At 46.1% G+C, this 115343-nt stretch carries 118 protein-coding genes, 1 tRNA gene and 2 pseudogenes (2 of these 121 only partly in view); 100 read left to right on the plus strand and 21 right to left on the minus strand.

The window, feature by feature from the left end; genetic code table 11:
* The 3 genes in view from B9L19_RS03005 to B9L19_RS03015 are tightly spaced (at most 15 nt apart) and all read left to right on the plus strand, a layout consistent with a single transcriptional unit that may run on beyond the window.
* Positions 1-253, plus strand: the end of a protein-coding gene (locus B9L19_RS03005) for a methionine ABC transporter ATP-binding protein (RefSeq protein ID WP_025949941.1). It extends 776 nt beyond the left edge of the window; 253 of the gene's 1029 nt are visible here — the last part of the coding sequence; its start codon lies beyond the left edge, outside the window; the stop codon is at positions 251-253.
* On the plus strand, positions 243-911 hold the full coding sequence (locus B9L19_RS03010; RefSeq protein ID WP_025949942.1) for a methionine ABC transporter permease: 669 nt from the start codon (positions 243-245) through the stop codon (positions 909-911). The genes B9L19_RS03005 and B9L19_RS03010 overlap by 11 nt, the downstream gene beginning before the upstream one ends.
* A gap of 15 nt (positions 912-926) precedes the next feature.
* A complete protein-coding gene (locus B9L19_RS03015) occupies positions 927-1781 on the plus strand; it encodes a MetQ/NlpA family ABC transporter substrate-binding protein (RefSeq protein ID WP_025949943.1) in 855 nt (284 codons plus the stop codon).
* A gap of 106 nt (positions 1782-1887) precedes the next feature.
* Here B9L19_RS03015 and B9L19_RS03020 read toward each other — a convergent pair whose 3' ends face one another.
* On the minus strand, positions 1888-2079 hold the full coding sequence (locus tag B9L19_RS03020) for a hypothetical protein (protein WP_025949944.1): 192 nt from the start codon (positions 2077-2079) through the stop codon (positions 1888-1890).
* 176 nt (positions 2080-2255) lie between these two features.
* Between B9L19_RS03020 and B9L19_RS03025 the strand changes: the two genes are divergently transcribed.
* From B9L19_RS03025 to sufB, 6 genes are all read left to right on the plus strand, one after another.
* Positions 2256-2618, plus strand: a complete 363-nt coding sequence (locus B9L19_RS03025; RefSeq protein WP_025949945.1) for a carboxymuconolactone decarboxylase family protein — start codon at positions 2256-2258, stop codon at positions 2616-2618.
* A 233-nt stretch (positions 2619-2851) separates the two neighbouring features.
* A complete protein-coding gene (gene sufC / locus B9L19_RS03030; RefSeq protein ID WP_025949946.1) occupies positions 2852-3631 on the plus strand; it encodes a Fe-S cluster assembly ATPase SufC in 780 nt (259 codons plus the stop codon).
* A gap of 17 nt (positions 3632-3648) precedes the next feature.
* Complete coding sequence (gene sufD, locus B9L19_RS03035; RefSeq protein ID WP_025949947.1) at positions 3649-4959, plus strand: Fe-S cluster assembly protein SufD; 1311 nt, start codon at positions 3649-3651, stop codon at positions 4957-4959.
* Positions 4956-6176 carry a cysteine desulfurase gene (locus B9L19_RS03040; RefSeq protein WP_025949948.1) on the plus strand — a complete coding sequence of 407 codons (1221 nt, stop codon included), beginning with the start codon at positions 4956-4958 and terminating at the stop codon, positions 6174-6176. Before sufD ends, B9L19_RS03040 begins: the two co-directional genes overlap by 4 nt.
* Complete coding sequence (sufU, locus tag B9L19_RS03045) at positions 6166-6600, plus strand: Fe-S cluster assembly sulfur transfer protein SufU (RefSeq protein ID WP_015375744.1); 435 nt, start codon at positions 6166-6168, stop codon at positions 6598-6600. Before B9L19_RS03040 ends, sufU begins: the two co-directional genes overlap by 11 nt.
* 21 nt (positions 6601-6621) lie before the next feature.
* Positions 6622-8019, plus strand: coding sequence for a Fe-S cluster assembly protein SufB (gene sufB / locus B9L19_RS03050; protein ID WP_015375743.1), 1398 nt, complete (start codon positions 6622-6624; stop codon positions 8017-8019).
* A 258-nt stretch (positions 8020-8277) separates the two neighbouring features.
* On the opposite strand, the gene B9L19_RS03055 is transcribed toward sufB, so the two are convergent.
* Entirely contained in the window at positions 8278-8910 is a 633-nt protein-coding gene (locus B9L19_RS03055) for a LysE family translocator (protein ID WP_025949949.1), read from the minus strand.
* Between the two features lie 186 nt (positions 8911-9096).
* Between B9L19_RS03055 and B9L19_RS03060 the strand changes: the two genes are divergently transcribed.
* From B9L19_RS03060 to B9L19_RS03110, 11 genes are all read left to right on the plus strand, one after another.
* Positions 9097-9945 carry a DUF72 domain-containing protein gene (locus B9L19_RS03060; protein WP_025949950.1) on the plus strand — a complete coding sequence of 283 codons (849 nt, stop codon included), beginning with the start codon at positions 9097-9099 and terminating at the stop codon, positions 9943-9945.
* Positions 9946-9968: 23 nt separating this feature from the next.
* Positions 9969-10856, plus strand: coding sequence for a sulfite exporter TauE/SafE family protein (locus B9L19_RS03065; protein WP_025949951.1), 888 nt, complete (start codon positions 9969-9971; stop codon positions 10854-10856).
* A 17-nt stretch (positions 10857-10873) separates the two neighbouring features.
* Positions 10874-12256 carry a bifunctional metallophosphatase/5'-nucleotidase gene (locus tag B9L19_RS03070; protein ID WP_025949952.1) on the plus strand — a complete coding sequence of 461 codons (1383 nt, stop codon included), beginning with the start codon at positions 10874-10876 and terminating at the stop codon, positions 12254-12256.
* 61 nt (positions 12257-12317) lie between these two features.
* Positions 12318-12620, plus strand: a complete 303-nt coding sequence (locus tag B9L19_RS03075; RefSeq protein WP_025949953.1) for a YunC family protein — start codon at positions 12318-12320, stop codon at positions 12618-12620.
* 52 nt (positions 12621-12672) lie between these two features.
* A complete protein-coding gene (yunB, locus tag B9L19_RS03080; protein ID WP_025949954.1) occupies positions 12673-13419 on the plus strand; it encodes a sporulation protein YunB in 747 nt (248 codons plus the stop codon).
* A gap of 374 nt (positions 13420-13793) precedes the next feature.
* Positions 13794-14990 (plus strand): ABC transporter substrate-binding protein, encoded by a 1197-nt coding sequence (locus B9L19_RS03085; protein ID WP_025949955.1) that lies wholly within the window; start codon positions 13794-13796, stop codon positions 14988-14990.
* A gap of 105 nt (positions 14991-15095) precedes the next feature.
* Entirely contained in the window at positions 15096-15974 is an 879-nt protein-coding gene (locus B9L19_RS03090; protein WP_025949956.1) for a branched-chain amino acid ABC transporter permease, read from the plus strand.
* 16 nt (positions 15975-15990) lie between these two features.
* Positions 15991-16965 (plus strand): branched-chain amino acid ABC transporter permease, encoded by a 975-nt coding sequence (locus tag B9L19_RS03095; RefSeq protein ID WP_025949957.1) that lies wholly within the window; start codon positions 15991-15993, stop codon positions 16963-16965.
* Positions 16940-17719 carry an ABC transporter ATP-binding protein gene (locus B9L19_RS03100; RefSeq protein WP_025949958.1) on the plus strand — a complete coding sequence of 260 codons (780 nt, stop codon included), beginning with the start codon at positions 16940-16942 and terminating at the stop codon, positions 17717-17719. Before B9L19_RS03095 ends, B9L19_RS03100 begins: the two co-directional genes overlap by 26 nt.
* Before the next feature lie 2 nt (positions 17720-17721).
* Complete coding sequence (locus tag B9L19_RS03105; protein ID WP_025949959.1) at positions 17722-18429, plus strand: ABC transporter ATP-binding protein; 708 nt, start codon at positions 17722-17724, stop codon at positions 18427-18429.
* A 78-nt stretch (positions 18430-18507) separates the two neighbouring features.
* The gene (locus tag B9L19_RS03110) at positions 18508-18681 is read left to right on the plus strand and encodes a hypothetical protein (protein ID WP_241771944.1); all 174 of its coding nucleotides are present in this window, start codon (positions 18508-18510) and stop codon (positions 18679-18681) included.
* On the opposite strand, the gene B9L19_RS03115 is transcribed toward B9L19_RS03110, so the two are convergent.
* Complete coding sequence (locus B9L19_RS03115) at positions 18678-19667, minus strand: M23 family metallopeptidase (protein WP_025949961.1); 990 nt, start codon at positions 19665-19667, stop codon at positions 18678-18680. The two genes, B9L19_RS03110 and B9L19_RS03115, sit on opposite strands and share 4 nt — an antisense overlap.
* A 166-nt stretch (positions 19668-19833) precedes the next feature.
* Between B9L19_RS03115 and lipA the strand changes: the two genes are divergently transcribed.
* Complete coding sequence (gene lipA / locus B9L19_RS03120; RefSeq protein ID WP_013144325.1) at positions 19834-20730, plus strand: lipoyl synthase; 897 nt, start codon at positions 19834-19836, stop codon at positions 20728-20730.
* A 115-nt stretch (positions 20731-20845) separates the two neighbouring features.
* Here the strand turns inward: lipA and B9L19_RS03125 are convergent, their stop codons facing one another.
* Positions 20846-21532 carry a YhcN/YlaJ family sporulation lipoprotein gene (locus B9L19_RS03125; RefSeq protein WP_025949962.1) on the minus strand — a complete coding sequence of 229 codons (687 nt, stop codon included), beginning with the start codon at positions 21530-21532 and terminating at the stop codon, positions 20846-20848.
* A 112-nt stretch (positions 21533-21644) separates the two neighbouring features.
* On the opposite strand from B9L19_RS03125, the gene B9L19_RS03130 reads away from it, so the two are divergent.
* Entirely contained in the window at positions 21645-21920 is a 276-nt protein-coding gene (locus tag B9L19_RS03130; protein ID WP_013144326.1) for a YutD family protein, read from the plus strand.
* Between the two features lie 38 nt (positions 21921-21958).
* Here the strand turns inward: B9L19_RS03130 and B9L19_RS03135 are convergent, their stop codons facing one another.
* Complete coding sequence (locus B9L19_RS03135) at positions 21959-22243, minus strand: hypothetical protein (RefSeq protein WP_025949963.1); 285 nt, start codon at positions 22241-22243, stop codon at positions 21959-21961.
* 58 nt (positions 22244-22301) lie between these two features.
* Positions 22302-22574, minus strand: a complete 273-nt coding sequence (locus B9L19_RS03140) for a DUF3055 domain-containing protein (RefSeq protein ID WP_172643497.1) — start codon at positions 22572-22574, stop codon at positions 22302-22304.
* Between the two features lie 99 nt (positions 22575-22673).
* Between B9L19_RS03140 and hepT the strand changes: the two genes are divergently transcribed.
* Positions 22674-23111 carry a type VII toxin-antitoxin system HepT family RNase toxin gene (gene hepT / locus B9L19_RS03145; RefSeq protein ID WP_025949965.1) on the plus strand — a complete coding sequence of 146 codons (438 nt, stop codon included), beginning with the start codon at positions 22674-22676 and terminating at the stop codon, positions 23109-23111.
* A 24-nt stretch (positions 23112-23135) separates the two neighbouring features.
* Positions 23136-23906, plus strand: a complete 771-nt coding sequence (locus tag B9L19_RS03150) for a TIGR01457 family HAD-type hydrolase (protein WP_025949966.1) — start codon at positions 23136-23138, stop codon at positions 23904-23906.
* A gap of 84 nt (positions 23907-23990) precedes the next feature.
* Here B9L19_RS03150 and B9L19_RS03155 read toward each other — a convergent pair whose 3' ends face one another.
* On the minus strand, positions 23991-24488 hold the full coding sequence (locus B9L19_RS03155; protein ID WP_025949967.1) for a phosphatidylglycerophosphatase A family protein: 498 nt from the start codon (positions 24486-24488) through the stop codon (positions 23991-23993).
* A 543-nt stretch (positions 24489-25031) separates the two neighbouring features.
* On the opposite strand from B9L19_RS03155, the gene yutH reads away from it, so the two are divergent.
* From yutH to thrB, 5 genes are all read left to right on the plus strand, one after another.
* Positions 25032-26033, plus strand: a complete 1002-nt coding sequence (yutH, locus tag B9L19_RS03160) for a spore coat putative kinase YutH (protein ID WP_025949968.1) — start codon at positions 25032-25034, stop codon at positions 26031-26033.
* 144 nt (positions 26034-26177) lie between these two features.
* The gene (locus tag B9L19_RS03165) at positions 26178-27152 is read left to right on the plus strand and encodes a 2-hydroxyacid dehydrogenase (protein WP_025949969.1); all 975 of its coding nucleotides are present in this window, start codon (positions 26178-26180) and stop codon (positions 27150-27152) included.
* A 92-nt stretch (positions 27153-27244) separates the two neighbouring features.
* Positions 27245-28543 carry a homoserine dehydrogenase gene (locus B9L19_RS03170; RefSeq protein ID WP_025949970.1) on the plus strand — a complete coding sequence of 433 codons (1299 nt, stop codon included), beginning with the start codon at positions 27245-27247 and terminating at the stop codon, positions 28541-28543.
* The gene (thrC, locus tag B9L19_RS03175; RefSeq protein WP_025949971.1) at positions 28543-29604 is read left to right on the plus strand and encodes a threonine synthase; all 1062 of its coding nucleotides are present in this window, start codon (positions 28543-28545) and stop codon (positions 29602-29604) included. The genes B9L19_RS03170 and thrC overlap by 1 nt, the downstream gene beginning before the upstream one ends.
* Complete coding sequence (gene thrB / locus B9L19_RS03180; protein WP_025949972.1) at positions 29601-30515, plus strand: homoserine kinase; 915 nt, start codon at positions 29601-29603, stop codon at positions 30513-30515. The genes thrC and thrB overlap by 4 nt, the downstream gene beginning before the upstream one ends.
* A gap of 233 nt (positions 30516-30748) precedes the next feature.
* Here thrB and B9L19_RS03185 read toward each other — a convergent pair whose 3' ends face one another.
* Positions 30749-30991, minus strand: coding sequence for a NifU family protein (locus tag B9L19_RS03185; RefSeq protein ID WP_011232431.1), 243 nt, complete (start codon positions 30989-30991; stop codon positions 30749-30751).
* An 84-nt stretch (positions 30992-31075) separates the two neighbouring features.
* On the opposite strand from B9L19_RS03185, the gene B9L19_RS03190 reads away from it, so the two are divergent.
* Positions 31076-31429, plus strand: coding sequence for a YuzD family protein (locus B9L19_RS03190; RefSeq protein ID WP_025949973.1), 354 nt, complete (start codon positions 31076-31078; stop codon positions 31427-31429).
* A 38-nt stretch (positions 31430-31467) separates the two neighbouring features.
* On the opposite strand, the gene B9L19_RS03195 is transcribed toward B9L19_RS03190, so the two are convergent.
* Positions 31468-32538, minus strand: coding sequence for an NAD(P)/FAD-dependent oxidoreductase (locus B9L19_RS03195; RefSeq protein WP_025949974.1), 1071 nt, complete (start codon positions 32536-32538; stop codon positions 31468-31470).
* Positions 32539-32707: 169 nt separating this feature from the next.
* On the opposite strand from B9L19_RS03195, the gene B9L19_RS03200 reads away from it, so the two are divergent.
* From B9L19_RS03200 to B9L19_RS03215, 4 genes are all read left to right on the plus strand, one after another.
* Entirely contained in the window at positions 32708-32947 is a 240-nt protein-coding gene (locus B9L19_RS03200) for a YuzB family protein (RefSeq protein ID WP_025949975.1), read from the plus strand.
* 133 nt (positions 32948-33080) lie between these two features.
* On the plus strand, positions 33081-33953 hold the full coding sequence (gene dapF / locus B9L19_RS03205; protein WP_025949976.1) for a diaminopimelate epimerase: 873 nt from the start codon (positions 33081-33083) through the stop codon (positions 33951-33953).
* A 152-nt stretch (positions 33954-34105) separates the two neighbouring features.
* Positions 34106-34471 (plus strand): HesB/IscA family protein, encoded by a 366-nt coding sequence (locus B9L19_RS03210; protein WP_011232426.1) that lies wholly within the window; start codon positions 34106-34108, stop codon positions 34469-34471.
* Between the two features lie 224 nt (positions 34472-34695).
* Positions 34696-34998 (plus strand): LapA family protein, encoded by a 303-nt coding sequence (locus B9L19_RS03215; RefSeq protein WP_025949977.1) that lies wholly within the window; start codon positions 34696-34698, stop codon positions 34996-34998.
* A gap of 162 nt (positions 34999-35160) precedes the next feature.
* Here B9L19_RS03215 and B9L19_RS03220 read toward each other — a convergent pair whose 3' ends face one another.
* Positions 35161-36159: an NAD(P)/FAD-dependent oxidoreductase gene (locus B9L19_RS03220; protein WP_172643498.1), complete on the minus strand. Its 999-nt coding sequence runs from the start codon at positions 36157-36159 to the stop codon at positions 35161-35163.
* Between the two features lie 266 nt (positions 36160-36425).
* On the opposite strand from B9L19_RS03220, the gene B9L19_RS03225 reads away from it, so the two are divergent.
* From B9L19_RS03225 to B9L19_RS03240, 5 genes are all read left to right on the plus strand, one after another.
* Positions 36426-37655, plus strand: coding sequence for an NAD(P)/FAD-dependent oxidoreductase (locus B9L19_RS03225; protein WP_172643499.1), 1230 nt, complete (start codon positions 36426-36428; stop codon positions 37653-37655).
* A 120-nt stretch (positions 37656-37775) separates the two neighbouring features.
* Positions 37776-38279: an NUDIX domain-containing protein gene (locus B9L19_RS03230; protein ID WP_025949980.1), complete on the plus strand. Its 504-nt coding sequence runs from the start codon at positions 37776-37778 to the stop codon at positions 38277-38279.
* 124 nt (positions 38280-38403) lie between these two features.
* Entirely contained in the window at positions 38404-38541 is a 138-nt protein-coding gene (locus tag B9L19_RS18935; protein WP_157856409.1) for a YuiA family protein, read from the plus strand.
* A 201-nt stretch (positions 38542-38742) separates the two neighbouring features.
* Positions 38743-39066, plus strand: coding sequence for a YuiB family protein (locus B9L19_RS03235; protein WP_025949981.1), 324 nt, complete (start codon positions 38743-38745; stop codon positions 39064-39066).
* Positions 39067-39430: 364 nt separating this feature from the next.
* Positions 39431-40069 (plus strand): 3D domain-containing protein, encoded by a 639-nt coding sequence (locus B9L19_RS03240; RefSeq protein WP_025949982.1) that lies wholly within the window; start codon positions 39431-39433, stop codon positions 40067-40069.
* Positions 40070-40086: 17 nt separating this feature from the next.
* Here B9L19_RS03240 and B9L19_RS03245 read toward each other — a convergent pair whose 3' ends face one another.
* Positions 40087-40896: a cobalamin-binding protein gene (locus B9L19_RS03245; protein WP_025949983.1), complete on the minus strand. Its 810-nt coding sequence runs from the start codon at positions 40894-40896 to the stop codon at positions 40087-40089.
* 184 nt (positions 40897-41080) lie between these two features.
* Between B9L19_RS03245 and B9L19_RS03250 the strand changes: the two are divergent.
* The 3 genes and pseudogenes from B9L19_RS03250 to B9L19_RS03260 all read left to right on the plus strand — a co-directional run bounded on the left by B9L19_RS03250 (position 41081) and on the right by B9L19_RS03260 (position 44486).
* A pseudogene (locus tag B9L19_RS03250) lies at positions 41081-42575 on the plus strand (leucyl aminopeptidase).
* A gap of 274 nt (positions 42576-42849) precedes the next feature.
* A complete protein-coding gene (locus B9L19_RS03255) occupies positions 42850-43470 on the plus strand; it encodes a DUF47 domain-containing protein (RefSeq protein WP_015375717.1) in 621 nt (206 codons plus the stop codon).
* A gap of 17 nt (positions 43471-43487) precedes the next feature.
* Positions 43488-44486 carry an inorganic phosphate transporter gene (locus B9L19_RS03260; protein WP_025949984.1) on the plus strand — a complete coding sequence of 333 codons (999 nt, stop codon included), beginning with the start codon at positions 43488-43490 and terminating at the stop codon, positions 44484-44486.
* A 97-nt stretch (positions 44487-44583) separates the two neighbouring features.
* On the opposite strand, the gene B9L19_RS03265 is transcribed toward B9L19_RS03260, so the two are convergent.
* Positions 44584-45189 (minus strand): biotin transporter BioY, encoded by a 606-nt coding sequence (locus tag B9L19_RS03265; RefSeq protein ID WP_025949985.1) that lies wholly within the window; start codon positions 45187-45189, stop codon positions 44584-44586.
* Positions 45190-45361: 172 nt separating this feature from the next.
* Between B9L19_RS03265 and B9L19_RS18940 the strand changes: the two genes are divergently transcribed.
* Positions 45362-45520 carry a hypothetical protein gene (locus B9L19_RS18940; RefSeq protein ID WP_167372763.1) on the plus strand — a complete coding sequence of 53 codons (159 nt, stop codon included), beginning with the start codon at positions 45362-45364 and terminating at the stop codon, positions 45518-45520.
* Between the two features lie 1061 nt (positions 45521-46581).
* Positions 46582-46758 carry a hypothetical protein gene (locus B9L19_RS18945; protein WP_167372764.1) on the plus strand — a complete coding sequence of 59 codons (177 nt, stop codon included), beginning with the start codon at positions 46582-46584 and terminating at the stop codon, positions 46756-46758.
* Between the two features lie 321 nt (positions 46759-47079).
* Here B9L19_RS18945 and B9L19_RS03280 read toward each other — a convergent pair whose 3' ends face one another.
* The 3 genes from B9L19_RS03280 to B9L19_RS03295 form a co-directional block, all read right to left on the minus strand.
* Positions 47080-47430 carry a YuzC family spore coat inner layer protein gene (locus tag B9L19_RS03280; protein ID WP_025949987.1) on the minus strand — a complete coding sequence of 117 codons (351 nt, stop codon included), beginning with the start codon at positions 47428-47430 and terminating at the stop codon, positions 47080-47082.
* Between the two features lie 122 nt (positions 47431-47552).
* Positions 47553-48875 (minus strand): ArsB/NhaD family transporter, encoded by a 1323-nt coding sequence (locus B9L19_RS03290; protein ID WP_025949988.1) that lies wholly within the window; start codon positions 48873-48875, stop codon positions 47553-47555.
* Between the two features lie 22 nt (positions 48876-48897).
* On the minus strand, positions 48898-49335 hold the full coding sequence (locus tag B9L19_RS03295; protein WP_025949989.1) for a hypothetical protein: 438 nt from the start codon (positions 49333-49335) through the stop codon (positions 48898-48900).
* A 225-nt stretch (positions 49336-49560) separates the two neighbouring features.
* Between B9L19_RS03295 and kapD the strand changes: the two genes are divergently transcribed.
* The 3 genes from kapD to B9L19_RS03310 all read left to right on the plus strand — a co-directional run bounded on the left by kapD (position 49561) and on the right by B9L19_RS03310 (position 51053).
* Entirely contained in the window at positions 49561-50181 is a 621-nt protein-coding gene (gene kapD, locus B9L19_RS03300) for a 3'-5' exonuclease KapD (protein ID WP_025949990.1), read from the plus strand.
* Between the two features lie 76 nt (positions 50182-50257).
* On the plus strand, positions 50258-50473 hold the full coding sequence (locus tag B9L19_RS03305; protein WP_025949991.1) for a hypothetical protein: 216 nt from the start codon (positions 50258-50260) through the stop codon (positions 50471-50473).
* A gap of 55 nt (positions 50474-50528) precedes the next feature.
* On the plus strand, positions 50529-51053 hold the full coding sequence (locus B9L19_RS03310) for a superoxide dismutase family protein (protein WP_025949992.1): 525 nt from the start codon (positions 50529-50531) through the stop codon (positions 51051-51053).
* Between the two features lie 243 nt (positions 51054-51296).
* Here the strand turns inward: B9L19_RS03310 and B9L19_RS03315 are convergent, their stop codons facing one another.
* Positions 51297-52457, minus strand: a complete 1161-nt coding sequence (locus B9L19_RS03315) for a MalY/PatB family protein (RefSeq protein WP_025949993.1) — start codon at positions 52455-52457, stop codon at positions 51297-51299.
* 154 nt (positions 52458-52611) lie between these two features.
* On the opposite strand from B9L19_RS03315, the gene B9L19_RS03320 reads away from it, so the two are divergent.
* The 4 genes from B9L19_RS03320 (at position 52612) to yugI (ending at position 55070) form a co-directional block, all read left to right on the plus strand.
* Complete coding sequence (locus B9L19_RS03320) at positions 52612-52875, plus strand: DUF1871 family protein (protein WP_025949994.1); 264 nt, start codon at positions 52612-52614, stop codon at positions 52873-52875.
* A 54-nt stretch (positions 52876-52929) separates the two neighbouring features.
* On the plus strand, positions 52930-53430 hold the full coding sequence (locus B9L19_RS03325; protein ID WP_025949995.1) for an Lrp/AsnC family transcriptional regulator: 501 nt from the start codon (positions 52930-52932) through the stop codon (positions 53428-53430).
* Positions 53427-54599, plus strand: coding sequence for an aminotransferase (locus tag B9L19_RS03330; protein ID WP_025949996.1), 1173 nt, complete (start codon positions 53427-53429; stop codon positions 54597-54599). Before B9L19_RS03325 ends, B9L19_RS03330 begins: the two co-directional genes overlap by 4 nt.
* A 105-nt stretch (positions 54600-54704) precedes the next feature.
* Complete coding sequence (gene yugI / locus B9L19_RS03335) at positions 54705-55070, plus strand: S1 domain-containing post-transcriptional regulator GSP13 (protein WP_025949997.1); 366 nt, start codon at positions 54705-54707, stop codon at positions 55068-55070.
* A gap of 104 nt (positions 55071-55174) precedes the next feature.
* Here yugI and B9L19_RS03340 read toward each other — a convergent pair whose 3' ends face one another.
* Positions 55175-55408, minus strand: coding sequence for a DUF378 domain-containing protein (locus tag B9L19_RS03340; RefSeq protein WP_025949998.1), 234 nt, complete (start codon positions 55406-55408; stop codon positions 55175-55177).
* 149 nt (positions 55409-55557) lie between these two features.
* Between B9L19_RS03340 and B9L19_RS03345 the strand changes: the two genes are divergently transcribed.
* The 3 genes from B9L19_RS03345 (at position 55558) to B9L19_RS03360 (ending at position 59043) form a co-directional block, all read left to right on the plus strand.
* Positions 55558-56721: an iron-containing alcohol dehydrogenase gene (locus B9L19_RS03345; RefSeq protein ID WP_025949999.1), complete on the plus strand. Its 1164-nt coding sequence runs from the start codon at positions 55558-55560 to the stop codon at positions 56719-56721.
* Between the two features lie 292 nt (positions 56722-57013).
* Entirely contained in the window at positions 57014-58363 is a 1350-nt protein-coding gene (locus B9L19_RS03350; RefSeq protein ID WP_025950000.1) for a glucose-6-phosphate isomerase, read from the plus strand.
* A 275-nt stretch (positions 58364-58638) separates the two neighbouring features.
* Positions 58639-59043 (plus strand): YugN-like family protein, encoded by a 405-nt coding sequence (locus tag B9L19_RS03360; protein ID WP_013144366.1) that lies wholly within the window; start codon positions 58639-58641, stop codon positions 59041-59043.
* On the opposite strand, the gene B9L19_RS03365 is transcribed toward B9L19_RS03360, so the two are convergent.
* Positions 59040-60035 (minus strand): potassium channel family protein, encoded by a 996-nt coding sequence (locus tag B9L19_RS03365; protein WP_047752588.1) that lies wholly within the window; start codon positions 60033-60035, stop codon positions 59040-59042. The genes B9L19_RS03360 and B9L19_RS03365 overlap by 4 nt on opposite strands.
* A 111-nt stretch (positions 60036-60146) precedes the next feature.
* On the opposite strand from B9L19_RS03365, the gene B9L19_RS03370 reads away from it, so the two are divergent.
* Positions 60147-60335 (plus strand): H-type small acid-soluble spore protein, encoded by a 189-nt coding sequence (locus tag B9L19_RS03370; RefSeq protein ID WP_013144368.1) that lies wholly within the window; start codon positions 60147-60149, stop codon positions 60333-60335.
* A 272-nt stretch (positions 60336-60607) separates the two neighbouring features.
* On the opposite strand, the gene B9L19_RS03375 is transcribed toward B9L19_RS03370, so the two are convergent.
* Positions 60608-61783, minus strand: coding sequence for an MFS transporter (locus B9L19_RS03375; protein WP_047752589.1), 1176 nt, complete (start codon positions 61781-61783; stop codon positions 60608-60610).
* A 99-nt stretch (positions 61784-61882) separates the two neighbouring features.
* On the opposite strand from B9L19_RS03375, the gene B9L19_RS03380 reads away from it, so the two are divergent.
* Together B9L19_RS03380 and B9L19_RS03385 are read left to right on the plus strand one after the other, a co-directional pair.
* Positions 61883-62383, plus strand: a complete 501-nt coding sequence (locus tag B9L19_RS03380; RefSeq protein ID WP_082131165.1) for a GNAT family N-acetyltransferase — start codon at positions 61883-61885, stop codon at positions 62381-62383.
* A gap of 57 nt (positions 62384-62440) precedes the next feature.
* A complete protein-coding gene (locus B9L19_RS03385) occupies positions 62441-62692 on the plus strand; it encodes a hypothetical protein (protein ID WP_025950004.1) in 252 nt (83 codons plus the stop codon).
* A 200-nt stretch (positions 62693-62892) separates the two neighbouring features.
* On the opposite strand, the gene B9L19_RS03390 is transcribed toward B9L19_RS03385, so the two are convergent.
* Positions 62893-63813 carry a thermonuclease family protein gene (locus tag B9L19_RS03390; protein WP_047752590.1) on the minus strand — a complete coding sequence of 307 codons (921 nt, stop codon included), beginning with the start codon at positions 63811-63813 and terminating at the stop codon, positions 62893-62895.
* Between the two features lie 374 nt (positions 63814-64187).
* On the opposite strand from B9L19_RS03390, the pseudogene B9L19_RS03400 reads away from it, so the two are divergent.
* The 36 genes and pseudogenes from B9L19_RS03400 to B9L19_RS03585 form a co-directional block, all read left to right on the plus strand.
* A pseudogene (locus B9L19_RS03400) lies at positions 64188-64584 on the plus strand (DnaD domain-containing protein); the annotation flags it as partial.
* A 515-nt stretch (positions 64585-65099) separates the two neighbouring features.
* Positions 65100-65171, plus strand: a tRNA-Ala gene (locus tag B9L19_RS03410).
* Positions 65172-65333: 162 nt separating this feature from the next.
* The gene (locus B9L19_RS03415) at positions 65334-65933 is read left to right on the plus strand and encodes a lecithin retinol acyltransferase family protein (protein WP_089113830.1); all 600 of its coding nucleotides are present in this window, start codon (positions 65334-65336) and stop codon (positions 65931-65933) included.
* A gap of 513 nt (positions 65934-66446) precedes the next feature.
* Positions 66447-67910 carry a copper amine oxidase N-terminal domain-containing protein gene (locus B9L19_RS03420; RefSeq protein WP_089113831.1) on the plus strand — a complete coding sequence of 488 codons (1464 nt, stop codon included), beginning with the start codon at positions 66447-66449 and terminating at the stop codon, positions 67908-67910.
* Between the two features lie 195 nt (positions 67911-68105).
* A complete protein-coding gene (locus B9L19_RS03425) occupies positions 68106-73298 on the plus strand; it encodes a hypothetical protein (protein ID WP_141104711.1) in 5193 nt (1730 codons plus the stop codon).
* A gap of 229 nt (positions 73299-73527) precedes the next feature.
* Entirely contained in the window at positions 73528-73845 is a 318-nt protein-coding gene (locus B9L19_RS03430; RefSeq protein ID WP_089113833.1) for a protein kinase family protein, read from the plus strand.
* Positions 73846-74761: 916 nt separating this feature from the next.
* Positions 74762-75538 carry a hypothetical protein gene (locus B9L19_RS03435; RefSeq protein WP_089113834.1) on the plus strand — a complete coding sequence of 259 codons (777 nt, stop codon included), beginning with the start codon at positions 74762-74764 and terminating at the stop codon, positions 75536-75538.
* Positions 75539-75542: 4 nt separating this feature from the next.
* Entirely contained in the window at positions 75543-76478 is a 936-nt protein-coding gene (locus B9L19_RS03440) for a DNA adenine methylase (RefSeq protein ID WP_089113835.1), read from the plus strand.
* Positions 76479-76813: 335 nt separating this feature from the next.
* Positions 76814-77095, plus strand: coding sequence for an AbrB/MazE/SpoVT family DNA-binding domain-containing protein (locus B9L19_RS03445; protein WP_089113836.1), 282 nt, complete (start codon positions 76814-76816; stop codon positions 77093-77095).
* A 783-nt stretch (positions 77096-77878) separates the two neighbouring features.
* Positions 77879-78409: a recombinase family protein gene (locus tag B9L19_RS03450; protein ID WP_042382392.1), complete on the plus strand. Its 531-nt coding sequence runs from the start codon at positions 77879-77881 to the stop codon at positions 78407-78409.
* A 19-nt stretch (positions 78410-78428) separates the two neighbouring features.
* Positions 78429-79088 carry a hypothetical protein gene (locus B9L19_RS03455; RefSeq protein ID WP_089113837.1) on the plus strand — a complete coding sequence of 220 codons (660 nt, stop codon included), beginning with the start codon at positions 78429-78431 and terminating at the stop codon, positions 79086-79088.
* A gap of 29 nt (positions 79089-79117) precedes the next feature.
* Positions 79118-79870, plus strand: coding sequence for an HNH endonuclease family protein (locus tag B9L19_RS03460; RefSeq protein WP_089113838.1), 753 nt, complete (start codon positions 79118-79120; stop codon positions 79868-79870).
* Positions 79871-80189: 319 nt separating this feature from the next.
* On the plus strand, positions 80190-80459 hold the full coding sequence (locus B9L19_RS03465) for a hypothetical protein (protein ID WP_033026138.1): 270 nt from the start codon (positions 80190-80192) through the stop codon (positions 80457-80459).
* 1186 nt (positions 80460-81645) lie between these two features.
* The gene (locus tag B9L19_RS03470) at positions 81646-82407 is read left to right on the plus strand and encodes a hypothetical protein (RefSeq protein ID WP_089113839.1); all 762 of its coding nucleotides are present in this window, start codon (positions 81646-81648) and stop codon (positions 82405-82407) included.
* Entirely contained in the window at positions 82407-83129 is a 723-nt protein-coding gene (locus tag B9L19_RS03475; protein WP_089113840.1) for a hypothetical protein, read from the plus strand. Before B9L19_RS03470 ends, B9L19_RS03475 begins: the two co-directional genes overlap by 1 nt.
* Before the next feature lie 16 nt (positions 83130-83145).
* Entirely contained in the window at positions 83146-83814 is a 669-nt protein-coding gene (locus B9L19_RS03480; RefSeq protein WP_089113841.1) for a hypothetical protein, read from the plus strand.
* Positions 83815-84285: 471 nt separating this feature from the next.
* Positions 84286-84552, plus strand: coding sequence for a hypothetical protein (locus B9L19_RS03485; protein WP_169714167.1), 267 nt, complete (start codon positions 84286-84288; stop codon positions 84550-84552).
* 122 nt (positions 84553-84674) lie between these two features.
* Complete coding sequence (locus tag B9L19_RS03490) at positions 84675-85085, plus strand: hypothetical protein (RefSeq protein ID WP_033019071.1); 411 nt, start codon at positions 84675-84677, stop codon at positions 85083-85085.
* 6 nt (positions 85086-85091) lie between these two features.
* Positions 85092-85706 (plus strand): hypothetical protein, encoded by a 615-nt coding sequence (locus B9L19_RS03495; RefSeq protein ID WP_089113843.1) that lies wholly within the window; start codon positions 85092-85094, stop codon positions 85704-85706.
* Between the two features lie 607 nt (positions 85707-86313).
* The gene (locus B9L19_RS03500) at positions 86314-86883 is read left to right on the plus strand and encodes a hypothetical protein (protein ID WP_089113844.1); all 570 of its coding nucleotides are present in this window, start codon (positions 86314-86316) and stop codon (positions 86881-86883) included.
* A 27-nt stretch (positions 86884-86910) separates the two neighbouring features.
* On the plus strand, positions 86911-87786 hold the full coding sequence (locus tag B9L19_RS03505; RefSeq protein ID WP_089113845.1) for a hypothetical protein: 876 nt from the start codon (positions 86911-86913) through the stop codon (positions 87784-87786).
* Between the two features lie 186 nt (positions 87787-87972).
* On the plus strand, positions 87973-88629 hold the full coding sequence (locus B9L19_RS03510; RefSeq protein WP_042382170.1) for a hypothetical protein: 657 nt from the start codon (positions 87973-87975) through the stop codon (positions 88627-88629).
* A gap of 38 nt (positions 88630-88667) precedes the next feature.
* Positions 88668-89516, plus strand: a complete 849-nt coding sequence (locus tag B9L19_RS03515; RefSeq protein WP_042382168.1) for a hypothetical protein — start codon at positions 88668-88670, stop codon at positions 89514-89516.
* Positions 89517-90160: 644 nt separating this feature from the next.
* On the plus strand, positions 90161-91117 hold the full coding sequence (locus B9L19_RS03520; protein ID WP_042382166.1) for an amidoligase family protein: 957 nt from the start codon (positions 90161-90163) through the stop codon (positions 91115-91117).
* 108 nt (positions 91118-91225) lie between these two features.
* Positions 91226-91705, plus strand: a complete 480-nt coding sequence (locus B9L19_RS03525) for a gamma-glutamylcyclotransferase family protein (RefSeq protein ID WP_064213516.1) — start codon at positions 91226-91228, stop codon at positions 91703-91705.
* A 198-nt stretch (positions 91706-91903) separates the two neighbouring features.
* On the plus strand, positions 91904-94084 hold the full coding sequence (locus B9L19_RS03530; protein WP_089113846.1) for a CAP domain-containing protein: 2181 nt from the start codon (positions 91904-91906) through the stop codon (positions 94082-94084).
* An 830-nt stretch (positions 94085-94914) separates the two neighbouring features.
* The gene (locus B9L19_RS03540) at positions 94915-99237 is read left to right on the plus strand and encodes a leucine-rich repeat protein (protein ID WP_169714168.1); all 4323 of its coding nucleotides are present in this window, start codon (positions 94915-94917) and stop codon (positions 99235-99237) included.
* Positions 99207-100190: a carboxypeptidase regulatory-like domain-containing protein gene (locus B9L19_RS03545; protein ID WP_141104714.1), complete on the plus strand. Its 984-nt coding sequence runs from the start codon at positions 99207-99209 to the stop codon at positions 100188-100190. Before B9L19_RS03540 ends, B9L19_RS03545 begins: the two co-directional genes overlap by 31 nt.
* Positions 100191-100441: 251 nt before the next feature.
* Positions 100442-101437, plus strand: a complete 996-nt coding sequence (locus B9L19_RS03550) for a hypothetical protein (RefSeq protein WP_089113850.1) — start codon at positions 100442-100444, stop codon at positions 101435-101437.
* Between the two features lie 145 nt (positions 101438-101582).
* Entirely contained in the window at positions 101583-102383 is an 801-nt protein-coding gene (locus B9L19_RS03555) for a hypothetical protein (protein ID WP_089113851.1), read from the plus strand.
* A gap of 273 nt (positions 102384-102656) precedes the next feature.
* On the plus strand, positions 102657-103262 hold the full coding sequence (locus tag B9L19_RS03560) for a recombinase family protein (RefSeq protein ID WP_033844466.1): 606 nt from the start codon (positions 102657-102659) through the stop codon (positions 103260-103262).
* Positions 103263-103553: 291 nt separating this feature from the next.
* Complete coding sequence (locus B9L19_RS03565) at positions 103554-103883, plus strand: hypothetical protein (RefSeq protein WP_141104715.1); 330 nt, start codon at positions 103554-103556, stop codon at positions 103881-103883.
* Positions 103884-103894: 11 nt separating this feature from the next.
* A complete protein-coding gene (locus tag B9L19_RS03570) occupies positions 103895-104380 on the plus strand; it encodes a hypothetical protein (RefSeq protein ID WP_089113853.1) in 486 nt (161 codons plus the stop codon).
* Positions 104381-104610: 230 nt separating this feature from the next.
* Positions 104611-104802, plus strand: a complete 192-nt coding sequence (locus B9L19_RS03575; protein WP_042382143.1) for a hypothetical protein — start codon at positions 104611-104613, stop codon at positions 104800-104802.
* Positions 104803-104832: 30 nt separating this feature from the next.
* The gene (locus tag B9L19_RS03580; RefSeq protein ID WP_042382140.1) at positions 104833-106011 is read left to right on the plus strand and encodes a phospholipase D family protein; all 1179 of its coding nucleotides are present in this window, start codon (positions 104833-104835) and stop codon (positions 106009-106011) included.
* Positions 106012-106111: 100 nt separating this feature from the next.
* Complete coding sequence (locus tag B9L19_RS03585; RefSeq protein ID WP_033026119.1) at positions 106112-106408, plus strand: hypothetical protein; 297 nt, start codon at positions 106112-106114, stop codon at positions 106406-106408.
* Positions 106409-106988: 580 nt separating this feature from the next.
* On the opposite strand, the gene B9L19_RS03590 is transcribed toward B9L19_RS03585, so the two are convergent.
* Positions 106989-107615, minus strand: coding sequence for a hypothetical protein (locus B9L19_RS03590; RefSeq protein WP_089113854.1), 627 nt, complete (start codon positions 107613-107615; stop codon positions 106989-106991).
* 331 nt (positions 107616-107946) lie between these two features.
* Between B9L19_RS03590 and B9L19_RS03595 the strand changes: the two genes are divergently transcribed.
* From B9L19_RS03595 to B9L19_RS03625, 7 genes are all read left to right on the plus strand, one after another.
* Complete coding sequence (locus tag B9L19_RS03595; protein WP_089113855.1) at positions 107947-108444, plus strand: hypothetical protein; 498 nt, start codon at positions 107947-107949, stop codon at positions 108442-108444.
* Positions 108445-108571: 127 nt separating this feature from the next.
* Positions 108572-109306: a hypothetical protein gene (locus tag B9L19_RS03600; protein WP_089113856.1), complete on the plus strand. Its 735-nt coding sequence runs from the start codon at positions 108572-108574 to the stop codon at positions 109304-109306.
* Between the two features lie 206 nt (positions 109307-109512).
* On the plus strand, positions 109513-110100 hold the full coding sequence (locus B9L19_RS03605) for a hypothetical protein (protein ID WP_089113857.1): 588 nt from the start codon (positions 109513-109515) through the stop codon (positions 110098-110100).
* 291 nt (positions 110101-110391) lie between these two features.
* Positions 110392-113142, plus strand: coding sequence for a type I restriction-modification system subunit M (locus B9L19_RS03610; protein WP_089113858.1), 2751 nt, complete (start codon positions 110392-110394; stop codon positions 113140-113142).
* Positions 113133-114563: a restriction endonuclease subunit S gene (locus B9L19_RS03615; RefSeq protein ID WP_052369191.1), complete on the plus strand. Its 1431-nt coding sequence runs from the start codon at positions 113133-113135 to the stop codon at positions 114561-114563. Before B9L19_RS03610 ends, B9L19_RS03615 begins: the two co-directional genes overlap by 10 nt.
* 290 nt (positions 114564-114853) lie before the next feature.
* On the plus strand, positions 114854-115063 hold the full coding sequence (locus tag B9L19_RS03620; RefSeq protein ID WP_061567183.1) for a hypothetical protein: 210 nt from the start codon (positions 114854-114856) through the stop codon (positions 115061-115063).
* Positions 115064-115145: 82 nt separating this feature from the next.
* Positions 115146-115343, plus strand: the start of a protein-coding gene (locus B9L19_RS03625) for a recombinase family protein (protein ID WP_089113859.1). 1587 nt of this gene lie beyond the right edge of the window; only the first 198 of its 1785 coding nucleotides appear in the window; the start codon lies at positions 115146-115148; the stop codon falls past the right edge of the window.

The raw sequence follows: 115343 nt of genomic DNA on the forward strand, positions 1-115343 counted from the left end.
CCAATACCCGAGCGGGCTGATCGCGCAGCTGACGTTCGTCGGCGCGGCCGCCGGAAAGCCGCTCATCAGCCAGGTCGTGCGGCAATTTGCCGTCGATATCAATATTTTGCAAGGGAAAATTTCGCAAACCCATCAAGGCGCCTATGGGGTGCTGTTCATTCACCTCGACGGAGCGGCCGATGAAATCGCCCGGGCGCTTGACTATATTCAACGCCAGCAAGTGGAAGTGGAGGTGATTCACGATGCTCGCTAACCTCCTGCCGAACGTGCAATGGGAGAAAATGTGGGCGGCGACGGTCGAGACGCTGTACATGACCGGGATGGCGGTCGCGGCCACTTTCGTCCTCGGGATCGTTCTTGGCTTGCTTCTATTTTTGACAGCGAAAGGCAACCTATGGGAAAACCGGTTTGTCAATACAGTGATTGCGGCGTTTGTGAACATTTTCCGCTCGATTCCGTTTATTATTTTGATCATTTTGCTCATTCCGTTTACCACCTGGCTCGTCGGGACGATGCTTGGCGCCAATGCGGCGCTGCCGGCTCTGATCATTGGGGCCGCGCCGTTTTACGCCCGCATGGTGGAGATCGCCCTTCGCGAAATCGACAAAGGCGTCATCGAAGCAGCCCAAGCGATGGGCGCCTCAACGTGGACGATCATTTGGAAAGTGCTCTTGCCTGAATCGCTTCCAGCGCTTGTCTCCGGCATTACGGTGACGGCCGTGTCGCTCGTCAGCTATACGGCGATGGCTGGAGCCATCGGCGCCGGCGGGCTTGGGAACTTGGCGTATTTGGAAGGATTCCAGCGCAACCATAACGATGTGACGTTTGTCGCGACCGTGTTGGTGCTCGTCATTGTCTTTGTCATTCAGTTGATCGGTGACGTTGTCACTTCAAAAATCGATAAACGATAAAGGAGGAAGAAGTCGATGAAAAAATGGCTTGGTGCGCTGCTCGCCGCCGTTCTCGTCTTCGCCTTGGCGGCATGCGGCGGCAAAGACAACAACAGTGCATCCGAAGGAGAAAAAGGCGGCGAAATGGTGAAGCTGAAAGTCGGTGCGTCGAACGTGCCGCATGCGGAAATTTTGGAAAAAGCGAAACCGATTTTGAAGAAAAAAGGCATCGACTTGGAGATCATCACGTTCCAAGATTACATCTTGCCGAACAAAGCGCTGGCGGAGAAGCAAATTGATGCCAACTATTTCCAACACATTCCGTATTTGGAATCGCAAAAGAAAGAATACGGCTATGATTTCGTCAACGCCGGCGGCATTCATATCGAGCCGATCGGCTTATACTCGAAAAAATACAAAAGCATTGAAGAACTGCCGGACGGCGCGACGATCATCATGAGCAACTCGGTCGCCGACCATGGCCGCATTTTGTCGATGTTGCAAGAAAAAGGGCTCATTAAATTGAAACCGGGCGTCGATAAAACGAAAGCGACAGTCAATGACATCATCGAAAATCCAAAGCATTTAAAATTTAAGGCCGATGTCGACGCCGGGCTTCTGCCGCAAATTTACAAAAACGGCGAAGGCGATGCGGTGCTGATCAACGCCAACTATGCGCTTGACGCCGGTTTGGATCCGGCGAAAGACCCGATCGCCGTGGAGTCGCCGAAAAACAATCCGTATGTGAACATTATTGCGGTGCGCAAAGGCGATGAAAACCGGAAAGAAATTAAAACGCTTGTCGAAGTGCTGCAATCGAAAGAAATCCAAGATTTCATTAAAGAAAAATACCACGGCGCCGTCATTCCAGCGGCGGAAAACAATCCATAACGGGAGCATTTCGCTTCCGTTTTTTTTGTCCAAAAAAAAGAGCCGCCCGAAAGTTCAAAACGATTTTGGATGGAGAGACACCGCGGCTGATCTGCTTTCCCGCGCTTCATCGGCCATTCAAACGCGCCAGTACGGCGGCGAGCATGACGATGATGACGCAGTTTTGCAGGGCGACCACTGTCGTTAAACTGAAGATGACGTCCCCGTGTTCACCGAGAATGCTGCCGATGATGATCCATGCCAAAAACGAAGCGAAAGCGGCGGTTAAGGTAAAGACAACCCAACGAATCAATGGCATTGCCCCCTTTCCTATGATGATGGAAGTGGAACAGAACCGTTCGTTTTCATCATCACATTCCGTCGATGTTGGTGAAACGGTGGTGTTTCCACACGCTTTCAATACTATTCGTTGTTTAATTTCGTTTTCCTTCATGCATACTAACAGCAGAAACGAACAAAGGGAGGAAAATGATGATGAACAACGGAACACATGCATCGGTCGAAGCCGCGCTTCGCCACTACAAGGAAGGGCTTGGGGCGTTTACCCAAAAACTTCCGAACGTAGCCGAACGGTTTAACGCGTTTACGGAAGCGTGCTTTGCCGAGGGGGCGCTGTCGAAAAAAGAAAAACAATTAATCGCCCTCGGCATCAGCTTGGCGTCGCAGGATGAATATTGCATCATTTACCATGCGAAAGGCTGCCTTGATGAAGGGGCGTCCGAACAAGAAATGTTGGAAGCGTGCGCGGTGGCGGCCGCGTTTGGCGGCGGGGCGGCGATGAGCCAGGCGGTGACGCTCGTGCAGGAATGCCTCCGCGAGCTGCGGACAGCTCACTAGACTCCGGAGAGAACGGGGTCTTTTTTTTGCAAAAACTCGTACAAGCTTGCGGTTTTCGTGTAAAATAAATAAAAGATGCGGTTTTTCACACGGACATCGTGAAAAACAAGGCAGGGAAGTTGCAGGCAGTTTTCATTTGTTATAAAATGATAATGAGAATAAAATGAGAATGAACGATCGCTAGAAGACAAGCGAGCGAACTGACTCTCAATTGGGAATTGGAGGTATGCTGCATGGCGGTATTGACGATTCGCAATCTCCACGTCGCCGTGGAGGGAAAAGAAATTTTAAAAGGAGTGAACTTGGAAGTCAAAGGCGGGGAAATCCACGCCATTATGGGTCCGAACGGAACGGGGAAATCGACGCTGGCATCGGCTATTATGGGCCATCCAAAATATGAAGTGACCGAAGGATCGGTGACGCTCGACGGCCAGGATGTCCTCGAGATGGAAGTCGACGAGCGGGCGCGGGCCGGCCTGTTTTTGGCGATGCAATATCCGAGCGAAATCAGCGGGGTGACGAACGCCGACTTCCTGCGGGCGGCGATCAACGCTCGCCTTGGCGAGGGCAACGAAATTTCCCTCATGAAATTCATCCGCAAGCTCGATGAAAAAATGGCGTTTCTCGAAATGAATCCGGATATGGCGCACCGTTACTTGAACGAAGGATTCTCAGGCGGGGAGAAAAAGCGGAACGAAATCTTGCAATTGATGATGCTCGAACCGAAAATCGCCATTTTGGACGAGATTGACTCCGGGCTTGATATTGACGCGCTCAAAATTGTCGCCAAAGGCGTCAACGAAATGCGCAGCAGCGAGTTCGGCTGTTTGATCATCACCCACTACCAGCGGTTATTGAACTATATCACGCCGGATTACGTGCACGTCATGATGCAAGGGCGCATCGTCAAATCCGGCGGTCCGGAGCTGGCGCAGCGGCTTGAGGCGGAAGGGTACGACTGGATCAAAAAAGAACTCGGCATCGAAGATGAAACGGTCGGGCAAGAAGCGTAAGCGTTAGGAGGAGGACTATGGCGACAGAAACGAAAATCCCATTCGATGAAACCTACATCCGCACATTCTCAAGCGGACGCGGCGAACCGGACTGGCTGACCGAGCGGCGCCTTGAGGCGCTTCGGCTGTCGGAGCGGCTGCCGCTTCCGAAACCGGAGAAGACGAAAATCGACAAATGGAACTTCACCGGCTTCTCACGCCATGTGGTCGACAGCGCGCCGTATGATGGTCTTGACGATTTGCCGGAAGCAGTCAAGGCGCTCATCGAGGCGGGCGAAGGAACGAAAAACTTGTACGTGCAGCGCAACCATACGCCGGCGTACGTGTCGCTGTCCGATGAATTGAAGGAGAAAGGCGTTATTTTCACCGACATCTTCACAGCAGCGCGCGAGCATGGCGATTTGCTGAAACACTATTTGATGACGGCGGTCAAGCCGGATGAGCACCATCTTGCCGCGCTCCATGCGGCGCTGTTCAACGGCGGCGTGTTTGTCTATGTCCCGAAAAACGTGGAGATTGAAACGCCGCTCCAGGCGGTCTATATTCAAGACGAAGACGACATCGCCTTGTTTAACCACGTGATCATTGTCGCGGAAGACAACAGCCGTGTCGTGTTTGTCGAAAATTATTTATCGGCGCATGAGCAAGGAAAAGCAGCCGTCAATATTGTCGCCGAAGTGTTTGCGAACGCCAACGCGCGCGTCTTTTTCGCCGCCGTCGACCATTTGGCAAAAGGTACCACGACGTATGTCAATCGGCGCGGCATCGCTGGGCGCGACGGACGGATCGAATGGGCGCTCGGGCTGATGAATGACGGCAACACGGTCTCCGAGAACATCACCCGCCTTGTCGGCGACGGCTCGTTCGGCGATACGAAAACGGTCGCGGTCAGCCGCGGCGAGCAAGTGCAAAACTTTACGACGAGCGTCGTCCATTACGGCAAGCATACAGAAGGGACAATTTTGAAGCACGGCGTTGTCCGCGACAGCGCGACCTCGATTTTCAACGGCATCGGCAAAATTGAGCACGGCGCGTCAAAATCGAACGCCGAGCAGGAGTCGCGCGTCTTGATGCTGAGCGAAAAAGCGCGGGGCGATGCGAACCCGATTTTGTTGATTGACGAAGACGACGTCATGGCCGGCCACGCGGCCTCGGTCGGGCGCGTTGACCCGATCCAATTGTATTACTTAATGAGCCGCGGCATTCCGAGACGAGACGCGGAACGGCTCATCATCCACGGCTTTTTGGCGCCGGTCGTCGAGGCGATTCCGCTTGAAGGCGTGAAAAACCAATTAATTGAAGTGATTGAAAGGAAAGTTCAATCATGAATGTGAATAACATTCGCGCGTTGTTTCCGATTTTGCATCAGGACGTCAACGGCCATCCGCTCGTTTATTTCGACAGCGCGGCGACATCGCAAAAGCCGCTGCCGGTGATTGAGGCGCTTGACCGCTACTACCGCGAATACAACTCGAACGTCCACCGCGGCGTCCATACGCTCGGGACGAAGGCGACCGATGCGTACGAAGGGGCGCGCGAAAAAGTGCGGCGGTTTTTAAACGCCCAATCGGCGCAGGAGATCATCTTCACACGCGGCACGACGGCGTCGCTCAATTTGGTCGCCTCCAGCTACGGGCGCGCCAATGTCAAAGAAGGCGATGAAATCGTCATCACATACATGGAGCATCACAGCAACTTGATTCCATGGCAGCAGCTGGCGAAGCAAACGGGCGCAACGCTGAAATACATTCCGCTTCAGGAAGACGGCACGATCGATCTGCGCGATGTCGAGGAGACCGTCACCGAAGCGGCGAAGATCGTCGCCATCGCCCATGTGTCGAACGTGCTCGGCACGATCAACCCGGTGCGGGAGATCGCCCGCATCGCCCATGAGCGCGGCGCGGTCGTCGTCGTCGATGCGGCGCAAAGCGCTCCGCATATGAAGGTCGATGTTCAGGAACTTGATTGCGATTTTCTCGCCCTTTCCGGCCATAAAATGTGCGGGCCGACGGGAATCGGCGTATTATATGGCAAAAAGAAATGGCTTGAGCAGATGGAGCCGATCGAGTTCGGCGGCGAAATGATCGATTTTGTCGAGCTGTACGACTCGACGTGGAAAGAGCTGCCGTGGAAGTTTGAAGGCGGCACGCCGATCATCGCTGGGGCGATTGGCCTTGGGGCGGCGATCGATTTCCTTGAACAAGTCGGCTTGGACGCCATCGCCGCCCATGAACACGAGCTGGCGCAATATGCGCTTAGCCGAATGGCGGACATCGAAGGCATCACCGTCTATGGGCCGAAAGAGCGGGCCGGGCTTGTGACGTTTAACATCGACGGGGTGCATCCGCACGATGTGGCGACGGTTCTTGACGCCGAGGGAATCGCCATCCGCGCCGGCCACCATTGCGCCCAGCCGCTCATGAAATGGCTCGGCGTGACCGCAACCGCCCGGGCGAGCTTTTACCTTTACAATACGAAAGAGGAAATCGACCGGTTCATCGCCGCATTACAGAAAGCGAAGGAGTACTTCAGCCATGTCTTCTAATCATCCGTTGGATCAGCTTTACCGCCAAGTCATTATGGACCATTATAAAAACCCGCGCAACCGCGGGGTGCTTGAGGGCACGAACGTCGACGTCAACATGAACAACCCGACGTGCGGCGACCGCATCCACTTGACGATGAAAGTCGAAGACGGAAAAGTCGCCGACGTCAAATTTGAAGGGGAAGGCTGTTCGATTTCAATGTCGTCGGCGTCGATGATGACGCAGGCGATCAAGGGGAAAACGGTGGAAGAAGCGCTTCGGCTCGCTCATATTTTTTCTGACATGATCCAAGGGAAAGAGTACGACGATTCCGTCGACCTTGGCGACATCGAAGCGCTCCAAGGCGTTTCCAAGTTTCCGGCCCGCATCAAATGCGCGACATTGGCGTGGAAAGCGCTCGAAAAAGGGCTGCATCACCACTAATCTAAAGGAAGGTGAACCGAGATGGCGAAAAAAGCACCGGAAATCGGTGAATACAAGTACGGCTTCGTCGATAAAGACGTCTCCGTCTTCCGCGCCCAGCGCGGCTTGACGCGCGAAGTCGTCGAAGAAATTTCGCGGATGAAAAACGAGCCGCAATGGATGCTCGAGTTCCGCCTAAAAGCGCTCGACATCTTCTACAGCAAACCGATGCCGCAATGGGGCGGCGACTTGTCAAGCCTCGATTTCGATGAAATTACGTATTACGTCAAACCGACGGAAAAATCGGGCCGCTCATGGGATGAAGTGCCGGCGGAAATTAAAGCGACGTTCGATAAATTGGGGATTCCAGAGGCGGAACAAAAATATTTGGCCGGCGTCTCGGCGCAATACGAATCGGAAGTCGTCTACCACAACATGAAAGAAGACCTTGAAAAGCTCGGCGTCATCTTTAAAGACACCGACTCGGCGCTGAAAGAAAACGAAGACTTGTTCCGCGAGTATTTCGCCAAAGTGGTGCCGCCGACGGACAACAAATTTGCGGCCTTGAACTCGGCCGTCTGGTCGGGCGGTTCGTTCATCTACGTCCCGAAAGGCGTGAAAGTCGATACGCCGCTTCAGGCGTACTTCCGCATCAACTCGGAAAACATGGGGCAGTTTGAACGGACGCTCATCATCGTCGACGAAGGGGCGCACGTCCATTACGTCGAAGGCTGTACGGCGCCGATTTACACGACGAACTCGCTCCATAGCGCGGTTGTTGAGATCATCGTCAAAAAAGGCGCCTACTGCCGCTACACGACGATCCAAAACTGGGCGAACAACGTCTTCAACTTGGTGACGAAGCGCGCGGTCTGCGAAGAAAACGCGACGATGGAATGGATTGACGGCAACATCGGCTCGAAGTTGACGATGAAATACCCGGCTGTCATCTTAAAAGGTGAAGGGGCGCGCGGCTTGACGCTCTCCATCGCCATCGCCGGCAAAGGGCAGCACCAAGACGCTGGGGCGAAAATGATCCATCTGGCGCCAAACACGTCATCGACGATCGTCTCGAAGTCGATCTCCAAGCAAGGCGGAAAAGTCACGTACCGCGGCATGGTCCATTTCGGCCGCAAAGCGTCCGGCTCGCGCTCAAACATCGAATGCGATACGCTCATTCTCGACAACCAGTCGACATCGGACACGATTCCGTATAACGAAATTTTAAACGACAACATCTCGCTTGAGCACGAAGCAAAAGTGTCGAAAGTGTCGGAAGAGCAGCTGTTCTACTTGATGAGCCGCGGCATTTCCGAGCAGGAAGCGACGGAAATGATCGTCATGGGCTTCATTGAGCCGTTTACAAGAGAGCTGCCGATGGAATACGCGGTCGAGATGAACCGCTTGATCAAGTTCGAGATGGAAGGAAGCATTGGGTAAGCTTGATGAAGCAAGGGTGGAGCGCTCGCTTGGGGGTGCTTCCCCCACAAAACGCCCACATGATCGACGCAGGGCAAAACAAGGGAGCGGCCGGCGCTTATTCTCTCCGGTGGTCTCTGGAAGCGCCAAGGCCGCCCTGCAGGCCATTTCCTCCCTCATGGGAGCATGTTTTTAGGGGAGCGCTCTTTTTTGGGCGCTCCCCTGTCATTGATTTCACATGCCAGGCGGCTTTGTTCAGCCGTGGCCCGGTCTTCCTGTTTAGCGCTCGACTTTTTCAAGCGCCAATTTGATGCCGAACCCGATCATCACTGCGCCCGTGATGCCTTCGATCCATTTTTTCGTTTTCGGCCGCTTCATGAAGTCGCTGATATAATGGATGAAGGAAATGTAAAACAAAAACCATATCGCGGTCATCGCCGTATAAGCCGCTCCCATCATGAGAAACGGAGCGAAGGAGTGCACGCCGGGCGCCACGAATTGCGGCAAAAACGTTAGGAAAAAGGCCGCCACTTTCGGATTTAAGAAGTCGGTCAGAAATCCTTGCCGGAAGCAGGCGGGCTGTAGGCCTTTGCTGTTGACATCCGTTTCCATGCCGGCCGCTTCCCCTTGTTTTATAGCGCTATACAACGCTTTAACGCCTAAATAGGTTAAATACACCGCTCCAATATATTTCAAGGCGGAAAACAGCAAGGCCGATTGCATCATGACGGCGGAAAGCCCGAGCGACGCCGCGGCGGTGTGGAGAAACAAGGCGCAGCAAACCCCTAGTGCGGTTTTCAAGCCGCCGATCTTCCCGACGGAAATGGTGTTTTTGGTCACCACCGCTGTGTCGGGGCCGGGCAGCACAATCAAAAATATCGATAAGAGAAGAAATGGGTACAGATGAATCATCGGACGGCCCTCCCATTGTCAGAATGTTTCGATGGGTATCATTGTATCGCAACCGTTCCTCGATTGTAAATATGGATGTGATGAACCGCCGCCATCCTTGATGGTGCGGCGGTCATTTTTATTTCCTGGCGGTGGCACATATGATATAGTGAAGATAGCTGCAAATCGAACGAATTGGTGATTGATATGATTTACATCGGACTGACCGGCTGGGGGGATCATGACAGCTTGTACCCGCCAGGTCTTGCGGCAAAAAACAAGCTGCTGGAATACGCGGCTCATTTTCCGACAGTCGAGGTCGATTCGTACTTTTACGCCATTCAGCCGCGTTCGAACGTGGAAAAGTGGATTCGCGAGACGCCGCCGTCGTTTCAGTTTATCGTGAAGGCCTACCATGGAATGACCGGGCATGAGCGCGGCCCGATTCCGTATGAGAGTAAGGAAGCGATGTTTGCCGCGTTTTTGGACTCGATCGCGCCGTTTCAGGAAGCGGGGAAATTGGCGATGGTGCTGTTTCAGTTTCCGCCGTGGTTTGACTGCCGGCGCGAGCATGTGGCGTACTTGCGCTGGGTGAAAGCGCGGATGGGGGAGGTGCCGGCGGCGCTCGAATTTCGGCACCAATCGTGGTTTTCGCCGCGCTTTTATGACAAAACGCTGCGCTTCATGGAAGAAGAAGGCTGGATCCACAGCATTTGCGATGAGCCGCAGGCGGGGGAAGGGTCGGTGCCGACCGTTTTGCATCCGACCGACCGGGAAAAGACGCTCATCCGCCTGCACGGGCGCAACGTCCACGGCTGGAACAAGGCGACGGCCGGCGAGAACTGGAGGGCGGTCCGCTACTTGTATCGATACAACGACCGCGAGCTGCGCGAGTGGGCGCGCCATATCGAGACATTAAAGCAAAAAACGAAACAGATTTACGTGCTGTTCAACAACAACTCCGGCGGCGACGCCGCTGACAACGCCAAACAATTGATCGAGCTGCTTGGCATTGAGTACACGGGCCTTGCGCCGCGGCAGCTTGGTTTGTTTTGAAGCGGGGAAGAGGGGGATGGAGGATGGCGTATGCGTTGCTTGTCTTGATCGGCTTTATCGCGGGGACGGTCGGCAGTTTAGCCGGCCTTGGCGGCGGGGTGATCATCGTGCCGTCGCTTCTGTTTTTTGGCGCACTCGGCTGGCTGTCGGCGGTGACGCCGCAAGTGGCGGTCGGCACGTCGCTTGTCGTCATTATTTTCAATGGCTTATCGTCCACACTGTCGTATATGAAAGACAAAATGGTCGACTATCAAAGCGGCTTGCTCTTTTGTCTTGGCAGCGTTCCCGGGGCGGTCATCGGCGCTTGGGTGAACAATACGCTGAGCGCCGCTCATTTTTCATTGTATTTTGGGCTGTTTTTAATCGCCATGTCGGTTTTTTTGTCGCTGAGTCAAAAGAAAACGAAGCGTTCGGCTGACGAGACGGCGGCGGCGAAAGAAAACGGGGCCGAACGAACGGCGACGGAGCAGGCGCGGCCGGCGCCGTGGTGGAGACGGCGTGTTGTGCGAACGTACACGGAGCGGAACGGGGAGACGTTCACATACGGCTACCAGCCGCTCATGGCGGTTGCCATCGCGTTTGTGGTCGGCTTTTTCGGCGGGCTGTTTGGCATTGGCGGCGGCTCGCTCATGGTGCCGGCGATGATCGTGCTGTTTCGCTTTCCGCCCCATGTGGCGGTCGCCACGTCGATGTTGATGATTTTTTTGTCCTCTCTCATCGGTTCGCTCACCCATGTCGCGATGGGAAACGTGCAATGGTCATTTGCCCTTGCTCTTATTCCTGGGGTGTGGATCGGTGCGAAAACGGGGGCGTGGATCAGTAAGCGGATGCCAAGCCGGACGCTTGTCGTCGTGCTTCGAGTCGTGCTCGTGCTGCTTGGGATGCGGCTTGTATGGGGGAGTTTGGCGTAATGGAGGAGGGGCGCGCATTGAAGCAAACCATTTATATTTACCATACGAACGACGTGCACAGCCATTTTGAACATTGGCCCCAAATCGCCCGCTTTTTGTCTGAACGGAGAAGGGAGCATCGCGTGCGCAACGAGGCGATGCTTTTGTTTGATGTCGGCGATTTTCTCGACCGCGTGCATCCGATTACCGAGGCGACGCGCGGAAAAGCGAATGTGGACTTATTGAATGATCTCGGCTATGATGCAGTGACGATCGGCAACAATGAAGGGATCACCCTTGATCATGATGAACTGGATACGTTGTACGAACAGGCTCGGTTTCCGGTCGTGGTCGCCAATTTGTTCCACCGCGACGGCGCGCGGCCGCATTGGGCGCTTCCGTATGTCGTCATCCCGGCGACGGAGACGTTTCGCATTGGGGTGGTTGGCGCCACCGCTCCGTTTTCTCACTTTTACGAGCTGCTCGGCTGGAAGATCGTTCCGCCGTTTGACATGTTGACAGCAGCGGTGAAGGAAGTGAAGCAAAAGGCCGATTGCGTCGTTGTGCTGTCTCATCTTGGGGTGAATGAGGATGAAAAAATCGCTGCGACGATCCCAGGCGTGGACATTATTTTAGGCGCTCACACCCACCATGTGTTTCCAGAAGGAAAAACATTGAATCAAACACTGCTTTGCGCGGCGGGGAAATACGGAAAATATGTTGGGGTGGTCAAGCTGGAGATTGACCAAAATCGGCTGTCCAAGGCATCCGCGACGGTCGTGGATGTCGAACCATTGCCCCGCTCCGAGGCGGTCGAGCACCATCTTGTTTGTCTTGAGCAGGAAAGTTTGGCGCGGCTTGAAGCGGAACAAGTCGCCGTGCTCCATGATGACTTGCCGCTTGACTGGTTCGCCCCGTCGCCGCTCGCGAATTTGCTTGCTTCCGCTTTGCGTGAGTGGTGTCAAGCGGACATCGGCATGGTCAACGCCGGCGTGCTGCTTGCGCCGCTTGCGAAAGGGCCGGTGACGAAAAAAGATTTGCATCGCATTTGCCCGCATCCGCTCAACCCGTGCAAGGTGAAGCTGCGCGGCGCGGAGCTCAAAGAGATTATCCTTGAGGCCAACACGGAACGGATGAAGCATTGGCAGTTTAAAGGGTTTGGCTTCCGCGGCGAAGTGATGGGGGAAATGGTGTACGACGGCGTGGACATCGAGGCCGGGCTCGAGGAAGACGGTCAATGTCATATCCGCCGCATTATGATCAACGGCGAGCCGCTCGATCCCGAGCGCACGTATGAGGTGGCGACGACCGATATGTTTGCGATCGGGCACTTTTATCCGCAAATTCAGCGGGCAGCGGAAAAAACGTATTACATGCCGGAGTTTTTGCGCGATCTTCTCGCTTGGAAATTGGCCCAATAGGCAGGCACTTCTTTTTCCATGCTTCATACATTGGAGTATGGAAAGGAGAGTGACTGCGGCGATGGTCGAAGTGAGGCCGATCCTCATTGACGGACATCCGTTTATTGCTGTGTCCGTCCAGCTGCCGAAAACGAACTTGCTGGCGGTGGCGGGCGAGAGAGGGTACATTATGTGCGGGGCGCTCGATGTGGCGCTGTTGAATGAGAAATTGCGCGACCGCGGCATTATCGCCGGGCGGGCGGTCGGGGTGCGCACGTTCGAACAGCTGCTCGAGGCGCCGCTCGAATCGGTGACAGTCGCCGCCGAGGAGCTTGGCATCAAACGGGGAATGAAAGGAAAAGACGCGCTGTTGAAAATGCGGTGAAAAAATCCCTCCTTGCAAGCATACATATAGCTTGTAAAGGAGGGATTTCATTTTGTTGCGCCCCCGATTTGTGCGGAAGGGGCCGCTCCCGTTCCGCTACGTGTTTTTATTGACGTTCGTTTTTTTTATGTTCTCGACGGCGGCAAGCCTTTGGATTGTCAATAAAGGCATTAAGCCGGTGCTCATGGAGATTGCGGAAACGGAAACGAAGCGGATTGCCAACTTGGTGATCAATAACGCCATTGAGCAGCAGTTTCAAAAAGACAACCCTGAATTTCGGCAGCTGGTCACGGTTCAAAAGGACGAAAGCGGCAAAATTGTGTCGGTCGATTTTGATACCGCGGTGATCAATCGCATCTTATCGGAGACGGATGATCATGTGATGGAAAGCTTAAAGGCGGCGACAGAAGGACGGCTTGAACGGATGGTCCTTCCCGAAGTCGAGTCCGGAACGGGAGACAGCCGCGGCATCATTTATTACATTCCGCTTGGAAAAATCACGGATAATGCCCTCTTGGCCAACCTCGGCCCGCGCATTCCGGTGCAGTTTCAGATCGTTGGCAATGTCGACTCGGAAGTGACGAAAGAAATTCGAGCCTATGATATTAACAGTTTTTTTATTGAAATTGATATTCATGTATCGGTCGACATCCAAGTCGTCATTCCATTTGCCTCGAAAATTTCCAATGTGACAACAGATATTCCCGTAGTGATGCGCTTTATTCCGGGAGAAGTGCCGCAGTTTTACAACAAAAACGGCGGCCCGCTCGGCCCGTCGGTTCCGCTTCCGAAGCGTTAGTTCAGAAAATGGTTTTGCCGGAAACATGGAAACGTTATACAACGAAAGCGTCAACGCGGCGCCCTTTGTTGCGCTCGTGCTCTCCCCATGACGGGGAGTGAACGAGCTTTTTTGTTTTCAAAAAGAAAAGAGCTAGACGAGCCGCTGTAAATTTTGTAATATTATATTAAATTGAAAATAGTTTTATTATTTACATAAGGTCTAGAGGGGATGTGGGAGCCGAGGCAAAGGGACAGGAAACAAGAAGGGACGGTTTTGGACGCGGCCGCCCTTCAACACATGATGATCGTGCGCACGGGAAGGGCGCTTGATTCGTGGAATGCCGCCAGGCGCACATCGGTGACAAAATATTTTGAACAATGGGGGAACAAGAAATGAAGAAAAAAAGAACAGCAGGTGTCTTTTTCTCATTGGTGCTGACGGCAGGTCTTTTGGCCGGCTGCGGCGGCAACCAGCAAGGGGGCGGCTCTTCAGGCGGAAACAGCGGCGGGGGCGGGGGCGGCGATGTGATTAAAATCGGCGCCAACCTCGAGCTGTCCGGCGGGGTCGCGTCATACGGCCAGTCGATTGCGGAAGGGCTGGACTTGGCGTTAGAGGAAATCAACAAAGAAGGAATCAACGGCAAAAAGCTGGAGTTGGTGAAAGTCGACAACAAATCGGAAGCGGCCGAAGCGACGAACGGCGCGATCAAGTTGATCAGCCAGGATAAAGTCGTCGCCATCATCGGCTCGGCGACGAGCACGAACACGCTCGCTCAAGTGCAAATTGCCAATGACAATAAAGTTCCGATTATTACACCGTCTGGGACGAGCGAAACGGTGACCGTCAAAGATGGCAAAGTGAACGAGTTCGTCTTCCGGACGTGCTTTATCGACCCGTTCCAGGGAACGGTGGCGGCCAAATTTGCGCTGAACGACTTGAAAGTAAAAAAGGCGGCTGTTTTGATCGACAGCGCGAGTGATTACTCGAAAGGACTGGCGGCGTCATTTAAAGAAACATTTACAGCTGGCGGCGGCCAAATTGTCGCCGAAGAGGCGTATGTGGCGAAAGACACCGATTTCCGCGCGACGCTGACGCGCATCAAATCCAAAAATCCAGAATTCATTTTCCTGCCGGGCTATTATGAAGAAGTCGGCCTCATCGTCAAACAGGCGCGCGAGCTTGGCTTGAACGTGCCGATCATGGGCGGCGACGGCTGGGATTCGCCGAAGCTGGTCGAGATCGCGGGCAAAGACGCCTTGAACAACACGTACATCACGAACCATTATTCGTCGGGCGACCCGGATCCGAAAATTCAAGAGTTTGTGAAAGCCTTTAAAGCGAAATACAACAAAGCGCCGGATGCGTTCAACGCGCTTGGCTATGATACCGCCTACTTCCTGGTCGATGCCATTAAGCGGGCCGGCAGCGCCGATCCGGTGAAAATTAAAGACTCGCTGGCGCAAACGAAAGATTTGCAGCTTGTCACGGGAACATTTACGGTCGATCAAAACCACAATCCTGTCAAATCGGCCATTATTTTAGAATACAAAGACGGGCAGCAACAATTCAAAACGAAAGTGAATCCGTAATGAAAGGCTGGATGGATGCATGGACGGGGGGGCTCCTAAGGGAGCGTCCTCCCATCCGGCATTTCTTTTGGTCAACGACGAGTTTTCGTTAAGGAGCGTGCGATCATGGAACTCATTCAACAGCTGGTCAACGGCATTTCGCTAGGCAGCATTTATGCGCTCATCGCTCTTGGCTATACGATGGTGTACGGCATCGTCCGCCTCATTAACTTCGCCCATGGCGACGTCTTTATGATTGGTTCATTTGTCGGGTTTTATGCCGTCACGATGCTTCACGTCGGCTTTGTCCCGGCGCTGTTGCTGGCGATGGCCTCTTGCGCCGTGCTGGGGATGATCATTGAGCGGATCGCGTACAAGCCGCTGCGCAATGCGGCGCGCATCGCGGTGCTCATTACGGCGATCGGCGTATCGCTTTTGATTGAGTACGTCACGATTTATTTGCGCGGGGCTCAGCCGGAAGCGTATCCGAGCACATTGATGCCGGATCGGAACTTGGAGCTGTTTGGGGTTGTCATCAGCAGCCAGTCGCTGTTCATCCTCGGCACGTCCCTCGTTTTGATGGTCCTTCTTCAGTTCATCGTTCACCGGACAAAAATCGGGAAAGCGATGCGTGCGGTTTCCCATGATGCGGAAGCGGCCCGGTTGATGGGGATTAATGTCGACAATACGATTTCGGCCACGTTCGCCATCGGTTCGGCGCTCGCGGGGGCGGCAGGCGTTATTTTCGGCATTTATTATACAAAAATCGAGCCATTGATGGGCATTCTTCCCGGATTGAAAGCGTTTGTCGCCGCCGTGTTGGGCGGAATCGGCATCATTCCGGGAGCGATGGTCGGGGGGCTTTTGCTTGGCGTCATCGAATCGCTCGTCAGCGGGCTTGGGTATTCGCTTTGGCGCGACGGAGCGGCGTTTGTCATTTTAATTCTCATCCTCATTTTCCGACCGGCCGGATTGTTTGGCAAGAACGTACGAGAAAAAGTGTAAAGGATGGTAGGGGACAATGGCAACTTGGAAGCGGACTCGTGGATTTTGGGTTTCCGTCATACTGGCCTTCGCCTTTTTCGCTGTTGTCGAGTGGCTGATTGCAAGCGGGACGCTCAATGTGTTTTACGTCAACACGCTCTTTTTCATGGCGATCAACGTCATGCTGGCTGCGAGCCTTCACTTAATCATTGGCATCACCGGGCAGTTTTCGATTGGACATGCCGGCTTTTTCGCCGTCGGCGCTTACGCTTCAGCCGTCATGACGATGAAGCTGCAGCTGCCGTTTGCGGTCGGCGTCTTGACCGCCGGGGTGGCGGCGGCGCTCGCCGGCCTCATCATCGGCGTGCCGAGCCTGCGTTTAAAAGGCGATTACTTGGCGATCGCCACGCTCGGCTTTGGCGAAATCGTCCGCATCGCGCTCTTGAACATCGATTACGTCGGCGGGGCGAGCGGCATGACGGTGACGCATATGACGACATGGCCGTGGGTGTTCGCCTGCTTGTTTGCCACCATTTTGGTGATCGCCAACTTCACGAACTCGACGCACGGGAGGGCGTGCATCTCGATCCGCGAAGATGAAATCGCCGCCGATGCCATGGGGATCAACACGACGTATTACAAAGTGGCGGCGTTTGTGATCGGTTCGTTTTTCGCCGGCATCGCCGGAGCGCTGTACGCGCATCACTTTTACATCATTCAGCCGTCGAACTTTGGCTTCCTGAAATCGTTCGACATCTTGATTTTCGTCGTGCTCGGCGGGCTCGGCAGCCTATCCGGCGCGGTGGTGGCGGCGGTGTTGCTGACGATCGTTTCGACGTTCTTGCAAAACTATCCGGAAACGCGGATGATCATTTACAGCATCGTCTTGATTTTGGTGATGCTGTACCGTCCAACAGGGCTGATGGGGACGAAAGAACTATCTTCGCTCTTCAAATGGCGGAAGGCAGCGCAGGGAGGAATGAATCATGGCGGCAAAAACACCGTTGCTTAAGGCAGAAAACGTCGGCATCCAGTTTGGCGGGCTGAAGGCGCTCTCCGGTGTGACGATGGAGCTATATCAAGGGGAGCTTGTCGGGCTCATCGGCCCGAACGGCGCGGGGAAAACGACGCTGTTTAACTTATTGACGGGCGTGTATGTGCCGACTGACGGGCGGATTATGCTGGACAGCGAGACGTTGAACGGACTGCCGCCGTATAAAATTACGCGCAAAGGGATCAGCCGGACGTTTCAAAACATTCGCCTGTTCGGCGAGCTGTCGGTGCTCGACAACGTGAAAGTCGCCTACCATGCGCACGCCCGCCATTCGATCGCGAGCTCCATTCTCCGCCTCCCGTCCCATTTCCGCGGTGAAAAGGAAATGGAAGAAAAGGCGATCGAGTTTTTGAACATTTTTCAGCTTGACGGCGTCATGCACGAGAAGGCGAAAAACTTGCCGTATGGCCAGCAGCGCCGGCTTGAGATCGCTCGGGCGCTGGCGGCGCAGCCAAAAGTGCTTTTGCTTGACGAGCCGGCCGCCGGCATGAACCCGCAAGAAACGAAAGAATTGATGAAGTTGATTGCGTTCATTCGCCAACGGTTTGCGTTGACGATTTTGTTGATTGAGCATGACATGTCGCTTGTGATGGGCATATGCGAGCGCATTTACGTGTTGGATCACGGCCAGCTGATCGCCGAAGGCACGCCGGAACAAGTGCGCAGCAACCCGAAAGTGATCGAGGCTTACCTTGGCGAGGAGGTGTCGTGACCATGTTGAAAGTGGATGGAATCGATGTGTTTTACGGCAACATTCATGCCTTAAAAGGCGTATCGCTTGAGGTGAACAAAGGCGAGATCGTCACGCTGATCGGCGCAAACGGCGCCGGCAAAACGACGCTGCTAAAAACGATCTCCGGCTTGTTGAAGCCGAAAAACGGCGACATCGTGTATGAGGGAGCCTCGATCGCCGGCAAGGCGGCGCAGACGATCGTCAAGCAAGGCATTTCCCACGTGCCGGAAGGGCGGCGCGTGTTCGCCAATATGACGGTCGAGGAAAACTTGGAGCTCGGCGCGTTTTTGCGCAAAGACAAAGAAGGCATTCAACAAGACTTTGCCAACGTCTTTCAGCTGTTCCCGCGCCTTGAGGAGCGGCGCAAGCAGCTGGCCGGCACGCTTTCGGGCGGCGAGCAGCAAATGCTTGCCATCGGCCGCGCGCTCATGGCGCGCCCGAAGCTGCTCTTGCTTGACGAACCGTCGATGGGGCTCGCGCCGCTTTTGGTCAAAATGATTTTCCGCATCATTCAGGAAATCAACGAGTCGGGGACGACGATTTTGCTTGTCGAACAAAACGCCCATATGGCGCTCTCCATCGCCCATCGCGCCTATGTTCTCGAATCGGGTCGCGTCGTCTTGTCGGGAACGGCGAGCGAGTTGCAGGCGAGCGAGCAGGTGAAGCAGGCGTATTTGGGCGGGCATTGAGAAGCGATAGGCAGAAGAACGTCAGCGGAAAGCCGTTTCGGACGGTTGTGCCGCCATGGAAAAAAGGCTGATTCCAACTTGGAGATCAGCCTTTTTCCGTCATTACCGTTTCGGCCGGTGAACGCCGGCTGGGATGGACGGACGGGAAACATCGGCGTCCGGGACGTCTCTGCTCTTGAAAAAACATGCCGCTGGTTTGGGCGGCTGGCGTTGGCGGAGAAAACCCTGTCGCGCCAGCCCCCGCTTGGCTAGCGGCGCCGTTGTTGCCGCTCGGCCCGCTCCCATGCTTTTAGGTGCGGGTACGGGTCAAACGCCCATTCGGTATAGCCGTTGTCTTTGTACATGCCGTAGTGAAGATGGGGCGGAAATTTCCCCGCCGTGCCGGGCGGACCGTAGCCAGAGCTGCCGACCGAACCGATGATCGTCCCCGGCTCGACGATTTGCCCCTCGCGAAGATCGGCGGCGAAGCCGTTCAAATGGGCAAAATAATGATACGTGTTGTTGATGTCGCGGATGCCGATGCGCCAGCCGCCGTATTTGTTCCACCCTTTCAGCTCGACGATGCCGTAGCACGTCGAGCGCACCGGAACGCCGTAGCCCGCGAAAATGTCGGTTCCTTCATGAATGCGCCGCCCGCCCCAGCCGCGCGCATCCCCCCATGTATCGCGGTAGCTGTAATGGGCTCCTAGCGGAAGCGGAAACACGTGGTTGTCCAATTTCAATGTCTGATACTTTTTATAAATTCTCACCTTTCCTAAAATCAAGTCGACGGTTTTGGCGCGTTGGTAATAGTTCCAAAGCGCGATTTTGATATGGCGGTGATCGATGCCGTACGTCTGCAAATAGCGGGCCATGGCCATGATCACATCGTCATCGTCATCCGCCCGCGCATAGCCGTCGCCGTCTCCGTCCACGCCAAGGCCGCCAAACTGGGAGATGGTGAACGGGTCTGTATCATGCGGGTTTTTGTTCAGCGGCCCGGCCCATATTTCCGGTTTGATATAAATGCCGAGGACGCCGGTCGGTTTAGGCAAGTCGCGGCGCACTTGCCGGACGTTTCGCTCATACTGGTCAATGGCCGCAAAGTAATACCACGGGATCAAGGAAACGGCCTCGGCCTTTTTGTACAGCTCCATTCGCTTTTCATACACTGCTTCTTCCTGTTCCGCCGCCGAAGCCGCGCCGGCGGCGATCCACAGCATCGCTGCCGCCGATATGGCGGCAAGCCATCGATGCACGCGTATTCCCCCTTTCCGCCCGTTTCATATGTTTAGTTTGGGGAGAAACGGGAATTTCATAAATGTGAAAAGGAGGAAAATCGTCTGATGGACGATTTTTTTGTGTTTTCCTGCGCTTTTCATTATAATGAGAAATGAACAATCATCGACAAGTGGAGTGAGAACGATGGCGACGAAAGAAGAACACGTCCGCAAGCCGGACTGGTTGAAAATCAAGTTGAACACGAACGAGAATTATATCGGTTTAAAGAAGCTGATGCGGGAAAACCGTTTACATACCGTTTGCGAGGAAGCGAAGTGCCCAAACATTCACGAATGCTGGGCCGTACGACGGACGGCGACGTTTATGATTTTAGGCAGCGTTTGCACGCGCGCCTGCCGCTTCTGCGCTGTCAAAACCGGGCTGCCGACCGAGCTCGATTGGCAGGAGCCGGAACGCGTCGCGGAATCGGTGCGCATCATGAACTTGAAACACGTCGTCGTCACCGCCGTCGCTCGCGATGACCTAAAAGATGGCGGGGCGGCGGTATTTGCCGAAACGGTGCGCGCCATCCGCCGGAAAAATCCGTTTACGACGATCGAGGTGCTGCCGTCCGATATGGGCGGGGTGTATGAAAACTTGAAAATTTTGATGGATGCCCGCCCCGACATTTTAAACCATAACATCGAAACGGTGCGCCGCTTGACTCCAAGGGTGCGCGCCCGCGCGACGTACGAACGTTCGCTTGAGTTTTTGCGGCGCGCGAAAGAATTGCAGCCGGACATTCCGACGAAATCGAGCATCATGGTCGGTCTTGGGGAAACAAAAGAGGAAATCATTGAAGCGATGGATGACTTGCGCGCCAACCATGTCGACATTTTGACGATTGGCCAGTATTTGCAGCCGACGAAAAAACATTTGAAGGTCGTGAAATATTACCATCCGGACGAGTTTCAAGAGCTGAAAGAAATCGCGTTGAGCAAAGGGTTCAGCCATTGTGAAGCCGGCCCGCTCGTCCGCTCGTCGTACCATGCCGATGAGCAGGTGAGCGAGGCGGCGAAAGCGCGGCAGTTGAAAGCGTAGCATCCAACGAACCGTGCGAAAGCATGGCTCTAGCGGCTTGAACGCATCATCCCGGCCGGATGAACGCGAAGAAACGGTCATGCCTTTCATAAAGAAGGCAGACCGTTTCTTTTCCCTAGCGCCCCGCTTTCGTCGCCCGCGGCGTGCCGTCGCGGAAATCGCGGTCTAATTCATCGTTTGTTTCGTTGATCATTTCGCCGTTTTCATTTTCCCCATCGCTTAGTTTTTTCCCTTGCGGATAGTTCAACATCCGCTGAATCGTCGCATCGAGAATTTGGTCGATGTTGCGCGTGTTCGAATCAAGGCGCCCGAAGCGCTCAATGTCCTTCATCAGCTGCGGATTGTCGGCGACATACACATGGTAGTAGCGGGGAACGACGGAAAGCGCCGTCTTTTTCACTTGATCGGCCGTTTGCTGCCGGTTGTTCGTGTCCGCGTCATACACGACGAGCACTTCCTCATCCGTGACGAGCGTGGCGACGTCTTTGACGCCCGGCAGCTGGGTGCACAATTTGCTGATTAAATCAGCCGCTTTCTCGCGGTTGAAGGACGGCATGTCGTTATAGCCGTTTGCATCGCCGAGGATCGGGCTTTTTTGATGGCGGACGTAGCCGAAGTTGTTCATCGGCGTGTCATCGCCGTTGGGCACCCCGTTTTCATTGTACAGCTCGTTGCGGTCGGTGACATTGATGGTGTTGCCGCTCCGCTTGTAAATATCGGTGTTGTCGTCCTCGGCCGTCTGCGCGCAGCCGGCTAGGGCGACGGCCGTTCCGAACATAACGGCCAACCATGGTCGTCTCATCGTCAGCACCCCCTTCGCTTTTAGGATGGCACAGGGCGGTTCGTTTGATGACAGTAATTGATTGGGGGCGATGCATCGTTTATGATGGAAATGGAAAGGCGAGGTGAGAACCGTGATTTGCATTAACAATCATTGTTACGAACTGGTGGAAAATGTGAAAAACGCCTTTAATGAAGAAGCCTTTCGCGCCCGATATGCGGACATTTTGGCGAAGTACGACTACATTGTCGGGGATTGGGGATACAACCAGCTCCGGTTGCGCGGGTTTTTTGACGACCATAACCAAAAAGCGACGTACGATACGAAAATCAGCACGTTGTCCGAATATTTGTATGAATATTGCAATTTCGGCTGTGCGTATTTTGTGTTGCGCAAGGTGAAACGGTAAGCACGGCAGCCGCCCGCTTGCCGCGAGCGGCTGCCTCGTTATTCGCCTTCGTTGTACGGAAACTGTTCGCTCTGATGCGGGTCGTCGTGCGGCGGGTGGGCGGCCGGGTCGCGCCTTGGAATGTTTTGGTGGAACGATTTAAACTCGTAGTTGAAGGCGCTGTAATGCCGCTGGCCTTCCTTCCAAGGCGTGCTTTTGTTTTCGACCGGCGCGTCGTCGCGGCGCGGCGAGCCGTACGGCCCTTCTGGGAACTCTTCAGCGGTCAAGAAATGGCGCTGTTTCTCGACGGTGGAAAAATCGGCGTATGTGTCCCGTTCCGCCATTCGTCTCACCTTCCTTCGTTTGTGGGCTGTTTCATAAGATGCCCGAAATCGAGGAAGGTTATGAGAGATACTCCTCCAAAAAAGCGCGCAAATCGTTAGCATCTTGTTCATGAAGCTGGTAAGCGTGCTCGATATAGCCTGGCGCCTCCAAATCGTCGCGCCCGAGAATGGCAAAGCGGTTGCTTTGCAAGTCGAGCACGAGCCACTTCCCGTAAAAACGATCCGTTTCGATGAGCGCCAAATCAAACCGCTGCCGCTCGCCGACAAAGCTGACGAAGCGGACGGCCGCTTCGACGGTGTCGTCGTATAAATAAAACCGTTCGCCCATCATTTGAGCCCCCTCCTGTTTTTTCGTCTATGTCCATCATAGCAGACAGGCGGTGAAAACGGGAGACAGGAAATCGTACAAAGGAACGAGGAGGGATGATGGATGTATTTTGTCGATCGCAAAAAACTGGAAGAAACGCTCAGCTACATGGAACAAATGCTGGACCGTTACAAGGCCGCGGAGCGATGGGATGAGCCGCTTCGGCAATTGGCGCTCGAACGGATCGCTCATATCGTCATCGAGGCGGTGTTGGACGTCGGCAACGCCATGATCGATGGGTTTATTATGCGCGACCCGGGCAGCTACAACGACATCATCGACATTTTGGCGGATGAACGAGTGATCTCGCCGGCGGATGCCGACCGATTGAAAGCGTTCATCGCCCATCGGAAAATGCTTGTGCACGAATATGCGCGCGTCGATCACGCGAAATTGCTCGCCGATCTGAACGAACATTTGCCGGCGCTGGAGGCGTATCCGAAGGCGGTGCGCGCTTACCTAGAGAGCGAGCTCGGCCCGGTGTCGGCGTTTCGCAATTGAGGGTGGGAAAGGAGAGCGAATGCATTGAAACGATACAACGGCTACCTCATCGATTTGGACGGGACGATGTACCGCGGCACCGAATGCATCGCTGAGGCGCGTACGTTTGTCAACGAGCTGCACCGCCGCGGCATTCCGTATTTGTTTGTCACGAACAATTCGTCGCGCACACCGGCGCAAGTGGCGGAAAAATTGCGTTCGTTCGGCGTGCCGGCCGAGGAGAAGCATGTGTTTACAACAAGTCAGGCGACGGCGAATTACATTTTTGAAAAAAAACCGGATGCTTCGGTGTATGCGATCGGTGAAGAAGGGCTCCAAACCGCCTTGGCGGACAAAGGATTTCGTTTGGCCGGCGAAGATGCGGATGTCGTCGTCATCGGGATTGACCGGCAAATTACATACGAAAAGTTCGCTGTCGCTTGTCTCGCTGTCCGAAATGGAGCGATGTTCATCTCAACCAACGGCGACATCGCCTTGCCGACGGAGCGGGGGCTGCTTCCGGGCAACGGGGCGCTGACGTCGGTCGTCGCCGTATCGACGCAGGTGAAGCCGACATTTATCGGCAAGCCGGAAAAAATCATAATGGAGCAGGCGCTCAAAGTGCTCGGCGTCCCGAAGAAGGACGTGCTGATGATCGGCGACTATTATGAAACCGACATTTTAGCCGGCATGAACGCTGGCATCGATACGCTTTTAGTCCATACGGGCGTTACGACAAAAGAAATGCTCGCCCGCTATGAACGAATGCCGACGTATACGGCCGATTCGCTTTTGGAATGGCTTGACCGCTTGTAAACAACGCCGCTTTGCCAAAAAAGGCAAGGCGGCGTTTCATTGTTGCTCGGCGCGGCTGGAGGGCGCGCATGGGCGGCGCCGGCGTTACTCCGCATTGGCGGCCCGATGCGCCAGGCGGCTTGACGCCGCCGCGGCGATGGCGCCGACAATGTCGTCCAAAAACGTGTTGCATTTGCCGGTCGATTTATCATTTAAATATTGCAAAATGCCCGGTTTTTGCTTATCGATATATCCGTAGTTCGTAAACCCGATCGATCCGTACACATTGACGATTGACAGCGCCAAAATTTCGTCGACGCCATACAGCCCTTCATCGCGGCGGATGATCGACTGCAGCGGTTCGTCGAGCTGACCGTCTTCAGCGAGTTTATCCAATTGGATGCCGGTTAGAATCGCATTTTGCACTTCGCGTTTCGAAATGACGCGGTTGACGTTTTCGATGCACTCGTCCATCGTCAAGTCAGGATGATATTTGGATTGCAAGTAATAAACGAGCTCCGCAATTTTTTCCACGGTCACCCCCCGTTCCTCAAGCCAGCGCCGAGCTGTTTGTTCCAGATTGTTCATTATGAATTCGCTCATGAACTTCACCTGTTTCTTTTAGAAAGTCGTTTTCTATATATATGTATCATGTCATAAATCAGTCCGTCATATAAAGAAAAATGCTCATCGGCTTTTTTGGCGCCCGCTGTCATATATAAAAAGTAGCCCTCTTTTTCCGCGGCCATGCGCTGGCTGATCAGCATAGGCGCGTGAATGGGGCCGTTTCATGCTGGAGCGGAGGCGGAATCGGCTCATCGATGGGGCGGCGATGAGATGAAGGTGTGGAACGAGCGGAATGACTGGTTTCGGCAAAAAGGAAAAAGGAGCATTCCCGTTAGGAGCTTTTCCGGGGACTTGATCAAAAAAAGCCCTCTTGGTATGATGCAGGGGTGTCAAACAACACCTACCATCATGCCAAGGAGGACTTCAGATGAATTGTACACAAAACGCGCACCCTAGGTCTGTAAGATATCCACAAAACTGAAAAAGGATGTAAGGGATTTTGTCGAAAAATATTTTTTGGACACCCCTGAGAGGCCGAAAAGCCTTGATAGATCAACATTTCTAGAGGGAGGCGCGGCGATGGAAGAATGGGTGCGTGAACAGTATGGCATGCGCGTCGAGAGGTTGGAGCGAAGCGGACGGCATGCGGCCTTTTGGCATCGGCAGGAGCGTTTTTTGCTCGTTCCCGCCGATGGGCAAAGCGAAGCGGAAATGGAAGAGCGCCAGCAAATGAGCCGCTATTTGCGGGCAAAAGGAGTGGACGGCGTCGGAGAACTGGTCAAAACGACGTCCGGAACGTATATCGCTTCCTATAACGGACAGCCGTTGGCGCTCGTTCGCGCTCCACTTCCGGCGGCTCGCTTTCGTTCGCTCGGAAGGGAATTGGCGGTGATGCATGAATGCGGGAGAACATGTCCATGGCCGATCGTCGCCTGCCGGCGCATCGGCCAATGGCGGGAGCTGTGGGCGAAGCGGATCGATCAAATGGAGGCGTTTTGGTCGAGCAAGCTCGCTTCCGGGCCGTCGTCGCTGTTTGATCGTCTGTTTATCGAATCGTTCCCGTATTATTTAGGTTTGGCGGAAAACGCGGTGCAATACGTGGCGGACACGGAGATTGACGAAGAACCAGGGCGCATCGATTACGCGGCATTTTGCCATGAGCGTCTCCCCGAGGCGAAGTGGGTTGGGGGGGGAGAAGCGAAGCTGCCGACCGACTGGGTGTATGACCATTGCGCCCGCGATTTGGCGGAATGGGTGCGCCATTTGTACGAAAAGAGCGGACTTGGCTGTCAGCGGGCGGTGCGGCAGTTTTTTCAAGAGTATGAACATGCGGCGCCGCTGTCGCCGTTTGCGTGGCGGCTTGTTTACGCCAGGTTGTTGTTTCCGCTTTCCTATTTTGAATGTGTCGAGGCCTATTATATCGCTGTGGATGAGAGTGAACGGACAAGGCGGGAGGGGGGGTTGCGGCGCTTGCTCGATCGATCGCACGAGTACGAGCGGTTTTTGGCTTCGTTTGCCAAGATCGCCGGCATCTCGAAACGCATCCGCCTGCCGGCGGTCGAGTGGCTGCCGCCGGCGTAACGCAGGGAAGACAGCTTCCCGCTTTTTTTGGCTCAAACGAAAAAACGACCGCTTTCCTGCGGTTAAACTCTAAGGACAACTTCCCGTTTTTTTTCGACCAAAGTTGTGATAAGATTTAGAAAAAACGATGCGGGAGGCTGCACCATGACGAAGCCGTATGTATTCATTACGCGAAAATTGCCCGAGGACGTGGTCGCGCCGCTTTTGGCCATCGCTGAAGTAGAGATGTGGCCCCATGAAGATATGGCCGTGCCGCACGATGTGCTCGTCAAAAAGGCGAAACGGGCGACGGCCATCTTGCCGATGGTGTCTGATCCGATTGATGAAGATGTCTTGTCCGCCGGTTCAGCGCTCCGAGTCGTCGCCAATATGGGCGTCGGCTACGATAACATTGATGTAGCGGCGGCGACGAGGCGCGGCATTCTCGTTTGCAATACACCCGATGTATTGACCGATACGACGGCCGATTTGACGTTTGCGCTTTTATTGGCCACCGCCCGCCGCCTCGTGGAAGCGGCTGAATTTTTGAAGGAAGGAAAATGGAAAAGCTGGAGCCCGTTTTTGCTGGCGGGCGCCGATGTCCATCATAAAACGATCGGCATCGTCGGCATGGGGAACATCGGCCAGGCGGTGGCGAAACGGGCAAAGGGGTTTGACATGAACATTCTGTATTACAACCGCTCCCGCCGTCCGGAGGCGGAAGGGAAGCTTGGCGCCGTCTACCGCCCATTCGCCGATTTGCTGGCGGAGAGCGATTTTGTCGTCTGCTTGACGCCGCTCACCTCCGAGACGCGTCATTTGTTCAACCGCGAGGCGTTCCGGCAAATGAAAAAGTCGGCGATTTTCATTAACGCGGCGCGCGGAGCGGTCGTCGATGAACAGGCTCTGTATGATGCGCTGGTCGGTGGGGAGATCGCCGCGGCGGGATTGGATGTGTTTGAACACGAGCCTGTTGCGGCCGATCACCCGCTCGTTTCGCTGCCGAATGTCGTCGCCTTGCCGCATATCGGCAGCGCCACGTACGAAACGCGGCGCGCCATGATGACATTGGCGCGCGACAACATTATCGCCGTGCTCGAAGGACGGCCGCCGCTGACGCCGGTAAACCGGGTGGAGTAAAAATTTTCATTGCCAAATGGCCGATCGTCTTTTATAATGTCTACTATAAAAATACAAATGTCTACTGTACGTAAACAGAAGGGGCGGGAATCATGGAAAAACCTATTTTGGTCGGATTGTTAGGATTAGGAACGGTCGGGAGCGGCGTGGTCAAAATTATGGAAAACCATCAGGAAAAGTTGATGCATCAAGTCGGGTGCCCGGTGAAGGTGAAAAAAATCCTTGTCCGGGATGTACAGAAACCGCGTGATGTCGCCGTTGACCCGTCGCTCCTTACGACGAGTGCGGCTGAGGTGATCGACGATCCGGACATTGATGTCATCATCGAAGTGATGGGCGGCATTGAGGAGACAAAAGAGTGGCTATTGCGGGCGCTGCGCCAAGGGAAGCATGTCGTGACCGCCAATAAAGACTTAATGGCCGTCTACGGGTCGGAGCTGCTTCGGGTGGCGGCGGAATACCGCTGCGATTTATTTTATGAAGCGAGCGTCGCTGGCGGCATTCCGATTTTGCGCAGCTTGGTCGACGGCTTGGCGTCGGACCGGATTACGAAGCTCATGGGCATTGTGAATGGGACGACGAACTACATTTTGACAAAAATGTCGCAAAACGGCGCTTCCTATGAGGACGTGCTCGCCGAAGCGCAGGCGCTCGGGTTTGCGGAAGCCGATCCGACGTCAGACGTCGAAGGGCTGGATGCGGCGCGGAAAATGGCGATTTTGGCCCGCCTTGGCTTTTCAATGGACATCGACTTGGACGATGTGCAAGTGAAAGGCATCACCCAAGTGACGGAGGAAGACTTGAACTACGGGAAGCGGCTCGGCTACACGATGAAATTGATCGGCATCGCCCAGCGCGACGGGCAGAAGGTCGAGGTGAGCGTCCAGCCGACGTTTTTGCCGGATTCGCATCCATTGGCGTCCGTGCACAACGAATACAATGCGGTGTACGTATACGGCGAAGCGGTCGGAGAGACGATGTTTTACGGGCCGGGGGCGGGCAGCCTGCCGACGGCGACAGCCGTTGTCTCCGACTTGGTTGCAGTGATGAAAAACATGCGCCTTGGCGTCAACGGCCATTCTGCGGTTGCCCCGCAATATGAAAAGCAATTGAAAGCGCCGGCGGAAATTTTCTCAAAATACTTTTTGCGCATTCATGTGAAAGACCAAGTCGGCGCGTTTGCGAAAATTACGACGCTGTTTTCCAAGCGCGGGGTGAGCTTTGAGAAAATTTTGCAGCTGCCGCTGAAAGAGGATGGCCTGGCGGAAATCGTGATCGTGACGCATGACGCCTCACAGCAAGACTATGAAGACATTTTGCAGCAGCTGGGCGATTTGGAAATCGTCGAACGGGTGCAAAGCTCGTATCGAGTGGAAGGAGAGAAACGGTAATGGCATGGAAAGGGTTGCTTGACGCCTATGGCGATTTTTTGCCGCTCTCTGCGGCGACGCCGAGGCTGTCGCTTTGCGAAGGGAATACGCCGCTCATCCCGCTGCCGCGGTTGTCGGAGGAGCTTGGGATTACGCTGTATGTCAAGGTTGAAGGGGCGAACCCGACCGGTTCATTTAAAGACCGCGGCATGGTGATGGCGGTGGCCAAGGCGAAAGAGGAAGGAAGCCATACGATCATCTGCGCCTCAACCGGCAATACATCGGCTTCAGCGGCCGCCTACGCGGCGCGCGCCGGAATGCGCTGCCTCGTCGTCGTTCCGAACGGCAAGATCGCCCTCGGCAAGTTGGCGCAAGCCGCCATGTACGGCGCGGAAATTTTTGCGATTGACGGCAACTTTGACGAGGCGCTGAAGATGGTGCGCCGGTTGAGCGAAACGGCGCCGATTACGCTCGTCAACTCGGTCAATCCGTACCGGATCGAAGGGCAAAAAACGGCGGCGTTTGAAGTGTGCGACCAGCTTGGGCGCGCCCCGGACGTGCTCGCCATTCCAGTCGGCAACGCCGGCAATATCACCGCCTATTGGAAAGGGTTTAAGGAGTACCATGAAGCGAAAGGAACGGGCTTGCCGCAAATGCGCGGCTTTGAAGCGGAAGGAGCGGCGGCGATCGTCCGCAACCGGGTGATTGAACAGCCGGAGACGGTGGCGACCGCGATCCGCATCGGCAATCCGGCGAGCTGGGACAAAGCGGTTGAGGCGGCGAGCGAGTCGCGCGGAAAAATTGATGAGGTGAGCGACGCCGAAATTTTGGCCGCCTACAAGCGCCTTGCCCGAACAGAAGGCATTTTTGCCGAACCGGCGTCATGCGCGGCGATCGCCGGGGTGATCAAGCAGCGCGAACGGAACGAAATCGAACGCGGCAGCCTCGTCGTCGCGGTTCTCACTGGCAACGGATTGAAAGACCCGGCCATCGCTTTGGAGACGGCGGCGATCGAACCGATCGTGCTGCCGAACGATGAACAAGTTGTGTTGGAGCATTTGCAAGGGGTTGTCCGGGCATGAAAGAAGATGAGATGTTGAAGATCGTTGTTCCGGGAAGCACGGCGAACCTAGGTCCAGGATTTGACTCGATTGGGCTCGCGGTCAATCGCTATTTGACGCTTGACGTCCGCTTGGCGGATGCGTGGTCGTTTGCGCCAAAGACAGCGGAAGTGAGCGGTATTCCGCGCGGGACGGACAATTTGGTGTACCAAGTGGCGGCGGAGATGGCGGATGTTTACGGCCGCCGGCTGCCAAGCTGTGCGGTCGATGTGTACAGCGACATTCCGTTTACGCGCGGGTTAGGCAGCAGCGCGGCGGCGGTCGTCGCCGGCATTGAGCTCGCCGACGCGCTGCTTGGGCTTCAGTTGCCGCGCGAGCAAAAGATGGAGTTGGCGACCCGATACGAAGGACATCCGGACAATGTCGGCGCCTCGTTGTACGGGGGGCTTGTCATCGGCTGCTGCCGCGAGGCGGGCGTGGATGTCGTCCATATTCCCGAATGGGATGTAGAGCTTGTCGCCATTATTCCCGAGTATGAACTGGAAACGAAAAAAGCGCGTGGGCAGCTGCCGGAACAATGGACGAGAGAGAGGGCGGTCGAGGCGAGCGCCGTCAGCAACGTTCTCGTCGCCGCGTTGCTCACGAAAAACTGGAAGCTTGCCGGCCGGATGATGGCCGCCGATCTGTTCCATCAGCCGTATCGGAGACAGCTCGTTCCGGAACTCGAGCGGGCCGAGGCGCTCGCTCTTGAATACGGAGCGATCGGCGCGGCGCTGAGCGGAGCGGGGCCGACGGTGCTCGTCTTTGCCGAACCGGGCCAAGGAGAGCGGCTCGCGCGCCGGCTGCGCCCGCATTTTCCAACGTGCGACATCGCGCGTCTTTCCGTCGAGCCGCGCGGCAGCCGCGTCTACAAGCTGGCGCTTGAAGCTTGAACCTTCTTGGGCGCCGGCGCGAACAGAAGTCCGTTCAGCGGCCTGGCCGTTTCGCCGCGCTTGGGAGCGGGCGAACGATATGACGGTTTTCCTTGCACAATTGGAAGGAAGCGAAAACGGAGAAGCGCCCGATCAGGCGGGTTGTGGCTGCCCATCACCAGCCTCCCCGTCGGCTCGCCGCCCCGCTGGCGATAAAAAAATCCGAACAGCGGCCGCTGTTCGGATTTTTCATATTAAAACACTTGTTCCACTTCGACGACGCCCGGCACTTCTTCAAACAAGGCGCGCTCAATTCCGGCTTTGAGCGTAATCGTCGAGCTCGGGCAGCTGCCGCACGCACCGAGGAGGCGAAGTTTCACGACGCCGTCTTCGACATCGACGAGTTCGCAGTCGCCGCCGTCGCGAAGCAGGAACGGACGCAGTTTATCCAGCACTTCTTGCACTTGTTCTTTGATTTCTTGATCCGTCATTTCCATCGACTCCTTTCCTTAGTTTTTATTATAATCATGGTGACAAAAAAAATCTAATGATAAATTTTGCTTTTGCAAAGGGTGACAACGATGACATTCAAACCGGTTGAAATTTGTGTGTACGGGGCTGACGTCATTTGCCCGGCATGCGTGCAGCTGCCGTCGTCGAAAGAAACGTACGAGTGGCTCGAGGCCGCGCTGCGCCGTAAGTATCCGAATCAGCCGTTTGTGATGACGTACGTCGACATTTTTGCGCCGCCGGCCGATGACGAGGAGAAGCGGGAGCTCGCGCAGACGATCGTCGAAGAAGATTGGGTGTACCCGGTCGTGGTGATCGAAGGAAACGTCGTCGCCGAAGGCAACCCGCGGCTCAAGGCGATTTGTGCAGAAATGGAAAAATTCGGGTATCAACCGTCGGCGCCGGAAGGGAAAAAGGCGGAATGAACTCCGCCTTTTTCACTGGATAAGGGTCAGTTGTGCTGTCAGTACCCATGGTGATGCTTGTACATCCACAAAATGCCTGATTTCAACAAACGCGGCACCCGGCCGGTGAGCGGGCGGTCGGCGAGCAAGCCGAAGCCGTGCTTTTTGCCGAGCGAGCCGAGAATGCCTTTTAATTTGATTGGCGGGAATTCGCTCGGTGGTTCTTCTCCGTTCCACCGCTTTTGCAGCACTTGGACGATTTGCTCGGCTTGCGCTTCAGCCAGCTGGGCGCTCGGCGAATGCGGCAGGCTCGCACAGTCGCCAACGACGTAGACGTTTTCATAGCCGGGGATGTGATGGCGCTTCGTCAGCACGACGCGGCCTTGCTTGTCCTTTTCGACATTCAGTTCGCGGACGACGCGGTTGGGCTGAATGCCGGCCGTCCAGACGATGACGTCGCACTTGACCGGCTCGTCGTGGTTGTACAAGACGCCAGGTTCGACTTTCGTGACGTTGGAGTTGCGGACGATTTCCACCTTGTGTTCCACGAACCATCCTTCCACATAATCGCTCAACCGTTTCGGAAACATCGGCAAAATGCGCTCACCGCGGTCAAACAGCTTGATGTGCAAGTCCGGACGGCTCTCCGCCAGTTCGCTGGCCAGTTCGACGCCGCTCAATCCCGCGCCGACGATGCCGACCGTCGCTTTCGGCGGCAAATTGTTTAGCGCTTCATAGGCGGCGCGCGCTTTATCGATCGACTGGATGCTGTACGTATGCGCCTCGGCGCCCGGCACCCCGTGGTATTTGTCTTCGCAGCCCAATCCGATCACGACATCATCGTAGCGGACGCTGCTCCCATCCTTTAAATGGACGAGCTGCTGGTCGAGATCAATCGAGACGACTTCGCCGAATTGGTACACAAGCTGCGGATGTTCCGGAAACGGGACGCGGATGTGATGGTCGCTGACCGTTCCCGCGGCCAAGGCGTAATATTCCGTTTTTAAACAGTGGTACGGAACGCGGTCGATGAGGATAATATGAATGTCGTTTGGCAATTCGTCCGGGAGGAGGCGTTGCAAAATACGCATATTGCCGTATCCTCCGCCAAGCAATACAAGTTGTCTCATCGTGAAAAATCCCCTTTTGACGAGTTTCGAAAGCCGACAATGCCATAGAAAAGTATAACGAATTTGTGACAAAAGAACAATCATTTTTCCGCTTCCTCGATCGAATGAGCATCTTCATTGACGCCGCGTCGGAAAACCGCTACGATGGGAAGAGGAAGGTGAACCGCATATGATGTTGCCCATCATCGAATTTTGCATCAGCAACTTAGCCAGCGGGTCGTACAAAGCAATGGAAATGTTGGAAAAGGATCCGAACTTGGACATCATGGAATACAGTTGCTTAAGCTATTGCACACGCTGCGCGGAAACGCTGTTTGCGCTCGTCAACGGCGAGTTTGTCAGCGGCGAAACACCCGAGCAGCTCGTGGAAAAGATTTATCGGCATCTCGAGGAAAACCCAATGTTTTAACGAAAAAAGGAGGATGTCCGCGATGCGGCATCCTCTTCAATATATGATGAAAAAACGGGGGATATTCCCATTGTGCCCAGGAGATGCCGCCATTATACATGCGAAGCGCAAAAAATGTTCAGGAGGGAGTCATGTGCGTTCTTTTTCGTTTACGAAAATGCATGGATTGGGTAATAGCTACATATACGTGGATCTGTTCCGGGAAGCATTGCCTGAGGAGGAGCTGCCGGCGATCGCCCGGAGCGTCGCCGATGTCCACACAGGCATCGGCTCCGATGGCTTGATTCTCATTTGTCCATCGGAGAAAGCGCCACTCAAAATGCGCATTTTTAACAGCGACGGCTCGGAAGGGAAAAACTGCGGCAACGGTTTGCGCTGCGTGGCGAAATACGCGTACGAGCACGGCATCGTCCGCGACCGCGCCTTTTTGATTGAAACGCTCTCCGGGCTTGTCGAAGCCCGTGTTGCCGTGGCAGATGGCGAAGTGACAAGCGTGACGGTCGATATGGGCGAGCCGCGCCTTGAGCGCAGCGCCATTCCGATGGTGGGGCCAAAAGCGGAACGAGTCGTCGCCGAGCCGTTTGCCATCGCTGGGGGCGAATATGAAATGACGGCGGTGTCCATGGGCAACCCGCATGTGATCTTTTACGTTGATGACATCCAAAAAGCGCCGGTGACGACGCTTGGCCCGCTCGTGGAAAAGGACCCGCGTTTTCCGGAAGGGGTGAACGTCGAGTTTGTCGAAGTGGTGAACGAGCGCGAGCTTCATTTCCGCGTCTGGGAGCGCGGCTCCGGCGTGACGCAGGCGTGCGGGACCGGAGCGTGCGCGGCGGTCGTCGCGTCGGTGTTAAACGGCAAAACGGTGCGCGGGGAGGAAACGGTCGTCCATTTGGCCGGCGGCGATTTAACGATCGTCTGGGGGCATGACGGACGCGTGCGCATGACCGGTCCGGCGGAGACCGTGTGCACCGGCGTTTATTACTACCGAGGCGGGCAGAACGGTTGAGCATCGAAAGGCGAAGGCGGTATACTATTAAGTAAGACGGGAACCATTCAAGGAGATTCGCTCTATCTGAGCCGTCGGATGAAAGCGGGCGAACCTGTCGAAAAACGGCCAAGTTGTTTGGCCAGTGTCAACCGTTAAAGGAGGGAGCATGGATGGCAGAGGCAGTTATTACGCTGACAGAAGCGGCAGCGTTTCAAATCAAAGATATGATGAAAGAGCAGGAAGAAGAGGGAGCGTACTTGCGCGTCGGCGTCCATGGCGGCGGCTGCAGCGGGTTGTCGTACGGCATGGGCTTTGACCATGAGCGGCGTGAGGATGACATCGAATTTGAGCAGCACGGCATCAAAATTTTGGTCGACCGCGACAGCGCGCCGATTTTGCGCGGCACGGTCATCGATTACAAGCAGTCTTTGCTTGGCGGCGGGTTTACGATCAACAATCCGAACGCCATTGCGACATGCGGTTGCGGCTCCTCGTTCCGCACAGCGACCAATGCCGGCACGCCGGAGCAATGCTAAGCGGACGGACCGGTTGACCTCCATCCGACTGGCAGAGGCAAACGGCCTGTCTTGCCGTGATCGCTGGGCTCTTGAGAAGGCCGGTTTTTGCCGCACGGCCGGTTGAAAACGCGGGCGTGTACCGACTGGCGAAATGTTGGAAGGGTGGTCTTTCCCTCAGGAATTGAGGGAAACGGGCGCGCTCCAACTTTGGCCTTTTCGGGAGCGCCAAAGGAGGAGAAACGATGAAAGGACAAATCAATGTCATCTTGGCGCTTGTCTTGGCGCTCATTGTGGCGCTGCTGGCGGTGGCGAATGTCGAGCAGGTGACGATCCATTATTTAGTCGGGGAAACCCGCTTGCCGCTCATTATCGTCATTTTAAGTTCGGCCGTCCTTGGCGGCCTTGTCGTCGGCATGCTCGGATGGGTGCGTTTGTTCAGCCTGCGCCGGCAGGTGAAGTTGCTCGAGAGAGAGCGGGAGGAATGGATGAAAAACAAGGCTGGGAATCATGATGGCGAGTCGGTTTCGCTGGAGCAAGAGGGATGAGGCACGAGCATGGCGCCCCCAACAAAGAGGGGGCGCCTTTTGCTTGAAAAACGGGTGTGGACGGGGCGGGCTATACGAATGGCTCCAATCAGTCGGGATGCAGCGTTAAGGCGAAATGCCGAGCGCCCCTTCGCTTCCGCTTGTGTTCCCGACGGAGCGCCATTAAAACAGCGATGTCGAGTGCGCCGGCTGCATCCGCGCCGTCGGGTCGATGTACGTTTTCGCGCTGCTGATGGCGATCGGCGCTTCGCCAAAGCCGCAGGCGATCAGCTTGATTTTCCCGTCGTACGTGCAAATGTCGCCCGCTGCATACACGCCGGGGATGTTTGTTTCCATCCGCGAGTTGACTTTGATCGCATTTTTTTCGATGTCAAGCCCCCAGTTTTTGATCGGGCCAAGCGAAGAGACAAAGCCGTAGTTGACAACGACGGCGTCGACATCGATCGTTTCTTTCGTTCCTTCGTTCACATGCTCGAGGATGACTTGGCGGATGGCGTGCTCATCGCCGACGAGTTCAACGGGCACAAACGGCGTTTTCACGTGCACGTGCGATTTCATGAGCTGCTCGACGCTGTGTTCATGGGCGCGGAATTTGTCGCGGCGGTGCACGATCGTGACGCTTTGGGCGATCGGTTCAAGCATAAGCGACCAGTCAACGGCTGAGTCGCCGCCGCCGCAGACGAGCACGCGCTTTCCGGAAAACTGCTCCAAGTCGTTGATGAAGTAATGCAAGTTTTTTCCTTCATAGCGGGAAGCGTTTTCGATTTCGAGCCGACGCGGCTGAAAGGCGCCGTTTCCGGCGGTGATGATGATTGTTTTCGAATAATGGATTTGTTGATTGGTGACGAGTTTAAACGTTCCGTCCTCCTGCTTTTCGAGCGTGTCGACCGACTCGTTTAGGCAGACGGTCGGGGAAAATAGGCCCATCTGCTCTTTCAGCTGGTTGACAAGCTCTTGGGCGCGCACTTTCGGAAATCCGGCGACATCATATATGTATTTTTCCGGATATAACGCGGCCAGCTGTCCCCCAAGCTGCGGAAGGCTTTCAATGATTTTCACTTTCATTTGCCGCAAGCCGCCGTAAAACGCGGCGAACATCCCGGTCGGCCCGCCGCCGATGATCGTGACGTCATACATCGTGCGATCTTCTTTCATCAACATCCCTCCCTGCATGAAATGAATGGCTGCACAACTTTATCTTACCATAAATAATGGCCGTTCATAACGAAAGAAATTTTCTGGCCAAAGCGGCGAAAAAAGTCTTGAAATGGGAAAGAAAAAGGACTAATATGGTGAGTGGAGAAATTGTTAAGGTTTTGTGACAGTCTCCCGACATTTTTTTGGCAAGGAACGTGAAGTATTTCACAAACTCCGTTCAATAAAAATGGGGACGGCCGCAAAAGCTATACTTACGAATGAAAAAAAGGATGGAAGGGATTCAAATGAAAAAACCGAATGTGGTCATTTTAGGAGCCGGCTATGGCGGGTTGATGACGACTGTCCGTCTGCAAAAGCTCATCGGCGTGAACGAAGCGAACATTACGCTTGTCAACAAGCATGATTACCATTATGAGACGACGTGGCTTCATGAGGCATCGGCCGGAACGCTGCACCATGACCGCGTCCGGTATCCGATCCGCGATGTCATCGACCGGAACAAAGTGAAATTCATCCAAGATACGGTGACGAAAATCATTCCAAACGAAAAGAAAGTGCTGCTTGAAAACGGCGAGCTGACGTACGATTACCTTGTCATCGCCCTCGGGTTTGAGTCGGAGACGTTTGGCATCAAAGGATTGAAAGAACACGCGTTTTCGATCGCCAACGTCGACGCCGCGCGGCAAATCCGCGAACATATCGAATACCAGTTTGCGACGTACAACGCGGAAGAGGAAAAGAAAGAGGAGCGGTTGACGATCGTTGTCGGCGGGGCGGGATTTACCGGCATTGAATTTTTAGGCGAGCTCGCCAACCGGATGCCGGAGCTGTGCCGCGAGTATGACATCGACCCGCACAAAGTGCGCATCATTTGCGTTGAGGCGGCGCCGACGGCGCTGCCGGGCTTCGATCCGGAGCTCGTCGAGTACGCGGTCAGCCAGCTTGAGCGCAAAGGCGTCGAGTTTCGAATCGGCACGGCCATTAAGGAATGCACGCCGAACGGCATCATTGTCGCCAAAGGGGATGACATTGAGGAGATCAAAGCCGGCACGGTCATTTGGGCAGCCGGCGTGCGCGGCAGCCGCGTCATCGAGGAATCTGGATTTGAAGCGGCGCGGGCGCGCATTAAAGTGGACCCGTACTTGCGTGTCCCGGGGCATGAAGACATTTTCGTCGTCGGCGACTGTTCGCTCGTGATTGATGAAGAAACGAACCGCCCGTATCCGCCGACGGCGCAAATCGCCATGCAAGAAGGCCAGCTGTGCGCGAAAAACTTGGCGGTGCTCATCCGTGGACAAGGGGAGCTGGAGCCGTTTAAGCCGGATATTAAAGGGACGGTTTGCTCGCTCGGCCATGATGATGCCATCGGCGTCGTGTTCGGCAAAAAGCTGTGGGGCGCGAAAGCGAGCTTCATGAAAAAAGTGATCGACAACCGCGCCTTGTATTTGATCGGCGGTTCGTCGCTTGTGATGAAAAAAGGCAAATTTAAATTTTTCTGATTGATCGAAAAAGCTCCCGCGACGGCGGGAGCTTTTTTGCATGGCAATGAAACAGGGATCCGCCGCCTGCTTGTCGAAATACAAACGGTGTATAACGATCGGGAGAAAAGGATGAGGACGATGGACAAGAAACGAGGAAACGTTTGGATTGCGGCGGCTGGACTGGTCATCAACGAGAAGGGGGAATGGCTCGTTGTCCAAAAAAAATACAGCGGATTAAAGGGCAAATGGTCGCTGCCAGCCGGGTTCGTCCAGCCGGGGGAAATGCTCGATGAGGCGGCGGTTCGGGAAGTGAAGGAAGAAACGGGGATCGACGCCGAACCGGTCGCGCTCCTTGGCTTGCGCACCGGCGTCATCGCTGGGGAGATCAGCGACAATATGGCGATTTTTCTGTTGCGCCCGCTCTCGCGCGACATCGTCGTGCAGACGGATGAGCTGTATGCCGCCGCGTTTTTAAGCAAAACGGCGCTTCAGAATGATCCGAACACATCAGGCTTGCTTCGCTATTTGTTGGCGCTCGAGCCGCTTGATTCCCTTTCGCTGCATGACGGCCTCAACCCGGGCGATCCGTTCGGCTACACGAAATACCGCCTTTACTTTGAATCATCGAAATTGAAAGAATAGTGAAGAAAATAAAAGTGATCGAAAGATGTATCCGCTTACACGGACGAAAACAGGGGAGAATCGCTGTTTGTTTTTACAGAAAATTTTGATATATTAATAAAAAAAGAAACGGAGGGGAACATCGATGACAAAAACATGGACCATGAACGACTGCCCGTACTGCGAGGGGCATGGATACGTTCAGCTGCTTTTGGGCGGATCGGAAACGTGCTACAGCTGCCAAGGAACGGGAAGCGATGGCGAAGAGTATGACGACCATTGACGTTCGTCTGAGGACATGAAACATCGTTGGAAAGCAATCGAGCCGTCGTGAAAAGGAGCAAATCAGCGGCATTTCGCCAAACAAAGGCTGAGCTCGCAAGGCTTCTCTAATTGAGAAATAGATGGGATAGCAGAACGAACATTGACGGTCATCCGTCCGATCCAGTACACTGAAAACGGGTGTACGGGAGGTGAAGGGCGGATGCAAATGAGTTTGCCGGTTGTTTTCATTTCGATGGTTTTATTTTTTGTGTTGTTTTTTGGCATTGGGTTTTTGTTGAACATGATTTTGCGCATGACGTGGATTTTGGCGGTCTGCTTTCCGTTGATTGCGGTTTTCATTATTGATGATGTGCCGTTGACGCGCTATTTCACCGCACCGTCCGAGGCGTTCGCCGCGCTCGGCCGGAAAATCACTTCGCTGGCGGCGGCGGATCTGTTGATTTTGTCAAGCGGCTTTGCCGGCGCTCTTTGCGCCGGATGGGCGATCCGCACGCTGCGGGCGAAAGGGTATCAAATGTTTTAGAGCGTCTCTGCCCTGCAGAGGCGTTTTTTTTTTTGGCTTTTCGTCGAAAGAGGCGCTTGATTTTTTCAGAACATGCCCTCTTGCAGGGAAAATTCAGCAATGGCTTGCGCATCCTTGCACGGGAAACCATATCGCTTGTCCCGTATATGTTGCGGTGAGGACTCTTTTTGGCGGACAGGCTGATGATGGCGTTTGTGCGGAGCGGATGTGTCGGGCCATAGGCGCAACCGTTGCCGAGGATGCTTGCGCCAAAGCCGTTCACCGACGTGGTGAAGCTGGCGGCTTGTTCGTTTTTTGCCGTCTTCGCAATGAATATTTCGATTTTGAATGGAGATAAATAGAGGTGTGAGAGGAGTTGAGAGCATTGAATGGATTTAGGCAGTTCGTGCGCCGAATCGCGATGACGCTGCTGTTTTTGGCGGCGCTCTTGGCGACATTCGAGTCCGTTTCCGGGGTTGACGCGAAGACGGTTCTCCATCCCTTTCCGAGCGCTTTATCGATGGATCATCAGCCCATTTGGGGAATGAAAGAGCTCGCGAAAAACGGGGGCCGCTCCGCTTTGCGGCTTGAAGATCATTTTGACTGGTCAAAATATCCATCCGTTGAAGTGGTCGCCACCGGCTATACAGCCGGCATTGAATCGACCGGAAAAACGCCCGATCACCCTGAGTATGGCATCACCTACTCCGGCGTCCGCGTCAAGCGCGATCTTTATTCGACGATTGCTGCCGATTTATCGATTTTTCCGATCGGCACGATTTTGTTCATCCCCGGATACGGATTCGGCGTCGTCGCCGACAAAGGCGGGGCGATCAAAGGCCATCGTCTTGATTTATATTACGAAACCGTGGAAGATGTCTATAAATATTGGGGAAAAAGGAAAGTGCAAGTTTACATTATCCAAAAAGGGGACGGCACGCTGTCGGAAGAAGAGTTGAAGCGGCTGAACGAAGATGAAACGATGCAAGTGTTCCGGCAGCAATATTTGGAATCGAAAAGTTAAAGGAGGGCTCCCGCGCGTCAGCCGCAAAGGAGCGGATCGCTGTCGTCGGCGGGAGGAAACAGCGCCGGATGCAAAAGCGGCGCCAATTTTTTTAATCCAACCAAGAGGCGCGGAGACGGGCGGCAATAGAGCGCTTCTTCCAAAACATAGATGTTTCCGGTGCGGACTGCTTCGATCTGTTCGGCGTTCGGACGAGTTGTGACCGCTTTTCGGTTCATGTTTTTTGTCTGCACGCCGACCCAAACGAGCAAGATGTGCGACGGGTTGCGGGCGAGAACGTCGTCCCATTCCGTTTGAACGTTTGCATGCGGGACGTCGGAGAAAATGTTGCGCCCGCCGGCGAGCTCGCTTAGTTCGCTCAACCAGTTCGTGCCGCCCGGGGTGAAGATCGGCCGCGGCCACCATTCCCAATAAAGGCGGGACGGTTCAGCCGATGCGGCTCGCTCGCGGTATTGGGCGAGAAACTCGCGATAGCGGCGGACGAGTTCGGCCGCTTTTTTCGTTTCGCCAAGCGCTTCGCCGAGCTGAAGAAGGTCGTTGGCAATGTCATCAAGCGAATTTGGCGCTAAGACGAGATGCGGGAGCCCGCGACGGTTGAGCTCCTCGACGTTGCGCTCCATGCCGGGCACGCTTAAGGAGGCGACGACAAGATCGGGCTTGAGCGCCTCAACTTGATCCATATCAATGCGCAAATCCGGCCCGACTTTCGGCAGCCGCTTCACCTCAGGCGGCCAGTCGGACGAATCGTCGACGGCGGCGACATCGTCAAGACGGCCGAGATAGGCGAGCAGCTCGGTGTTGCTTGGACAAAGGGAAACGATTCTCATCAGCATCGATCCTTTCTCCATCATCGTGATGATTACGGATTCGCCTTGCCTCGCGTAATTTCCTGTCCGTTTCGGCTGATTTTTTTGCGTGAACGCAAGGAGAGAAAGTTAGATAGTCGAAAGAATTGCTCTGCTTCGCTATAATGGAGGTGGGAATGAATCAACGTTGGAAAGGGATGAGACGATGTTTACGGTAAAACCATTGCTGTCGGCGGACGAACGGGATGAAGCGCTTGTCATCGGTTTGTTTGAAGGAGGAAAACCGTTGGCCGGCCTCGCTGGCGAGTATGATGCCCGCCTTGGGGGGACGGTTGACGGAGCTGTGGAAAGAAGGCGATATTTCCGCGAAGCGGGGGCGCATCGCCGTGATTCACCCGTTTTTGCCGACAGGGGCGAAGCGGCTGTATTTCGTCGGCCTCGGCAAAAAAGAAGAGTTGACGTTTGCGCGCTTGCGCGAAGCGTTCGGCAAACTGTTTCGCACGTTGAAGCAGGCGAAGCGGATGAAAGCGTCGGTCGCGCTGGACACGTTTACGGCCGGGGACGTCGATGGAAACGAAGCGGCGCACGCCTTGGCGGAAGCGTATCATTTGGCGACGTATGAATTCCCTGGGTATAAGCAGAAAAAGTCAGAACCGGATTACCAGCTCGAATCGCTCATCGTCTACACAGAGGCCGAAGCGGCGGAAATCGAGGCGAGTTTGTTTGTCGGCTCCGTCTACGGGAAGGCAACGAACTCGGCGCGCACGCTTGTCAATACGCCGGGGAATTTGCTGACGGCGTCGGATTTGGCTGATTATGCCGTGAAGCTTGCTGACCGATACGATTTTGATTATGAAATTTTGGAAAAAGAAGACATGGAGCGGCTCGGCATGGGGGCGTTGCTCGCTGTCAACCAAGGGTCGAAGCAGCCGCCCAAACTGATCGTCTTAAAATACCAAGGAAAGGACGAGTGGAAAGATGTCATCGCCTTGGTCGGCAAAGGGGTGACGTTTGATACGGGCGGTTATTGTTTGAAGCCGCGAGACGGCATGGTCGACATGAAAACGGATATGGCCGGCGCCGCTGCCGTGCTCGGGGCGATGGAAGCGATTGGCGAACTGCGGCCGGAACAAAACGTGCTCGCCGTCATTCCGGCGACTGACAATATGATCAGCGGCGAGGCGTTCAAGCCGGACGATGTCATTACGTCGCTGTCCGGAAAAACGATTGAAGTGAAAAACACGGATGCGGAAGGACGGCTCATTTTGGCCGATGCGGTGACCTATGCGAAACAGCACGGCGCCAGCTATATCATCGATGTCGCTACGTTGACGGGCGGAGTGATCGTCGCCTTGGGCACGGACAAAACGGGCGCGATGACGAACAATGAAGCGCTGTTTGAGCAATTGCTTGAAGCGTCGATGGAAACCGGGGAGTTCATTTGGCGGCTGCCCATTACAGAAAACGACCGCGAGCGGGTGCGAAGCAGCAAAATCGCCGACTTGAACAATTCTCCGGGGCGGGAAGGGCACGCCATTATGGGCGGGGCGTTCATCGGCGAATTTGTGGAAGATACGCCGTGGGTGCATTTGGATATCGCCGGAACGGCCGCCACAAAGAAAGACGGCGACCTCGGTCCGGCTGGGGCGACAGGGGTGATGGTGCGCACGCTCACCGCGTTTGTCGAGCGGTTTGAATAAAACGAATGCCGGCAGGCCGATCAACAGGCGCTGCCTTGGCGCAGAGGCGCCAAGTGTGAGGGTGGGGTATGCCGGCAGCGAACGAGCCGAAGCGGACGTGCATAGCTTCGGCTTTGGTTTGGCATGCTACATAGTACATTCGCCAGAAAAGCGAACAAAATGTAAATGTAGTGTAAATTTCGTGTAAAGTTTTTTGTTGTCTTATTGTAAATGATGTGTAAATTGTTACAATAAGTAGCGGTGATTTTGATTTCGCAAATGGAGGGTGTCCGATATGATTTTTTCACCGAAAAAAGACGTTTTCTTCGACATGTTGTTCACGATTTCGGAAAATGTGAAGGAAGCGGCGCAATATTTTGTCGAATATAAAATTCAAAGCGTAAGCGACTTGAAAGAATTTGCCCGCGTCATGAAGGAGTATGAACGAAAGGGCGATTCCTTCATCCATGAGCTCGTCGTTCAGTTAAACAAAACGTTCATCACGCCGATCGAGCGGGAAGACATCCACCAGTTGGCGATGAAGATGGATGATGTGCTTGATGGGTTTGAGCAATGTTCGGCGCGGTTTGAAATGTTTTCGTTCACGGACATCGATGAACATATGGTGAAGTTTTTTGACTATATTTATCAAAGCACGATTGAAATTGTTCACGCCCTCGAACTGCTGGCGAACAAAAAATTGCTTGATATGCGCCAACATGCCATTAAAATCAAGGACTATGAAACGAAGTGCGATGAAATTTTGCGTGCGTCGATCAAAAACTTGTTTGTGACGCAAAAAGACCCGATTAAACTCATTCAATACAAGGAGCTTTACGAAATGCTCGAAGAGATTGCCGACAGCTGTGAAGATGTCGCGAATACGCTCGAGACGATTATCATGCGCAACGCATAAAAGGAGACGCTGTGTTTATGGATACGATCCTGATTTTAACGATCTGCATCGTCATTTTCGCATTGGCGTTTGACTTTATCAACGGCTTCCACGATACGGCCAATGCCATTGCCACGTCGGTGTCGACAAGGGCGCTTACACCGCGCCAGGCGATCGTGCTTGCCGCGGCGATGAACTTTATCGGCGCGCTCACCTTTACCGGCGTCGCCAAAACGATTACAAAAGACATTGTTGACCCGTTTGCCCTAGAAAATGGGCCGCTCATTATTTTAGCGGCGTTGACATCAGCCATTGCCTGGAATTTGATCACGTGGTATTACGGCATCCCGAGCAGCTCGTCGCACGCGATCATCGGTTCGGTCGCCGGAGCGGCGATTTCCGCGGCTGGGGTTGGGGTTTTGAATTATGGCGGGTTTTTGAAAATTTTACAATCCCTCATTCTTTCCCCGTTTTTGGCGTTAGGGGTCGGCTTTATCATTATGAGCATTTTTCGTTTTATCTTTAAAAACGCCAACTTATACAGCACGACGAGAGGCTTTCGGATGTTTCAAATTGTGACCGCAGCGTTTCAGGCGTATACGCACGGAACAAACGACGCTCAAAAAGCGATGGGGATCATTACAATGGCGTTAATTGCCGGCGGATACCACGCAACGACCGACATTCCGGAATGGGTGCGCATTTCTGCCGCCTTGGCCATGGGGTTGGGAACGGCTGTCGGCGGGTGGAAGATCATTAAAACGGTCGGCGGGAAAATTATGAAAATCCGCCCGATCAACGGAGCGGCGGCCGATTTGTCGTCTGCGCTCGTCATTCTTTCGGCGACGATGTTCCACTTGCCGGTCAGCACCACCCACGTCATTTCCTCGGCCATCATGGGGGTCGGCGCGGCCCAACGGGTGAAAGGTGTCAAATGGGGCGTCGCCCGCCGAATTGTGCTCACCTGGATCATCACCTTGCCGGTTTCAGCGTTAATGGCCGGTTTTCTGTACCAGCTGTTCAATTTGTTTTTCTAATGCCAAAAGGGTGTCCCAAAAGGTTCGGGACACCCTTTTTCATTGCCGTATGCCGCAAGTTTCAGAGACGTTCTCGTTTTGGGCCGACCCCTTTCGGTCAGGCCGCCGAACGGTCCGCGGCGGAGGAGCGTCCGATCGCCCGGCAAATCCTTGGGGCGATCAAGCCGGCTGCGATCGACAACAAAATGTCTTTCGGCAGCGGGGCGAGCATCCAGCCCCACACCAAGCCGTACGAAAGCCCTTCGGGCGCCTCCGCCCATAGTTTGTACGCCATATACATCCAGTTCGTGCCGATGACATAGTTGATGACCATGCCGACCAAGGCGGCGGTGACGAAGCGGGCCTTGGACGCCGGCTGCGGGCCGCGGTTGATGACCCATCCAGTCGCATAAGCGGCAACGATAAAGGAAAGAATGAAGCCAAATGTCGGTTGGAAAATCATCGATAGTCCGCCGCTGAATTTCGCGAACACTGGAACGCCCGCGAGGCCGACGAGCATGTACACAATCATGGACACCGCACCGAGCCGCCGTCCGAGCACCGCTCCGGCCAAGACGCAGAAAAACGTCTGCAGTGTAATCGGAACACCGCCGACGACCAAAAACGGCGCCCACGACGTAATGTTCGCCCCGATCGCCATCAAGGCGACGAACATGGCGGCGAGCGTCATGTCAATCGGTCGAAGGGAACTCCGTCCTCCCATATGTAAACCCCCTTTTTTTGTTCGTTAACAAAATCGTACCGAACAACCGCTAGGCTGTCAATCCTCTTTTTTCGGCGGATGATCAAGCGGCTAGGGGGAATGATAAGAAAAACGGCTCCTCAAGCGCTTCATGCGGGCAACGCGGCGAGGAGCGTGAAAGGAGGTCTTGTCAATGGATCGGTTCGTGCCGGATGAGGAGATGAAGCGGGCGAGCAAAATCGGGGTGAAGGAAGACGTCATCCACACAAGCAAACACGACGACGGCTACGATTTGCGCACCCCGGCGGAAATCGGCAAGCGGCAGCCAACGGATGAAAACGGCAATTCGTGAAGGCAGCGAAGGATTGGGGTCGGATGGACGGATCAGAACACCGTCTTGGTTCGGGAAGATCGAGCGAAAAAAGAGGAAGATGGCCGCCTCCCCATCGTGTTCCCTTAGAGTGGTTTCGTCGTTCTGATAAAATGCTGCGGGCTCGAATACTGTACTCGTTTTTCAGTGTTTTTTCGGCATGAAAGAAATAGAAGGGAACGAATGGATTGATTTTTATGAATAAATGCCTATTTTTGATATGGTAATAAAGTTCTTTTTTTAATTTATAATAAAATTTTAATTGTAAATATATAGTTGTTTTACTATAACCTGAATCCGTGACAGAAGTGCATCAAAAATGCTGGGAAACCCAATCGTGTCGAGACTTCGACTCCATTTCGAATGTTCACCTATTAGGTGAAGAACCCCGAGTGCAATATTTTGTTGATTGATCCAGTTTTCTTGGCAGCTTTGAACGCGTCTTTATCACGGATTCAGGTATAAAATGTTCTTGTTGAACGATTGAGAATGAGGGGGAAAAAGGTGGTAAACTAATACTGGATTTGGTTTCTTTTTTATGAAATCACGAGTCTTCTGGAAAGACGGTGATATGATACAAAAGAAAGTCAAAAACGGGTTCTTCTTCATGAAATTGATGAAGGAGAATCTTTATGACCAAGAGAAGAAAGTTTATACTGTTCACCTTGTTCTTCTCCCCGTCATTATTCCTGATTAACTATTATCAAAGCATAAACATGAAAAAGGACGAATATCCGGATTATGTCTTTTGGACTCTCTATTTGTTGGTCGTCGTTTGCCTGACGGTCATCTGCCGATCGGTTCGACAAATCCTCTTTAGTGTTGTTTGCATGTCTGCCGTTTCTGTTGGCCTTGGATATTGGCTGATTGAGAAGAATGAAAGCATTCGATATTTTTACAACCTTGGGATTCCCACAACGTTTATTGGCCTTTCGCTGCTTGTTCACGTCCTTCCACTATTCGTCTGTTTGTTCCGTTCTATAAGGAGAATATGAAGAAAGCCTGTATGTGGGAGGGATTCTGATGGAGGAGAAACGGTTTCCATGAATCGAAAAAAAAGATTTGTCTTATTTGTCGCCGTGTTGATGATCATTTTCTTTTTTATCTATATGTTTGAAGAACAAGTGCTGCGCTTTCTAGACTATAAGGTGGTCAAGATGACGATGTTGATTTCGTTGATCACGATCATCGTCGGGGATCTCATTTATCGACCTAGGTGAGCGGATGGGCAAAGTGAATGGAAGGGGACGCCGGGCGTTGGGTGCCCGGCGAGTTCGGTTAGACGCCAGACGGCGATGGGACGGTTGCCGTCATTTTGGGGACGGATTCACAACCGTGTTGATGTGGCTGCTTTGCTTGGCGCAGCCAGGCGCTAACAACAACGCCGCCTCCAGCGCCGTGCATAGTCTGGAGGCGGCGCTGCCGCGTCGGGCGCGACCGTCTTGAACGGATGTTGGCAGTCGCCAAAGCGGCGAATGCGAAAAGCGAAGGCTGCTTGCCGCCGTTTTTTCCTCTTTCGCCCGCCGCCGCGATGGCGAATGCTATCCGTGAAAAGGCGGAAACACGTTCCAGCGCAAGCCGATGGCAAGCTGGCAGCACGGGAATGCGCCAGGCGGCGGCGACAGCGTCAGGCGGATGCCGTCGGGGTTAAAATACACCTCGGTTTTCGAGCGGATGCCGAGCGAGCGGATGAGGCGCTTCACTTCCTCCGTTTTTCCTTCTTGGGCGGCCGACATGACCGAAGCCGCGAACGAGGGCGATTCGGCGAGTTTTTTCAACACGGCGGCGGCGTCGTTCATGAGCGTTTGGGCGGTGGCGGCGGATTGGGAAAAGAGCGCCGGGTCGATCGGGGGATATGGGCCGGCCGGCATCCGCGGGAACGGGGTGAACATGGCTGCTTGCCCCTCCTTTTCCGGAAATGGAATGCGATATTATGATATGTGTGGACAGCAAAAAAGGAGCGAACCCGCCATTTGGTTTCGCTCCTTTTTTCTGCGTCCGTGCAGATGCGGCGCTACAAATAGCGCAGCCATAAATAGGCGTGCGACAAAAGCAAAGCGACGAGCGTGAGCGGCGCGCCGATTTTCAAAAAATCCATGTATGTAAAACCATGCCCTTCGCGCGACGCCATGCCGGCGACAATGACGTTCGCCGAGGCGCCGATGAGCGTCCCGTTCCCGCCGAGGCAGGCGCCGAGCGACAAGGCCCACCACAGCACGTCAATTTGCGGTGCGTCGGGAGACAGCCCCATGCCGACCGCCATATCTTGAATGAGCGGGATCATCGTGGCGACAAACGGAATGTTGTCGATCGTCGCCGAGGCGATGCCGGACAGCCAAAGGATGAAATAGGCGGCTGTGGAAATGTCGCCGCCGGTGAACTCGAGCGTTTTTTCCGCCAATGATTTGATCAAGCCGATGTCAACAAGCCCGCCGACCAAGACAAACAATCCGGCAAAAAAGAAAATCGTCCCCCATTCGATCGAATGGAAAACATCCTCGATTTCGTGCTCCGGCACGGCGATGAGCATGAGCGCGACCGCCCCGGTCATGGCGATGACGGCCGCATCCACATGAATGGCGGAATGAAGGATGAAGCCAAGAATTGTCAGTCCGAGCACGGCGACCGATTTGCGCATCAGTTTTGCGTCTTGAATGTAGTCGGCGTCGCGAAGCGCCATCAGCTTTTGAATCAATGTTGGATTGGTTTTCAGCTGCTTTCGGTAAATGAACGCAAGCAATGCGACCGTGACGATGGCGATTACCACGACGATCGGCGTCAAGTTGAACAAAAAGGCGTTGAAGTCGAGATGCTTGTTCGCTGAGCCGATCATGATGTTCGGCGGGTCGCCGATCAACGTCGCCGTGCCGCCGATGTTCGACAACAGCACTTCCGAGATCAAGTACGGCACCGGGTTCACTTGAAGCATGCGCGTAATGGAGAACGTCACCGGCACGACAAGCAGCACGGTCGTGACGTTGTCCAAAAACGCTGACAGCAGCCCGGTCAACAAAGACAGCATCACCAAAATGCGGACCGGGCTGCCTTTCGCGAGCTTGGCAGCCTTAATGGCCATGTATTGAAAAAAGCCGGACTTGCTGGTAATGCCGACTAAAATCATCATGCCGATCAGCAGTGTGATTGTTCCCCATTCAATATGGTGGGTAAACGCTTTCTCCGCATCGACGATGCCGAAGATGACCATAAGAGCGGCGCCCAGCAAGGCGATGACCGCCCGGTGAATTTTTTCCGCGATGATCATCGCGTATGTCATCAAGAAAACGGCAATGGCAAAATAATATTGAACGTTTGACACGTGTGCGGCAGCATGATCCATTTGTACCCCTCCTTTTCTCCAGTTATGTCGTCATGTCGTGAAAACCGCTCCCACATGCTGGGCATGTCCAGTTCCGGCGCTCGCTCGAGGCTTCACGGACGTAAAACGTAAAGGAACAATGCGGACAAGGAATTTCGCGCACCCGATCGATCAACATCCGCCTCCTCGGTTCAGCTGAATCGTCGGTGTCAATGATTTCGACATGGATGTCATCGCGCGATTCGTCTTCGGCGAGGATGGCTCCTTCCGCTTCCTCCTTCGTACGCCACCCGCGGCCGATCAAATGCTGCTCAAGCTGGCTGTGCGAGGAGTGGGCGAGCATGTCTTCGGCCAGTTTCATATATTGCGCGTCCGTCAAGGCGGCAAATGGAACGGTTGACTCCTGCTTTTGCCAATACGCCCGCAGCTGGTCTTCGGTAAAAATCAATGTGACAATTTGATGGATGACGACATTTTTCATCAACTCAGCCTCCTTTTCTTCATCATAGCATAGGTGCAAAAAGAAAAAAACGGCGAGGGCGGCCTGCTTCCGGACGCCTCTTTTTTCTGCAAAGCACCCGTTGATTCCTCCGTCATCCGCCTCTTTTTCGCCATTTTCTGAAAAAAGAAATAAACAATCGCTTCTGCGTGATATAATAATAGTAAGACGGACGGCAGCAGCGTGCCGGAAAGGGGGGAAGCGATGATGGACAGCCCGCAATATTTGTTTCTCGATTTTGAATTTACGATGCCGGAGACGAAAACAAACCCGAATGGGTTTTGCCCGGAAATTATTGAAGTCGGCCTTGTCGCGGTTGTGGACGATCAAATCATCGGCCAATTTTCTTCCTATGTGAAGCCGCTCCGCTTTCCGCAGCTTACGGAACGGTGCAAGTCGTTTCTCAACATCACGCAAGAACAAATTGACAGCGGAATGAGTTTTTATGAGTTGGTTTCCTTGCTTCGGCAATATGACCGTGAGCGCCCGACGATCGTCATCACTTGGGGGGGCATGGACATGAAAGTGCTCCGGGAAAACTGCCGATCGGCGCAAGTGGAATTCCCGTTTACGGGCGAGCACCGCGATTTAGCCATGGAGTATAAGCGGTTTTTCGGCAACAAAAATCAAACCGCCCTGCGCAAGGCGGTGCAAGAGTACGGCAATGAGGCAGTTGGAAAAGCCCATTGCGCGCTCGATGATGCGTTCACCGCGTATACGATTTTCCGGTTGGTGGAAAACGACAAAAAATATTTAGCGAAGACAAAGCCGCCGACAATCGGGGAACGGATCGATTTGACCCAGTTGCGGAAAAAATTCGCTTTATAGCCGGCTGCGTTGGCGGCGGCTTTTTTATGTTATAATAGAAAGTGGACGATTTTTTAGGCAGAAAGGTTGTTTTCTTATGTGGCCATCGGTGCTGAATTTATTTTTGTACTTTCCGGAAGACAAACGTGAATACATTCCCGCAGCCATTTCGTTTGCTGTCTTCTTCTTGATGGCGGTGTTCACGATGCGGCTCATCATCGTCATCTCCCGGCGGCAGGAGAGGGAAGCGAAGCGGCTTGAGGAGCAGCTGCTTGGAAAACAAGCGGAACGGAAGGAGCCGCCCGAAGTATAGACGAGCCCCCCTCCGGCAATACTGGCGGATAACAAGTGATGCTGGAGGGTGGTTCGTGTTGCGAAAAACATGCGGTGTCGTGTTCGCGGCGGCGCTCGTGTTGGCCGGCTGCGGCCAAGAGAATGGAACGAGCCGGACGGTGGAGATGATCAATGCGGACGGCGATTCGATCGGTACGATCGAGTTGACTGAACAGGCGGAAGGGGTGCGGCTGAAGCTTGACCTAGAAGGTCTCCCGCCGGGGGAGCACGCCATTCACATCCATGAAAACGGAAGCTGCAAACCGCCTGATTTTCAGTCGGCCGGCGGGCATTACAACCCGGACGGGAAAAAGCACGGCCTTCTCCATCCAGAAGGGGCGCATGCCGGCGATTTGCCGAACATTATTGTGAAGGAGGACGGCACGGTCAACGTCGAGCTGACGGCGCCCAATGTGACGCTGAAAGAAGGAGAGAAAGGCTCGCTGCTTACAAAAGACGGAACATCGATCGTCATTCACGCCAAGAAAGACGACGGCATGACCCAGCCGGCGGGAGACGCCGGCGGACGGATCGCCTGCGGGGAAATCAAGTCGTCGTGAAACAGGGGCTCGCGCGCGGGTCCCTGTTTCACATTGCCGGACAACGACTGGCATGGGAAATGCGAGAAAGTGACGGTTGCACGGCCTCTGTTGCACATGGTTGGCAGAACAGAGAACGGAAAGGAACGATTGTTTGGCTTCATTTGCTCTTTTCGTTTAGATGGATGTAGGAACCCCCAACGGATTCGGCTCTCCTTCTTTTCCTTTTCGCCATTCGCTTGGCCGCTCTTCTTTGGCGCAAAGCTAGCCTAGCGCCGCCGCCAGCCGCCGCAGCCCTTCCTCCAGCGTCGGGCGTGGGCAGGCGATATTCAAACGGATGAAGCCGACGCCTTCGGGACCGAATTTGCTGCCGAATTCGACGGCGAGTTTTCCTTTTTCAAGGAGCCGACGCTTCAGCTCCGCCTCAGAAAAGCCAAGGCCGCGGCAGTCGATCCAGACAAGATACGTCGCTTGCGGCCGGATCACGCGGAGCGGCGGCAAGTGTTCCGCTAAATAGGCAACCGTCATGTCGATGTTTTGCCGCAAGTAATCAAGCAAGGCGTCAAGCCACGGTCCGCCATGGCGGTAGGCCGCTTCCGCTCCGACGATGGCGAACGCATTCAGCGTAAAAAAGCCGTGCCGCTGCTGGACGCGGCGGAACGCCCGGCGCCGCGATTCGTCGGGAAGGATGGCTTCCGCCGCCTGCAAGCCGGCGAGGTTGAACGTTTTCGTCGGCGCGCGGAACGTGGCGCTTTGCGCGGCCAGTTCCGGATGAAGCGAGGCGAACGGCGTGTGTTTGGTTGGTGGGAGCGTCAAATCGGCGTGGATTTCATCAGACAGGACGAAGACGCCATGCTTGAGGCACAATTCCCCGAGTCGTTCGAGCTCGCCGGCCGTCCACGATTTGCCTCCCGGGTTGTGTGGGTGGCAAAGGATGAGAAGTTTGGCATCGGGCAGCTTTCGCTCCAAGTCGTCCCAGTCGATCGCATAGTTGTCTTCCTCAAGGCGCAGCGGACTGAACAGAAGCGTGCGGTCATGACGGCGGACGAGATCAAACAGCGGCCGGTAGACCGGGGAAAAAACGATGATGCGATCCCCTGGTTCGGAAAACGCTTCGATGGCGGCGGCGACCGCCGGCACAACGCCGTGGGCAAACACGAGCCAAGACGGATCGATCGTCCAGTCATGACGGCGTTCAAGCCATTGGCACACCGCTTCTTTGAGTGAATCGGGAATGACGGTGTAGCCGAACACGCCGTGCTCCACCCGTTGCCGCAGCGCTTCTTGCACTTCTTTCGGCGCGGGAAAATCCATATCGGCGACCCACATTGGCCATACGTCTTCGTGGCCGAACACGCGATGAACGTCATCCCATTTCACCGACAGCGTGCCCCGGCGGTCGATGACGCGGTCGAACGGAAACATGATCGCGCCTTCTCCTTTCTCAGCACACGAACGATGCGGTCCTTTCCCTTCATCGAATGGAAACATTGTTGCATCTTCTCCCTTCTTTTTTTCGAATCGATGGCTTATAATGGGTTATATCATAGCATCAAGAAAGAAGGTGGATGGCGGCGGCATGGCCGGACAACAGTTGAATCGGCTTCTTCTGGAATGGATCGGCGCCTGGGACCCGTTTGGCCTTGGAAAAGATGCCTACGACGTCGAGGCGGCCAGCGTGCTCCAGGCGGTGTATGAGACGGAAGACGCCCGCGCGTTGGCTGCCCGCATTCAGTCCATATATGAATTCGCCTTTGACGAGCCGATTCCTTTTCTCCACTGCCTAAAACTCGCCCGCCGGCTGCTTGAGCTGAAGCAAGCGGCGTCCTGTTCGCTCCCGTGATGACGACAGGCGGCCGGTTTGGCGAAACCGACCGATGAAATGGAGGGATGCTGCGTGAAATTGAGCGAAAAAGAACTAGAAATTATCGAAATATTAGAAAAAGACGCGCGGACGCCGATCGATGTGCTGGCGAAGATGGTCGACTTGCCAGTCGAGGAAACGGAAGCGCTCGTCAAAAAGTTAGAAGAGGCGAAAGTGATCGTCCAATATACGGCGCTCATTGACTGGCGGAAGGCGGACGGCCGCGAGGGAGTGACGGCGATGATCGACGTCAAGGTGACGCCAAAGCGCGGTGTCGGCTTTGATGAAGTGGCGGAGCGCATTTACCGGTTCCCGGAGGTGAAATCGGTCTATTTAATGTCCGGCGCTTATGATTTGTCGGTTGTCATTGAAGGGCGTTCGATGGCGGAAATCGCCCAATTTGTATCGGAAAAACTGTCGACGCTCGATTCCGTCATTTCGACGACGACCCATTTCATTTTGAAAAAATACAAACATGATGGCATCGTCTTTGACCAAGGAGATCAAGATCGCCGCATCGTGGTGTCGCCATGAAGCCGCAAACGAGAAAAACGTACGTGTCCAAGACGGTTGCGGGCTTGAAGCCATCCGGCATCCGCCGCTTTTTCGACCTTGCTTCCACCATGGACGGCGTCATTTCGCTCGGCGTCGGCGAGCCGGATTTTGTCACATCCTGGAGCATTCGCGAAGCGAGCATTTTGTCGCTCGAGCAAGGCTATACGTCCTACACCCCCAACGCCGGGCTCTTGGAGCTCCGCCAAGAAATCGCCGCTTATTTGCGCCGCAAGTTTCATGTCGACTACTGTCCGGAGACAGAAATTTTAGTGACGGTCGGGGCCAGCCAAGCCATCGATTTGGCGCTTCGGGCGATCATCGACCCGGGCGATGAAGTGATCGTTGTCGAACCGAGTTTTGTCGCCTACGAGCCGCTTGTCGTGCTCGCGGGCGGGAGGCCGGTGGCCGTTTGCACGTCTGGCGAAGACCAGTTTCAGCTCAATCCGGCGCACCTTGAACGGGCGATCACCGAGCGGTCGAAGGCGGTCATCATCTGCTCGCCGAACAACCCGACCGGAACGGTGCTCGGACGCAAGGAGCTTGAAGCGATCGCCCGTGTAGCCCATGAACACGATTTGCTCGTCATTGCCGATGAAATTTACGCCGAGCTGACGTATGAAGGAGAGTACACGAGCATGGCCGCTGTTAGCGCCATGCGCGAGCGGACGATTTTGATTTCCGGTTTTTCGAAAGGATTCGCGATGACCGGATGGCGGCTCGGGTTTGCGGCAGCGCCGGATGAGATTTTGCAGGCGATGTTGAAAATCCATCAGTATGCCATGATGTGCGCGCCGACGATGGCGCAATATGGGGCGCTTGAGGCGCTTCGCAGCGGAGAGCGCGATGTCGCTGAGATGCGCAACAGCTACCGGCGGCGGCGCAACTATTTCGTCGCCTCGCTCAATGAAATCGGGCTGCCGTGCCATTTGCCGGGCGGCGCGTTTTACGCTTTCCCGTCCATCAAACCGACCGGTTTGACGTCGGAGCAGTTTGCCGAGCGGCTGCTCATCGAAGAAAAAGTGGCGGTCGTCCCCGGCAACGTCTTCGGCCAAAGCGGGGAAGGCTATATCCGCTGTTCATACGCTTCATCGCTCGAACAGCTGCAAGAAGCCATTAAGCGAATGAAACGGTTTTTGGCGCGCCTGTAACTGGGGATGTTCCGCCGTCGGCGGGACATCTTTTTTTGGGGTTTGCTGTCGGTCTATGTTATAATACAGAAACATAGACGAAATTCATCAATAGGAGTGTTTCGCTTGTCAACGATCAAACGAGGAGCGATCGTGAAAGGGAAGGTGACGGGCATTCAGCCGTATGGCGCGTTCGTCCAGCTTGAGGACGGCATGCAAGGGTTGATTCATATTTCCGAAATTTCCCATCAATTTGTGAAAGATGTGCGCGATTACGTCCATGTCGGGGATGAAGTGACAGTCAAGGTGTTGGACGTCGATCGAAAGGCGAGGAGGGCGAGCCTGTCCCTAAAGGCGCTCGAACCTGCCGGGGAACAGGAAAAACGCCATATGCGCATGAAAATGCCGCTCAAGTCGGGGTTTCGCCCGTTGAAGGAAAAACTGCGCGAATGGATTGAGCAGTCCAAGAAAGAAAATGGACCGAAACCATAACCCTGCGCCCCAAACGGTGAGAGTCCATGACGCTTTGAGGCCGGCAGAGGCGCAAAAAAATAAGACACCCACCGTCAGAAGGTGAGTGTCCCAATGGTTTTCCGTCATGTGCGCGATGTTTTCGGTTCAGTGCGCCCGAGCTCTGCCGCTGGTTTGAACAGCAGCGCCAAGTTGATCAAGCCGGCGATGCCGACCAAGCTGTAGATGATGCGCGACCAAACGGAGTCTTGGCCGCCGAAAATGGCCGCGACCAAGTCAAATTGGAAAAAGCCGATTAGTCCCCAGTTAACGGCGCCGATAATGGTCAACAATAGCGCAATGCGCTGCAATGCTCCCATCTTGTGTGCCTCCTTTGGAAAATTTCTTTTCAACTTATAGGATGAATCGCAGTCGTGAAAAATATGCATCGTTTGCCGCCAAAGCAGTCGACTTTACAGCCGATGGCGAGCGCGGTCATAATAGAGATGTGAAAAAAGGAGGGACCCGTATGCAATCTTTTATCTTCCGCAATCCGACGAAACTGATTTTCGGAAAAGGGCAGCTCGAACGGCTCAAAGAAGAAGTGCCGCGCTACGGCAAGAAAGTGCTGCTCGTGTATGGCGGCGGCAGCATCAAACGAAACGGACTGTATGATGAAGTGATGAAGATATTGGGGAACATTGGCGCCGAGGTCATCGAACTGCCAGGCGTCGAACCGAACCCGCGCGTCTCGACCGTAAGAAAAGGGGTGGACATTTGCAAGCGGGAAGGCGTCGAGTTTTTGCTGGCGGTTGGCGGCGGCAGCGTCATCGATTGCACGAAAGCGATCGCCGCCGGGGCGAAATTCGACGGCGATCCGTGGGACTTTATCACGAAAAAAGCGCCCGTCACCGGCGCCCTGCCGTTCGGCGTCGTCTTGACGCTGGCGGCCACTGGGTCGGAGATGAATTCCGGCTCGGTGATCACAAACTGGGAGACGAAAGAAAAATACGGCTGGGGCAGCCCGTTTACGTTCCCGCAATTTTCGATTTTGGATCCAACGTATACGATGACCGTTCCGAAAGACCATACGGTGTATGGCATCGTTGATATGATGTCGCATGTGTTTGAGCAATATTTCCATCATACGCCGAACACGCCATTGCAAGACCGGATGTGCGAAGCGGTGTTGAAAACCGTGATCGAAACGGCGCCCAAACTGATCAACGATTTGGAAAACTACGAGCTGCGCGAGACGATCATGTACTCGGGCACGATCGCCTTAAACGGCTTCTTGCAAATGGGCGTCCGCGGCGACTGGGCGACGCACAATATTGAGCATGCCGTTTCGGCCGTGTATGACATCCCGCATGCCGGGGGCTTGGCGATTTTGTTCCCGAACTGGATGAAGCATGTGCTCGATGAAAACGTCAGCCGTTTCGCCCAGCTCGCGGTGCGTGTGTTCGATGTCGATTCGGCGGGCAAATCGGAGCGCGATGTGGCGCTTGAAGGCATCGAGCGGCTGCGCGAGTTCTGGTCGAGCCTCGGGGCGCCGTCGCGGCTTGCCGACTATGGCATCGGCGAGGAAAACGTGGAGCTGATGGCCGATAAAGCGATGGCGTTTGGCGAGTTCGGCCGTTTCAAAACATTGAACCGCGATGATGTGCTCGCCATTTTGCGCGCCTCTCTGTAATGGGGCGGAACGGTCATTAGGCTGATGAAGGGATCAGGGCGCCGGCTTGGCGGCTGCATCCGCCTTGAGCCGGCGCTTTTCGCATAGGTCGAGCCGGCCGCTCGGGCGTAAGAGACGCGCCCCCCATCGCAGGATCGTGGGTGCGTCGGAGTTTGCGCGCCTAAAGGACAGCGGGGCGGCGAACATGGCGAAACATGAATCCGTTTCCAAAAAAGGTGGGCTTCTTGATTTCCCTTGTCCGTTCGGCTAAAGTGAAAGAAGGCAATGATTCTTGAAGGGGAGGCGGAAATCGATGACCCACATTCGCTTTGACTATTCCAAAGCGCTCGCCTTTTTTGGCGAACATGAGCTTACATACTTGCGCGATGCCGTGAAAGTCGCGCATCATTCGCTTCATGAAAAAACCGGTGTTGGAAGCGACTTTTTAGGCTGGCTTGACTGGCCGGTCGACTATGACAAAAAAGAATTCGCGCGCATCAAGGAGGCGGCGAACAAAATCCAATCGGACTCTGATGTTCTTGTCGTCATCGGCATCGGCGGCTCGTACCTTGGCGCGCGGGCGGCGATCGAGATGCTGCACCATTCGTTTTACAACGCCTTGCCAAAAGAAAAGCGGAAAACGCCGCAAATCATTTTTGTTGGCAACAACATCAGCTCGACGTATATGAAAGACGTCATCGATTTCTTGGAAGGGAAAGACTTCTCGATCAACGTCATTTCCAAATCGGGGACGACGACCGAGCCGGCGATCGCCTTCCGCATTTTCCGCAAACTGCTTGAGGAGAAATACGGCAAAGAGGAAGCGCGCCGCCGCATTTACGCGACGACGGACAGCAAGCGCGGCGCGCTTCGGACGCTCGCGAATGAGGAAGGGTACGAGACGTTTGTCATTCCGGATGACATCGGCGGCCGCTACTCGGTGCTGACGGCGGTCGGGCTGCTGCCGATTGCCGCAAGCGGCGCGGACATTGACGCCATGATGGAAGGCGCGGCCAAAGCGCGCGACGATTTCAGCTCCTCGGAGCTTGAGGAAAACGCCGCTTACCAATACGCCGCCATCCGCAACATTTTGTACAACAAAGGGAAAACGATCGAGCTGCTCGTCAACTACGAACCAGCGCTGCACTATTTCGCCGAATGGTGGAAGCAGCTGTTCGGCGAAAGCGAAGGGAAGGATCAAAAAGGCATTTACCCGGCTTCTGCTGATTTTTCGACTGATTTGCATTCGCTCGGCCAATACATTCAAGAAGGGCGCCGCGATTTGTTTGAAACAGTGTTGAAGCTGGAAGAACCGCGTCATGAGCTGATCATTGAAGCCGAAGAAAACGACCTTGACGGACTGAACTATTTGGCGGGAAAAACGGTTGATTTCGTCAACACGAAAGCGTTCGAAGGGACGCTGCTCGCCCATACGGACGGCGGCGTGCCGAACTTGGTCATCACGTTGCCCAAGCTCGATGAATATACGTTCGGCTACATCGTCTACTTCTTTGAAAAAGCATGCGCCATGAGCGGCTACTTGCTCGGGGTGAATCCATTTGACCAACCGGGAGTGGAAGCATACAAAAAGAACATGTTCGCCCTCTTAGGCAAACCAGGCTATGAGCAGCTGAAGGAAGAACTGGAGAAACGGTTGAAATAACAACGTGTTCCATCGCCAAGCTGCTGTTTTCTCGGAGGAGATGACTCGCGGCTCGACCCGAGTCGCGCCCGAAACGGCGGACGGAACGACGGAAAAAGCGCCTCTTCCCTTTTGCGGGGGAAGAGGTGTTTTGTTATACATACCGGATCGTCCGGCCTCACAATGCCCGGACGAGGGTTTATGGCTCCCTGTCGTTTTTCGCCAAGCGTCTGAAGCTGCCGCGGACAAATAATCCACGTCAAACGGGAAACGATAAAAGAAAGGAGGGATTGTGCATGATTGAAATGCCATCGCGTTTGGAAGGAAAACAATTTCAACTGTACCATTTGGAAGAGCAATTAAAACCAATGGGATATACGATTGGCGGTGGATGGGATTACGATCACGGGTATTTTGACTACAAAATTGCCGATGACGCGGGCTACCAGTTTTTGCGCGTGCCATTTCGGGCGGTCGACGGGCAGCTTGATTCGCATGGAACGACGGTGGAGCTTGGGCGGCCGTTTTTGCTTGCGCATAAATACCAACGGGGCATCGATGATTTCGCCGATGTCGGCAACATCAGCGCCTCATTCAATCAGTTTGCCGAGCCGCAAGACCCGGATGCGACCGTACCCGAGCGATACATTTCCGTCGGAAAGGCGCTTGTCCAAGAACTGGAGCGCCGCCTGCTCGATTAAGGGGCAAGCACGAACAAGCGGTCGCTTTGTTGAATCGGGCGGTCCGGTGCAACGGAAATCGCTCCGTGATCTCCATGGACGACGCCAAGCAGCGTCACGTTTTTCTTGAGCAGCTGCTGTTGCACGGCGACGAATGGCTGGCCGATTTGCTGTTCGTCTGGCTCGAGAAGGCAGAGCGTCTGTCCGTCCAGGCGGCAAAGCGCCGTCTCCCACACGCTGGCGGCGCCCGGCGAGCGAAGGCTGGCGGCCATGGCGAAACTCGCCAGCAAGTTTGTCTGAATCACCTCATCCGCCCCGGCGCGGAGGGCGTTCTGGACGTTTCGGCCCGTTAGGATTTCCACGATGGCGTATACCGACGGGTTGAGGCTTTTGGCGGCAAGCAGCGTGACAATCGTATCTTTATCGGCTTCCGCTTCCGCTTTATGCGGATCAGCGGTGATGAGCAAAAACCGCGCTTCTTGAATATTGGCCTTCTCCAGCACCGCATCGTCGCTTGCCGTTCCTTTAATGAAATGAACCGGCGCGTCTAGAAGCGGGTGGGACGGAACGGTGGCGTCGATGAGGACGAAACGCATGGAGGCGTCGTGCCGCGCGAGGCGAAAGAGCACCTCGCGCGCCCTCTCGTTCCAGCCGACGATCACTGCATGGCCGCCCCCTGTATACGGGAGCTGGCCGCTTGTAAAGGCAGTTTCCCGGGCGGCAGCCGCGGCGGAGACGGAAGCAAAATAAGCGGTGAGGATGCCGGTGCCAAGGATGATAAGCCCAATGGCCGCCGTCTTTCCGGCGATCGTTTTCGGGACGATGTCGCCGTAGCCGATTGTCGCCGCGGTCACGATCGCCCACCACACGCCGTCGAACACCGTGCGGAACGTCTCTGGTTCAATGAAGCGCATCAGCGCGCCAAACAACACGATCAACGCGCTCGCCGAGACAAACAGGCGAAGCACGGGCGGCCAGCGCCAATACGATAACAGCACGTTCCTTGTTTTCATCGTCCACCCCTCTTTTGCTTTTGTCTTCTTTAGTGTGAGCCGTTTTTGCATAAATATTCCTGTTTTTTCCCATACTAGGAAACGGAACATCACAGAAAGGGGACAGTGGTCATGGATATGAACCGTGTCAAACAAATCGTTTCTTCCCCTGCCGATATTCCGGTGTATTACAACGGCGTGTCGGTATGGATTGACGGGTATGATGAAGAAAAACAGACGGCGACCGTCCATTTGCGCGACGGGCGGCTTCATGAGCGCCGGGATGTGCCGGTTTCGGAATTGACGGAAGAGCGGGAGTGAAAAGGGGAGGCCGGCTGACAGCGCGGGAGCCTTCTTGCGTTTCCCGAGTGCGCTTGGTTCGAGTAAAGGCGTTTTCTGGCATGGAGTGTCCGGGCGGCCTGCAAGAAAACGGTTGTTGTTCGCCGTCTGTTTCGTGAACAAGACGGCTTTTCAGACGACAATCAGAGGGAGTCGGTGCAAGGACGTAGACATCGGATGAAACGTTGATGGAGCGAAAGACGAGGAAATCTGCCGCTTGCCGAACGACATGTCGGGCAAGCGGCTTCGTTTTGTCAGACAGCGGATTGGCGGCGCGTCCGGGCAGCACGTACTGTCAACAGCAAGGCGCAGGCGAAAAAGAGAAGATCATCCATTCCGTAGACGAGATGATACCCTCCAACGGCAAACAGCGCGCTGCCGATCATCGGTCCGAACGCCATGCCCATATAGCGGAAAAAGTTGTACACGCCGATCGCTGTCGAGCGGTTCGCCTGAAAGACGTTCGTCAGCACAGTTGTTTGCACCGGGAGCGAAAGGCCTAAAAACAAGCCGAACAAGGCGATGGCCAAAACAAGCAGCGAAAGCGACCGTTGGGCTGCGATCAAGAAAAAGAAAATGGACAGCACGGTCAAGTACGATGTCGCCAAGAGGATGCGCCGCTCCGGGAAGCGTCCTTGAAGGCGCCCGCCGAGGAAGCTGCCGATGACGATCATGGACGACATCGCCAAGTACACCGTCCCTTTTTCCTGCGCCGACAGACCGTACCGATCCGTCAAGATGCTGGGCAAAAAGACGAGAAAATTATACAGCGAGTAATATTGAACAAATCCAAGCAGAACGATCGACGACCCGGCGCGGCGGCGGAGCACCGAAGCGAAGTCGGAGAGGCGAAACGGGGACGAAACGGCCGTTTCCGGTTTCGTTTCCTTCAGCAGCAGGAAATTGCCGGCACCAACTAAGCCGCCGACGGCCACAAGCGCCAAAAAGACGGTGCGAAATGGAAAATGCTCTGCCAAAAAGCCGCCGACGATCGGCCCGACGACAGGGCCAAGTGAGACCATCATTTGAAACGTCCCCATCGCCCGTCCGCGTTCTTTGCCGGTGAACAAGTCGCCGATGACCGTGGCGGCGACGACCGATCCGGCCGCGATGCCAACGGCTTGCAAGGCGCGGAAAAACAAGAGCGCATAAATGGATGTTGAGAAAAAACAGCCGAGCGAAGCGGCGATGTAGATGCCGATGCCGCCAAGCAGCACCGTCCTCCGTCCTTTCCGGTCGGTGAGCGGGCCATAGACGATTTGCATCATCGCCAGGAAGAAAGTGAAAATGGAAATCGTCAAGTTGATCCAAAACGAAGAAGTCGCAAACGCCTCCCGCACTTCTGGTAAAATAGGAGTGTAAATCGTTTGCGTAAACGGGCCGAGAAACGCGGCGAGCGACACAAGATAGACGACAAGCTGGTGCTTCATCTCTTTCCCCTTTCTTTGCCAGTCCATATGTTATGATTATACTCCTGCTTTTTTCGTTTTTGGAAACGAAATGCTTATCGAGAAAAGGTGGGGATGAGAATGGAATCATGGTTGATCCGCGATGCGAAGATGGAAGATTTGCCGCACATTGTCCGCATTTATAATGAAACGATTCCAAGCCGGATGGTGACGGCGGACTTGGAGCCGGTGTCGGTCGAAAGCCGGCGGGCGTGGTTTGAGGCCCATGACCCGCACCATCGTCCGCTTTGGGTCGTCGAGGACGACGGCGCGGTTTGCGCCTGGCTCAGCTTTCAATCGTTTTACGGCCGCCCGGCGTATCGGCATACGGCGGAGGTAAGCATTTACATCGCCGAGACGCACCGCGGCCGGGGGCTTGGGGCGAAGCTGCTCGAGCGGGCGGTCGAACGGGCGCCCGAACTTGGGATCAAGACGCTGCTGGGCTTTATTTTTGCGCATAATGAACCAAGTTTGCGGCTTTTCTCCCGCTTCGGATTTGAACGATGGGGATATTTTCCGCGCGTGGCGGAATTGGACGGGGTGGAACGCGATTTGGTCATTGTCGGCAAACGGCTTGTATAGAATGGCGTCCGATGGGGCACGGATAATCATGACAATGTCAAGGAAAGAGGGAGAATGATGAACGTCATGCCGATTCGGCTGTTTACGATCCAAGATGGGGAAGGATTTGTCGCTGATGCGTTTCAATGCCCGGTGACCGGCAATTTGATTTATAAATCGTCCGGCACGCCGTCTGTCATCGCGTACACCGATTTGACCAACGAACAAATCATGCGCCTTGAACAATACGGATTTCGGCGGCTCGATTCGGCGCCGGCGCTGATGGAAAACGGTCGAGATGGCATTGAAGAGCTATTGCCGAGGCAATGAGGGAGAGAGAAAACACACAAGATGAAAACGTTGAAGAAAAAGCCTGCCCGACGGGGACAGGCTTTTTCTTTTCGCCGGAAGGGTGGCGACAGATTCGTGCGTGAGAAAGTTCAAGGGATGAAACTGCGGCGCTGCAAGGTTTTTTCAATTTGAAAACCATTGTTGCCATGCCAGATATTCGTTCCCACACCGGCCGTTGATCATGTCAACCGGCGGATGAGCCAATAGAGCGCGGCGGCCGCCGCTAGGCCAAGCAGCGTATAAAGAACCGGATGTCCGGATCGTTCCGGCGTTTTGTTTTCCAAAGCCGGCGGGTGATCGGTCTTGGCCGTCTTTTCCTTCGTCTGCGGCCGCGTTTCCGTCCCTGCCCCCTCCCTCTCTCCAGCGGCACGCTTGCCGTACATGCCCGCTCCGGTTCGTTTCGCCTCTTCGTACGCCTTGCGGACGCGCGCTTCGTATTTGTAATCGCCATAGTCATAAAAGTCTTCGACAAGTCCAGCTTTGGCGAGGTCTTCTTGCAGCAGGCGCTTGCCGACCCACACCCAGGCGAGCAGCCGCTGGTATTTGTCAAACAGCGCGTTTCCATCGGTCTCAAGCAAAATGTTCCCTTGATGCAAGCGGGAACATGTAAACCGGCTTGCTTCTTTCCCATACGGTTCGACTTGGATTGTGCTCTCGGGCGTATCAATGAACAAAAACCGCGTCGTGTATACATGGCCGTTGACGCGGAATTTCGCTGTATCGCCGTCGATGCACTCGACCAATTCAGCCGGGTAGGTGCGGCCGAGCCGCAGCGTCAGCCGGCCGCTTTTCCCGTTGGACGCATGATTGTCTCGTGTCGTCTTTCCGTCTTTCCCGCCGAGCGCATGGCCGTCGAGGTCAATGCGGTCAGGAGTGAGGTTTCGCTTGCATCGTTCATTGCCGTTGTATTTCTGAATAAGTTGGACAAGCTCTTCTTTCGTTTTCGCCTCTTTCGCGAGCGCAGTCGGTTCATGCAGCAAGTACGTGCAGTCGCTGCCGCGGAAGTGCCCGCCCAACTCATCAAGCTCGCCAGGGTGGGCAAAAGCGGAAAACGGGAACATCAATAGGAAACAAAACAAGAATATGACCATTCGTTTCAAAAACGATCCCTCCACTCGAAAAACATTTCTTTCTCTTGAACAAGAACCGGATGTCCGCAATGGATGGGTTTCAGCACACGATCGCACGTGTTATGCCGGTTTTTGCCGTTTTTCAGCGAAAAATCAAGCCAATATGGCCGTTATCGCGCTGTTAGGCGATTTGCGTTCGTTTACGATAAAGTTTATCAAAAAAGTGGAACGATGAGGAAACATCTCGTCAATCAAGGATGTTTGAGGGGGGAGAGGATGACATGTCCAACTTGCTTTTCGATGATCAACCGTTGGTCATTTTGCCGCAACTCGCTTTGGCGATCGGGTTGAACGAAAGCATCGTCGTTCAGCAGCTGCATTATTGGCTCAAGAAAAGTGAAAATGTCCATGACGGTTTGCGGGAAAAGATCAATGCATGGGTGGACGATGCGTCCGAGGAATTAGTGTTGGAAGCATTGAAAATCGCGGTGGAAAACGGCGCCAAACGATGGGTGTACGTGGAAACGATTTTGCGCGACTGGATGGAGAAAGGGTACCGGCACCGTGGATGAAGTGCGCGCTGCGCGGTTGGCGTTTCGGGAACAGCGGATGAAGCAGCGCTCCGCCCCGCCTTCATCCGATGGCGGCAGAACAATGCGGAAACCGATCCGCACCGAGATCGTGCCAGATTGGCTGAACATGGATTACAGCAAGCCGGAAGACGACGACTTTGACGTTGAAGAGGCGCGCCGAGAGCTCGAGGAACGTCTGAAAAAATACAAAACCAACCCGGACGGATGAAGCCGAAGAGCGGAAGAGCCCGAGCAGTCCCATCTCATGACGGGAGGTGAACCGAGCGATCCCCCGTGTGCCCCAAACTTTGAGGTTCAGTCAGGTCGTTCACTAGTGCTGGCGTCCTTTCACGTTTAGATGGAGGAAGGCTTCTTTTGGGAATTTGTTCACAGGGAGATGGCGATGAGCCATCTCCCAAAATGAAAATAAAAAACCCTTGCACGGCAAGGGTTTGGCAAATGGAGCATACCGGGCTCGAACCGGTGACCTTCGCGCTGCCAGCACGACGCTCTCCCACGCTTGTCAGTTACACTGCCCAAAATCCTTGAAAAACAGCTTCGTGTTTTATTCAAGTAAAAGTATAGCAAATAGCATTTATTATGTGAATATGACAGTCAATCCAAGAAATGATTTTTATAAAAGGGTGGGGTAAAATGACGGATGGGTGTGCATTTTGTAGTTGATATTTTTCTGTTTTTTATGATAATATAAGTAGTGTCCGTAATGAAAAGTGTCATAAGAATGGGGCATTAGTTCAGTGGGAGAACGCTTCGCTGGCAGCGAAGAGGTCATCGGTTCGAATCCGATATGCTCCATATACATACTAGCAAAAGCGACAGTGATGTCGCTTTTTTTTTATTTTTTCACTTCGTTGTTAACGTATAATGTTGATTTTTAATTAACGGGCAGGAATGTGGAAGAAGGACATTGTATAAATATAGTGGAATTTATTAGTAAGTTTGGGAGGGGTACAATACATGGAGTTTTTTAAAAACGTTAAGTGGTTTTTTGAAGAACTGCATGAGGCAAATAAAGAATTTGTGTCTGGTGTAAGACAAGACGTGAAGGAATTTAGAACAGACATGAAAGATATTGTAAAAGAACATAATCCTACTATGGGTAAAGTGATTGAAGGAGCAGACAGACTTGCTCAAGCTATTGGTAACTTTATAAAGTCCAATCCTACTATCTTCGAACCAAAAAATACAATAGTGCCCGATATGAAATCTATACTTCGAGAATCAAAAGAATGGAAAGAATTAAAAAGAGATTCTGAGTTAGAGTTGGCTGACCACTTAATAGCTAAACGAAAAGGCTATACTCATCACGGTCTGTATATTGGTAACAATCAGGTAATTCATTATTCAGAAGGTGAAGTAAGGATAGATAGCTTAGAAGATTTTAAAAAAGATTGTGAAATCAGAGTTATTGATAGCGTGGCTACCTACTCTAAAGAAGAGATTATCAGTAGAGCATTTTCTAGGTTGGGTGAAAAAAGATATAATTTGGTTTTTAATAATTGTGAACATTTTGTAAACTGGTGCAGAAGTGGTGGTAAGATGACGGACAGTATATAAGGAATTTTTTGTTCAAAATAGAGCTTGGATGATACTGCATAATAAGATTAGGTGAAAGCCATTCTTTCGGGGATGGCTTTTATTTTATGTTTTAGGGGAGTGTGAGATAAAAAAGAAAAAAGGAGTTAAGTATTTTTAGAAGGTAATTTATTCGTCATAAATTTTAAAAATACTAGAAAAATATCACATTTAAGAAATATTTATTAACCTACTTCATATTTACTGCTAAACGAAGCTATTATAAAGCAAATGAGTGATTCCGTTGCTGAAGAGTATGGTGTTTTAGAGGAATTAGAAGGTTATATGAATGATGCGATTGATCACGCACTTAACTAACTTTTAAGGGAGGGATTTGAACGAAATAAGAGAGATTATCTCGGATAGTTAAGTAGTCATAAATTTAATAAACGTCTAGAAACAACTGAATTTTAAGAGTTGAATGGAAACCTAATTCATAATAATTACAACCGATTATGCGTGGTTGATTTTTAATAAGAGAGGAGGCGGTTCACCTTGAAGCCAAATCAAAAAGACTCAGTTGTTTCTACAAACACTCAGGTTCACATGACATCAGTTTATACGAGGAATAAGGGTACAAATAAGAGTGTAAAACGATCGTTTAGTCTTGTGATAAGTAATTTATTAATCAGCACTGTTTTAATGGGAGCGTTAGGCTTCAGTGGAGGTACGGTTGAGGCGGCTTCGTCTACTCAAACACCAACACAAGTAGCACAAGTGACTCAAAAATATCAAGATGATGCTACACTTTTAGCAAATGTAAATTTAGCACTAGATGTTTTAAAGAAAAACGGTTTGACTTTAGCAACATTATCATTGTTACATTCTAGTTTGAAGGATATAGAGAATAAGATAAATGCAAATCAGTTTACTTCAACCAATAATTTATATAAAACACTTGTATTAGCAGAATCAACATTATCTGGACTTTCGTATAATATTACGTTGGATGTTAGGAATGAATTTGTAGAATCGCTTACGGTTGTAAAGAGGTTAACACCAATATCGGTGTATATAGATGGAGTACCGCAGTTTTATAAGCAACAGCCGATAGAGCAAAACGGCATAGTATTCGTTCCACTTAGAGATATTTATGAAAAGTTAGGGGCGAAAGTAACATCTGACACAAAGACGAACACGGTAATCATAACTAAAGGGAATACAGTGATTAAATTACCGAGAGGGAAAGATTTTGCGTATGTAAACGGCAAATCGGTAAAGTTATCGGCAAAGATGTTTATAAAGAACGGGGTAACAATGATACCAGTTGATTTCTTGAAGGTGTCGTTAGGTTCTTCGGTAGAGTGGTTATCTGTACCGAAGGTAGTGGTGATCACGAGTAAAGCGCAGACAGTGAACGGGATAAAGGTATTGTACGGTGGTCACACATATGCTAGTAGGAATCAAAAAGAGTATGATACAGTGATGAAAATAGTAAGAGAGTATATATCAAAGGAATACGACAAGCTTGTTTTTGGCGAATCGAGGAACAAGTATTATTTAGAGTATTTAGATGGAGCTAGATTTAATGGTGACAAGAGAGACCGTTCAGAGCGAAATGTAGGATTGTATTTAGCACAAGGCAGTATAGGAGAATTAGTTAGTGCAGGTGTAAGTAAAGAAGGGGTAATCAGGGCATGGAAGACTGGATTTTTAGCAGGTACATTAGCAAGCGGTACAGTTGACCCAGGCGATGGGAAACCTCGTTCAGCCTATGACAATTTAGTTCGCAGAGTAAGTGATTGTGATGCACATGCGCAAGTATATTCGGCAGTATGGGATGCGATGGGATATAACACATTAATTATTGCAGGTTCAGGTCATGCAGATATGTTAGTACAGATTGAGGGACATTGGTTCAAACCGGGCGCAGGTTCTTTCCTGCGTGTAGACCTCAATGGTTCTTTAAAGAAAGGTGCTAAGATAATTTTTCAACCCACATATGGTCAAATAAAGTAAAGTAATCCAAGTATGAGGTTCGATGCATCAAAACATCGACCTTATATTTTTTATATTTTTCAAGACATGGGTTCGATTTTAAGACTAGTTTGGGCATCTAGTTTATTTATATACGAGTACACACTAATGAATAAAAGGGAGTGAAGAACAATTATCACTTTTACAAGCAATACAAAAAAGTTAGGAGGGATAAAAATGTTAAAAGTATCGAGTTCAGTTTTAGCATTATCATTAATATTTTCATCGGTTTCGACAGCGGCTTTAGCGAATAGCGATTCGGTTGTTACGGTGCAAGAAAACCAAGCAACTGAGCAACAGCGAACAGAGTCAGTGACAGTTGAATCTTCAGGAGTATCGACAACATCGGAAGTAAATAATCAGATTATATCGGATCAGTCAGCATCTAATGGTTTAGAAGGGGGACAGGATGCAGTTAATTCTCAAGAAGGAAATCAGCAAGTCACACCTCAGAAAGAAAATCAGCAGCCTCAACCAGAGGATCAACAAGTTACACCTCAACAAGAGAATCAACAATCTCAACCAGAAAATCAGCAAGTTACTTCTCAACCAAAGGATGAACAAGTTAAAGATCAAGTAGTAACGGACAAGTCAGGAAGAGTTGTAAAAGATGGGCTGTATGTAGACATTTACTACACACCAGAGCAATCCGAGAGCACATATATTCCAGAGTTCACATTAGAGCTTTGGTCTGTAAAGGAGAATAAATTAATTGGTACAGCGATAGCCAACAGTAAGAATTATGATCGTGAGTCAGGTGTATATCACTTAATGTTTAATCATAGGGGTTACAAATTAGGCGATGAGTTCGCTTTGATTCCTCGCAAGGCAGATAAGGTATTTAAGTACATCGAGTTTGTTGATGAAAAAGCATACAATGTGAAACCAAACACGTATTATAAATTCGGCATTAAGACTTTTGATTATTATGAAGGGGAGGAAGGTAAAGAGGTAGCAATAAGAGATTTAACTGGTACAAAATTAAGTCCAATTGGAGGAGCTCTTTACACCGACAATAATAAAGTAGGTTTAGCGTTAGTGGATGAGTCAGGCGCACCACTTAAGAAGTTTCATATTGAGATTAAGTTATCTGATAAGAAAGGGAGTTTGTCTTTAGTATCTGATGATAAAGGAATGGTGTGGGTTGACAGAGATAAATTAACACCGAAATTTTTGGTGTCATCGGAAGACAGAGTAGTAAGGGGCGGTATAAATGGTAAAGCGTTAATCGAGTTGCCTGTATCGGCAGTGACTGGTGGGCAGACTGGAGTATTAACGTATTCGGTAGTATTTGAGCATAAAAAAGAGCTTGGGGTAATTGATCTTAAACCAGAAGTGTCAGGCAACACGGATTTAAGCAAATCGTGGGCAGAAGCAGATATTAAATTAACAAATGGGAAAACAGTGATCACACAAACGGTAAATTTGAACACGCAAAAGATTTATGGTATTCCAGATGGGACATATAAAGTAGAAGTTGTTAAATCCAAATATGCAAATGTGAAATTAAGGACTTCAACAGTTACAGTAAAGGGCGGTACGGCATCTTTAGGTATAGTATTTTCACCTAAATATGTCTTAGAGGTTGATAAAGACGGTAAAGACTACAACTTTAGTGTAATCAATGTAGATAAAATCTCGAAAAAAGCATACAAGGGTAAAAGCAGTCAAGTTTTTGCGGTAGCACCCGGTGAATCGTATATGTTAAAGGATAATGACACTGGGAAAATAACGACAGTAGCGATTGATCTAAAGTCTTTTAAGACAAAGGTTGTATTAGGTGTAGGAGTTGTGTTTGGGGGTACTGTATCAACACCTCATACAGGAGATGATATTTATATCATGCTAGTGTTATTCATGCTATCGCTAATCGGGGCTATTGGCAGTTATGTGTTTTACAGGAAAAATGGCAAAATTTCCGCACCTAAAACAAAGTTGATGAGTATTTTATTAGTTGGTGCATTATTAACATCGATTTTTTCATCTTTTGCACCATTGAGTGTAGTAGCATCGGACACTAATATCGGAGGAACACCACCTGCGAAGGGTGGAGCGACAAGTGGTACACCTGCTGGAACATTCCAGACATCGGATCGAGTAGCAGTAGTACAAGTAGGTTTTATTCCAAATAAGTTAAAGGCTAATGGTGTAGGGATATTGAATTCTGAATCGAGTAAGCAAGACCTTCAAGATCCATTTAAATTCAACTATGACCATTTGTTATTCTACATGGCACCAAACAAGGTATCAGATGGATTATTCAGAAAGACGGGCTCAGGTGTAATAACATTTGAGAATAAAGGTTCAAGTAGCAGAGTTAAGACATTATATGGTAAAAACCCTTTATATAAAGGCAGTACAGGTGGTCAAAGTCGTGAAGAGTTAATGAAAAGGACTTTATCTTATGCAGATATATCAAAAAACAGCGACAACGCATTTGTAAGTATTGTAGGTAATGCTTTATACAATATCGACCCTAAAAATCCGAATAGAACGTTAGCAGGACCAGGAATTGTAGGAGAGTCTTTCAGGGATATGTTAGAATGGTATGTTTTATCTATGGAGGGGTACGATAATGACGCATATGCTAAAGCAGCGTCAGATATGTTTAATGGTTATTTAGAGTTAATTAAAGCCAGAGGAATCTTAAAAGGTGAGCAGTATGATAAGTTTGAGCGTATGATGCGCGAAGCATACAGAAATAAAGAGGTAGTATTCTTTGCTCAAACATTAGTAGGGATCAGTGTAAAAGATAATAAGAGTCCGTTATCAAGGGATTATGCATTTATGTCGATTCATGATGCGACAGATTGGTATTTATGGGTTAGAAAAAAGGCTAGACCTACCGATAGCAAATTAAAGAAGTTATCAGCAAATAGAGAAGCAGAAGCTGTAACAAAAGGTGGAGCCAGTACGGAGGCAGATGGACTAAGGTCACCGTATAAAGAGAATGGTAATATACCGTTTACGTTCAGAACGTATGCTAGAGATAATTATGCGAGAACGTTAAAACCAATGAGTAAAAACGTACCGTTAACAGCAGATGTATCGAAGAACCCATTTGGTGGTTGGGGGTACCAACCTTGGGGTTATATTTATCTTGAAGACCACACTAAAGCACCGAAAATAGACGTGATGTTAGATGTATCGATAGTAGATAAAACAGGCGCAAGAAAAGGTGGTTTCCGGACACCAGTAAAAGGTTGGTCAGAGAGTGATAATAAGTTTCTAGGTGATTTAACTTCTGATTATTCCAAAATAATTAAAGGTAGTATGACATTTGTTTATAACGGTAAGACATATCAAATTCTTCAAGAAGAAAAAGCAAAATTCACGTTAGTAGATAAACGTGACAATGAAAATATCAATAAATCTACTTTAACAAAGGCATCTAAAGGTGAAGATGGATACATCTCATTGAATAATCCAAACACTTGGGAAATCATGCTTGGTTGGGACACACCAGAACCAGTTTATCTACACGCATATCTTGGTGGAGATGGTGATAATATCTCATCAGTAGAGAACAAATACGAAGGTGTTAAAGAGAAAGGTAAAGATGTATTTTCAAATGCGCGATTAACGTTATATGTAAAAGCAGTTGAAGATACAAACGTATCGGCATCGATTCATGATGTACCAGAGTGGAGATTATCGAAGTATTTCGAGGATATTTCGAAAAATAGTGTAGCAAAAGCGATTTTCTCATTAAAGTTACCTTCTGAGACGTTTATAAATCCTGTTTTATCTCCTACTGGTGATGTAAACTTTAGTTTAATCGATCCAGATTTAAGCAATGTGAAATGGGCTTACAGCAAGGCAAAATTATTTAATGATACAACAATTAAATATTTATCGGCTTATGACACGGTGGCAGCATTTAATTTAGCAGGTGATTTATTAGCAGTAAAAGATAACAGTTCCGTTGGCAATGTAAAATTAGCATCTTGGGTAAATCCGTATAGTTTATTTGATGGTCGGATTGGTGTAACAGATAAAGGTGTAGCAGAAAACAAACCATCGGTAGTAAAGAATTATATGTTTAAATATGGGGTAAGAAGCCCTTATGCATCTTATGGTTATAGCGAGACACGTTATAGATGGGTACCACCTACTTATGATAAAGATGGCAAAATGATTTCATCAGGTTATTATGTTCCTTATACGTGGAGTGGACAAGCAACAAGCAGTGCAAAGACAGCTGATTATGATGTGACAGTTAATTTCAGAAGACACATTCCGAAAGCTAATCAAGCACCTAAAAAGTTTAAAGATGTTGTAACTTCAGTGAATGGCAAATATACGGAAGCGAAACAAGACAAGCAAGTACTAAACATCAACCCAGAGGTTCCGATGGTATATGATGATGTTAACGGGAACACATCAGTAGCATTTGTAGCAGGAGATAAAATGAGACAAGTACAACCAGTTCACTACAATGTAGCACAATTCGTGAATGTAGACATCAAGCCTTCTGTAACCGGCATGTCGGTAGCAACAGATGCGAATGCAAAAGCTCTTGCAAGTAGGTTAGGAGCTAATGGCAAGGGTGTTCTTTATAAAGGTTCAGCAATCACTACAAACTTCCAAACAAAAGGTCAGTTAGAGTTAAAAACATTTGCATTAGATATCGGGGCAACATCGCTCAAAAACGCATGGAATCCGTCAACAACTTATTCGACTGATAAGATAAACGAAGAGTTCTTGAGTCGTTATGCAACGAAGAAATCGGATGGAACTTGGGAAGTAACACTCAATGCTGAAGGTAAGTTAAAAATCAACGGTGTTGAGTATGGTGGTAAGAAAAAAGCGATTAAGTTGAAACAGAAATCCCGTAATGTTGTAGAGCACACATTGCTTGTTCGAGGGGGTAAATTGGTAGCAGTTGACGGCAATTATGATTTAAACAGCTTGCCACAAGGTTTAAAAGAGGCACTAGCGAAAATGCATATTTCAACACCAGTCGGTCAAAACATTTTCAACACATTTGAAAATGGTACAGGTACTAAATTAACGGAGCAAAAAGTGGCAGATTTGATAAACGCGGTTCGTGGTACGAAGGATCTTGCAACAGGTAAGGGATGGTATGCGGAGGACACTTCAGTTTTGATTGTAAGAGAATATACTAATACGTTCGAGTTACCTTCATATTTATACACTGATAAAGTTCCTATGCAGGTTCCTAATTTAGAAACACCGATCAATAAAAACGAGTTCTTTAGCAAAGGATACATCGGTTACACGAAATTAACATTTAGATTAATAGATTCGTTCATGGAATACGATTCATCTCAAATTAAACCTTTTGGTGGAAAGCATGAGAAGTCTTTCGTAGTAGGTAACGTGAGTGTTCTTGACACATTTCAGTAATCAGTTTTAATAGTTGAAAAAATTACCTTTGATAGCTCAAGAATATAGTGTATATAGCGAATTTCATTGTTGATGCTATAAGTCATGCAATGCACTAGCTTGTTAAAAGTACCATAATTAAAGTTATGAAAAGATGCCGAAAACGGCATCTTTTTTCTTTATTAACTAATTATTCAGAGTTAAAGTAGAACGGAATAAATTTAATAATCTAATGGAACGAGGTGGTAAAATGGCTAAATTATCGAGGGAAGTATTAATAAAGCGTTTCCCTTGGGCAGCGGAGGTAGTTCCCGAAGTGGATGAGGGTGAGGGATATTTCTATGATTTAGACCCTTGGGATTTTAGTCAAGAACAGTTTAAGTTACTGGAACAAATGTTTGAAGAAATTGATAATTGGTTCAAACAGCGTGATTTGCCTGTAGACGTGGTAGTGTATAGAGTAGCGAATGTACTTGACAGTATTCATGTTGAGTTGTTTTCTAACGTATCAGAAGTTCATACAATAGTAAAGAAGTATAAGCAGTTTTCACGGGATTTAATAGAATAAATTTTTTGGGAGGAGGTGACGATAAAAACGTCACCTTCTTTTTGTTTGGTAGATATTTTACTGGATCTAGGAAATAAAATAGTAATTTTTAGTTCCTTATTTAATGAAAAGGTATTTGGGACATTAAAAAATCCTGTTCCTGATAAATTTTTAAAGGTTTAAAACAAATTTTAAAATTTTCATCACAAGTTCATATGAACCCTCATAAGTCATTTTAAAAATCTCTACATAAGACCAGAGAAAAAATAAATTTAACAGTTGTACTTCGAGCGAAAACATAATAAGTAGAGAAAGTCTGCTCAAAAACGAGACCAAACCAAACAACAGAACAATCAATCAAAAACACAAACTCAAATCAATTCGAGCAATCTTGAACTAAGGTCAATTTGAGCATTTTGTGTTTGTGTTGATGATAAATTTCGTTCACGCATGAGAAATGAGACTTTCATGTGTGTTTTGTTCCCACATTTTTCAACCCAAGTCATTTCGAGCGATTCCTCAACACCGACCATTTTGAGCACATTTCCGCATCGAGCAACTTCATTAAATCCCAAATAACACATCAATTCGCTCAATCCCAGACAATAGGTTCAAACCGAGCAAACCGCGCACCCTACCCATGCAGATTGTTAGATGATTAATCAATGGCATTGAGATGAGGTCATTTTAAAAGTCGGTCACAGGACTATAACATGAAGAGCAGGACATAGAAATTTGAAATGCAAGACAAAGAAAGCAGAATGCAGTACATAGCAAAAATGGTGCAAGACATAGAAAATATTCGCAACACATAGAAAAAATTTTTTAAGATATTTTTATTTTCTTCAGGTATAGAGATGAAAATCAAGACTTTTTTCAAGAGATGCCCAATGTAAGTGTTAAAACTTAAAAATCTATACGTTGGGGGTAAAAAATTATGGTAAAATGTGTAATTAACGCAAATCAAGGTAAAGGTTTAATCTTACCATCGACTTATGTGTCAAAACGTGTATCGGAAGAATTTAACAAAAATTGGGAGATAGACTTGTTATGGGGACAGAGTTCAGAAGATGGTAACTATTATTATGCTGTAAGATTCACAAGCAAGGCAAAGAACCCGAAGAACATCGTGCAATCGGTAGTGATCATGAAAGAAGATTTAGAGGACAAGCGTTTAATGCAAGACAATTTGCGGAAGCTTGGGCGTATAGGTAAAATCGAACAGAGTTATTTAGTTGCGGTAAGTTTATTTATATCCGATGTAATCGATGAAGATGGGGTACCTATCGAAGAAGTGGAAGACATGTACGAATTTAAGAAAGCAGCAAGTCCTTTACCATATTGGGTTAATATAGACGAGATTATATCAAAGATTGAGAGGGAGATAGAAAACAATGCTTGGCGATTCCCTACTAAGACGAGTGATGAATTTGACAGTGAGGACAGTTATGGTGCGATATTAGACCACAAAAAGAATTATAAAGGTTATCGCCATCCAGTAGCGATTCGAGCAGGGATATTGAGAAATTGGATTGGTGTTAAAGATGACAAGTTGTATAGAGAAATCATTGAGGAGCTTATAAAGAGAGGTGTAATCGAGGGAGATCTAGACGACATTGGTGGTAAAGACAGACCGAGATTGAGTAAGAACATCACAGTAGCAGAGAAGGTAGAGATTTCGGCATATCAGTTCAATTTCTTGCCTAGGGGGTAATGACATGGTTCTTTACGGTAGAAAAATAGTAGATCCCCTCCCAACATTGGGAGGGAAATCTCAAATCATTGATCGTATTTGCAGAATTATTGAATTTGCACATGAAGAGTTTGGGATAGTCGGCATCAGTGACCTGTTTGCAGGTGGTAACAGATTATTTTTGCACCTTGACATTGTGAAAGAGCTAGAGTTCAAGATTGCGAATGAGATAGATTTAGGTGTAGTAAACTTCTTTCGTTGTTTGCAGAATGCGTACACCATTGACGAATTAATCAATTACATAGTGATATTGGCAGATGAGTATAAAGATGAGGATTTGTTTAACATGGCGAATGACGAGAGGAGAGATAAGAACACGGATTTTATCCGTTCAGGAGCATTGACATATATTGTAGCGAAGTACAGTAGGGCGGCAGACAGGCAGACGTTTTGTAAAGAAAAAGCAGATAGGGGTATTCCGATCAAGTCTTTGGAGAAGTTCTATTTTTTAGACGAGGTCTACAGTGAAGTACAGTTGATTTGTGGAGATTATAAGGTACCCTTCAACATGTATAAGGATCGATCAGATGTGTTAGTGTATCTTGACCCTCCATATATCACGACAGATGAAAAAGGTGAAGGAAAAAAGACAAGAAGGAGAAAAAAGATGAAAGAGCCAGAAGAGCCAAAAGAGACAAAAGAGACGACAGGCTACATCGATAAATTCACGGTCGCTGACCATGAGGAGTTAGTTAATATGGCACTTACCACCAAGAACAAGGTTATTATAAGTGGTTATAAAAATGCTATTTATGAGCGACTTGAAGCGAATGGGTTCCATCGGTATTTCATGGGTGAGGTACTTGTACCGAGTTCTGGTAAAGGTAAAAAGGAGAAGGAGTACATCTGGTGCAATTTCGAGGTACCTGCTTATTTGGTAGAGGAGGAGTTCGTTGAATAGGTTTAGTGTGGGGGTACTGTGTAAAAGAACAGTATCCCTTCTTTTGTTTGTCGAAATATGCAGATAATAGTCGACTTATGATAAAAAGGGAAGAGTAGAGACGTTCAAACTAGTAAAAACAAGTAAAGCATCGTGTTTTTGTTGTGGGGGTTCTGGAACAACTATGCCCAAGGGCGGAATTTAAAAACCTACGCACCACAAACTAGGGCGAAACATCTGATAACTATTTTCCATAAAATATAAATATTGTTTGTTTATCAAAATATAAATATTGTTTGTTTATCAAGAAAATTGTAAAATTTATTTCAAAAATAAGATAAATTGGAGGTGTGTAAATGAAAGCAACAGGTGTTGTCCGTAAATTAGATCAGCTTGGTCGTATTGTAATACCTATGGAATTACGTCGTACACTTGATATTAACATCAAAGATTCGTTGGAAATCTTTTTAGACGGAGATTGTATCGTTCTACAAAAATACAAACCAGATATGACTTGCATGGTAACGGGAAAGATATCTAATGACAACTTCAAGTTGGCAGGCGGTAAAATCATTTTAAGTCGTGAGGGTGCAGAGCAATTGCTAAAAGAGATGGAGCAATTATTAGCATTGAATTAAATCCCTACCGTTCGGAAGGGACTTTTTTTTATTCTTATCCCTGTATCTAGTAGCGACAATGAGAGAAATTTGAGAGTAAAAGAAAGGTAGAGGCATCTTTTGGCTTTTTAATCAGTTTTAAGTCCAAGTTTTTTTATCATTATTTCTTTCAAAAATCGCCTACAATCGTTTTTAGTCGTATTCTGGTATCAACCCCTTAAAATGAAAAAATCTCGTTCAAAAGCCCCCTTACAATCGCTTGTAGGGGTATTTTTATTTCAACTCTTTTAAAAAATAAATCCTCTCGTTCAAAAATCTCCCACAATCGCTTTTAAGTGTTTGGGGGCTATTCAACCCTTCGAATGAAATTTTCTCGCTCAAAATCGGTCAAAAAAAGGCTCTCGTTTGGTTTAGGGGGTCGCCTTTAAAAGTCAGTATTATCAAGGGTTTTAAGGGGATAAAAAAATTTCTATAAAATTAATAAAAACTTTTACAAAAGTATTGCCTACGTTTGTAACGTCATGCTATACTTCAAACAACGTATAGGTAATAAATACTAAATGAGTAAAAAATTACAAAAAAGAATGGGAGGCTGTTAGCAATGGCAAATTTCCTATCGGCAATGTTCTATTTCATAACAGCGGTGTCAATATTCGTAGCAATACCGTTATTGCATACTTTTTTTGATTCAGATTCTTCACGAGTATCGAGGATCGCATCGTGTATCAGCTTAATGGCGATGTGCAGTATGCTAATTGGGTTAGGAGCAGCAGTTGGATTTTAAAAGTGAGGGGGTTCATAACAATGGGCAAGCGAGTAGGTTATATCAGGGCTAAAAAGTATCAGGAGTTATTAAACTTTGAAGGTGTAGCGTTACCAGATAAATTGTATGTCGACTTGGTAGCACCGAATGGATTCACGGATTTAAAGCAGTATGAAAAGATGATGGGTCAATTAAGAAGTGGCGACACATTAGTCATCAGTAGTTTAGGTAATATTTGCAATTCGTTATATGAGGTTTGCGAGTTTGTAAAGTCTTTAAGAAAGAAAGGCGTTGAGTTGGAGATTTTAAATAAGACGTATGATGAGGAGTCATTTACTTCTAAAGAGGGGTTGGAGATTTTAGAAAAGGCAATGAAATTCAATGATAAGTTGGTAGAAGAGGAACGTTTCCGCAAGTCGAAAAGAACAGGCAGACCTAGCAGTGGTTATCCAGAGGGGTTTTACGAAGCTTTCTTAAAGTATAAAGCAGGGGAAAAGACGGTTAGAGAGATAGCTGAGGAGTTAAGAATTCAGCAACATACGTTTTATAACTATGTGAAAATATTTGATTAAAGATTGGAGGTAGAGAGAAATGTTAACATTTTCGATAAACCCTACGAGCCAAGAGATGTTTGAGGTGATGTTAGAAGTAGGAACACCGACAACTAGTAGAGAGCGTGAATGGGCAGGTGTATTTTATCTTCGTCAATTAAATACTCGTAGGGGTAATTTACCTGAGGAAAACAGTTTAGGAGCCTTTGCTTACAGTTGTGAGCGTAATACAAAAATGATGTTATCTAGGAAAAAAGAAATCTGTTTACTGATTGGTGAAGAGGAACTTGAAAGTGACTATAAAGGAATTAGTCTAGAGTATATAGCTGATGAAAAATTGGGTTTAGATGTTGATAGTTTAATAGACGATATAGACCTTGATATGGATAGAGCTGTAAGAGAGTTTGAAGAGTTAGAGGAATTAATTGCAATAGAAAAAGGTGTAAATATTCGCAATGTAATCAGGCAAGCGTTAATGAATAACAAAGCAGCTATAAACCGTTTAGCAAAACTGAAAGATGAGTTTAATTTTGGTGATTTATTAAAGGAAATTCTAGAAAATGAAACTTTAGTAAAGGCATTAGGTCTAAAAGATAAAATCAAAGAGATTGTAATGGTAATGTGGGAACAAGACCGTAAGTTATCCGAGCCACAGTTAGAAGTTTTAATGGTTCATTACGAAAATCGTTGTTGGGCGTAGCACAAAAAATTAGAGAGGAGTGCATAGAAATGAAATATCAGGTTATTTGTGCCAAAACAGGTGAATTGTATGTTGTAGATGTTTCGTTTACTGATGAAGAAGTAGAAAAACATTGGAAAAAGTGGGTTCCTATTGTTGATGAGGATAGTAATGATGTAGAGATAAAGCCTTATTGGGATGACAAGCAAATAGGAGCAGGTGTGATGCGTAAAAACAAGGTAAAGGTATTTGATGGCATCCATCATACTACATTAGACGAGTATAGCATCTTTGTGAATCGGAAAACGGGTGAAGTGTATCATTACAACAATAAAGTTTATAAATATGGGGTAAAGGGCGATAGAATCTTTTTAACAAAATATCTCACTGGTGAAGAGAAGATGGTTTATGACGGTAAGAGATTTTTAACATCTTCTGGAGAGTGGTTAAGAGAAAATAAGCAGACTTTAAGTGACAAGTCCTTTAAAGGGATTTTATATCCTAAAAATAATTTAAGATATAGAAAAATTGCTTATAAAAACCATCAAATTATAACAGCGTTATATTTCGGACAAGATGCGATAGAGTTAGCTTTAGGTGAAGATGCTGAGCACCAAATTAATCATAGAAATCTAGACAATGATGATAATCGACCTGAGAACTTAGAAATAGTACACAAGGATGAAAATAAAGAACATGCAACTATCTTTCGTAAGCTAATTAAGCAAAAGATTCAGGAGACTTTATCATCGCTTGGTGTAGGTCATTTAGCAAATAAAGCTAAAAAGGTAAAAGCTAGTTAAAGGTTAAGTAGACAAGAAGTGGTTGTGTAAAAGGTGTTCTGATGGTTAAGTATAAAAAGTAGTTAAAGGAGTATGGTATGGGTAAATTTGGTAATGAGAGATATCGAATAGTAGCAAGGTTAAAGCGAGGTGCAGATCGGTAAATCTGGAACCTCGCTTTATTGTTTAGGGTATGGATTAAAAATTTTGACAGTTAAGGATCGCCAGTCGTATATTTTATCTCGTTTAGAAAGTAAAAAGTCATTTTTTCGTAATAAAAGTTGCTTTGGTGTCATTAACGAGGTAACATATCAAACACTTTAAGGGAGGAGGGGTCGTTGTGGTAAAAATCTTTCAAACGGTTGGTATAAAAGAGTTAGGATGTTACGATTGGGATTTGGTAATATCGCTTGTAATTCGAAACTTCATGGGCAGGGAAGATTTTTTAGTGTTTAAAAGAACAGAAGGTGATTTGACAATAGTAGAAGATGGGAACGGAAGGTTGCTAATGGTGATAGAAAAGGTTTTGTTTGATGAAGTTGTTTGGGCGGTGTATGAAGAACAAGATGGTATGAAATACTATACGTTCATGTTGCCGAGTGAATATTGATGTTTAAAAGTACAGATTTTGTATGATAAAAAGTATAAATTTGGTTAATAACAAACGACTTTCAGTAAAAACACCACAAAGTGTAAATAAAAGTACGTGATAGCTCTACTGGTAAATAGTAAGTGATCCCCTCGCTATGGGGGTACGACTTTTTACTGGCAGAGTTATTTTTGTTTCAGGGAACGTGAGGCAGTCAAACGAATTATAAAAAGCCGGATATTTTATAAAAAATCGAACAACCGAGCAGAATGTTTTATAACGGTTCAGACATTTTTATAAAAAATCGAACTGTGGGAGAGTAGGTTTTATAAAAAGGAAGAGATTTTTATAAAAAACCGAACTGGGAGAGAGTAAGTTTTATAAAAGGGAAGACATTTTTATAAAAAATTGAACAGTCGAGTGACAAGTTTTATAAAAGTGGAGAGATTTTTATAAAAAACCGAACAAGGAGGGAACAAGTTTTATAAAAGAGGCGACATTTTTATAAAAAACCGAACAGGGAGGAGACAAATTTTATAAAACTCCAGATATTTTTATAAAACGATAGTGCGTCTATGTCACCGATAATCCTTCAAAAAGCGAGAGTTCCTCTAAAAATATAAAAACCTCTATTATGCTAAATTATCCCCTTTTAATAGAAAATGCTTGAACAGTCTTTTGATTTTAGTGGATTTTCTCATCTATTCCAACTTTTCATAACCGTATGGAGTTGAGATGGATCGTAAACGTTAAAAAACGTTGATTTAGCTTTACTTAATCTGTTTTATAAGCACAAATACATAATTTCTTTCGATATTTAGGCTTGTATAAGACTGCGCTTAATTATTAGCAGCAGTCTTAAATATTCAATTAAGAAATAATTTGAATTTTGAATGGAGAAGGTTCGAATTTCAAGAGTATGCGGTGCAGATAAAATATAGTACTTAGGATTTAATTCTGAGGATTTTGTTGAGGAAAAGGTTTGGTCTATCTTTCATTTTTTCTTAAATTTGCTTATCACTAGGTTTACGGAATTTTTGCAGGAATAAAAACAAATCAAATCCGAAGAATAAGTCACTTATTTTTCCTAAATTCCATCAATTCCTATAAAAGAGGTGAAAAGAAGTATTATTTTAGTTGTTTTAATGGGATTAAATTATTTAGCTATTTAGAGTTTTGTAATTTGCTAAGAAAGGAGTTGGTGCAGATGATGATGTTATGGCAGAAATTAGGTGCAGCGTTAAAAAAGGTGCAAGGCAGGCTTAATTCGAGTGAATTAAGTGAAGAGGTAAGAGAACTAGAATTGAGCAAGCTAAAAGCGTTAACAGAAGTATTTTATTACATCGAAAATTATTTGCTCTGGCATGAGCCTAGCGATGATTTAATGAAGAAATACAATTTATGGGCAGGTAGGTTAAAGGAACCTTTAAACATGTCTAAAGATGCAGTAAGGGCTTCTAATAACAGGTTTAATGCTGAAATAGAAAGGAAAGTAGGAGAGAGCACTATTGATTCGATTGTAAATAGTAGTTCTCATGAGGAATTGAAAGGGGCAATGGAGCAGTTCCGTATCAGTTCGGGTTTACGAAACATTAAAAGGTCATATCTAGTCGATTTGTTAGCATTTTGTACTCAAAAGCATGGAGGGGGTGCTTTCAGTTTAAGGAATCCAATGTATCTAATTGACATCTTATCAGATTTGACAGCAAAAGTAGATTTATCTCCAGAGGAGAAGTTTTTAATCTTTCAAGCGAACCATGATAGAACGAGTGCTAAATATGGGCAAGAAGACGAGGGAAAGAGAGTAATACTACGTGGGATTTTAGAGCATGATGACGAGGCATTTTCGACTACAAAAGAGGCATTTCGTTTATATAACAGCAGTCAGATTGAGTTCGATATAGTTCTTCTTGCTATTGAATCTGATTTAGAAACTTTGGATAAAAGTAGTGAAAGGAGAGAGGGGTAATGAAGACTTTAAAGATGATTGAAGAAGCTGTTAAGGTAACGCAATCTAACTTAAATAAAAACGACATTGATGAAGAGACAAGGGAGTTAGAATTGCGGAAATTGAATGCGTTAATGGAGATTGTAAGTTATGTAAAATCTCTTGCTTGGTTAAAGCAAAGTCAAGCAAAGGAGAAAATGCGTTTCTTAATTAAAACAAAATTTAATTATGAGAGGACAAAAAAAGAATTTAATATAAGTTCGATTAATGCAGTAGAGGTTTTTGTAAGTTACGCAAACAAGAAATTATTAGAGAAAATTGGAAAGGATACGGTTGATCTTATTTTGCGCGGGGAAGTAGATTCTGCGATGGCTCAGTTTAGGGCAAACACGGGACATGATCATCAGAATTTAGATTTCTTTATACCAGGGATTGCCAAGTTTCTGCCACATCCTGAAAAACACAAGTTCATGTTACTAGCAGAGTGTGAGGAGGAGTTAATCCTTTTGGGTAATTTATCTCATTTTATGGTCAGCAGCATGTTTGAAAAGGCAGACAAAACGAAATTAGCGCACTTGCTTTACATTTTAAATAGTGAAGATAAGAAGTATGAGGCGGAAAAAGAATTAATAACTAGATTTTTGAATGGTGAGTTTGCAGAGGTAGATGGTTATAAGCTATCTATCGAATCACAGGTAGCAAGAGTGTTCAAAGAATTAGATCAGCAGAATCTATTCATTTAACGGGTGGTGATACCGTATGTTCTTAAATACGATAGAGACGTATAGACCGCCTCAAGATATTCATGTTATCAGGGGTAATTTAAACCCTTTGAGCTTTGAAGAATTGATAAGCAAATCGAAGTCACCGTATAGAGAAGAAAATTGGGCATCTATTGCTTATTCTGTTGTTAGTTCGATACTTCGACCGTATCCAGATGAGTATATAAGCCGAATGATTAAGTCTAAAATGTCAAAGGAAGAGTTGTTATCTGTTACTGTCGGAGCTTTATCTTATAAGGTGCAGATTTGTAATAGATTTTGTTGTGAATGGACCAGAGAGATAAGGTATTTTACTAATGCAGGGTTACTTGGTGGTTTTGGCATCTTTGCAATAAAGCTAACGAGAGAGGTAGATGAGGTTTCATTATTAAGGGTGATTGGTAGTTTAATACAGATGAAGTTTTTGAGTGATGGGATAAGTAATCGAGCGTTAATAGCGTTAATAAAACCAGATGATTCTTGGAGTTTAGTATATGCGGAAGTAAACATGAACATAAAGCTACCATCGAGATATATGAAATCAGCCAACCTAAACATGTATTTCTTTGAGGAGCCAGATAAATTTTTTGATGGTATTCTTGGCGGTGAATCGGTAGAGAGCGTAGATCATGAGTGTACTACAATACAAATCAGATTAGCTTATTAATGGATATGGACAAGTAAAAGAAAACAGGAGTTTAGGATACGGTTCTAGAGTATTAATGGTGTTGAAGACAATAAAGTATAAAAAATTCGTTAGTTACTTCGTAATAAATCAACTTATAAAGGATCGTAAAGAAGTTAGTAATTAGGTTATTTTGTTTAAAATGTGTGATTTGCTTTTAGAAGGTAGCACAATTAGGTAGTAAACAATCAATTAAAGGTGTCGTATCTCTCTCTGACTATAGGGGATGACATCTTTTTATTTTTCACCTCAAATAAAGTTCGCTTTTAGAGAGGATTGGCGGAGACATTTTTCATTTTGTGTATGAAAAATTTCAAAATATGCTTTGAGAAGAGTCAATTTCAAGATAATTTGATGGATTTTAAATATAGTAGATAGGACATTAGAAAGATAATGAAAGTTCATTATCAAGTCCAGACCAACAGCAAAACACTAAAAGGAGAGGAGGTGCAATTGGAGGTGCAATTCGAGAAGAAACTAAAACCATTACCGAAGAAGGATTACGCATTGTTACCACCGTATTTTTTCGAAGCGTTCAGCAGGATTTACTATATGATGCAACCAGAGAATCTCTCTTGTGATGGAGAGTTAAGCAGGAGACAGATTGCGCGCAGAAAAGCGAGATTGAAGGAAGAATGGCGTTTGTTAGAGCAACAGTTAGGTTATAAGGTGTCATTCAATTCATTTGAAGATGAATTTTACCGTAGGTTAGAAGGTTAGGTTGTGGCAGATAAATTTTATTTTCAAGAGTGTAACACAGACATTTTTTATATTAGGTAAGATTTAATAAGCATCAATCTTATTAAATCAAAAAAAAAAATAAAGAGAGGAGGGTTGTATTCATGAGTACTAGAGCAATTGTCATTGATGGTCGTTGTGAGGGGAAAGGTTTTTTCGTAAGTTGTGACGGGTATCCAGCAGGTTTGGGTATTGAGTTAAAGAAAGTTTTCACTGGTAACAAATCGATTGAGCAAGTGTATCAAGAGTTAATCAATAATCGAATTGAAGCTAACCGTCATTTTGCACAGCGTACGGGTTTGTCGATACCTGTAGAGATGGTAGTTAATAGTTTTCAGGTATTAAATGCAGACATAGTAAGTGTTGCAAAGTTGTATGGAGCAGATGGTTTATGGGAACGCTATCGTATTAATGTAGAATACATTTACACGTTAAAGCATGACGGTGTGTATGTAAAAGGTTTAGAAGTTAAGAGACAGCGCAAAGTAAAGGAAAAAGAAACTATTAGGGGGTAACTTATTATGGGTATAAATACGAAGAGAATTTGTTTAGCCTTTCCAGATGTTAGAAGTTACATGCAAGCGTTAGGAATGCGTGTAAGTTCTGACTCAATGCGTTATAATTATCCGGAAGATGCGGAGTTAATAGTAAATTTCATGAAAGAGAACGGTTTTGTAACACCTGATGGTGACCTTGATATAAGAAAGGTAAGGGTTTTAAGAGCGATGGCGACTGGTAATAAGATCCCTGTTCGTACTCTTTACGATGATGGTAGAGATTTATCAGAGGGAGTCGATTGGGATAAAGAATATTTTAAACTTATAGCTAGTAATTCAGGTTTATTAACAGTGGATGATATTGAAGGAATATTAGAACTTGCAAAGAAGTTACCAAATAGGAGTCCGAAATATTTAGATAATTATTTTAGAGGTTGGTCACATGAAGACGTATTCGCTGCTGCTCGTATAGTGGCTATGTTAGCTGGACCATTTAAAGGTAGACCAGAGTTTGAATCCTTAAAAGTTTTGTATTTTGCTATTAGAGATTTAGCCGAAAGGAAGCAGGCACATTGGCAAAAGAAAATTAGGGCAGATATGAAAAGAAGAGGTACCACTTTAATGTACGGGTATAAATAAAATAATCGCTAATTGTTAATAAAAGGGAGAGGTTTTAAAGACCTCTCTTTTTATTTGTTTAGAAAAACGGAATAAAAAGGCGAGTTAAAAAATCAAAGGTGATAAATTTTAGGTTCCATTAAAACTACATAATTAAATTTACCGAACAGACCAAACACCCTACTAAGGTTGAAGAGAGTTTATCAAAAGAACACTTTTTTATTTCGTTGATAAATTCGGATTAAGTATTAAAAATAAAGATTTTACTTGTACAGATCGAATAAATGGAGTGTAGCCCCCATGTTAAGTGTAGGGTACTACACTTTTTTATTTTTCCCGATAAATCCTCTAACACGATCATTTGTGCATCTCATTATTCACTTATAAAAATGACAGAAAAATTTTAAAAAAGTAAAGAGATTTAATGAATTTCAACATCTGATGGGAGAGTGAACTTATAGTAAGTGAAAGTTGTTAAATCCTTTCATATTCATTCATCACCTCCTTTAAACACATTTATCACCTCGCAGTAAACTTTCTCTCTTTCCGTACTGCGAGGTGGGCTTTTAAAACGAAACGGGTATTACAAATTTTTTCATACAAAAAATAAAAAAGGAGATGTATAGCAATGAGAAAAGAAAAAGTCGCAGAAGCAACACCTAAAAACAGTAGAAAAAAGAAGAAAAGGATTCTTGGTATCTTGGCAGCATTTTTATTAGTAGTATCAGCAGCAACAGGTTATTGGTTAAGCGAGGGGGGTAATGATTTTATTGGAACAAAAGGAAAAAATCACATGAAAGATAACAGAGGATATGGAGTTTATGGTGATGGTAATTCAAATTCTAAAGATATGGAAAAAGTACTTCAAGAAGAAACAAATAAATCTATGTATCACATGCATGTAGGTACAAGTGCTATTTATAAAGGGGGTGAATTAATCTGGGATGTTAAAAACGTGTTAGATGGTTTTAATAAAGATAAAGTAATTCAAGTGGATGTTGTACAAGGAGAAAAGGTATTATTCCAAAGTCCAACATTATTACCAGGTCAATACTTACCGAAAACTAAGGTAAATTTAGACTTCTTAACCGAAGGTGAACACCGAGTTAAATCAAGATTACATGTCTACAATGCAAAGACAAAGGAATACATCAATACATTAGAAACACCATTAATCATTAAAGTTGAAAAACCTTGATTTATTGAAAACAGGAGGAAGATAACAATGAAAAAATTCACAGTAATATTAGTTTTATTATTGACTCTTGGTATATTTACAAGTAGTCCATTTACAATGAGTGCATTTGCATCATCACCTACTGATTTTATATATCAAGATAATGGAACCTATTATGCAATAATAGGTTATACAGGACCGGGTGGAGATGTTGTAGTTCCAGACACATATAATGGAAAGCCAGTAGAAATGATAGGTGCTTTTGTTTTCACGCCAGCTTCGTTAGTAACTTCAGTTGAAATTCCTAATAAAGTAACAAACATTGCGGTGCAAGCCATTGACACAAGTATAACAATTAAAGGTTATTCTGGTTCTGCAGCACACACATACGCAACAACATACGGTAACCCTTTCGTAGACCTTGGGGCAGCATCTGCTTCACCTGCCACAGGTTCCACGAAAGTTAATGGAATAATCAGTAGTACAGTTATCGATTGTGTTGTACCACTTACAGTTTCTTTTGCTATTGATCCAAATACAGATAGTTTTGTATCTCCAAGATTGAAAATCATTAACAATACGAATGCACCTGTTAATGTGACAATTGTAGATTTTAAGATGGATCAAGATACAATTAATAAAGGTTTCCAAAGTGTATTACCAGACACTTATACAGACACTGAATGGAAAGGTTTAAACAAGACGGACAGTAAGAAATTAGCAATTGGAACTAGAGCTGACACTGGTTGGGCACTTATCAATAATGGAGGCACACTCTATGATAAAGGACTTTCCAACGTGCTTGTTGGAGCAATTGCGGCAAATTCGGATGCAGATATGGTTTTTGAAGCAAAACATGGTAACTCTTTTGAAAAAGTAGAAACAGTTAGTTATACACTTTCGTTTAAATTTGAACTTCAATAATAACCATAAAAAGGGGTAAGTCAATCTTACCCTTTTTTATTTCGCTTTTATACTAACCTAATTCATTGAAAAGTTTGGGAGATAAATTTTTAGAGTTGTTAAGAGAAAGACAAAATTCAAGATAATTTGAGCGACAAAGAATATATGTATCAGGTTCAATAAAAACCTGAAGGGAATGATGTAAAGTTGGTTCGTGTAGAAAATAGAAATTTGAGATTTGCTGTATTAGGTTTGTTATTGCTTTTCCTAGTAGTGATGTTTGCTAGTGGTGCACATGCAGAATCTTTTAACGGGATAGAGGATTCTAAACAAGAGGAAACTGCAGTTATAGAAACATTATTTGATGGTGTAGGAGTAGATAAGGAAGCAGCCGACACCGCATCGATGTACATGTCACCGATAGTAGAGTTAGTAAATTTAATAGTAGCGTTAATATTAGGGGTTGCATCATTAGGAATGTTTTTCATTACTGGTCTTGACCTTTTATACATTGCGGTTCCACCGTTAAGAAATTTATTAAATCCTAGCAACAGTTCTTCGATCGGTAGATGGATATCGGATGAAGCATTAGCAGTAGTAGGTGCTCAGAATAGTTCTCAGCCACAAGTCATAGCAGCACCGCAGAGTGATGTCATGGGTATGACGGGTTATGGAGCAGGGATGATGGGAGGTATCCAGCGAGAGCCTGATAAACCTAAAGTAATGATTATAAATTATCTAAAGAAGCGTGTGTACTTTTTATTCATGTTCGGGGTATGTGTAGTGTTATTAAGTACGACAATCTTCACAGATTTAGGTATGAAATTGGGAAGTTGGATACTTACAAGGTTAAGTGGAATTTAGAAATTAGTTTTAAAATAAGACTATAAGAGGTGAAAATAATGAAGAAAAGAGCACCTTTTATAATGATGTTAGTTTTATTGTTCTCGTTATGTTTAGGTTCGATAAGTGCGTTTGCGAACGGTATGGATGAAGTAAAATATATAGAAATCCCTCCTTCGGATAAAGCAGGTATGAAAAAAGTTTGGTCAAAAATGGGAACAGATGGGGAGTATTTAAAAGTTGAATTTAAGTTAACATCAGGGAATGAAAGTTCTGATAAAAGGATACTGGTTTATGATGAAGCAAATGGGGTAATTAAGTTTAACAGCAAAAATTTTGATGATGCCACAGACAAGTCACGTAAAAAGGCTTTAGGTATTTTCGTGGATGCGTTACAAAATTCTCCGGTTTCTCTACAGACACAACAAAATATAATAAACACCATGTCGACAGCCAATGAGGAAGTATCCAAATTGTTAGTTCCATTGCTTATGGATACTGCGAAAGCTGATGTATATACGGCAATGAGATGGGTAAAGCCTATTATACCTGTAATACAGGTAATCTTTGGTATAGGTGCAGTAATTATTTCAATTTTACTAATTGGTTCTACGGTAATAGATTTAGTGTTTATTGGGTTACCTATTGCGCGAGAAGCAATACTTGATAATCGTTCAGAGAAGAGTGGAAGAGTGAAGTTTATTTCATCTGATGCTGAAGCAGTAATTAAGGAAGTAGAAAGTTCTTTGGCGGATAATACAGGTCGTTATAAGAATGCATATCTTACTTATTTTAAGAGAAGAGCTTTAACTTATATTATTTTATCGATTTGTTTATTATATCTAGTAATGGGTGAGTTGGGTAACTTAATTGCTTGGTTATTAAGTTTAGGTGAAGGAGTAGTATAATTGAACGGCTAAAAAATCCCCTTTTACGGGGACTTTTTTTTTTTGTTCATAAAAACAGTAAATAAATTTAGGAGTTAATTTTTTAATGGTGATAAATTTTAGGTGTGTGGCTTATAAATTAGCAAAAATAAGAGGTAGCTGATCAGAAACAGGGAGTAACAGCAGATAGTTCTTTATTTAGATGTATTCGCTTATGGGGTAAGAAATTTTTGCAAGACAAATAAAAACAAATTCAAGAGAAAAATCAATTTCAAGAGAAGGAAGTTGAAATTGTTCATATAAGGTGAGAGGAAAACCATGATTAAAGCAAAGTTGAGCGAACACAGACAGAAATAAACAATCGAAACGTAATCAACTACAGAAGACAAATGATATTCATTATACTTTTCATTCTTTAATCGAATGTTTCGAGCACCTGATTTAGTTCAACTAGGTTTTATGAAGAACAGCCAGAACAAACCGAGCAAACCGAGCACCCTGCATAATTTGTTCATTTTAATCAACAAGTAAACTCCAACCTCGATAATCCTGAAAAACTCCTCAAAAATTTTTCAAAAAGGTATGAGAAGAGTCAATTTTAAGAGTAAAACCGAGACCTAGTTTATATAAGTTGAGCAATAAAACTAGGTGGAGGTTTTGATTAGATGGTAGTGAATCCGAGGTCGTTAACTTTTGGGGTGGAGGTAGAGTTTACGAGGGTGACGAGGAGGATAGCAGCAAATTTAGTGGCAGAATTTTTTGATACGATTCCCAAATATAGAGGGGGTACTTATGATGTGTATGAGATTCGCGACAATTGTGATCGAGTATGGAAAATAGTCAGGGATTCTTCAATAACACCAGAAATGTTGGTAGGTAGAAAAGTAGATATTGGTACAGATGAATACAAATGTGAGTTAGTGAGTCCGATATTGAATTACAGTGATATAGAGTTGTTGCAGTGTTTAATCAGAGATTTAAGGGAGCGTGGTCAAGCGAAAGTAAATGAGAGTACAGGACTACATATTCATGTTGGTTCAGACAAGTTTACGGCAAACAGTTTAAGAATCTTATGCAACATCATATATTCGAAGCAAAATTTATTAGGTGCAGCATTAAGAGTAAATCACATAAGGAAAAGGTATTGCAGTGATTTGACAGAAGATTTCATTCGTAAGTTAAACAAAGTTAAGCCTAAAACGTTAGAAGAGTTTGCTGACATATGGTATGGCGATGCATCGACAAGTAGAAATGCTAGGAACAATAGATATCACCATTCGAGATATCAAGTATTAAATCTTCATAATTTATTGAGGGGTAAATACAATGCGGTGGAATTTCGTATTTTTAATGGAACATTGCATGCAGGTAAAATCAAGGCGTTTATACAATTAGTGTTATTAATCGTAGCACAGTCATTAAATCAGAAAAAAGCAAGTTATAAGGTAACGGTAACAAACAATCCTAAATACACATTTCGAGTCTGGTTATTAAAAATGGGTGGGATAGGAGATGAATTTAAGACAATGAGGTATCATTTATTAAAGCACATAGAGGGCAATTCGGCATACAAGAATAAAGTAACCAATGAGATGGTAGAGGATTACAGCCATATCTTCTAATGGGATAAAGGAGGCTTTAAAAATTAAATTTATACAGATTTTATTGATGAGAAGATGAATTAGTACAAGTGTAGATAAATAAAAATATTGCTAAAGAGGTGTTTAAACATGAGTAAGTATAGATTATATGCAGCTTACGGTTCAAATATGAATCTAGTTCAAATGGCAAACAGATGTCCGAATAGTGTAGTAGTGGGGACTGGCAAGATAGAAAATTACGAACTTGAGTTTAGGTATTATGCGAACATAGTTCCGGCTAAGGGTAAAGAGGTTCCTGTGGTAGTGTGGGCGATTACGGAGGAAGATGAAAAGCGTTTAGACCGTTATGAGGGAGTAGCGAGGGGATTATATCGAAAAGAAGAGATAAAGGTAAAGTTAGAAAACATAAATGACAATACAATAGTAGTTGGGGATAAGAGCGATAACATAGAGATAAAAGCGTTAGTGTATATTATGAATACAGCTGTAAGGTCAGTGCAAGCACCGAGTGCAAAGTATTATGACACGATATTAGAGGGGTACAGGGCAAACGGCATAGACCCTTACCCATTAGCAGTGGCAGCGATCCAAACTGGTATTGAAATATAAGAACACCCCCTCGTATAGAGGGGGTTCTTAATGTACAAAAACTTGAGTTAATTTAACGATACTAGTTATTTTATGATTTTAGATAAAGTGCATGTGTATAAATTGTTATGGTCTAACCCTAGAAAAAAATAGTATAATTTTGATGTAGACATCAAATAAACCACTTAATTTTTCAATGGTTGAAGGAGCAGTTATATAGTGATTGAGTTTTTAGCCGAATATTTGATGACAAATCGAATGGGAGGTAAAAAGATGAAAAAAGTTGTATCATTAGGTTTAGCGTTTTCGTTAGCGTTAGGAGGGGTATTACCGACATTATCAGTAGAACCTTCGAAAGTTGAAGCATCGAGTTATGAGTTTACGAAAGAGCAACAAGAGGCATTAAATCATATAAATGAAATTAGAGCAAAGATAGGATTAAAACCTGTAACATTGAATCCGTTTTTGATTAAAGCAGCAGAGAATCATGCAAAGTATTTAGTCGCTAATAATATCACCTTTTCGTCAGGGGTAGACGGTCATAGCGAAACAGTAGGAAAGACAGGTTACACTGGTAAAAATGTAGGAGATAGAATAAAAGCTGTAGGTGGTTCACAAACATTAGTATCTAATTCTTCGGAAGGTATAGCTTATAATGTTTCGTCTATCAATAAAGGTATAGATTCATTAATGGATGCACCTTTGCATAGAACACGTTTAATAGACCCTCAATTATCCAGTGTAGGTGTTGCTATTGTAGATAATATTGTGGTTTTAACTTATTATTTTCTAGAGTTTGGTACAAATCCAGAGGAGTCTATATATCCTTATGATGGACAAACTAATGTTGGTTTAGAATTTGTAGGTAAAACTGAAAGACCTAATCCTTTAGAAGAGTTTAAAGTAGAAAAATCGGGGTATGTTATTTCTTTCTCTCCATCTTCATCGAATGTTGTTCCTGATAATGTTGTTGGAAAATTGTTTGATAGTAAAGGAAAAGAAGTTCCTGTATTTTTCAAGGAAGATGCTTTAAGTTTTACTTACTTCTTATTTCCTAAAAGCCCGTTGTTAAAAAATGAAAAATATACCGTAAAATTTACTTATACTGATTTAATGGATGATACTGTTAAAACTAAAACATGGTCTTTCACAACAGGGAGTGGTACTTCAACACCAACAACTCCACCAAAACAAACTCCACCGAAACCGAAAGTGGTGTATGCTGATTACAAAGACGGTCAATATTGGTCAGAAGCAATGTTATGGGCGATAGATAAGGGGTATATCACGGGGTATATGAATGTGAAAAACCCGAAAACGGGGAAAGTAGAAAACTTGTTAAAACCGATGGGCACATTGACAGAAGGTCAGTTTTTAACGATTTTATTCCGTTATTTATATCCTAATGAGTTGAAAAACACAAAACCAAAAGACCCGAAATTTGATTTATCGGTTGTGTATCAAATGGCGGAAAAATATAAGTTACCTACAAAAGCGACCTTTAAAAACCGTGCAGATGCGTACAAACCGATTTCACGTGGGACAATGGCTCGAATTTTAGCGTCAGCACATTATAAGAAAGCGGTAACGGAAAAAGATGCAGTAAAATTCATGTATGATGCAAAGATAACGAATGGTTATCCAGACAAAAATGGTAAATACCCTAAAACGTATGAATCCTTTGGAGTAAAAGAAAATCTATTAAGAGCACACATTGTAGTGTTCTTGAAAAATTATGATACGTACCTTCAAAACAATAAAAAGCAGGTCGTAAACGGTATCACAGTAGATTATGGAAGACACACATATGGGGTAAAGAATCAAGCTGAATATAACAAAGTAATGGAGATCGTAAGAAATGAGTTAAAGAGACTAGATAAAGAGCCTTGGGTTGATGGTAGATTTGCGAAGTATTATGATATGTATTTAAATGGTGATAGAAAAGAAAATTACAAAGTAAATTCTTTAGAATACAGGGGTATATTCCAAGCGGAACAAGCGTTAAAAGATTTAGTTGATAAAAAGGTAAGTAAAGAAGAAATAAAGAAAATATATAAAGCTCGCATGGTAGCGGCTGGTTGGATAGGTAATGCTAGTGATCCAAGAACTGGTAAACCACAATCAGCTTATGAAACTTTAGTTAATAAAGTAACAGATTGTGATGCAATGGCTCAAGTTTATTCAGCATTTTTTGATGCATTAGGTTACAACACAATGATACTTGCAGGTAATAATCATGCCGATGCATTTATACAAATTGGTGATAATTGGTATGAAATTGATTCTCTGAAAATAGCAGATATGACAAAACCTTTAGATAAAGATGATTATGTATTGGCACAACCCACAAATGGTGATATTTATAATAAAAACGGTACATTTACAAAGGCTAAAAAATAAATATATGTTTAGTTTTGAGATGATGTTATTAAATAGCATCATCTTTTTTATGTCGATACATAACAGACGATTTTAAGAGTGTATTCGTGAGCTAAATCATAGTGGACATCAAATATAAAATAAAAGGAGGTGTAATAACATGCGCGCGAATGATTTTAGGACTCCAAAAGTAAGGTTGTATAACAGGATTACTTTCGCAGTTATATTAACGTTGATTATTTTAATAGCCTGTTTATTTTTCTTTGGAGGATTGGAATTAGGGATGTTTGTAAAATCGGAATAATAATTAAAAACAGACCGTCTTTCTTTTAAGAGAAAGGCGGTTTTTTACTGGGAAAAATAATAAAAATAGAGAACGATTAAAAACGGCAATAAAAAGAATTAGATTAATCTGTAAGATCATCGAAAGGCGGGTTCTAAACTATGTTTCGAGATTTGGATTACAGGTTGATCATTCAAGTAAGTTCAGTCATTTTCGCAGTATCTTTCATCATCGGGTTTCTGATCGGTTATTTTTTCTAGGAGTTAAAAGTTCGTTCATGATTATTTTGTGGTGTAAGAATTTTCAAGGTAGAAATTTTACATGTGTAGGAAGATAATAAGGTTTCTAGGTAAGTGTGATAATCATGTCACGGCAGTGCCATAAAGGGTACTGCTTTTATTATTTTTATTTTCAAAAGTAATTTAAGAAAAACGGACAGTTCTTGGAGTAAGAAAAAATTTAAAAGATGTCCAGAGATTGTAGAAATTCAAGACAAGCAGAGAGAGAAAGTTTATAAGTACCAGGAAATAAAAATTTCACCTTTTTAAAAAGAAGGGAGTTGAAAGAGATGATAAAGTTGAGGAAGCGCAGCAGACAGTTCATATCGTGCATGTTGGTAATGGGTTTATTAGTTAACTCATTGCCAATAGGGGTATTTGCAGAGGGTGTAGATGAATCAAATATTGAAATAACAGAAAGCGAGGGGATAGTAAATAATGAAGAAAGCCAAGCGAATCAAGAAATTAATGAAGGAGAGGAAAATCCAGAAAATCAGAATGAGGAAACTACTACAGGAACAGGAGAAGCGTCGGAGGCAACAAATACGGAGACGCCGAATGAAGGAAGCACAGAAGGAACAGGAGGAACAGCAGGACCAACAGGAGAATCAACAGGAGGAACCACAGAAGAAGCAATAGCAGGAGAAGTAACAGACGGAGCCACAGGAGAAGCGATAACAGAATCAGATACCAATGCAGAGCAATCTGCACCAAATGAGAATGCATCAGAAATGTCATACAATAGCAATAATGATTACGAGTATTTTGTGGAAAATAACGAGGTAACTATTTTCAGGTATATAGGAACGGATAAAGATGTAGTTATTCCGAGTACGATAGATGGTTATTCGGTAGTAGAGATTGCTGAAAATGCTTTTCTAAACAGTGGGATAAGATCAGTAGTCATACCAGAGGGTGTAAAACTGATAGGTGATCAAGCGTTTATGGGTAATGAGTTGACCTCGGTAGATATACCGGGGAGTGTAACTCGGATAGGTGATTGGGCGTTTTTTGATAATGATTTAACTTCTGTAACTATTGGGAGTAGTGTAGAGTATATAGGTTTAAGGGCATTTTCTCAGAACAATATAGATTTTATAAATTTACCTAGTTCAGTAAAAGTGATAGGTGATCATGCTTTTTCTGTTAACAATCTTACGAGTATTGATATACCTGACAGTGTAACGGATATTGGAAAATATGCGTTTGCTGACAATCACATTGAAGTTGCGAAACTACCAGTTGGTCTTACAACTATTAGTGAAGGTTTATTTTCTCATAACAATTTAACGAGTATAGACATACCTGAGAGTGTAGTTACTATTGAGGCTCATGCTTTTCGGGCAAATAATCTTGTTAATGTTAGAATACCAGACAATGTTACGTTCATTGGAGAGTATGCTTTTAGTTCTAACCTATTAACTTCAGTAATAATCGGAGAAAAAGTAGAAACAATTGGAGAGAGGGCGTTTGGGTATAACAATTTAACAGAAGTAGTAATACCTGATTCAGTTAGATCAATTGGTCAGTATGTTTTTGCGGATAACAAATTAACAAAAGTAACATTATCAAATGCAATCACAGAAATTCCAACTGGTGCATTTATGAATAACGATTTTACAGAATTCGTTATTCCTGACGGGATTGTTTTAATTGGAGAATCTGCTTTTGTAGGGAACGAGTTAACTTCAGTGACATTTGGTCAATCTTTAAAGCAAATTAAGGACTTTGCGTTTTACGGTAATAACTTAACATCAGTAAATCTGCCAGAAGGGGTAAATTCAATTGGTTCTTATGCATTTGGTTCTAACAAATTAACATCAATAACAGTGAATGGTTCATGGGAAAAAACATCGAATGGTTTAATTGGTGTCTATTTTGATTATTGGGCAGTAGAGGGAAATCAAACGAACCCTAGTGATTTAAAAGTATATGGGTATGCAGGAACAATGGTGGAGGAGGTAGCTAATTACCGTGGATACACGTTTATAGATATAACACCTGTTCCTGAGCCAGACCAACGACTTAAAATAAATGAAGTATTTCCTGATGAGAATTTAGCAAAGTACTTTGCGGAGTGGATGAGTGCTTTACCAAGTTGGCAAGGTAAATCAGATTCCACATTTAGTATGGCAGAGCTTGACGCAAGAATTAAACTGAATGGTGCTTTAAATTTCAATGCTAGTAATCGAGGTATCAGAAGCTTAAAAGGTATGGAGATATTTGGTGATGTAGCAACTAAGTATAGTGATATTCCAGTTAACTTTAATTTTTCGGGTAATTTACTCGAAGATGTAGATCCTTTATATAAAATAACTTCTGTTCGAACATTATTTTTAAACGATAACAAGCTAAAGGATATAAAGGGTTTAAGGAATTTAAAATATGTGACTAGGGAAACAGCTTATGGAGCAGCAAGCTTGTATTCAGATGCGGCATTAAATCTTCAAAACAACTTATTAACGGATATTTCTCCTTTAAGTAATTTAAAGAGAGTGGAATCAAAAATAGACCTTTCTAATAATAAGTTGCAAAATGTTGATGGTTTAAACGCAGAATTTATAGGGTTTTTAGATGTATCGAACAATTATCTAACTAGCTTAAATACTTCAGTTTTCGACCCAGACAAAGTGTATGCAATTAAGGTAGACCATAATTTTATTCAAAATATCACGTCAGTAATACCTTCTGAGTACGTACAAAGACTTTATGGTGAGAATGATTACAGACCACAGTATTCATTTAATTTTACTCAATCATCATCAGTTAAAGTAGAGTACAGAGTTCGGGGTACTAATGAGTTAATCAGTTACGATATCGTTAATGATGTAGGGAATTTCGAGACTAGGAAATATAAAGCGAAGAATCTTGCAGGTTACATTTTAGATGATGATTTGGAAAAGGAATTTAGTGGTATAGGTAAAGCATTTACTTCAGTGATCAAACCAGTTCTAGGTATAAAAAGTAGGGATGGTTTTACAGGTATACAGAATAGTAGCCGAAAATTTTCTTTTGTAACGCATGACAGTTATTCAAATCTTCCTAATAGTCCATATAAAACGGATGGTGCTGTATTATCTTATGATTCAGCAAGTGGAGATTTAGTTGTAGTCAGAGAAAGTAATGATCCTTTCTATGTTTATACCGATGTAGATGTGTATGAAGGTAATATTTATCTAGGAACGTATTCAGTTCCAGTGTTAGGTCATGGCAGTCCAGATACAGCAGTGGTATTTTACTATAAACCTGTTGCTAAATGGACTTTAACAGTTAATATGGAAGGTCAGGGGTATGTATCACCTTATGTGGGAACATATAATTACGATAATGGAAGCAAAGTAAATTTGTACGCATCACCGAATTTTGGTTATCGATTTGATAAATGGGTAGTAAACGGAACAGAGTTTTTCTCACCTAGCATTACTATAACAATGGATAGTAATAAAACGGCAGTAGCTCATTTTGTACCACTAGAGCAATACAAGTTATCAGTAAATATAGTGGGTGAAGGCGAAGTAAATGTATTAAACGAGTTTACAATGTCAAGGCAGACGTATGGTTCAGGTGATGAAGGAACATATGAAGGGGGTACGAGTTTATCTTTAACACCTGCACCAAAATTAGGTTATCGGTTTGTAAAGTGGGTAGTGGATGGAGTTGAAGTAAATGGTGATTACTTACCATTATATATGGACAGCAATAAAACGGTAGAGGCTCATTTTGAAAGTGTACCTTTAGTAAAACCATTAATAGGTCATATCATTGTAAAGTTTTTAGACATGTTGACGATGGAAAAGATTAAAGAAGATGAAGAAATTAAGAACGTACCTGTAGGTGAGTACACGTATACGGCAGAAGAAAAGATAGGAGATTATAAAATAGTTGGTGAAGCAGTTAAAACAGTTATTATTACAATGACGGATTTCTTTAAGGAAATTATTTTCTTATATGAAAAAGAGGCATCACAACCGGAGCCAACACCACAACCACAACCAGAACCGAAGCCAGAACCAGTACAAGATCCGAAACCGGAACCAGTACAAGACCCGAAACCGGAACCAGTACAAGACCCGAAACCGGAACCAGTACAAGACCCGAAACCGGAACCAGTACAAGACCCGAAACCGGAACCAGTACAAGACCGAAACCGGAACCAGTACAAGACCCGAAACCGGAACCAGTACAAGACCCGAAACCGGAACCAGTACAAGACCCGAAACCGGAACCAGTACAAGACCCGAAACCGGAACCAGTACAAGATCCGAAACCGGAACCAGTACAAGATCCGAAACCGGAACCAGTACAAGACCCGAAACCGGAACCAGTACAAGACCCGAAACCGGAACCAGTACAAGACCCGAAACCGGAACCAGTACAAGACCCGAAACCGGAACCAGTACAAGACCCGAAACCGGAACCAGTACAAGATCCGAAACCGGAACCAGTACAAGATCCGAAACCGGAACCAGTACAAGACCCGAAACCGGAACCAGTACAAGACCCGAAACCGGAACCAGTACAAGACCCGAAACCGGAACCAGTACAAGACCCGAAACCGGAACCAGTACAAGACCCGAAACCAGTGGTCAAGGTGCAAAAGCGTGATAAGGTAACAGTAATTGCAGTAGATAATAAAACGGATAGGGTATTAATGCAAAAAGAATTAACGAATTTAAGTTATGGTTATAACGAGGTGAGAGCACCTAAAATTGAAGGTTATGAGGTAACAGGACCTTCATTAACGTTAGTAAGAGTGACGGATAGTGGTAAGGAAATAGTAGTAAAATTCAGGTATGAAGTGAAAAAAGCATATGGAACAGTATTTGGCGTAGTTATCGATAGTGAAGGTAATCCGATTGAAGGGGTAATGGTTGAATTACACTCTAAACCAAGAGTCACCTATACAAATGAAAAAGGTGAGTATAGATTTGAAAATGTGGAATTAGGTAAGCACACAGTAATCCTAAAAAATCCGTACACATTAGAAGAAATAGCAAAAATAGAGGTTATAGCTTATAAAGATGTAAACGATGTTAATTCAGGGATAAAAGAAGTAGTTCAAGTATCTAATGAGGTGCGGAAGTCAATTGAGTTAAACGAAACAGTGAATACACAACGAATTGACTTTGTAATCGAACCGATTAAACCTAAAGAAGAGCCAAAGGACGGACCAAAAGATAAGCCACAAAATGAACCGAAAGAAAAACCAAAGGATGAACCAAAAGATAAATCACAAGATAAACCTAAAGGTAAGCCATCAAAAGATTTACCGATCATCCCGATAGTTTCAGCGATTCCTTTCATCATATTATTAGGTTATTTAAGACGTAAAAATGTCAAGGTATATAATGAAGATGGTATGGTTGTAGCGAAGTTAAGAGTAAAAGCTAGACCAGAAACAGTAATAGACCTATCTGGAATGAAAGCTGAAACATTAAAGGTAGTATTTAGAAATCCAGAGAGATTTAGAAAGTTGGAGTTAATGGTCAAGTATAACGATATGAAGGTTAGAGTAGAATTAGAAGAAGGTAAGAACTATCTTGTATTTAAACCAACAGAGGAATAATGGTAATAAGGAAAATACCTCACTTATTGAGGTATTTTCTTTTTGTGTGGGAGTCATTTGCAAAAATCAGGAGTTAATTTGTTAAGGGCTTATAAAATAATGGTTTCTGAAATAAAAGGGTTTAAATTTTAAGCGGTTATATGAGTTGAACAATCGGGTAAGAAAAATTTTCAAAATGCACTATAATTAGATGAATTTTTGGAGTGTAAACAAGAGATTTTATATAAGTTACAGGAAAGGAGGATAAAGCAATGGTAGGAGAAACACTAACATTGGATAATCGTACAGAGGACGAGCGAGTTCAGCAGAAGGAGCAACTTGCAGGTACAGTTGATTCGAGTGAAGATGATAATTTAAACTTTGATTTTTTCAATGTAGGGAACGAAGGTTTGTTAAACTTGGGGCTTGGTATAAATATTGACCCTAACAAGATATTTAGTGCTGAGAGGGGTAAAGAGGGAAGCGCGAATAATGTCGAATCAGAGAAAGTCGAAGTTAACACAAATAATAGTGCAGCAGAGAAAGATTTTTCGGAGTCTGAAAGTGTAGAGCCGATATTGCCAGAGGGGATCGAGGGAGACAAAAAAGAAGAAATCAAAGAAGAAAATGATTCCTCATTTACACCGGGTTTATCTTTTGTAGAAGCAGAGGAGGAATCGGTAGATAATGAACCATTAGAGGTTGCAGATGACATTAATTTTAATTTAACTTTAGAGGATTATGCTAAAAAGTTAAAAGAGATAAGGATATCGGATAAGAACATCATAAAGTCAAATATTATAGAAACGGATAGTTTAGAATTACCTAAAGTGGAGGCAGAGCAAGTAAGTGATGAGAGTTTGTTATTGAGTGATATAGATAGTTTAGAGGAAGCGTATAAAGAGCAGACGTTGCCGGTAAAAGAGAAGATAGTAGAGGTAGATAAAGTAACGGCAGCCGATCGGGCTGGGAAAGCGGTAAATTGGTTAGCGCAGACATTTATCGTATCGCCAATAAGGGCAATCTTTAAGGCAGTATATGCGTTTTTATTCAACATATTTGGTTTCTTTGGAGGGATTTTAAAATTTATCATAGTTTCTTTAGTATTAACCACTCTAGTTGCGGTGTTTTACACATACTCGGTAAATCCAGATTTATCAGCAAAAGAGATGGTATTAGAGAGTTTGAATATAATTGTAGAGGTCGTTAGAAAAATAGGTAGCAGTATATGGGAGACGTTAAAGCCAATCTTTGTAAAAAGTAAATAATGGGGTAATTGAGGGCTTTTTTAAGCCTTTTTTATTTATAGAAAAAAACTCATCAAAAATGGATAAACATAACCAATGTGGTGTTGTTTAAATAAGAAAAATAGTCTATTTTATAGATAAATAATGGTATGGAGGTTATTACTTTATGTCATTGTTGAAAAATTCAAGTAATAATTTTCGTAGTAATACGACTATGTATAATAGTGTGGACAAGGGTTCTAAAAAACCAGTTGGTAAGAAAACGAAAGCAAATGAAGCGTTATTAAATAAAGGGTTAGAAATCATCAATCAAATGAGTGAAGAAGAACGGGCGTTAATAAGTAGTAAATCTCACACTTTGCATTTTCAGTATTTACTTGGGTTATCATCGAAAAAATCTTCTCGCAAGGTGGGGGATGAGATAAAGGATTCCTCGACACCTGTGGGAGTAGCACTAATATCGGATGAAGATATCATGGTACCTGTTATAGACGTTTTAAAGAACAAAGACACGGGTATTGATCCTGAAAAGGATATTACATATCGGGAAGTCAAAGCAGGTGAGCTATTTTATCTTACACTTTATGAATTTATGTTTTTAATCATAAGGGATGAGTATGGAGGATTCTGTTGTGATGAATATGGGAATTCTGATGGGGTACATCTTTCTGTAAAATCTCCTGCATTTTATAGAGGCGATGCGAAGCTTCCGACTCCGACAATTAACTACAATAAGAAATACGGTAGGAGGTCGATAAAAGCAGGGATGGTAGATATCGATGTATATATGCCAGATGGTAGTTGGGTAATCAAGCCACAGTATGCAGATAAATTTGGAGCATTGCTAAAGAACACTGAAAAGTATCGAAAAATATCTGGTGGGAAATTACCTCCTGCACCGACACTGGTAGCGTTAGCACTTAAAGAAAAGTTAAACTTAAATGTGGCTAAAAAAGAGGAAGAGTAAAAATGTAAAAATTAGGTTTTATTTGGAGGCTTTTAAAAGCCTTTTCTTTTTTGTCTCAAATGGTAACAAATGGTTAAGAAGTATAGGAATTTGTTATCGTAATAGTCTATAAAGGTACCCCTTTTCTTACTGTACTATTTCGCATCTATTTTGCGTCTATTTATTAAGAAAATTAAACTTTATAAACGTATGAAAACGAATTGACCTTTATAAACAATCACGGTATCATTAGACAACCAAAAATAACTTTCCAAATAAAGGTGGTATGGTCTAATGAATATCTCGTTCGGTTATATTCGGGTTTCTTCTAAAGAGCAAAATTTAGATAGGCAATATGATGCGTTAAAAAAGTATGTTACCGATGAAAAGTATATCTATAGCGATAAGGCTAGTGGGAAAGACATGGAACGTGAAGGGTTTCAAAATATGTTAAAAGCAATGCGGTCTGGCGATACGTTGTATATTAAATCGATTGATCGGTTAGGTCGCAATAAAGCGCAAATCAAAGAGTATCTAGAGTATTTTAAACGGAACGGTATTCGGGTAAAAATTTTAGATATGCCTACAACAATGCAGGATTATCCAGAAGGTCAAGAATGGGTTTTAGATATGGTCAATTCTATATTAATCGAGGTATATACGACTTTAGCTCAACAAGAGCGTGAAACTCTCTTACAGCGTCAAGCAGAAGGTATAGCAGCGGCTAAAGCTAGGGGTAAGCATATGGGGCGACCAAAGTTAGAACTTCCTAAAGAATGGGATAAGTTATATAAAAAATGGAAAAAAGGTGAAATCAAAGCGGTGGAGTTCATGAATTTAGTAAACATGAAGAAGCCGACTTTTTATAAAAAGGTAAAGGAATACGAGGCATCATTATAAGGCTCTGTTTGGGGTCTTATTTTTTTATGCAAAAAATAATAAAAACGACAGTATAGCATTCGTGGATCGAGTGTCTATGCTGTCTTTTTTGTTTAACTGATAAAAATAAAACAGTCCGTTGAGTAGACAAGCTATCGATTTTAAGAGATGGGATTAGAAAAAAGTAATAATCAGTAGAAATAGTTAGTTTTAAACGAATGGGTTTTTAGAGCAGGGAAATAAAGTTTTAGGTTTCATCCAGAAGGGTGGTGAGCCTTAGCGTGATAATGGGAGTTTCGAGGGGTGATGATGTTGAGTAAAGAACAGGTTGGGTATTTAAGAGAAGAATATCTGAAAGTTTTAGACAGGTTAGAATGCCTTCTAAGAATTGGGGTAAAGAGAGGTCTTTATGAGCCTTATAACCTCAATGAGTTAAAGCATCAAATAAAAAAATTAAGAAATGAACAGGATATCATAAATTTCAAGAATAGCGAATACTACCAAGAATTATGTGATTTGTTGGTGTTATGCGGTTCGGTATGTTGTCGCTTTTTAATCCCTCCTGATTCGTTATTGCAGATATACTTTTGTCACCAATGTCCAATATTTAGGTTTGAGGAGCGGCTTTATCAAAATGAATGAGGTGATTAGATATGGTTTATATTCAGAGACCTGATCATTTACTAGTGGCAGTTGTATTTGATAAATACAGCAAGTTGCATGTCAAAACGTTAATAGGTACGTATGGAGAATTTTTACCGAGAGTAGACTTGTCAAATAGGTCACAAAAGGAACGTGTTTTTATAGATACAGATAGTCATTTGATAATTTGTTTAAATAATTGTGTAAAGCGGAAATCGGATTTACACAAAGTGTTGGATTCAATAAGGATACGTGGTTATAATATGAATATTTATCAGGTGCTAAAGGATGCTCATTATGCATTAGAGTTTTACACAAAAACAGATGTTTTTAATCAGCCGGTCTATAAAGGACCGAGTAGTGTAAAACGGGATGCCATAATGATAAAGCATTATATAAGTGCTCGTTTAAATGACATAGGCTTGTATCATGATTATATGAAGTGTGATGTACCTCCTGTTGAGCTGGGCAGTTATTTAAGGGCAGTAGTACGGTGAGAGAAAAGGAGGGGTTATAAAGGTAACCTGAAAGGCAAGCAGGTTACCTTTTAATTTTTTTAAGAGTTAACTTTTTATATGTAGTTCAATTACGGACTGCTTAAAGATTAGGGGCTTTTTATTGGGTCACAATCTCAACTCCCAACACATAAACCACATCTACCAATTACTTAAATAAATAGAAAAAATTTTGTATAATTAAATAAAATATTAATCGGGAGCTGATTCAGATGAGGGCATCACAAGAATTTATAAAGAAATTAGAAGAATTGCATCAAATATATGAAAATGAAGTAAAAGAAAAAGCGAAAGAAGGTCTGTTAGCTGATAACACGGCAAGAACATACCTGCTCCATTCAGGAAACTTTGTAAAATGGTGTCGCAATGAATTTGTCCCAGGTGGAAGAAACGAAAAGAAATAGTTGCAGCTTTAATTGTGGGAGGGGTAAAAGATGCCTGTAAGTTTAATATCAAAAAACCTACTATATCAGTTTCAAGAACTTTTAGAGAAAACGGAGAATGAATTAAATATTATTTCTCCCTTTATAGGAACGCAAACTGCAAACTTATTAGCCGATTGGCTAACTAAGAATCCTTCAGTAGTTTGTAATATCATTACACGATTTTATCGGGAAGACTTTGTTGAACGTGTCAGCAGTATTTACGGACTAGAGCGTCTTTTACATGCAAATGCAAATATATATGCATTAGTTGATTTACACTCAAAACTTTATCTGTTTGATTCACATTCAACAATCATTGGTTCAGCCAATTTTACAAAAGGTGGTTTTGTGTCTAATCATGAAATTTGCGTACTGATGGATGATGAACCAGAAATAGCAGAAAAAGCTCAGGAGTATTTCTATGATTTGTTAGAGCAAATTCAAGCAGCTGGGGACAAAGGAGTTGTTACACAAGAATGGATCGATGAAGAAAAGAGGTATGTTCCTCAGTTGGCAGCAAATCGAAAGGATAAAACTGTTACATATTCAAATGATAAGAAGAAAGGGGCAGAGTTAAAGAAAATTGTTCATCCTGATTTATTCGAGTCAATTCTAGAAAATACATATGAAGCAGACGAGGGAAGTAATGGTTATTGGTTAAAGTTTGAAGGAACCGGAGAGAACAGAATTCCTAATGATTTGAATTACCAACAAATGAAGGGTATACGGAATCGAGATTTGAAGACTACTTACTTTCCACGCAGACCAAGCGGAATTGCAAAGGATGATACTTTATTCTTAACAATTGTTAGTTACGATGAACAAGGTCAACCTACACCTATGATTGTAGGGTATGCCAAGACAGAAGGATTCAATAAGGATAACGTTGTTGATGATGCTGATATTAAAGATGCTCCTTGGAAACATCGTTTTCCATACTATGTTGAATTGACAAGTGGAAAAGTAATTAATGCGCCTATTAAGAATGGTATTCGTTTGGTAGATTTATATAATAGTATTGGGAAAGCAGCCTTCCCGTCTTTAAGAAAAAGGAATAAGGTAAGCCAGAAAACCCTACAAAGCATGCACTTCAGAAGATCACACATTCGTATTACTCAAGAAGCGTATAACTTTCTAATGGATGAATTAAATAAGCGTTTTAGTAAATACGGTGAAATAAATTTATAGAGAACTAACAAAAAATGCACCTATAATTTTAGAAACTTACTATTCATAGGTTTGTTGTAAATAACAGGTGTAATTTTTTGATAAGTTAACGGAGGTTAATATGACTAAAGACAATTTAAAGCGTTACCTGCCAGAGGAAGTACCCGACCACTTATTTACCCAAAACAAATTAAAGCGAATGGGTCTTGTACCAACCGAGGAGCACGTTGCCTTCGTTGTTTACCCAGAGCAAGGTCGAGAGTACAAGCTTTACGACATTCAAGCAACTCGAAGACCTAAAAGGCAAAAAGGTTTCTCTCTCCAGATTAGAGACTTAACGGTAGAACAGGTTTTACAGGAACGCAAGAGGGAACTAGAAGTAAGAAAAGTTCAATTAAGTAACCAAATTGAAAGATAACTCTATAATGCGGTGATGGGTAAGAGTTAAAAGGTAACCTGAAAAAGAAAAGGCAGGTTACCTTTTTAAATAATGTTCGTTATATATCAGATTAGGTATATTTTTAGCTTTGGGTAAGCAGTCAGAGTTCGTCTAGCGACCTAGATGTGGGGTAAATATTTTGTGGAGGAAAATTTTTTCTCCGTTTTAGATAAATTTTTTTCTTTGTAGGATACTTTCATACAATATACGAAAACAGCTTTATATAACAAAAGAAATTTTTTAAAAATGGGCAATAAAAAACAATTTCAGCATCTAAAAATTGAGTTTATTCATAATAGACAGGAGAGGAAGAAGCAAAGGCATAGAAGAAAAAACAGAGCAAAGACAGACATGATATACAAATTTCGGTTAGATCACCTCAATTCGAGCAATGAGGCATTTTTATGAGCATTTCACTACATTAGAAATGATTTCTCCCACCACTCCACCACACTTCATCTCACCTTATCCCTCATTATAAAAACGAGCAAACCGCGCACCCTCACAAGTACGCATGAAAAAGAACCGTTAGATGCAGCACCTAACGGTTTTTATGCATTTAACGATTTTGACTTAATACATGATCCAACCATTCTTTGACTTCAGCTACGGATTTATTGAGATTATGTCCAAACCTAACTGTGCTAGAAGGGATTAGTATATCATGATGTTTCAACACATTAAATACCCGATAAACCAACACACGAGGAGCTTCATCATATCCACTTCTGCTTCTAATTTCATCTTCCATTAATTTTGTGATATCAGAAACTTTGATGTTTCGTCTACCACTTGCAAATTGTTCAACGGTACAAAGAATGATATCACGGAACAGATGGATAGGTAAAATGTCTGTAATAATAGCATCGATTTTATACTCTGTAAGGATACGCACTATACCTTCTTGATGATCAACCATTAAATGAGTTCGATTGACGATAGGTACATCTAGAATCATTGAATTAGCAGTATCGATGAGATAGAGTTGATAATCTACCCATTGTTTTTGGACAGTACTAATGTCATCAGCAAATTGCTTCATTTGGTCTTGAACTTCTTTGAAACTTTCAGTGTGGGTTTCATCAATCTCGACACCTTGAAAGAAGTTATTAAAAGTGTCGACCAGTTGTTCAAAGCACTTATTAATCGTTTCAATCCTGCCCGCTAATAATTCCTTTTCACTCATGATATCACCCCCATAATTCATAACTTCGATAATAGATATGACAATCGGGTATGAGGTATTCCTGAAAATTTGGTACTTTTCTACTTTGAGAGGGTGTATATTGAACTGTTTAGGGGAGATAGGTAACAGTTTGTTCGTAGAGTGTAACCTTCCGAACAGGAAGAGTGTAAATCGTTAAGGGGGTTCTTCGAGATTTTTTCTATGATATTAAAAAATTTTTTATGAAATTTTTAAAAGAATACAAGAGATGGTTCTATTTCAAGATTAAATTCAAGAGATATCGAAAAAATATGTAACAAATAATAAAATATAAAAAGGGAGATGGGTTTAAATGGAATTTAACAAATTTAACAAAATGATGTTGCAAGTAATTGAATATTCAGTAGAATGTTGTGATTTTTTAGCATTTAAGTTAAATAGGCTAGAAAAATTAGCATTAAGTGCAAAATATCTTAAAGATAATGGGTTTGATGATGGTGGTATCTTAATGCGCAAAATAAAAGAAGAGAAGGAACAAATATATGAATTAATGGCACTATTGAAGAGAATTCAAAGAGCAATCAATAAATATTTTGATGCTCAAGCAAATTTCGAGGAGGTTCAACGTAAAGCATTAACGGTTGGTCTAGAGAGAATAAGTAGAGAATTCGAGAATGCTCAAAAACAGTTTGAGGAGGCTCAACGTAGCGCAATAAAGATTGGCGCAGAATTTTCAATAAAATTTGCTGAAGTGAAGATAAAAGATGAGTTAAATGTAGTCACTAATAAACATGAGGAAGCAGAGCTTCGCAAACACTTGTCTGATTTAAAAGAGTTAAAAAATTGTTAGTGTGATGAAGGCAAAAAATAAAGCAGAGGAGGTGATATAAACCGTTCTATTTCAGAACGGTTTTCTTTTTATTTGTCCGTACCCTTAAAGTGGTAACATAGACACGTCTTAAAAGGAGGGGGTAAAAATGAAAAAGTTTTTTCTTATATTGCTTTTGATAATGACACTGGTGTTGTTTCTTCACTCTAAAGAAAGTTGGCAGAGTGTTTATGTGAAATATTTAGATAGCATCTTCGAATCCAGAGATACATTTCTCAACCCGAATGACGAGTTAGTATTAATCGATTTAGATATAAATGGGATTCCAGAGCTTTTAGGCGGTTCGGTAGGTCGTTTAACATCTCCGATCAATGTAGCGATAACGGTAAGAGGTGGCAAGATCGTACATTTAAAGCATAAAGGTGCAGGTATATCGGGCGCACCTATTGAGAGCAAGACTCGTTTTCATATTGGAATGTGGGCGTTTTCGGTACAGGATTCGAACATAGCATTATATCGGGGTAATGGTCATTACATATTTATCGGAGAAGACGGCACAAGTGGTCTAGATAGTTGGAGCAGTGGATTGTTTGAAATAAAGTTAGAAGGCGACACGATTTACACGAATCAGATCAGTTACGCATCTGGACCAAATCCATTTAATGTATGCGATGGATGCGAGGCAGAGCCTGAAAAGTACAAGTTAGGAACTCAATCGGTATCTCGCACAGAGTATGAAAAAGGTTTAAAAAGGTATTTTTCTCGATTAGAGGCAGTCGACAGTGGTGCGGTTTCGATAGATGTATGGAAAGTATATGATTTTGATAAAGGTAAAGTAAACCGGCAGAAAATAGAGGAATTTGTAAGGAGTTATGGTCGTTAGCAGCGGTGGTTCATCGCTTATAAAAAGGGGTATTTGCTCTTAAAAAGGCATTTCAACAAAAAATACCCGAAAAATTTTTCAAAACGCTAGAGATAAGCGAATTTTAAGAATAAAATCGTGAGCTGTTTTATAAGTAGTTGACTAATAAAAACCTGCATAAAGCAGGTTTTTATTAGTTAGGAACCGAATTAAGGGAGGTTTTAGGGATGCCAAAAAGGATTGGAAAGAGAGATTCGAGGTTATGGAATAAGGGGGATGTATCGAAAATAGTACCTTACACATCGAGGAGTTTGAGGTTAGCAGAGCAGATAATGAAGACGCTAGGTGTCAAGGAAAGTATTATAGATGCTTTTAAGAATGGGGAGATACTGGTCACCAACAGTTTAAGACCGACAATGATAGTCCAAGAGGGGGTAACAGACAGAGACAAAGAAATAATAGATGAATTAGATCAAAACGGTTTGATGGTTTACCATGTATTGTTTTCATGCATCATGTTAGGGAAAAAGCCGGATATTCAGAGCGAATTTGAGGTAAACACGTTTGAGCAGGTGGTACCGATCAAGAGTTATTTATATGTTCCGAAAGATATTTTTGAAGAAGCGATTTACATTGAACCAGATTTAATTGATAAGCGAAGAGAGTTGGTTATAAAGGAGTATATAGAGCATACAATCTTTATGGCAAAGCAGGGTTATCTCTCTGCATATACGTTAAACGAGGAAACAAATGTTGCTATGTTCGATGAAATCTTTATTAGTAGGGTTCAGGGAGATTTAATAAGAGTAGAATAGCTTAGATTTATGAAGGAGCACTTTAAAAATTAGGGTTCATATTAATTAAAAAATCAGCACCTAAGCAACTGTTAACTTATATTAGGTCAGCTGAAAGAGTAGGTGCTATTTTTGTTGTTCACAAGGAGAGGATGTTAATAACACCCTCTCTATATTTACCTAATTATCACTATCTATCGACATAATTAGAAAATTTTTGATAAAATAAAACAGACAAAAAGTAGAGGTAACCTATACATAGAGTTCACAAGGGGAATGTAATGTTCTTAGTGGAGGGGGTAAACAAACCAAATGAAAAATTGGCAGCGAATAGTCGAAGCTAAACTGGAGCAACAAAAGCATAAAGTTGCAGAAATAAGCCTTGAGAATGGAACAGTTAATTACTCTAAGAAAATCAAACATAATAGAAATTTAAAGGCATTAACTGGTGATGAAGAGATAGTAAGAGCATTCTTAATAGACCGATTGGTAAACGAACTGGATTACAAACCTGAGTATTTGGAAACCGAGAAGGAGTACACTATTAAGGGCGGTCATAGTAAGATAAATCCAAGAGTGGATGTATTAGTAAAGGATGATAAGGGGAATCCATTCTTTTTTATTGAAGTAAAAGCTCCAAACAAATTCGAGGAAGACAAAGATGAGATTGAAGGTCAGCTATTTGCTCTTGCCCAAGCAGAAGAACGAGATTTTAAAACCAAAGTAAAGTATTTAGTCTATTATACGATAGAATTAATAGATGATGAAATAGTTGATCGAGCAATCATAATAGATTTTGAGAAATATCCGACATACACGGATTGGTCAAACGGCGGTTTCATTTCAACTGGGACAGAATTAACAGCAGGATATGGAGAGCCGAAAAAACAACCTTTAATAAAAGGTCACGAAAAGTATGATTTAAGAGTCCGTATTGATCGTGAGGAAATAGAAGGATTAGGAAGGAATTTACATAATGTCCTTTGGGGTGGTGGAGGAACCAACGACAGTGAAATCTTCTATTCTTTAGTCAACATCATCCTTGCAAAGATACAGGATGAATACGAGAAGGAAGATGGTCAGGAGTACGACTTCCAAGTGTATCAATATGGTGATAATGTTGAGAGCCCTCAAAAACTCTTTGACCGTATAAACGCTTTATACAAAAGGGCTTTAAGAGAGCAGCTCAACGTAACAGATGAACAAAAGATTGCTGAGGATAATGTAATCAATCGAAATAAGTTCCCATTAAATAAGCTGGTATATACAGTCCAAGCATTAGAGAGTCTTTCATTCCTAGAAGGTCGTAATTCATTAGATGGAAAAGACATTTTAGGTGACTTTTTTGAGAGCATCATCCGAGATGGATTCAAGCAAACCAAAGGTCAGTTCTTCACTCCAACACCGATAGTAAAATTTATATTATACGCCTTGCAACTAGATAAGTTAGCAATTGACAGATTAAACAATGACCGGGAGTTGCCTTTAATCATCGACCCATCTGCTGGTAGCGGGACATTCTTAATAGAAGCGATGAAGTTGATTACTAAAGAAGTTAAATATAAGCAAAATCATAAGGTTAAATCTAGTAGGCAAATTACAAAACGATTTGAAGAGCTCTTTATGCCAGACCACAACGAAAACAAGTGGGCAAGAGAGTACCTATATGGCTGTGAAATCAATTTCGATTTAGGAACCGCATCGAAAGTAAACATGATTTTACATGGTGATGGTTCAGCAAATATTTTTGTACAAGATGGGTTATTACCATTCCGTTTCTATGTAAAGGAGACATCTCCAAACTATTTAGAGACAGCTAGTCCAGATGCTTTATATGGTGATAAAGAGGTAAATGGTAAGTTCGATGTGGTGGTTAGCAATCCTCCATTCAGCGTAGATTTAGACACACAAACTCAGCGAGAAGTAAGAAATGCCTTCCTATTCGGTGACAAAAAGAATTCAGAAAACCTGTTCATCGAACGGTATTATCAACTTCTTAAGGAGGGAGGACGATTAGGGGTTGTTCTACCTGAAAGTGTTTTTGACACCACAGAAAACAAATACATCCGTCTATTTATATTCAAATATTTCAAGGTAAAGGCAGTAGTGAGCTTGCCACAAGTAACATTCGAGCCATTTACTTCCACCAAGACCAGCTTACTCTTTGCTCAAAAGAAAACTAAAGAAGAAGTAGAGCAATGGAATGAACTTTGGGATAAGTACGGTAAAGAGTGGTCTTTATTAAAAACAAGGATAAATGATTACTTCTCATACTTTGTCAAAGGGCGACCACTTAATAAAAAGTGGGCACCTGATGTCGTGAAGGATATTCAAGAAGGAAATGAAGATAATATCCGAAAAAACATTTTTCGTTTCTTAAAGGATCATATCAAAGAAGAGGATAAAAACCTTGAGATCAAGGACTTATTAATTAAGTATGCTGAAGAAATTTCCAGTATATCAAAGCACGAGAAAGAAACAGATGTTTTTGGTTTTTACAATGCTTGGTGGGTATTCGGAGAAGTAGCAAAGGAACTGGATTATCCAATATTTATGGCTGAAGCTGAAAATGTAGGATACAAACGTACTAAAAAAGGTGAAAAACCAATGCCTAACGACCTCTATGATTTAGAGTATGCACCTAGTACTCTAGATTGTGAAAAGGTATTGAGTAGTTTTGATATAGAAATCAATGCTTTAGAGGCTTCCAAGACAAAGTTATCTGTTGAGAAGGGGCTCTTGGAAGAGAAATTAAAGGATAAAGAAGATAAAGAAAATGAAAAAATACAAAAGAGACTCAATAAAATATCTGAGTTGTTGGAAACTATTGAAAACCAGTTAGATTCAATAAGATCTAAAAAACTTGAGGTTGAAGGTATACTGGAAAAATATTATGAAAACAATAAATTAAAGGAAGAGTATAGCGAACGGGATGATGAAGAACTAATAAACCATTTCAAACATGGCGTCCTATATCAATACAGAAGCGAAGATATCCTACTTCGTAATAAAACTGTCCATAAGATATTGGATGAAATAAGGCAGGAGGTTATATGGGATTAATTCAAAGGAGAAACTTCTCCACTTTCGCATCAGAACCTAGTGTTAGATTCGATTTCAATTATATGAAGTCAGTGACACCTACAACGGAAGAGTATTATACGTATAAATCCTTATTCGAAGTAGTTCCATCAACCGTACCTACTTTAGATGAATCGGAACCTTTTAAGTATGCAGAGATAGGACATGTATCCAAGAATGGTGAGGTATTCCCTGTTACCTTATCTTTTGAAGATAGAGACGAGTTAAACGAGGATTTATTTAAAAAAATAGAAAAGGGTGATATTTTTCTACCTGAAAGGGGTAACATCTTAATCTCTGCAATCAGACCGTACCTAAACAAAATTGTGCTGATTAAAGAGGATGATGAAACTGACATTTACTTCACCAAGGCGTTCATTCAAATCAAACCTTTAATCAATAGTCGGATTCTTTATTACGCTTTAAGAACAATCTTCTCTGAAAAGATAAATGCAGTATCCAGACAAGGAAAAGGTTATCCAACTTTGAAGGAGGACGATTTAAAGACAATTCAGTTCTCAAAGAAGGTAATAGATAATCTCCTTGCTAAAGAGGAAGAGCTCATCTCAAATATCGATGCTCTCGAAAAAGACATTAAGGAATTAAAGTCTATTCAAAGAAGTAAAAAAGAAATTGTAGATGAGGTATTTTCTAGTCATTTCAATATAAACATGGTTGAGTTGATGGCTTTAGACAGTCAAAGAAGGGTTGATGTAGGATTAAGCAGTATTTCTTCTTTAAATAGTACTATCCGTTACAGTTACAGATGGAACAAAATGAAGCTGATCCAAAAGTATCTATATCGAGATATAGATTGTATCGAGCCACTTGGTAAATACATTTTAAGTTCTAATAATGGTTGGAGTCCTGAATCAGTTGTTGGTGGTGAAGGAATTCCGATTCTTGGACAGGAACATTTAGAATTTGATGGTGTTCTGAATGTTTCACCAACAAAAGCCACTACCAAAACGAAAAATAATATGGAGAACTTTTTCATTCAAGAAGGCGACCTTTTCATCAGCAGGGGAAATACAGTTGATTTAGTTGGTTTAGCATGCGTAGTTGAAACAGAAGTCACAGAAGACATTATTTATCCTGACCTATATATCAGACTCAAGATAGATGAAAAGGTAATACACAAAAAGTATTTAGCTTTATTATTCAATTCATTCTTCGGGCGGTTGTACTTCAAATACGTATCAAAGGGAAAAAACCAAACAATGGTGAAAATATCGAGCAATGAATTACTGAACTACTATTTACCGATACCGCCTATGGAACAGCAACTAGAAATAGTCGGTAAGATTGAAGAACAAATTGGTGCTCAAAACGAGATTGAGAAACAAATCGAAGAAAAACGAAACCAAATTCGAGTCATAATAGAAGAAACAGCAAGAAGTTAATAAAATATAGCACCTATCTTTCGAGGATTGACTAATACAGGTCAGCTGGAAGATTAGGTGCTATTTTTTTTTTTTGTCTTTTTACTGAGTAAGTAAGAAACATTAAGTACTTTCTGGAACATATTGACTCTAGTTGGGGGTAATTAATACCTTTTATGGACATCTGAAAACCAAAGGTGCAAATATTTTAAAAACGTCTGCTTTTAGCCTAAAATTCAAGACCTGCACCAAGAGATTTTTTATACGGGCATGGGGTCAATCCCTAATTTTCGGTATGGGGTGATGGTCACATGTCTACTTTAGAAGCTGTTGTTATTGATGGTCAAAAATATTTACCAATCATCGAAAATGATGAAGTCATCGGTGTTAAAAGATTTAATGAGAAGCATGGAATGTGGGTTGTGGTAAAGTTTATGGAAAGTAATGTTAATGCGGAAAGAGAGTTATTGGAAATGTTAACCCAAGAATATATAAGGCAGAAAACAGAATCAAACAATTGACATGGTCTAGGTAGCGAGTTAACACAAAGGTAGTGTAACTAACAACTATAAAATGAAATATAAAGTTAAGGGTGGTATTTGAATGGTAATGGATGGTGTGAAGAAAAGAGTTGCTACGCTTTACAGGGTATCGACAAAAGGACAGCTCGATGGTGATGATATTCCTATGCAGCGAAATGCTTGCAGGTCTTTCATCGAGAAGCAGGGTAATTGGGAATTGGTAAAAGAGTATATTGAAAAAGGTGTTTCAGGGTTTAAGGTATCCGCAAGTAAAAGGGAT

Origin of the sequence: Geobacillus thermocatenulatus (assembly GCF_002217655.1) — a bacterium.
GTDB classification, from domain to species: Bacteria; Bacillota; Bacilli; order Bacillales; family Anoxybacillaceae; genus Geobacillus; species Geobacillus thermocatenulatus.

Bases quoted from the DNA above. Each gene is read 5' to 3' on its own strand.
- B9L19_RS03010 (WP_025949942.1), top strand. From the start codon at position 243: ATGCTCGCTAACCTCCTGCCGAACGTGCAATGGGAGAAAATGTGGGCG.
- B9L19_RS03015 (WP_025949943.1), top strand. From the start codon at position 927: ATGAAAAAATGGCTTGGTGCGCTGCTCGCCGCCGTTCTCGTCTTCGCC.
- B9L19_RS03020 (WP_025949944.1), bottom strand. From the start codon at position 2,079: ATGCCATTGATTCGTTGGGTTGTCTTTACCTTAACCGCCGCTTTCGCT.
- B9L19_RS03025 (WP_025949945.1), top strand. From the start codon at position 2,256: ATGAACAACGGAACACATGCATCGGTCGAAGCCGCGCTTCGCCACTAC.
- sufC (WP_025949946.1), top strand. From the start codon at position 2,852: ATGGCGGTATTGACGATTCGCAATCTCCACGTCGCCGTGGAGGGAAAA.
- sufD (WP_025949947.1), top strand. From the start codon at position 3,649: ATGGCGACAGAAACGAAAATCCCATTCGATGAAACCTACATCCGCACA.
- B9L19_RS03040 (WP_025949948.1), top strand. From the start codon at position 4,956: ATGAATGTGAATAACATTCGCGCGTTGTTTCCGATTTTGCATCAGGAC.
- sufU (WP_015375744.1), top strand. From the start codon at position 6,166: ATGTCTTCTAATCATCCGTTGGATCAGCTTTACCGCCAAGTCATTATG.
- sufB (WP_015375743.1), top strand. From the start codon at position 6,622: ATGGCGAAAAAAGCACCGGAAATCGGTGAATACAAGTACGGCTTCGTC.
- B9L19_RS03055 (WP_025949949.1), bottom strand. From the start codon at position 8,910: ATGATTCATCTGTACCCATTTCTTCTCTTATCGATATTTTTGATTGTG.
- B9L19_RS03060 (WP_025949950.1), top strand. From the start codon at position 9,097: ATGATTTACATCGGACTGACCGGCTGGGGGGATCATGACAGCTTGTAC.
- B9L19_RS03065 (WP_025949951.1), top strand. From the start codon at position 9,969: ATGGCGTATGCGTTGCTTGTCTTGATCGGCTTTATCGCGGGGACGGTC.
- B9L19_RS03075 (WP_025949953.1), top strand. From the start codon at position 12,318: ATGGTCGAAGTGAGGCCGATCCTCATTGACGGACATCCGTTTATTGCT.
- B9L19_RS03085 (WP_025949955.1), top strand. From the start codon at position 13,794: ATGAAGAAAAAAAGAACAGCAGGTGTCTTTTTCTCATTGGTGCTGACG.
- B9L19_RS03090 (WP_025949956.1), top strand. From the start codon at position 15,096: ATGGAACTCATTCAACAGCTGGTCAACGGCATTTCGCTAGGCAGCATT.
- B9L19_RS03095 (WP_025949957.1), top strand. From the start codon at position 15,991: ATGGCAACTTGGAAGCGGACTCGTGGATTTTGGGTTTCCGTCATACTG.
- B9L19_RS03100 (WP_025949958.1), top strand. From the start codon at position 16,940: ATGGCGGCAAAAACACCGTTGCTTAAGGCAGAAAACGTCGGCATCCAG.
- B9L19_RS03105 (WP_025949959.1), top strand. From the start codon at position 17,722: ATGTTGAAAGTGGATGGAATCGATGTGTTTTACGGCAACATTCATGCC.
- lipA (WP_013144325.1), top strand. From the start codon at position 19,834: ATGGCGACGAAAGAAGAACACGTCCGCAAGCCGGACTGGTTGAAAATC.
- B9L19_RS03125 (WP_025949962.1), bottom strand. From the start codon at position 21,532: ATGAGACGACCATGGTTGGCCGTTATGTTCGGAACGGCCGTCGCCCTA.
- B9L19_RS03135 (WP_025949963.1), bottom strand. From the start codon at position 22,243: ATGGCGGAACGGGACACATACGCCGATTTTTCCACCGTCGAGAAACAG.
- B9L19_RS03140 (WP_172643497.1), bottom strand. From the start codon at position 22,574: ATGATGGGCGAACGGTTTTATTTATACGACGACACCGTCGAAGCGGCC.
- hepT (WP_025949965.1), top strand. From the start codon at position 22,674: ATGTATTTTGTCGATCGCAAAAAACTGGAAGAAACGCTCAGCTACATG.
- B9L19_RS03155 (WP_025949967.1), bottom strand. From the start codon at position 24,488: ATGAGCGAATTCATAATGAACAATCTGGAACAAACAGCTCGGCGCTGG.
- yutH (WP_025949968.1), top strand. From the start codon at position 25,032: ATGGAAGAATGGGTGCGTGAACAGTATGGCATGCGCGTCGAGAGGTTG.
- B9L19_RS03165 (WP_025949969.1), top strand. From the start codon at position 26,178: ATGACGAAGCCGTATGTATTCATTACGCGAAAATTGCCCGAGGACGTG.
- B9L19_RS03170 (WP_025949970.1), top strand. From the start codon at position 27,245: ATGGAAAAACCTATTTTGGTCGGATTGTTAGGATTAGGAACGGTCGGG.
- thrC (WP_025949971.1), top strand. From the start codon at position 28,543: ATGGCATGGAAAGGGTTGCTTGACGCCTATGGCGATTTTTTGCCGCTC.
- thrB (WP_025949972.1), top strand. From the start codon at position 29,601: ATGAAAGAAGATGAGATGTTGAAGATCGTTGTTCCGGGAAGCACGGCG.
- B9L19_RS03185 (WP_011232431.1), bottom strand. From the start codon at position 30,991: ATGGAAATGACGGATCAAGAAATCAAAGAACAAGTGCAAGAAGTGCTG.
- B9L19_RS03190 (WP_025949973.1), top strand. From the start codon at position 31,076: ATGACATTCAAACCGGTTGAAATTTGTGTGTACGGGGCTGACGTCATT.
- B9L19_RS03195 (WP_025949974.1), bottom strand. From the start codon at position 32,538: ATGAGACAACTTGTATTGCTTGGCGGAGGATACGGCAATATGCGTATT.
- B9L19_RS03200 (WP_025949975.1), top strand. From the start codon at position 32,708: ATGATGTTGCCCATCATCGAATTTTGCATCAGCAACTTAGCCAGCGGG.
- B9L19_RS03210 (WP_011232426.1), top strand. From the start codon at position 34,106: ATGGCAGAGGCAGTTATTACGCTGACAGAAGCGGCAGCGTTTCAAATC.
- B9L19_RS03215 (WP_025949977.1), top strand. From the start codon at position 34,696: ATGAAAGGACAAATCAATGTCATCTTGGCGCTTGTCTTGGCGCTCATT.
- B9L19_RS03220 (WP_172643498.1), bottom strand. From the start codon at position 36,159: ATGTTGATGAAAGAAGATCGCACGATGTATGACGTCACGATCATCGGC.
- B9L19_RS03225 (WP_172643499.1), top strand. From the start codon at position 36,426: ATGGAAGGGATTCAAATGAAAAAACCGAATGTGGTCATTTTAGGAGCC.
- B9L19_RS03230 (WP_025949980.1), top strand. From the start codon at position 37,776: ATGGACAAGAAACGAGGAAACGTTTGGATTGCGGCGGCTGGACTGGTC.
- B9L19_RS18935 (WP_157856409.1), top strand. From the start codon at position 38,404: ATGACAAAAACATGGACCATGAACGACTGCCCGTACTGCGAGGGGCAT.
- B9L19_RS03235 (WP_025949981.1), top strand. From the start codon at position 38,743: ATGCAAATGAGTTTGCCGGTTGTTTTCATTTCGATGGTTTTATTTTTT.
- B9L19_RS03245 (WP_025949983.1), bottom strand. From the start codon at position 40,896: ATGAGAATCGTTTCCCTTTGTCCAAGCAACACCGAGCTGCTCGCCTAT.
- B9L19_RS03255 (WP_015375717.1), top strand. From the start codon at position 42,850: ATGATTTTTTCACCGAAAAAAGACGTTTTCTTCGACATGTTGTTCACG.
- B9L19_RS03260 (WP_025949984.1), top strand. From the start codon at position 43,488: ATGGATACGATCCTGATTTTAACGATCTGCATCGTCATTTTCGCATTG.
- B9L19_RS03265 (WP_025949985.1), bottom strand. From the start codon at position 45,189: ATGGGAGGACGGAGTTCCCTTCGACCGATTGACATGACGCTCGCCGCC.
- B9L19_RS18940 (WP_167372763.1), top strand. From the start codon at position 45,362: ATGGATCGGTTCGTGCCGGATGAGGAGATGAAGCGGGCGAGCAAAATC.
- B9L19_RS18945 (WP_167372764.1), top strand. From the start codon at position 46,582: ATGAATCGAAAAAAAAGATTTGTCTTATTTGTCGCCGTGTTGATGATC.
- B9L19_RS03280 (WP_025949987.1), bottom strand. From the start codon at position 47,430: ATGTTCACCCCGTTCCCGCGGATGCCGGCCGGCCCATATCCCCCGATC.
- B9L19_RS03290 (WP_025949988.1), bottom strand. From the start codon at position 48,875: ATGGATCATGCTGCCGCACACGTGTCAAACGTTCAATATTATTTTGCC.
- B9L19_RS03295 (WP_025949989.1), bottom strand. From the start codon at position 49,335: ATGAAAAATGTCGTCATCCATCAAATTGTCACATTGATTTTTACCGAA.
- kapD (WP_025949990.1), top strand. From the start codon at position 49,561: ATGGACAGCCCGCAATATTTGTTTCTCGATTTTGAATTTACGATGCCG.
- B9L19_RS03305 (WP_025949991.1), top strand. From the start codon at position 50,258: ATGTGGCCATCGGTGCTGAATTTATTTTTGTACTTTCCGGAAGACAAA.
- B9L19_RS03315 (WP_025949993.1), bottom strand. From the start codon at position 52,457: ATGTTTCCGTTCGACCGCGTCATCGACCGCCGGGGCACGCTGTCGGTG.
- B9L19_RS03320 (WP_025949994.1), top strand. From the start codon at position 52,612: ATGGCCGGACAACAGTTGAATCGGCTTCTTCTGGAATGGATCGGCGCC.
- B9L19_RS03330 (WP_025949996.1), top strand. From the start codon at position 53,427: ATGAAGCCGCAAACGAGAAAAACGTACGTGTCCAAGACGGTTGCGGGC.
- B9L19_RS03340 (WP_025949998.1), bottom strand. From the start codon at position 55,408: ATGGGAGCATTGCAGCGCATTGCGCTATTGTTGACCATTATCGGCGCC.
- B9L19_RS03345 (WP_025949999.1), top strand. From the start codon at position 55,558: ATGCAATCTTTTATCTTCCGCAATCCGACGAAACTGATTTTCGGAAAA.
- B9L19_RS03350 (WP_025950000.1), top strand. From the start codon at position 57,014: ATGACCCACATTCGCTTTGACTATTCCAAAGCGCTCGCCTTTTTTGGC.
- B9L19_RS03360 (WP_013144366.1), top strand. From the start codon at position 58,639: ATGATTGAAATGCCATCGCGTTTGGAAGGAAAACAATTTCAACTGTAC.
- B9L19_RS03365 (WP_047752588.1), bottom strand. From the start codon at position 60,035: ATGAAAACAAGGAACGTGCTGTTATCGTATTGGCGCTGGCCGCCCGTG.
- B9L19_RS03370 (WP_013144368.1), top strand. From the start codon at position 60,147: ATGGATATGAACCGTGTCAAACAAATCGTTTCTTCCCCTGCCGATATT.
- B9L19_RS03375 (WP_047752589.1), bottom strand. From the start codon at position 61,783: ATGAAGCACCAGCTTGTCGTCTATCTTGTGTCGCTCGCCGCGTTTCTC.
- B9L19_RS03380 (WP_082131165.1), top strand. From the start codon at position 61,883: ATGGAATCATGGTTGATCCGCGATGCGAAGATGGAAGATTTGCCGCAC.
- B9L19_RS03385 (WP_025950004.1), top strand. From the start codon at position 62,441: ATGAACGTCATGCCGATTCGGCTGTTTACGATCCAAGATGGGGAAGGA.
- B9L19_RS03415 (WP_089113830.1), top strand. From the start codon at position 65,334: ATGGAGTTTTTTAAAAACGTTAAGTGGTTTTTTGAAGAACTGCATGAG.
- B9L19_RS03425 (WP_141104711.1), top strand. From the start codon at position 68,106: ATGTTAAAAGTATCGAGTTCAGTTTTAGCATTATCATTAATATTTTCA.
- B9L19_RS03430 (WP_089113833.1), top strand. From the start codon at position 73,528: ATGGCTAAATTATCGAGGGAAGTATTAATAAAGCGTTTCCCTTGGGCA.
- B9L19_RS03435 (WP_089113834.1), top strand. From the start codon at position 74,762: ATGGTAAAATGTGTAATTAACGCAAATCAAGGTAAAGGTTTAATCTTA.
- B9L19_RS03440 (WP_089113835.1), top strand. From the start codon at position 75,543: ATGGTTCTTTACGGTAGAAAAATAGTAGATCCCCTCCCAACATTGGGA.
- B9L19_RS03445 (WP_089113836.1), top strand. From the start codon at position 76,814: ATGAAAGCAACAGGTGTTGTCCGTAAATTAGATCAGCTTGGTCGTATT.
- B9L19_RS03450 (WP_042382392.1), top strand. From the start codon at position 77,879: ATGGGCAAGCGAGTAGGTTATATCAGGGCTAAAAAGTATCAGGAGTTA.
- B9L19_RS03455 (WP_089113837.1), top strand. From the start codon at position 78,429: ATGTTAACATTTTCGATAAACCCTACGAGCCAAGAGATGTTTGAGGTG.
- B9L19_RS03460 (WP_089113838.1), top strand. From the start codon at position 79,118: ATGAAATATCAGGTTATTTGTGCCAAAACAGGTGAATTGTATGTTGTA.
- B9L19_RS03470 (WP_089113839.1), top strand. From the start codon at position 81,646: ATGATGATGTTATGGCAGAAATTAGGTGCAGCGTTAAAAAAGGTGCAA.
- B9L19_RS03475 (WP_089113840.1), top strand. From the start codon at position 82,407: ATGAAGACTTTAAAGATGATTGAAGAAGCTGTTAAGGTAACGCAATCT.
- B9L19_RS03480 (WP_089113841.1), top strand. From the start codon at position 83,146: ATGTTCTTAAATACGATAGAGACGTATAGACCGCCTCAAGATATTCAT.
- B9L19_RS03490 (WP_033019071.1), top strand. From the start codon at position 84,675: ATGAGTACTAGAGCAATTGTCATTGATGGTCGTTGTGAGGGGAAAGGT.
- B9L19_RS03495 (WP_089113843.1), top strand. From the start codon at position 85,092: ATGGGTATAAATACGAAGAGAATTTGTTTAGCCTTTCCAGATGTTAGA.
- B9L19_RS03500 (WP_089113844.1), top strand. From the start codon at position 86,314: ATGAGAAAAGAAAAAGTCGCAGAAGCAACACCTAAAAACAGTAGAAAA.
- B9L19_RS03505 (WP_089113845.1), top strand. From the start codon at position 86,911: ATGAAAAAATTCACAGTAATATTAGTTTTATTATTGACTCTTGGTATA.
- B9L19_RS03515 (WP_042382168.1), top strand. From the start codon at position 88,668: ATGAAGAAAAGAGCACCTTTTATAATGATGTTAGTTTTATTGTTCTCG.
- B9L19_RS03520 (WP_042382166.1), top strand. From the start codon at position 90,161: ATGGTAGTGAATCCGAGGTCGTTAACTTTTGGGGTGGAGGTAGAGTTT.
- B9L19_RS03525 (WP_064213516.1), top strand. From the start codon at position 91,226: ATGAGTAAGTATAGATTATATGCAGCTTACGGTTCAAATATGAATCTA.
- B9L19_RS03540 (WP_169714168.1), top strand. From the start codon at position 94,915: ATGATAAAGTTGAGGAAGCGCAGCAGACAGTTCATATCGTGCATGTTG.
- B9L19_RS03550 (WP_089113850.1), top strand. From the start codon at position 100,442: ATGGTAGGAGAAACACTAACATTGGATAATCGTACAGAGGACGAGCGA.
- B9L19_RS03555 (WP_089113851.1), top strand. From the start codon at position 101,583: ATGTCATTGTTGAAAAATTCAAGTAATAATTTTCGTAGTAATACGACT.
- B9L19_RS03560 (WP_033844466.1), top strand. From the start codon at position 102,657: ATGAATATCTCGTTCGGTTATATTCGGGTTTCTTCTAAAGAGCAAAAT.
- B9L19_RS03570 (WP_089113853.1), top strand. From the start codon at position 103,895: ATGGTTTATATTCAGAGACCTGATCATTTACTAGTGGCAGTTGTATTT.
- B9L19_RS03575 (WP_042382143.1), top strand. From the start codon at position 104,611: ATGAGGGCATCACAAGAATTTATAAAGAAATTAGAAGAATTGCATCAA.
- B9L19_RS03580 (WP_042382140.1), top strand. From the start codon at position 104,833: ATGCCTGTAAGTTTAATATCAAAAAACCTACTATATCAGTTTCAAGAA.
- B9L19_RS03585 (WP_033026119.1), top strand. From the start codon at position 106,112: ATGACTAAAGACAATTTAAAGCGTTACCTGCCAGAGGAAGTACCCGAC.
- B9L19_RS03590 (WP_089113854.1), bottom strand. From the start codon at position 107,615: ATGAGTGAAAAGGAATTATTAGCGGGCAGGATTGAAACGATTAATAAG.
- B9L19_RS03595 (WP_089113855.1), top strand. From the start codon at position 107,947: ATGGAATTTAACAAATTTAACAAAATGATGTTGCAAGTAATTGAATAT.
- B9L19_RS03600 (WP_089113856.1), top strand. From the start codon at position 108,572: ATGAAAAAGTTTTTTCTTATATTGCTTTTGATAATGACACTGGTGTTG.
- B9L19_RS03605 (WP_089113857.1), top strand. From the start codon at position 109,513: ATGCCAAAAAGGATTGGAAAGAGAGATTCGAGGTTATGGAATAAGGGG.
- B9L19_RS03610 (WP_089113858.1), top strand. From the start codon at position 110,392: ATGAAAAATTGGCAGCGAATAGTCGAAGCTAAACTGGAGCAACAAAAG.
- B9L19_RS03615 (WP_052369191.1), top strand. From the start codon at position 113,133: ATGGGATTAATTCAAAGGAGAAACTTCTCCACTTTCGCATCAGAACCT.
- B9L19_RS03620 (WP_061567183.1), top strand. From the start codon at position 114,854: ATGTCTACTTTAGAAGCTGTTGTTATTGATGGTCAAAAATATTTACCA.